This window comes from Caloranaerobacter ferrireducens, from assembly GCF_001730685.1.
In the GTDB taxonomy this organism is placed as follows: Bacteria; Bacillota; Clostridia; order Tissierellales; family Thermohalobacteraceae; genus Caloranaerobacter; species Caloranaerobacter ferrireducens.
Genome location: NZ_MDJR01000006.1, coordinates 57,672 through 152,179, shown reverse-complemented (window position 1 = coordinate 152,179; position 94,508 = coordinate 57,672). Strand labels below are relative to the sequence as shown.

The following is a 94,508-nucleotide window of genomic DNA, read 5'->3' as shown; positions in this document are numbered from 1 at the left end:
TATGGATTTCAACAAAATCTTCCTTAATTTACTTAAATGAAGATTTTGTTCTATTATTATAACACAATGTTCATCCAAATTATATTAAGTTATATTTTCCAATTATCAATTAATATATTTTAGTAATAAGTTCAAAAATGAAAGGTGAGTGGAGGGATGCGATGCATAAATTAATAATCAAAATAATCTTTAAAGTTTTATTGCTTTTTATAATAACAATCACACCAATTGTAACATATACATTTATTAGAGATGATGTCCAATTTACATTTAATGTAAACCAAAAGATATTGAACAGATATTTTATTAAAGCAGAGTTCGATCCTGTAAATAAGGTAATTTATATTGATGAAAAAGTTAGCTATATAAATAATACAGGAAAGAAAATAAAAAAGATATATTTTCATATATATCCAAATGCTTTCAGAAAGGTTAAAACAGCACCATATTTTGAAGAAGAAATTAATGAAGCTTATCCAAACGGATTTGATTCAGGATATATTGATATAAAAAAAGTAATGGTAGATAACAAAGAGCAAAAATATAAGATTATAGGACGAGATTATACAATACTTATGATTGAGCTTGAAAGATGGCTTAGAGATGGTGCAGAGATTACTGTAGAAATTCAAGGGAAAATAAAAATACCAAATTCTAGAGGAAGGTTTGGATATGGTAAATATACTTTTAATATAACGAATTGGTATCCTATTTTAGCTGTCTATGATGAAGAGGGGTGGAATTTAGATCCTTATTATAAATTAGGAGATCCATTTTATAGTGATGTTAGCAATTATAGAGTAGAGCTTCTTACACCATCAAACTATTATCCAGTTAGTACTGGCGTGATTGTTGATACGAAAAAATTAGATGATAAGGTGAAATATTATATTGAAGCAGATAATGTTAGAGATTTTGTAATTATTTTAAGTGATAAATTTAAAAAAGAAGAGGCTTGGGTTGATAATATCAAGGTTGTTTCTTATTGTTTTAATGATACGTATAAAAAAGAAGCACTACAATATGCAGTAGATTCAATCAAGATATTTAATGATTTATTCGGTAAATACCCCTATAAAGAATTTGAAGTTGTAGCAAGTGACTTTTATGTTGGGGGTATGGAATATCCGAATGTGGTTATGATAGATAATGACATATACTCATATAGACAGTCAGACATATTAGAATATATTATTGCACATGAAACAGCTCATCAATGGTGGTATGGTATTGTTGGGAATGATCAAATTGATGAACCGTGGTTAGATGAGAGTTTAACTGAATATTCAACGATTTTATATTATGAAAAAAAGTATGGTGTAGAAGTTAAGGATAAAGTGTTTAATCAAATGGTTATTGGTCGTTTTAACAAGTATAAGGACTCAGATTTTATAAATCAGTCTATAAATAAGAGTCTGAGTAATTTTAATTCATGGCAGGAGTATTTGGCTTTGGTATATCAAAAAGGTGCAATTAGTTTAAATGAATTTAGGGGAAAAATTGGAGATGAGAAGTTTTTTAATATTTTAAAGCTTTATTTTAAAAGAAACAAATTTAGAAATGCAAAAACTGAAGATTTTATTGAAATATGTAGAGAGGTTTTAGATTTAAAAAGTGATGATGCTATTATAAGAGAGCTATTGCTTAGATAGAATATATTTTAATTAGAAGAATAAAATAATTATAGACATGCATTAGATTATTCTTTGTAAATTTCAGGATATATGATATAATTTATTTTGAGCTTATATTACAATTGTGTTACAAAAAACTTTTTAGGAAGGAGCTTTAGAATGAATAGCTCGTATTTTAAAAAGATTAATGAACTTATTAAGAAATTGAATATAAAAAATAAAGGCAAAAAATTCAATAAAGTGGTTATTTTTGCCGTGATAATAAGCATTTTAGCAGGCGGTTTTGCGTTTGCTGAATATAGAAAGAGTGTAAAACGTGAGATATATACAAGGGCTTTTAAGGTTATTTATAATGGCAATTACATAGGTACGGTTAGGAATAAAGAAATTGTTAATGATGTTATAACTACGCTTAAAAATGAATTAACTACTAATTATGGTTTTGAGGTTTCAATTGAAGATGAGTTCGAGTATCAAGATACTCATGCTGAGGACAGTGAGTTGACAAAAAAAGAAGATATTAAGAATAATTTGAAAGATAATATTGAATTTAATGTATTTGCATATGCAATTGAAGCAGATGGAAAGGTATTAGGAATTCTTAAGACAGAAGATTTAGCCAAAAAAGTGTTAGATAAGATTAAAGAACCTTATATAAACTCAGCAGAGGAAGAAAATTCTTCAATAGAAGATATAAGGTTTGTTGAAAACGTTAAAATAGTTAAAAAAGAAGTTCCGATATCTGCAGTGGAGGATTTTGATAAGGTACTAAATTATATTCAAAAAGGAACAGATGAAGTTAAAACTCATGTTGTAAAAAAGGGTGAGAATTTTTGGACTATAGCGCATAAGTATAATTTGACTGTAAATGATTTGATTAAAGCTAATCCTGATAAAAATCCTAAGCTCATTCATCCAGGAGATGAATTGAGTTTAATAGTGCCTAAGCCATATTTAACAGTAGCTACTTATGAAGAAAAGAAATATATTGAAAAGATTGATTTCGATATAAAATATGAATATAGTTCTAAAATGTATAAGGATCAAGCAGTAATAAAAAGAAGAGGAGTATATGGTAAAAAAGAAGTTATAGCTAAGATAGAGAAACATAATGGAATTGAAGTTGCAAAAGAGATTTTAAAGGAAACTATTATTTCTAATCCAATATCTCAGATTATTATTAAAGGAACTAAGGAAATACCACCACTTAAAGCAACAGGTGTTTTTATAACACCTACGAGAGGTACTTTGACTTCAGGCTTCGGCAAGAGATGGGGCAGAATGCATGAGGGTATAGATTTAGCAGCAAGGACTGGAACACCTATTAAAGCAGCAGATGGTGGAGTGGTAACTTTTGCCGGATGGAGAGGTTCATATGGCTACATGGTTGAAATAGATCATGGAGGCGGATTTACAACTAGATATGCTCACTGCAGCAAAATCTATGTAAAAAAAGGTGAGAAAGTCTATAAAGGAAAAGTAATAGCTGCTGTTGGTAATACAGGAAGAAGTACAGGACCTCATGTGCATTTTGAAGTTCGCAAATACGGTAAACCAGTAAATCCATATAAATATTTAGGCAAAAAATACAGATAGCTCAGTCTTTTGACTGAGCTAATTTTTTTAAATTCTTTTACTTAAAAGTAAGAACAGTAATACAATAGCAATGAAATTGTCTCCGAATAAATTTTCTGTATATGGTTTTTCTTCGGGGACATCTTCGATAGGTTTTTCTTGGAATAGTCTTTTTAGATTAATTACCCCACTACCTTGATTATTATAGGTATCTTTTAAATCTACACAGGATTTCATAATCATTGCTTTAATTTGACTTGGACTAAGATTTCCGTGTTTGCTGTATAATAAGGCGCAGGCTCCTGACACCATAGGGGTAGCCATAGAGGTACCACTTAATGAAGTATAGCTACTGAGGTTGCTACTTGATAATGACATGATATCGACACCTGGAGCTACAACATCTGGTTTTTTGAAGCCTTCTTTTGTAGGTCCTCTACTTGAGAAAGGTGCAATGAAGTCATCACTTAATTCAGGAGTTTTATTATCGTCTACTGCTCCAACTGTAATTACTTTTTTAGAATTACCTGGAGATAATATTGTTTCTTTAGCAGGTCCACTATTGCCGGCAGCAACAACAACAGTTAGACCAGATTTAACAGCTTCTTCTACAGCTTTTACAAGAGGATCTTCGTTATATGGGTTTGTAGGTGGACTACCTAGTGATAGATTTATTATTTTAGTATTGTATACGTTTTTAGTTTTTATTACCCATTCTATTGCCGCAACTATATCTGATGTACTACCGCTTCCTGAACTATCTAATGCTTTTATTCCTAAAATATTACATTCTGGTGCTACGCCTGCATATTTACCTTTTGACGAATATCCATTTGAAGCTATTATACCTGAAACATGTGTGCCGTGACCATTGTCGTCATATGGCGAGGTTTTATCGTTTATGAAATCTTTAAAACCTATAATTCTGTTTCTGGGTTTGGTAAGGTCATTATGTGGTGCTACACCTGTATCAATTACAGCAACTGTTACTCCCTTGCCTGTATATCCTAATTCATGAGCAAAATTACTTTTTATAGAAGAAGTTGCGATATCTAATAGGGCAAAAACTTTAGAATCAAAACTTATATATTCGATATTTGGATCTCTTGCTAATTTGCTTATAGTTTCAATATTTAAGCTACAAGCTATTCCCCCTACTAGAGGAAGAGTGCGTTTAACTTTGCTTGACATACCTAATACGATATTGCTAAGCCTATTGAAATCACCATTTTTAGCTCTGATAATAACAGGAATTTCTTCTTTAGATTTTGAATTAAGCTTAGCGCTTACTATCGGATCAATTTTATACTTTCTTTGCCTTCTCATACATCTCACCTTCCTATGATTTAATTTATGCATAAGAAGGCTAAAAGGTTATACTTTTAGGGTTTATTTAGAGCAAAAATTACCAATGAAGTTTACATAATAACATGATATAATATGTACGTTCCCCATATACATATTTAAAAGAAAGGGGGAACAATAGAATGAAAAAACATATAAAAGATATTTTCAGACTATTGATTGTTGTAATACTTGTTTTTATATTTATTTCTATTACTAATGTAAAATTTATTGGATATTTAAAGGGCTCTATCAATACTTTGTACAATAATATAGAAAAGAAGAGGATATTAGCAAATATAAAAGATTATGACATATTAGAAACTAAACATTTTGTTATAAGATTTGATGAAGAGAATAAGGAAGTTGCATATTTAACTGGAGAAATAGCTGAAAAATACTATAACGTTGTTTGTAAGATGTTTGATTATTATCCTAAAGAAAAGAGCATTATCATAATATACGATGATGGAAATGAATTATTGAAAAATACACGTCTAAATAAACAAACATATCCAATTGGTGTCTATTATGGTGGAGTGATTAACATATTATCTCCTAAACTATGGATAAATGATATTGAAAACTTCAATATGGTTTATGAAAAAGATGGTCCTATCGTTCATGAATTTACTCACCTTATAGTTGATAAGATTACTCACGGAAATTATCCAATGTGGCTTACAGAAGGAATAGCACTTTATACAGAATATAAATTAACAGGTTTTGAATGGGGAAAAGATATCCAATATGTAGACAAAGTAGATATAAAGAGTCTAGATAAAAATTTTTATGAATTAGACCAATATATTGCATATAGAAAATCTTTTGAAGTTATTAAAAAGATTTCTGATGTTTGGGGATTTGAGAAATTAAAAGACATTTTAATAACCTTAGGAGAAGGTAATAATCTAAAAAGTTCAACTAAAGCAGTATTAAAAATAAATTTATATGATTTAAAATAAATGAAGTCAACCGTTTGGTTGACTTCATTTATATGAAAAATTATGGGGGATGGAGAATAAAATATTACCATATTTTATGTTTTGCATATCTCAATATAAATTATATTATATAATTAGACAAAATTCTACAGGACTTTTGACCTATTTAGAATAATGGGTCAGATTATGTTGACAAAACATACAGATATTAGAAAAAATATTTGAAGGATAAATTAATTATAATATAGAATTATAATAAAGATAACGTTTGGATTCATTTACTCTAGAAAATTGACTTTTTTCACAAACTATAATATTTGAGGTGATAATTGATGAATAAGAAAATCCTAGTCGTAGATGACGAGAAACCTATTGCGGACATATTAAAGTTTAACATAGAGAAAGAAGGGTTTCAGGTTGAATTAGCATATGACGGGGAAGAGGCTGTGTTTAAAGCTTTTAACTTAAAACCAGATTTGATTTTATTAGATGTAATGTTACCTAAAAAAGATGGGTTCCAGGTACTTAAAGAAATAAGGCATAAGCTTAAGACTCCTGTACTTATGTTGACAGCTAAGGAAGAAGAAGTGGACAAGGTATTAGGATTAGAGCTTGGAGCTGATGATTACATAACAAAACCTTTCAGTATGAGAGAACTTATAGCTAGAGTTAAAGCTAATTTAAGAAGAGTAGATATGTCGAGTGGAAATTCTAATGGAGAAATAATAGTTTGTGAAGATTTGGTCATAGATTTAAATAGATATGAAGTCAAAAAGAACAATAAGATTATAGAGTTAACATTAAGAGAATTTGAATTACTTAAGTTCTTAGCAACAAAATCTGGACAAGTGTTTTCAAGAGAACAATTACTTGAGGAAGTTTGGGGCTATGAATATTATGGAGATATAAGAACGGTAGATGTTACCGTAAGAAGATTAAGAGAAAAAGTGGAAGATGATTCTAGTAGTCCTAGGTATGTCCTCACAAAAAGAGGTGTTGGATATTACTTTAGGAGGGCGTAAGAATGTTTAATAGTGTTAGATGGAAATTTATAACTATTTACTTTCTATTAGTATTTATAGCAATGGTTATAGTAGGAGTATTTATTATAGAAAATTTAGAGAAACATCAACTCAATCAGATTTCTGACGATATGGAGTACCGTATTGAGGAAATCATAAGATCTTCGGCAATACAACAAGATAATTGGGAAAAATCAAGGGAAAGTATACAATCTACTATTTCGAAATGGCCTTTAAAGACTACAGAAACTTTATATATATTAAGCAATTCACAAATACCAGAGATATTAGCAAGTAACAATAGAAAGTTTCAGGGTAAGAAAGCTTTTGAGTGCAGACTAATAAATTCAGCTTTGATATTATCTGCTTTAGATGGGGAAAAAGTGGATGCTATCATATCTAATCTGGATAGATCAGATGTAAAAGAGAAACACTTGGCTTATCCTGTGTTTAATAAAATTGGGGAAGTTAAGGGTATTATATATCTTATATCAGATTTAGAAGATGTATATGATACTATAGATGAATCTAAAATTATTTTAACCCAGGCAACGCTGCTGGCTTTATTTATTACAGTTTTTCTGGGTTTTTTTATTGCAAAAAGTATAACAGGTCCGATAAATGATGTTACAATAAAAGCTGAAAAAATGGCTAAAGGTGATTTTGATCAATTTGTTGAGGTTAAATCAGATGATGAAATTGGGCAGCTTGCTAGTATGTTTAATTATTTAACTCAAAAGCTTAAAGCAACAATATCTGAAGTATATAGTGAAAAGAGTAAAATGGATACAATCTTTACCTATATGGCAGATGGTGTGATAGCAGTAAATAAAGATGGAGAAATTATACATGCAAATCCGATAGTTTTAGATTTATTTGGATTGTCTTATGACGAGTTAAACAAAAAGAAATATGATGATTTAGTAAGGCCGTTAAATGAAAAGTTGACTTTAGAATATATTAAAAAGGTAGATAAATGGGAAGGTAGTGAGGTTTTTGAATATAATTCAGTAATATACAGAGCTAAATTTGCACCGTTTAAAAATGAGAATGGCGATTATGGTGGGCTTATAGTAGTTTTGCAGGACATAACTGAACAGCAAAAACTAGAGAATATGAGAAAGGAATTTGTTGCTAATGTATCTCATGAGTTAAAAACTCCGATAACAACTATTAAAAGTTATACAGAAACTCTCCTTGAAGGTGCAATTGACAATACACAGTATTCTATGCAATTTTTAAATGTAATAAATAATGAATGCGATAGAATGGCTAGAATTGTAAGGGATTTATTGCAACTTTCAAATCTTGATTTTAAACAGACAAAATGGAATATGACAAAAATTTCTGTAAAAGAGCTTATAGAAGAAACTTTAAAAAGAACAGCGATATTTGCAAAGGAGAAAAAACAAAGTATAAATATTCAAATTGAGGAAAATATTACAGAAATTTTTGCTGATAAGGATGGTATATTGCAGGTAATACTAAATATAGTTAGTAATGCTATTAAGTATACTCCTGAAAAAGGTGAAATAAGTATTTTTGTAAAAAGAGAAAATGATAATGTAATTATTACTGTTAAAGATAATGGTATTGGTATTCCAGAAGAAGATTTAGATAGAATATTTGAAAGATTTTATAGAGTAGATAAAGCAAGATCTAGAGCTTTAGGTGGTACAGGCCTAGGACTTTCAATAGCAAAGCAGATAGTAGAAGCGCATAATGGAGATATAAAGATAAGAAGTAAGTATAATATTGGTACAGAAGTGGATATTATTTTACCTGCTATAGGGGTGTAATTCAATTTTAATAGCGTTGTAATATATTTGTAATAATGTTGTTATATAATTATGCTGAAGTACTATTTGTACCTTTAAGGAGGAATAATTATGCTTAAGAAGGTATTAACAGGAGCATTAGTAATAGTGATAATAGGTACTTACGGAACAGTTGGTTATTCGGTTGGAAATGATAGTGAGATAGAAAAAAACGATACAAATATTGAGATTGTTAAAAAAGAAAGCATTATTGATATAATTTATCCAGAAGATAATTTGATTACTACTGATAATATTGTTTTGCTTTCAGGTAGAGCAAGACAAGGACTTAAGATAATAGTAGAGGTATATTCTTCTGCTAGCTTGGCAGGTGTTGATTTTAATGTAGATACATTGTCAATAAATGATAGCAGTATGGAAGATGTGGAAGAAGCAGAAGAAGTATATACGCTTGAGACAAAAGAAGTGTTAGAAGTAGGAGATTTAGGTGTATTTGCTAAGGAGTTAGAGCTCAAACCAGGGAAAAATAAGATAAGTATATATGTTATTGATGATGAAGTAACAGATATTATAACTAAGTATGTATATGTTACTGATATGGAGAAAGTAAAGGAATATATTGACAATATTGGAAGCATGAATTTTTCTGAAACTATTAGACAAATGATAGATTTATCAAATAATCAAGATACTAGCATACCATTTTTTTGGAGATGATTCTAAATGCAAAGAGAGAGATCGAAGGCTTTTTTGCTAGTATCTTTAGTTCTCATTAGTATTTTTTTAACACAGCAGTTGTGGGTGCAATTTCCATTTACCTTTATTCCTTCCTTTAGTGAAGATAAAGACAAAGGTATTGGATACAATTATATTTTGTCTGATGTGATATCTCCTGAAAAGTACTTAATTAACTTCGGGGGTAATTATACTATATTATATTCGGGCGACAGATATGATTTATGGTTAAAAACCAGATCGTATTTAAAAGGAATTTTTCAAAAGGAAGATTTGAGTTATAAGGAGATAGATGAAAGAGAAATTATTAAGAATGATGTTAAAAAATCTATAAATTTATTTTTTACCGAAGATATACCAATATATATGCTAGTAAAGGTACTGAATTGTAAGCCTTCAAGTTCGATTTATAATAGCATAAAAAATGTACGAAACATTTATATTTATTTAGGAAGAAATCCTTATATAGTACTTAGCAATAAAACTAATCATATAAAAATATATAATATTAAGGTTGATACCAGTATTTTAATAAATACATTGGACGAAATAGAAAGAGAAAATGTACTTAAATATTATTCAATCCGAATGTGGGGTATAGATAAGGATGTTTATATTCCTATTAATACATCAAGTTTAAATTATATAATTCCTTATGTTTATGTTAATAATGAAATGAATACTGAAAGTTATCTGTCTATGGAATCTGTAGCAAAAAGTTTTTTTGGAGAAGATCTAGAGTATGCTAGAAAAATAGTTGAGACTGATGGATCTGTTATTTTTTTGTATGGACAAAAAGGTTTGAAGATTTCAAAAAATGGTTTGATTGAATATTTTAATACTCTAGATGAAAATGTAACAGAGAGAAATCTTTTTATTAGTTTAAATAAAGCAGTAGATTTTATTACAAGTCATTTAGGATGGCCTGAAGAAGCTTATTTGTCTTCTATTGAAGAAATAGAGTATAAAGGAAACAAAGGATATAGATTTAAATTTACATATAGAGTTAACAATTTAACTGTTTATGCTGACAAAAATAAGTTTAGCAGCCCTATAGAAATAGAAGTATTTAACAAAAATGTAAAAAGCTATAAAAGATATATAAGGACTATAAGTAAGGTTGAATATAAAAAGTCTTCTAAAGAGAAGATTTTGCCGCCAGAAAAGGTTATAGAAGCTAATTTGTCGATGATTAAAGCAGATGTAGCTAAGAAAAATAATTTAAAAATAGAACAAATTGATAATTTTACAATTTTATCATTGATAGACGATATTGAATTAGGATATTTTGATTATTGTGATAAAAAGTACAAGCAAAAATTAATAGGGGTATGGGTAATTGAGGTGAATGGAATTACTTATATTTTTGATATGCATGATGGCAAGTTTGTCAATGGGGGGTTACCGGAATAGATAATATTTTGGATGGTGAACATAAATGGATTGGTCGAAGGCCATAAATATACTGATAATAGCATTTTTGATTACAAATTTAATTTTGGTATATGTGCTTATTGATAATAAAAGAGATGAAAGTGCCTACCTTACTGTAAAGGAAGAATTTATAAAAGAAGTTAAAAATCTTCTTTTGCAGAAAGGCATAAAAATTGATGCAGATATACCTAAAATTATTCCATCTTTACCCCTATTGACTATAGAATATGAGATACATGATCCTCAAAAATTAGCAGAAAAATTACTGGGGGATTATAGTAAAGAAGTTGTTAATGGACAAATATTATATAAAAAGGGGAATGAAACGTTAGAAATAATAGATAATAAGAAAATAATATATAAAAACGATTCTTCTATTAAAATTTATAATGAACTTAACAAGGATATAGCAGTTTCGATTGCAGAGAATTTTATTAAAAATAATGATTTTGATCAAAACGATTATAAATTAACAGACTATAGTTTTGATGGGAATAGATATATTTTAAGATATACTAAAAAGAATAAAGATATGTTATTAGAGAAAAGTTATATGATATTTGAAATAGATAATACAGGGATTAAAAGATTTGAGAGACTTTGGTTTAATTTTGTAAAGATGAGTGAACGTAAGATAACGATAAGTGCTGCACCCGAGTCTCTTCTAAGATTACTTACGATGGAAGATATTTATGGAAAAACTATAGTCGATATAAGCTTGTGTTATTATTTTGATCCGATAAAGCATGGTGCAAGAGACTGGAAAAAGACATTAAAAGGACAAGCAGGACCAGCTTGGAGAATAAAGCTCAGTGATGGAACTTTAATATTTATAGATTAAATAATTTATATTTAGACAATAGAAGAATTTTATTTTTTCTTCTATTTTTTTTTGGACTAGCATATAGATAATAGTAGACAAGGCAATAAAGATTTCATTATTTTTAATAGTGTTTAAGATTAGTATTTAAAAAAACTAAATACTTGTATATAATATTATTATGGACTTAATATACCAAAGTGGAAAGTGGGGTGACTATACTGACTTTTGTCAGTTAGATACATGGAAAAGCTTATAGTTGAAGGTGGAGTAAAACTTGAAGGTCAAGTTAATATAAGTGGATTTAAAAATGCTGCAGTTGCTATTATACCTGCTTCTATATTATCAGGTGGTAAGTGTTATATAGAAAATATTCCTCATATTAGAGATGTATATCTATTCAAGGATATAATGCAGGAGCTAGGAGTAGATGTAGAGCTAGATGAAAATGGAACCATGATAATAGATTCAAGTAAACTTGATAAATGCTGTGCTACATATGATTTGGCGAATAAGATGAGAGCTTCTTATTATTTGATAGGGGCAGGTTTAGGAAGGTTTAAGGAAGTTGAAGTAGCTTATCCAGGAGGATGTAATATAGGTACTAGACCAATAGACCAGCATATAAAGGGATTTGAAGCATTAGGAGCAGAAGTAGAAATAGAGCATGGTGTTATCAGATGTAGAGCAGACAAATTAGTGGGTGCAAAGATATATCTTGATGTAGTTAGTGTTGGTGCTACAATTAATATAATGCTTGCAGCTGTATTAGCTGAAGGAACTACAATAATTGAAAATGCTGCTAAAGAACCCCATGTTGTTGATGTTGCTAACTTTTTGAATATGATGGGTGCTGATGTAAGAGGAGCAGGAACAGATGTTATAAAAATAAAAGGTGTTGATAAGTTACACGGATGTACTTATAGCGTTATACCTGACCAAATTGAAGCAGGCACATATATGATAGCTGCTGCTGCTACTGGAGGAGATGTATTAATTAATAATGTTATTCCTAAGCATTTAGAGTCTATAACTGCTAAATTAAAGGAGATGGGTGTTGAAGTAATAGAGTATGGTGATTCTATAAGAGTTAAAGGTTCAGATAATCTTAAGAGTGTAAATATTAAAACTTTACCATATCCAGGTTTCCCGACTGATTTACAACAGCCAATGACAGTACTATTATCAACAGTAAATGGTACAAGTGTAGTTACTGAAAGCATATTTGAAGGAAGATTTAAATATGTTGATGAATTAAAGCGCATGGGAGCAAATATAAAAGTGGAAGGTAGAGTTGCAGTAGTAGAAGGAGTAAAGCGTTTAAGTGGAGCTAGGATATCAGTAACAGATTTAAGAGCTGGAGCGGCATTTATAATAGCAGGGCTTATTGCAGAAGGGATAACAGAAATAGATAATATTTATCATATAGATAGAGGTTATGAAAAGGTTGAAGAGAAGTTTAGAAATTTAGGAGCAAAAATTAAGAGAGTTAAAATTTAGCCGGGGATTTACTCGGCTTTTTTCATAAATTTTTTTGTGCTATAATATAACTGCAAAAAACTGTTTGGAGGACAAGGATGACTATTAGATTTTGTTCATTAGCTAGTGGAAGTAGTGGTAACTGTCAGTATATTGAAACAGACAGAATTAAGTTATTGATAGATGCAGGATTAAGTGGAAGAAAGATTGAGAATTCATTAAAATCAATAGGCATTTCGCCTGAAGATATAAATGGTATATTAGTTACTCATGAACATAAAGATCATATAAAAGGTGTAGGAATTCTTTCTAGACGATATAATTTACCCATATATGCTAATGAGAGTACTTGGAAGGCGATGGAGAATGATATAGGAGAAATAAGCATAAATAATATTAAGATATTTAAGACTGAAAAAGAATTTGAATTAAAAGATTTAGGAGTATTACCGTTTAAAACTTCACATGACTCAATTGAATCTGTTGGTTTTTGTTTTTATCATAAAAATGTAAAATTGAGTTTAGTAACAGATACAGGTTATGTTAGTGAAGATATTAAAAAGAAAATATATAATTCAGATTTATTGGTAATTGAGTCTAATCACGATATAGAAATGTTAAAGATGGGTAGATATCCATGGTTTTTAAAAAAGAGAATACTAGGAGACACAGGGCACTTATCTAATGATTTAGCGGGAGAAGTAATATCAGAAGTATTTTCTGGGAAAAGGCAAAAGGTACTTTTAGCTCATTTAAGTAAAGAAAATAATTTTCCAGAGTTAGCTTATCAAACAGTTGTTAATATTTTAAGAGAAAAGGGTATAAAAATAGGAGATGATATTATTCTTGAACTTACACAAAGGGATAGGCCAACAAAAATATATGATTTTTAATAAATGATTTGCTGCAGGAGGTGTTTAAAATGGATTGGGAAGAAAAAAGAGAAAGTGAGAATGAAAAAAATAATATTGAGGATGCTTATGAAAAGGAAATTGCTAACACTAGCGACTACTATGTTAAAGGCCCTATAACTTCTTATAAACCTTATAGGAAAAGAAGAGGAGTATTTTCATATTTTATAGTGGCTTTGATAGCAGCATTAATTGGTGGAATAATTTCATCGTATGTTGCACCAGCCTATTTATATGGAAAGTATTTACCAATTCCAGAGCTATATAAGAAAAACATAACAGAAAATGCAGAAATAAAAATAATACCAAAGGATGATATTACAACTGTAACTGCTGTGGCTAAGAAGGCTATGAAGTCAGTTGTTGGTATAACTACGATACAGACTGTGGATTACTTTTTTTGGGGACCTCGTCAGCAGCAAGGGGTAGGTTCTGGTGTAATCGTTGATAGCAATGGATATATATTAACAAACTCTCATGTAATTGCAGATGGAAAAGCAGATAAGATAACTGTATTATTCAAGAATGGGGATAAAAAAGAAGGAAAAGTTTTATGGTATGAAAAGGCTTTAGATTTAGCTATTGTTAAGGTTGATGCAACAAATTTACCAGCAGCTGATTTGGGTGATTCTGACAAGCTCCAGGTTGGAGAATTAGCTGTTGCTATAGGTAATCCTTTGGGTTTAGAATTCCAAAGAACTGTAACTTCTGGAATCATAAGTGGTTTAAATAGATCTATTAGAGTTGATGAAAATAATGTTATTGAAAATTTAATACAGACAGATGCATCAATAAATCCTGGTAATAGTGGAGGTCCGTTACTAAATTCAAAAGGTGAAGTTATAGGTATAAATACTGCTAAAATACAGTCAGCAGAGGGATTAGGTTTTGCTATTCCGATTAATACTGCTAAACCTATTATAGAACAAGTTATTAAAGAAGGAACGTTTAAAACTGTGTTTATGGGTATATCGGGAGTTGAAGTAGAAAAATATGAAAAAGCTTTAGGCATTGACTTGAAGGCTGACAGTGGTGTGATTGTAATAGAAGTTGCATCTAAATCACCAGCATTTAAAGCAGGAATAAGAGCTGGCGATGTTATATTAAAAGTAGATGGCGAAAATGTAATATCTATGAATCATTTAAGAAGAATACTTTATAAATATAAGCCTGGAGATAAAGCTAATATTGAGATTATGAGAAATGGTGAAACTATTAATCTAGAATTAACATTTGAAACCAGACCAGATAATTACTAGGTGGCTACGAGGCTTGGCTTAAAACATAGTCAAGCCTTTTGTATATAATTTAATATTTAAATGAGAATACTATAATTAGGCACTGATTAAAAATGTAAAATTGAAAATGTAGAATGTAAATTAATTAATGGTGAATGACGAATAACAAAGATTACTATATTAAAATAAATGGAGTGATTTGTATGTATGTTGTTTGCAATGAACATTTAGATATTGCAATTGAGGAGTTTATTGATGTGTATGAACAACCACCTGACATCTATGAATTAGATAAAATATCTTTTACCGATTGGACAAGTCCGCATACTTGTGATTTTTGTGATAAAACGCCTAAATATTTAATAGTATAAGTTGATTATGTATGCAATCAGAATATAAAATAGAGAATTAAATGGAAGTTTAGAATAAAAAATGTATTTAAAAGTATAAATCAAGGTGTGATTTTGTGAAGCCTGGCAATAAGGACAAGCTATATATTTATCAAAGAGATTTAAAAAGATGTTTTTATTGTGGGAAGAAACTTAAATTTCATCAGATTACATTAGATCATTATTTTCCTGTGAGTAAAGGTGGGACTAATGATATTTTCAATTTAGTAACTTGCTGTAAAAGGTGTAATAAACTAAAAGGAGACTTTTTACCAGAGGACTATGAAAGAGTAATTTTAGAACTTTTTTTAATAGCTGTAGAGGATGATAAGATTATAGGAAGTGGTTTGAATATCGATAATAAAAAACTGAAAGAAGAATTATTAAAAGTTGATAGGATAGAAGGTATTACAGATAAATTTATATTTCAGAGCGATAGTATGCGATTCTATATAAAGAATAATTATGTAATTAAAGTAGTTTATATAGGAGGATTTAAATGAATATAACGATAATTTCAGTAGGTAAAATTAAAGAAAAATATTTAAATGATGGTATAAAAGAGTTTTCAAAAAGATTATCTAAGTACTGTAAACTAAAATTAATTGAAGTGAATGATGAAAAGGCTCCAGAAAGTTTAAGTGAAGCTGAAATGGAAATTGTGAAGAAAAAAGAAGGTGAAAGAATATTAAGCAAATTGAATGAAAGCTCTTATATTATAACCTTATGTATTGATGGTAAAAGTTTATCTTCAGAGGAATTTTCAAAAAAACTTGACAGTTTGGCCTTATCAGGAAACAGTAATATAACTTTTATAATAGGTGGTTCTTTAGGACTATCACAAGAAGTTATAAATAAAAGTCATTTCAAATTATCTTTTTCAAAAATGACATTTCCCCATCAGCTGATGAAATTAATTTTATTAGAGCAAATATATAGAGCTTTTAGAATAAGTAGGGGTGAACCGTACCATAAATAAGAAGACAACAAAAATTTAATTTACATGAGGAGAGTTATATGAAGACAGAAACTTTAAAAAAATATATAAATAAAGATTTTTTGGTTATATTAATCTTTTTTTTACTATATGGTTATGTAAAAGATGTTAAATTTAGCTGGCGAAGTTTGCTACTTAATATTATGATCTTGTTTACTATATATTCGATTACACTAAATACTATTGAATGTTTTGGGATTATAGATATTATTAAAAAATACACTAGAAATACATATATTAAATTCACAATAGTTTTATTAGGGATATTATTATTAGAATTAACTTTTAATATATTACCTTTTATATATGTTTCTGGTTACACTGGTTTTTTTACTGGTATAGAACAATATTTTTATAAACATAATATTGAGAAGCATAAGAAGAGATAAGCTTTATTAAGTTGTAAATTTGAAAAAGTTTGATAATTTAATAAAATAATTTTTTTAAGAAAATGAAGATAAAAAGTGAAAAAAAGTGAACTAAGTTAAGGGGGCAGGTATTTTATTTGTATAATTAGGTTGAGGTGAAAGTTATGCCAAGAAAAGCGAGAAAAAAGAGTGAAACAGACAATAAACCTGTCCCTTTGTCTGGCTCTATTTAATTCCAGAAATAATTGATAATATTCCCATTAAAATTATTAAAATTGTAGTTATTTTTTTAAACATCTTTTCTTTAACTTTATTCCCCAACTTAATACCTATCATGACACTAATAATTAGTGCAGGCAATAGATAAACTGTAAATTTTAAAACTTCATATGTAATAAGTCTTTTATATAAAAAAGTTATTATAGTCATTATATTAAGTATCCAAAAATATGCTGTTAAGGTAGCTCTAAAAATTTGCTTGGAAACACCTTGATTAGTTAAAAAAAGTATTATTGGAGGTCCACTTAGGCTGACACTGCCATTTAATAATCCACTTAAAATACCTACTGGTATATATGCAAGTTTTTCATTATTAATCTTAATTTTATAGCCAAAATAGAAAGAAATGGCAGATACAGAAACAATTATACCTACTATTATCTTTAATATATTTTCATTTAAGTTTATTAATAAGTTAGCGCCTATTGGAGTAGCTATGACTGCAGATATAATTAATAAATATATTTTCTTTATATTTACATGTCCTTTTATTTTATAAAGAATCATAGAATTCATTATTAGGCTATATATTATCATCATTGGAACGATTATTTTAAGTGGTACAAATGCACCTAGAATAGGCAATGTGAGTAGAGAAAATCCAAAACTAGTCACTCCTTGTATAAGTCCTGCTGAAAATATTACTATAAGTCCAATAATAATGGGAAATCCATTTATCATGATACGTGACCTCCTATTTTTCTATATTAAATATAATAATACCGAATTGAAAAATTAGCATATTTATTGAAAGATTTTTTCACATATTATTATGATATATTCAAAATCTATATATTTCTATATATTATCTTAAAAAATATAGAACTTAATTAAAAAATGTTAAATAATCAGGAACAAAATCTCCGATTTAAATAAGTTAAGGAAGATTTTGATGAAATCCATTACGGAAGTTATAAAAATTAAGAGAATATTTATTGTATCTATTGCGGAAATATTTTTAAGAAAAACATAAATACTAGGATAGAATTCATTCTATCCTAGTATTCCTATAGTTTGGAAGAATGGAACAAAATCATTGCCATTCCATTCTAATGAAGTTTGTACATATCCCAATCCATCAGCATTATACCTACCTGCTATTCGTTGGGTTGCATATAATTCATAAGTTCCATCTCTCTGAAAATCTATAGGATATAGTCCGCCAAGAGGATTTACCCATCCTTCAATAGGCTTTTTAAGTTCACCTTTGTCATCATATATTTCAGATAGATATTCTTTACCTTTATATTTAATGTCTATAATATATTTTTTTGAATTGTTTCCTTCAACTTCTACTTCATAATAATCTTTATATATTACTTTATAGGTATATTTTTGGTTGAATTTTTCGTGGTCAAAGATCTTTATTGGAGTATTATTCATAAAGGAATAAATATAATAAAAAGCATATCCACCGCTTCCTCCTGAGTCGATACTAATTAGAATATCACTTATTTTATTTCCAGTAAAATCTCCTAAAAAGATTGTTGGATTATATCCAGCATTTTCTTTTGGAACAATTTTATAGAAAATATTTGTCCTTCCATCTTGAATTAATAGAGTTATATTATCAACAAAGGGACTTGTTATTCCGTATGGTTTTTTTCCTACTAAATAGACATTATCTATTATTAAATCACCATTTACATCTCCTTGCTTAAAATCTAGTACAAATATTTTGTTTCTAATTATTTGTCTTAAAGAATAAAATGGACATAAATACATATGCTCATCTCCTTAAAATTACTTATTTATATAATATGACTATTGTGAGATATAGTTACGAAATAGAATGCAGTAGGTGACGGTTTTGTTGTATTCAAAAATCTAATAGACAAAAGAACTGCTTTTTTGAATCTTTTAACCATATCAAAAAAGTACCATACTTTCAATTTTTATGTTATAATGATTCGGAATTATCAAAAATATTTAGAATGAAAAAGCATCTAAAAAATTAACATATTAAAGAAATTGGAGAGATGGGAATATGAGATATGAAGGTGTAGTATATAGACCACCAAGTGAAGCGTATAGTCTTATTATTCAGGTAACTATAGGATGTTCTTATAACAAATGCACATTTTGCAGTATGTACAAGGACAAGAATTTTAGGATGAGAAAAATTAATGAGATATTTGAAGATTTAGTTATGGCAAGAAGTGCTTATCAAAGTGTAAAAAGGATATTTTTAGCTGATGGTAATGCATTAGTTTTAAAGCCAGAAGATTTGAAGAAAATACTATTGAAGATAAAAGAACTTTTTCCTGAATGTGAAAGAGTAGGTATTTATGGTGCTCCAAAAGATATATTGAAAAAAACAGTAGAAGAATTAAAAGAGTTAAAAGAATGTGGACTAGGAATAGTTTATTTGGGATTAGAATCAGGAAGTGATAAGATTTTAAAAGAAATAAAAAAAGGTGTTTCTTCTCAAGAAATGATTGAGGCAGGTAGAAAGATAAAAAGAGCAGGTATAAAGCTTTCAGTAACTCTTATATCTGGATTGGGTGGTAGAGAAAATTGGCTTGAACATGCAGAAAAATCTGCAAAAATGATAAATGAAATAAATCCTAATTTTTTAGCTTTGCTTACATTACTTATTCAAAATGGCACAGAACTTTATGATAAAGTTAAATTAGGAGAATTTCAACTTTTAACACCAAGAGAAGTTTTAATTGAAACAAAAACATTGATTAAAAACTTAAATTTAGATAATTGTATTTTTAGAAGTAATCATGCTTCAAATTATGTATATTTGGCAGGAACACTTTCTAAAGATAAGGAAAGCCTTCTAAGAGATATAGACAGATTTTTGGAAGCTAGATTTGATTATAAAGATGAATTTTTGAGAGGGTTATAAACGACAACGGCGAAAAATAATTTCTTGAGCTATTTTAGTGAAAGTATATTAAAAATACATTAAAGTCAAAATATACTGATAATATGTTATACTATAATTTATAGGGGTATATTTAATTTGTGGCATTTAGTAAAAATTTTGAGAAAGGAGTTTGATTATGGATAATATTTCACTTGAAAAATATGCCCGTCTTGTAGTAAAAACGGGAATTAACATTCAAAAAAACCAAATTCTTGTTATAACTTCTCCTATAGAATGTGATTCTTTTGCAAGAATGGTAGCAAAGGTTGCTTATCAAGAGGGAGCAAAGGATGTTGTTATAAATTGGATAGATGAGTTGTTTTCAAAAATTAGATATATGCATGCTCCAGAAGAAGTTTTTGAAGAGTTTCCTCAATGGAAGAAAGAGTTCTATATGTATTATATGAAGCAAGGAGCAGCTTTTCTAAGAATATCTGCATCTGATCCAGAGCTTATGAAAGATGTAAATCCTGAAAGAATAGCAAAAGAACGTAAGGTTAGTAATGCTTCATTAAAAGAATACAGAGAAAGTTTGATGAGTAATAAAAATGTGTGGTGCATTGTATCAGTTCCTACAAAGGCTTGGGCAAAGAAAGTCTTCCCTGAACTTTCAGAAGATGATGCGGTTGAAAAACTATGGGATGCTATTTTAAAAGCTGTAAGAGTAGATACAGAAGATCCTGTTGCTTCTTGGGAAAATCATAAAAATAATCTTAGAAAAAGTTTGGAATTTTTAAACAGTAATAAATTTAAACTTCTTCACTTTAAAAACTCTTTAGGAACAGATTTGAAAATAGAGCTTCCTGAGAATCATATATGGCTTGGAGGTTCAGATTACACTCCTGAAGGAGTAGAATTTGTTGCAAATATGCCTACAGAAGAGGTATTTACTTTACCAAAAAAGACAGGAGTAAATGGTACTGTAGTAAGTTCAAAGCCTTTAAACTATAACGGGAACTTAATTGAAAACTTTTCCTTAACATTTAAAGATGGAAAGATTGTTGATTTTAAAGCTGAAAAAGGTTATGAGACTTTAAAACAACTTATTGAAACTGATGAAGGTTCCTGCTACCTTGGTGAAGTAGCTTTAGTTCCTTATGATTCCCCTATTTCAAAATCAAATATATTGTTTTACAATACTCTTTTTGATGAAAATGCATCATGCCATCTAGCAATAGGAAAAGCATATCCAGTATGTATAAAAAACAGTGAAAACATGAACAAAGAAGAATTAGAAAAACTAGGAGTAAACGATTCTCTTGTACATGAAGATTTTATGATAGGCACAGAAGATCTTGAAATAATAGGAATTACAGCAGAAGGAAAAGAAATATCTGTATTCAAAAATGGTAACTTTACATATTAAGTTTTTAAGAGCTAAAGGAATGGTTCCTTTAGCTCTTATTAATATAACTATAAATTCATGTATAATAAATTAAAAGGGTATTAGAAAATCTTTAAAGATATATTTTTATCTAGAATGATTATATTAGTTAAAGAATTGAGGGGGCTAATTATGAATGCAAAATTGATAAAAATAATTCAATCAATTCAAAATTTAAAAAAATATATATCTGAGAATGAACAAATCATCTATTCGGGCGAGAATGCAAAGGAAGGATTAAGTGTACCAGAAATAATTATGAGATACGGTGGTAATTCTAGAAAATCCTTTAAAGAAATTAAGGCAGTCATGCCAACAATGATTAGAACATTATTTAATGTTAAAAAGAGCTACTCTTCAGTAAAAAGAAATCCTAAAGAAAATAATAAAATTGCTTCAGAAAAATTTATTTATAAATTAGTTGAATATGCAAAAAGTTTGGGTGTATCTGATATTGGATTTGCAAAAGTTGATAGCGATTTAATTTTTAAAAATCGTGGAATACTATATGATAATGCAATTGTGGTAACTATGGAAATGAAAAAAGAGTTTATAGATAAAGCGCCTGGGATAGAAACAGGTAAAGAAGTATTTAGAACTTATTTAGGATTAGGAATAATAGTAAACAAAATAGCTGATTATTTAAGAAAAAATGGGTTTAAGGCTCAAGCAGGACCAGCTTTAGGGGGAGATGTTATATATCCATTATTGGCAGAAAAAGCAGGTTTAGGCGCTATAGGAAGACATGGGCTTTTAATTTCGCCAAATTATGGACCAAGGCAAAGAATAGCAGCGATATATACTAACATTGAGAATTTACCATTTTCAACAGAAAATAAGCATATGTGGATTAAAGAATTTTGTGCTAAGTGTGGAAAGTGCATAAGAAAATGTCCTGGAGATGCAATATATGAAAATCCAATAGTTCATGAGGATGGGTCATTAACATTCATTGATTACAGAAAATGTGCAGTTCCTTTTGCAAATACTTCAGGATGTACAGTTTGTATTAAGGAATGTGTATTTAATCAGTTCGATTATTGTAAATTACTGAAAAACAAATCCTATTTCAGTAAAAAAGATAAACCTATTTAGCTATAGAGACACATTTATAAATCTAACTTATACGAGTAGTGGTGAATTAATTTCCTACTACTCAATTTTTACTTTAATGGATATGGACAAAATCAACTTTACTGTTAATTTAAAAGAGAAGTTTTTGCTTAAATGTATAAAAATTATTAATGAGAGTATTAAATATCCACATAAATCAGGGCATAAAGGGAGATTTTAGTATTAAATAGTTTGAAACACTAAATTTGGATGTTTACATCAATTTTATAATCTATAGGGAATTATATTCCTTATTAAACTGTGAATAATTTTAAATATAATTTCCGTAATGGATTTCATCAAAATCTTCCATAATTTATTTGAATCAAAGATTTTATTCTAAAGACAAAATTGCTAAAATGGTGATATAATATTTTCGAAAAAGTGAGGTGACATAATGAGTAATAATGAAAATAATAATCGAGAAAATGGTATTGCAGGAAGTGGTTGTGAGATATTAGTTCCTTTTAATGAAAGAAAACCTCTTAAAGAAATAGAACGTAGTATTATTAAGAAATATAGAAAGCATATATGGTCAAAGTTTGTTAAAGCTATAAGAGAGTTTGATTTAGTAGAAGATGGAGACAAGATTGCTGTAGCAATTTCTGGCGGCAAAGATAGTATGCTTATGGCTAAACTTTTTCAAGAATTAAAACGTCAAGGTCAAGTTAAAATTGAGCTCGAATTTATAGTAATGGATCCAGGGTATCATGAGAGTATAAAAGAGTTACTTATTGATAATTGTCAATATTTAAATATACCAATTCATATTTTTGAATCAAGAATTTTTGAAATAGTTGATAATATCGCACAGGATTATCCTTGTTATATGTGTGCTAGAATGCGACGTGGAGCATTATATAATAAAGCTCAAGAGCTTGGATGTAATAAGCTAGCTCTTGGACATCATTTTAATGATGTTATTGAGACTACTTTATTAAATATTTTATATGCTGGATGTTTCAAAACAATGCTCCCTAAGTTGAAATCAACAAATTTTAGAGGGGTAGAATTAATCAGACCAATGTATTATATACGCGAAAAACATATTGAGAGGTTTACTCAAAATAGTGGAATTTGGCCATTGAATTGTGCGTGTATGGTTGCTGCAAAGAAGACATCGAGTAAAAGGAATGAAATTAAAGAGCTTATAGAAGATTTAAAGAAAAATTTTGAAAATGTAGACAAGTCTATTTTCAAAGCAGCTCAGAATGTAAATATGGATGCAATATTAGGGTGGCAAAAAGATGGGAAGAAATATTCGTATTTAGATTTTTATGAGTAAGAATAGATATGAGAGGAGGTTTGAAATTTGAATTATAGAGTAGAAAAGGATTTTTTAGGAGAGTGCAGGATTGAAAATGATAGATATTATGGGATAAATACAAAAAGAGCACTAGAAAACTTTAAATTAAAATCAAAAACAGTAAACTTAAAACTAATAAGAGAAATTGCTCTTATTAAAAAGGCAGCAGCAATAGTAAATAAAAGATTAAATAGATTACCAGAAGATAAAGCTGATGCTATAATTAAAGCGAGTGAAGAAGTTATCGAAGGTAAATTTGATGATGAGTTTAAATTAAGTGCATTTCAGGGTGGAGCGGGAACATCTACTAACATGAATGTTAATGAAGTTATTGCGAATAGGGCTATAGAAATTTTAGGAGGCAGAAAAGGAGATTATAGTATTATTCATCCACTTAATCATGTAAATATGTCTCAGTCTACTAATGATGTATATCCGACTGCTCTTAGAATTGCTTCTATTCATATGCTTAGAGAATTGAGTAACTCTCTTGCAGATTTGCAGGAAGCACTTCAGATTAAAGAAAATCAATTCAGTGAAATAATTAAACTAGGTAGAACTCAGCTTATGGATGCTCTTCCTATGATGGTAGGTCAAGGATTTGGAGCTTATGCAAAAGCAATTGCTAGAGATAGATGGAGAGTTTACAAGGTTGAGGAAAGACTAAGACAAATAAATTTAGGTGGAACTGCAATTGGAACGGGAATGAACGCTCCATTAAAATTTATTTTTATGATAACGGATGTTATTCAGGATCTAACAAAACTAGGGCTAGCTAGGTCTGAATTTCCTATGGATATAACTCAAAACACAGATGTGTTTGTAGAGGTTTCTGGGCTATTAAAGGCATGCAGTGTGAATTTGCTTAAAATTTCAAATGATTTAAGACTGTTAAATTCAGGTCCAAAAGGTGGGTTAGGAGAAATAGAGCTTCCTATGATGCAAGCCGGATCGAGTATTATGCCTGGAAAGGTTAATCCAGTAATACCAGAGATGGTAGCGCAAGTAGCGATGAAAGTCATAGCAAATGATTACACTATTACTCTGGCTAGTTCTTCAGGCCAGCTTGAATTGAATGCATTTATTCCGCTTATAGCTGAAAGCCTTTTAGAGTCTTTAGAACTATTAAATGATGCTGTTGTTTTATTTAGAGAAAAGTGTATTGAAGGAATAAAAGTAAATGAAAAAAGGTGCAGGGAAAACCTTGAAAGGTCTACTGCATTAGTAACGGCTCTTGTTCATCATATAGGTTATGATAGGGCAAGTGAAATAGCAAAGAAAGCACTTAAAAATAATAAGACAATAAGAGAAGTTTTAAGAGAAGAAAATATTCTGACTGAAGAGGAAATAGACAAAATTCTAAATCCTTATCAGGTAACAAAACCAGGAATACCAGGTAAATAATTTTGGAGGGATATAAATGAGTTTAAATGATACACCACGTTCAACTAGAGTTCATATAGCTTTGTTTGGTAAGAGAAATTCTGGAAAATCTAGTATTATAAACGCAATTACTAATCAAGAAATAGCTATAGTATCAGATGTTAAGGGAACTACTACAGACCCTGTTTATAAATCTATAGAAATTTTACCAATCGGACCTTGTGTTATTATAGATACTGCTGGATTAGATGATGTTGGTGATTTAGGGGAGCTTAGAATTAAAAAATCGATGGAAGTTTTGAATAAAACAGATGTGGCCTTGTTTGTAATTGATACTACTGTCGGGATAACTGATGAAGATAAAATGATAATTAATAGAATTAAGGAAAAGAAAATACCATTAATTATAGTATTAAACAAAGCTGATATTTCCGAAGTATCTAATGAAGAAATTATTAGCTTGAAAAAGGAATTTAAAGTACCTGTTTTAGCAATTTCAGCGTTGAAAAAACAAGGGATAAATGAATTGAAAAAGAAAATTATTAGTGTTTTACCGGAAGATGAAGATAAATTTAAGATAGTCGGAGATTTAATAAATCCAGGTGACTTTGTAGTTCTTGTTACTCCGATTGATAAGGCAGCACCAAAAGGAAGGCTGATTCTTCCTCAACAGCAGACTATTAGAGATATATTAGAAAGTGATGCAATTGCTATTGTTACAAAAGAATATGAATTAAAGGAAACTTTAGAAAATATCTCTAAAAAACCTAAACTTGTAATAACAGATTCACAAGCCTTTTTGAAGGTAGCTGCTGATACTCCAAAGGATATTTTAATGACTTCTTTTTCAATACTATTTGCTAGATTTAAAGGAGATTTAGTTGAGCTAGTAAAAGGAGTTAAAGCAATTGAAAAACTTAAAGATGGAGATAAGATTTTAGTTTCAGAAGGATGTACTCATCATAGACAAGCTGATGATATTGGTAGAGTAAAAATTCCAAGATGGATAAGACAAATTACAGGCAAAAAATTAGAATTTGAATTTAGTTCTGGAAGTTCCTTTCCAGATGATGTACAAAAATATTCTTTAATTGTACATTGTGGAGGCTGTATGTTAAATAGAAGAGGTATGCTTTATAGAATTAATAGTGCAAAATCTTTAAATATACCGATTGTGAATTATGGAGTAATGATTGCTTATGTTCATGGTATTCTTGATAGAGCGTTAGAACCATTTCCTCTTGCAAAAATGGTTTGGGATGAAAAGGTAGAATAAATTATATAAATATCGGGCAAGATTATATAAATTGCTTTGACATATTTTATAAAAAATATTATAATAAGTTAAAAATTAAATATGGAAAAGACTATGAAGAGAAGAGTAGATATGGAACGTAGTTTAAGCGAGTCGGTGATGGTGGGAGACCGATACGAAGTCCATATTGAAGAACATCTCGGAGTCTCTAACCGAAATCATTTAGAGAGTAGGCTTAGACGGGACCAAACCGTTATTATTTGGACAGTATAGAGTATTTTCTGTACTGGTAAAGTTGGCTGCATATGCAGCAATTAGGGTGGCACCGCGAAAGTAACCTTTCGTCCCTTGTTTTGGGATGAAAGGTTTTTTATATATTTGGTACTGGGTGCTGGATACTTGGTACTAGAATCAGAGAACAGGGAACAGGGCATAGAAATGTAAAATTGAAAATTGAAAATGTAAAATTGGTCAACAATTTATTTAAATTGAAGATTTGGTTCATTTTCAATTCTTAATTTTAAATTTTACATTTAACTAATTAAAAAGGGAGGTATAAGGATGAGAAGTATATTAGTAAAAGAAATTTACAGAAATATGGAAAAGTATATAGATAAGAATGTAGCTGTTTCGGGATGGGTAAGAACTATCAGAAGCTCAAAATCTTTTGGATTTATTGAATTAAATGATGGGAGCTTTTTCAAAAATATTCAAATTGTGTTTGAGGATAATTTAGATAATTTTAAAGAAATTTCAAAATTGCCTATTAGTACTGCAATTAAAGTTGAAGGTTTACTTGTAGCAACTCCTAATAATAAACAGCCATTTGAAATAAAGGCCACAAGTATAACTATTGAAGCTGAATCAGATAAGGATTATCCACTTCAAAAGAAAAGGCATACTTTCGAATTTCTAAGAACTATTGCTCATTTAAGACCAAGAAGTAATACTTTTTCAGCAGTATTTAGAATTCGTTCATTAGTCGCTTATGCAATACACAAGTTTTTCCAAGAGAGAGGTTTTGTTTATGTGCATACTCCAATAATTACGGGCAGTGACTGTGAAGGTGCAGGACAAATGTTTAGAGTCACAACGCTAGACTTTGATAATCTACCATTAGATGAAAATGGTAAAATTGATTTTAAGAAAGATTTCTTTGGTAGAGAAACAAATTTAACAGTAAGTGGACAGTTAAATGTGGAAGCATATGCTTTGGCATTTAGAAATGTTTATACGTTTGGACCTACTTTTAGAGCAGAAAATTCTAATACTCCAAGACATGCTGCAGAGTTCTGGATGATAGAGCCTGAAATAGCTTTTGCAGATCTGCAAGATGATATGGATTTAGCTGAAGAAATGTTAAAGTATATTATAAGTTTTGTTTTAGAAAATGCACCAGAAGAGATGGAGTTCTTTAACAAGTTTATAGATAAAGGATTGTTAGATAGATTAACTAATATTGTAAATTCAAATTTTGAAAGAATAACTTATACTGAAGCTATAGATATACTAAAAAAATCAAATAAGAACTTCCAATATCCTGTAGAATGGGGTAATGACCTGCAAACTGAACATGAAAGATATATTACAGAGGAAGTGTTTAATAAGCCTGTTTTTGTAACAGATTATCCAAAAGATATAAAGGCTTTCTATATGAGATTGAACGATGATAATAAAACTGTTGCGGCTATGGATTTATTAGTACCTGGAGTTGGAGAAATAATAGGTGGTAGTCAAAGAGAAGAAAGATTCGATATTTTGGTAAAGAGAATGGAAGAAATGGGACTTAAAAAAGAAGACTATTGGTGGTATCTAGAATTAAGAAAATATGGCGGAGTTAAACATGCTGGCTATGGATTAGGATTTGAGAGAGCTATAATGTATCTAACAGGTATGACTAATATTAGAGACGTTATTCCATATCCAAGAACTCCAAGATCAGCAGAATTCTAAACAACATGCAAAATATAGTAAACGCCCCTACTTATGTAAAGTAGGGGTAAATTTTTAAATTATTATTATCTTAAATATAATTGACTATTAGATTCTATTGGTTTATAATTTATAATTAGCTTAAACTTTGGGAAACTAGATTTAACTATATAAATTTGTTCATTATATTATATAGAGAAGAATTTAGTAGAAAAGGGGAATTAAGTTGATAAAAACTAATGAGAACAAGTTGAAACTATACGGTTTTAATAATTTAACAAAATCATTAAGTTTTAATATTTATGACATATGCTATACTAAAACTGAAGAAGATAGAAAAAAATACATTGAATACATTGATGAACAGTATAATTCTGAAAGATTGACTAAAATATTAACGACTGTTACAGAAATTATAGGAGCTAATGTATTAAATATTGCGAAACAGGACTATGACCCACAAGGTGCAAGTGTTACATTATTGATTTCTGAAGAAGAAGTACCGCTATATGTACTAGACCCATCTTGTAATAGGGGAATACTAACTCCTATAAGAGAAAATATAGTAGGACATTTAGATAAGAGTCATATAACAGTTCATACTTATCCAGAAACACATCCAGAAAATAATATAAGTACATTTAGAGTTGATATTGATGTTTCTACTTGTGGTCAAATTTCTCCTTTAAAAGCTTTAAATTATCTTATTGATAGCTTTGATTCTGATATTATAACTATAGATTACAGAGTCAGAGGATTTACTAGGGATGTAAATGGCAGAAAATATTTTATTGATCATGATATTAACTCAATTCAAAATTTTATAGCAAAGGAAACAATAGCTAGATATAATCTAATAGATATGAATATTTATCAGTCTAATATATTCCATACTAAAATGAAAATAAAAGATCTGAAATTAGAAAACTATTTGTTTGAGATAAGTGAAGAAGATTTAACACAAAAAGAGAGAGAAGATATTATTCAAAAATTGAATAAAGAAATGACAGAAATATTTTATGGAATAAATGTTCCTAATGTTTAAAATGAAAACTCAGCCAAATAAGCTGAGTTTTTAATTTTATTTATTTTATTTATTGATTATCATAAATATAATATTATTATATTAAGAAAATAATACATAAAAAGGGGTTGAAAGTATGGATAAAAATGTTTCCTTTGTTATTGAGAGAAAGGTTAAAAGGACTATTGAAAATTTAGAGAAAAACAATATGCATGGTTATTTTGTGCAAAATGAAAGGGAAGCTATTGAAAAAATTAAAGAGTTAATAAAAGAAGGGGATACAGTAACTGTTGGAGGTTCAATGACTTTGTTTGAAGTAGGAGTTATAGATTTTTTAAGGAATGGAAATTATAATTTTCTTGACAGATATAAAGAGGGTTTGACTAGCGAAGATATTAAAGAATTATATAGAAAAAGTTTTTCAGCAGATGTATATTTTACTGGTAGTAATGCAATAACAGAAGAAGGAGAGCTTTACAATGTAGATGGTAGAGGTAATAGAGTAGCAGCAATGATATATGGGCCAGATAAGGTGATAGTAGTTGTTGGTGTAAATAAAATAGTAAAAAATATAGATGAAGCAATAGAAAGAAATAGACAATGGGCAGCACCTGCTAATGCTAAAAGATTAAATAGAAAAACTCCTTGTGCTGAAGTTGGATACTGTATGGATTGCATGAGCTCAGATAGGATTTGTAATGAGTATGTAGTGATAAAAAGGCAAATGCAAAAAGGTAGAATTCACGTTATAATAGTAAATAAAAATTTAGGATATTAGTCGTTGGTTAATAGTTGTTAGTTATTAGTCTATTGGTTGTTAACTGAAAGCTGTTAGTGTTAGATTTTAATTTTACATTTTTTAACCTAGTACCAAGTACTTAGATATAAATAGACTTATAGCTAATATCTGTTAGCTAACATTAATTTAATTGTTTATAATAAAACCAATAGAAAGTTTAAGGAATTTATGGTATATTTATATACATATATTAATTTCTCTTGAAAAATACAATAGGAGAAAGGTTTGATAAAATGGATAAGAAAAATACATCATCAAATTTTATAAAAAATATTATTATTAAAGATTTGGAATCAGGTAAGTGCAAAGAAATAGTTACTCGATTTCCACCAGAGCCTAATGGGTATCTACATATTGGTCATGCAAAATCAATTTGCTTAAATTTCGATTTAGCTGATGAATTTAATGGTAAGACTTATCTTCGCTTTGATGATACTAACCCATTGAAAGAAGATGTTGAATATGTTGAATCTATTAAAGAAGATGTTAAATGGTTAGGATATGAATGGGATGGATTGTATTTTGCATCAGATTATTTCGAAGAAATGTATAGACGTGCAGTGTTATTGATTAAAAAAGGTAAGGCTTATGTTTGTGATTTATCACCAGAAGAAATAAAAGAGTATCGTGGGACATTAACAGAGCCAGGAAAAGAAAGTCCTTATAGAAACAGATCTGTAGAAGAAAATTTAGATTTGTTTGAACGTATGAGAAAAGGTGAATTTAAAGAAGGAGAAAAAGTTTTAAGAGCAAAAATTGACATGGCTTCACCAAACTTAAATATGAGAGATCCCGTTATATATCGTATAGCACATGCTAAACATCATAATACAGGTGATAAATGGTGTATATATCCTATGTATGATTTTGCGCATCCTATTGAAGATGCAATAGAAGGAGTTACACATTCAATTTGTACTTTAGAATTTGAAGATCATAGACCATTATATGAGTGGGTTATTAGAGAATGTGAAATGGAAAATCAGCCTAAGCAGATTGAATTTGCAAGACTTAATTTAACTAATACAGTTATGAGTAAGAGAAAATTAAAGCAGCTAGTTGATGAGAAATATGTTGATGGCTGGGATGATCCACGTATGCCAACTATTTCGGGATTAAGAAGAAGAGGATATACACCAGAAGCAATACGTAATTTTGTAAGAGAAGTTGGTGTAGCTAAAAGTAATAGTGTAGTAGATTATAGAATGTTAGAGCATTTTATAAGAGAAGACTTGAAGTTAAAGGCACCAAGAACTATGGCTGTATTAAGACCGTTGAAGGTAGTAATTACAAATTATCCAGAAGATAAGGTAGAAATGCTAGAGGCAGATAATAATCCTGAAAATCCAGAAATGGGTAAAAGACTTATACCATTTTCTAGAGAAATATATATTGAACAAGAAGATTTTATGGAAAATCCACCTAAGAAATATTTTAGATTATTCCCGGGAAATGAAGTTAGATTAAAACATGCTTATTTTATTAAGTGTAATGAAGTTATAAAAGATGAGAATGGCAACGTAATTGAATTGCGTTGTACTTATGACCCTGAAACAAAAAGTGGAACAGGATTTACAGGTAGAAAAGTTAAAGGTACAATTCATTGGGTAGATGCTAAACATGCTCTAAAAGCAGAATTTAGATTATATGACTATTTAATTTTAGATGATGACCAAGATGAAGGAAAATCATTCCTTGATAAAGTAAACCCTAATTCATTAGAAATTTTACAAGGATTCGTTGAGCCAAATATGAAAGATGTTAAACCTTATGATAAATTCCAATTCTTTAGACATGGATATTTTAGTGTAGATCCTAAATATACTACAAAAGATAGATTGGTATTTAATAGAATTGTATCATTAAAAAGTTCTTTTAAATTAAAATAAAAGGCTGTTGTTTTAAGCAACAGCCTTTTGTTTATATAACAGATTTAACATAAAAAATGTTAAGAAAATTTAAAACGTTTTTAAATTATAGAAGAGAACTTTAGTTAATAATTTCACTGTGTAGAAAAATGATGTCAGAATATTGCATAATATGGTGTATACATGTATAATAGTTAACGTAGTTAACGGACATGCTGTCGATGTATAATGGATAGGAAATCGTATTCCTAATAAAAACTAGGCATTATTTATACTTATTGTTTAGGAATCGATCTCCTTTCTATTTTACATAAAATAAAAATTAGGAGGGGACTATATGTCAAAAGGAACTAATTCAGCGCAGGAATTTAAACCATTTATTTCTGCTGACAAAGTCTTACCTGAATTTACTACAACATCACTTATCTTAGGTATTCTTTTAGCTATAGTGTTTGGTGCAGCAAATGCATACCTAGGATTAAAAGTAGGTATGACTATCAGTGCGTCAATTCCTGCAGCCGTAATTTCTATGGGTATCATTAGAGGTATTCTTAAAAAAGAATCAATACTAGAAAACAATATGGTTCAAACTATTGGTTCAGCTGGTGAGTCACTTGCAGCTGGTGCAATATTTACTTTACCTGCACTTTATATTTGGACTCAAGAGTGGGGTATGGGAACTCCAAGCTTATTATCTATCACTGCAATAGCTTTATGTGGTGGTATTCTTGGAGTATTATTCATGGTTCCATTAAGAAAAGCATTAATAGTAAAAGAGCATGGGGTATTACCTTATCCAGAAGGTACAGCTTGTGCGGAAGTATTGTTAGCTGGTGAAGAAGGTGGAGAAAAAGCAAAAATAACTTTTGCTGGTTTAGGTATAGGTGCATTATATAAGTTTATTGAAGGTGGATTAAAATTATTCCCAGGTGAAATAGAAACAACAATACCTGGATATAAGGGAGCTGCTATTGGTGGAGATGTTATGCCAGCATTACTTGGTGTTGGCTTCATTATAGGACCAAGAATTTCAGCTTACATGTTAGCTGGTGCTGTTATAGGTTGGTTCGGACTTATTCCACTAATTACAAACATAGGAAGCATGGGCGATGTTATCATGTATCCAGCATCTGTGCCAATTAACGAATTAGGCTATTGGGGTATTTGGAATTATTATATAAGATATGTTGGTGCTGGAGCAGTTGCGTTTGGTGGTATTTTCAGCTTAATTAAATCATTACCTTTAATTGTACAAACATTTAAAGATGCTATGAAAGATTATTCATCAGGTGTTGGTGGAAGCACTAATGTTAGAACTGATCAAGATATGTCAATGAAGATAGTATTAGTAGGTTCTTTAGCAGTTGTTTTAGCTATGATGATGTTACCAATAATTCCAGTAGGATTTGTTGGAGCGTTATTAATTGCTATATTCGGTTTCTTCTTTGCAACAGTTTCATCAAGAATTGTTGGTTTAGTTGGTAGTTCATCAAACCCAGTATCAGGAATGACTATAGCTACATTAATCATTACTGCTATAGTATTTAAGGCTAGTGGAAATGATGGACATGTAGGAATGATAGGTACATTAACTGTTGGTGCTGTAATTTGTATAATTGCAGCTATGGCAGGGGATACTTCACAGGACTTAAAGACTGGTTTCTTAGTTGGTGCTACTCCTAAGAAACAACAGTATGGTGAAATAATCGGTGCTGTTGCTTCAGCACTTGCTATAGGTCTTGTTTTGACTTTATTAAATAAAGCATGGGGATTCGGTTCATCTGAGTTACCAGCACCTCAGGCTACTCTAATGAGACTAGTTATAGAAGGTGTTATGGGTGGTAACTTACCATGGGCATTAGTATTTACTGGAGTAGGTTTAGGTGTTGCAGTTGAATTATTAGGATTACCTGTTCTTCCAATTGCAATAGGTTTATACTTACCAATCCATTTAAGTACTCCTATAATGGTTGGTGGTGTAATTAGAGGTATCTTAGACAAGAAATTAGAGAAGTCAAATGGTGAAGACAAAGGTATCAAAGCAAAAATTGATTCAGGAATATTATTTGCATCAGGATTAATTGCTGGAGAAGGTTTAATAGGTATATTATTAGCAGTATTTGCAGTGTTTGGAGTAAACCTTGCACTTGGTATTGACTTAGGACAAATTGGTGCATTAGTATTCTTTGCTGCATTAACATATACACTTATGAAAAATTCCTTATTGAAGAAAAATTAATTTAGAGTTATGATGTAAAAGAGGATATTTTATATATCCTCTTTTCAACTTATTAAAGATAGAGGTGTAATGATGGTTAAAAAAATTAAAAAAAGTGATAATTTTTTAGAATTAATTCCTAAAAAAAATAATACTTTAGAATGGATAGTTAATGATGAAGGATTAGTTCAGGTTATCATACCAAGAAATGGAATATTAGACAGGATAGTAAGAGTGTTTTTTAAAACGCCAGAGGTAATGAGAATAGATTTAGATCCGATTGGAAGTTGTGTATGGAAGTCAATAGATGGACAAAGGAATATACAAGATATAGCTAAAATATTAAAAGAAGAATTTGGAGAGAAAGCAGAGCCTCTATATGAAAGGCTAGGGACTTATATAAATATTTTAAGAAATAATAAATTTATTACACTGGAGAAGAGGTAAGTGATTAGTATGATAAGCTTTATTTTAAAGGTATTATTATTTGCTATAACATTTACATTTTTATATGCATGGGGATATGTTAAACAGCAAAGAAAAACAGAGGAATTATTAAATGTTTTGTATAAGAAAGCTGAAGCGAAAATATTAAAGGCACTTAAAAAACAAGAATCTTTAACTAAAACAGAGATTGAAAAGATTATTAGAGGTACAAAAGCGTCCTTATTTTGGAGTAAAAATAAAGTACAAGTTGTTGACGCTAAATTAGTAACTAAAAATTTGATAACAAAAATGATAAATGAAGGGCTTATTGTAGAAACATCTAACAGTAGGCCTAAAAAATATAAATTAAAGTAAAGGGGATGCTTGTAATGGTAAATGTTTTATCAGGACTTAAGCCTGAAGCTGTATTTAAGTTTTTTGAAGAATTAACTAGAATTCCTAGAGGTTCAGGGAACGAAAAACAAGTTAGTGATTATCTAGTGAAATTTGCAAAAGACAATGGACTAGAAGTTATACAGGAAGAATGTTTAAATGTAATTATTAAGAAACCAGGAACAGAAGGGTACGAAAATGCACCAACAGTTATACTTCAAGGACATATGGATATAGTTTGTGCAAAAAATGAAGATTTAGACTTTGATTTTTCAAAAGATCCAATTCCATTAATGGTAGATGGAGATATGATAAGAACAAAAGGAACGACTCTTGGAGCAGACAATGGTATTGCAGTAGCTATGATAATGGCTATTTTAGAATCAAAAGATTTACCACATCCACCTCTTGTTGCATTAATTACGGTTGCAGAGGAAACTGGAATGGATGGAGTATTGAATTTAAATCCTGAAAACGTTTCCGGAGATATTTTAATAAACATTGATTCAGAAGAAGAGGGTACTATACTTGCATCATGTGCAGGTGGAGTAAACAATATTATTCATCTTCCTATTGAGTGGAATGAAGCTGATACTAATAAAATAGGTTATAAAATATCTATTAAAGGTTTAATAGGTGGTCATTCAGGTATAGAAATTAATAAAAATAGAGCAAATGCAATAAAACTATTAGGAAGATTATTAGAAAGTCTTGATAAAGAAATAAATATTGATATAGCAAATGTTAGTGGCGGAGAGAAAATGAATGCAATTGCAAAAATGTCTGAAGCAGTTGTAATGATTAATAAAGATGATGAAGAGAAATTTAAGCGTATTATTGATGAACATCAAAAAATATTCTCAAACGAATATATAACATCTGATCCTAATATTAATATTAGTTTAGAAAAAGTTGATGGTATACAAAAAGTATTTAGTTTAAATACTAAAAAAGGATTAATAAGCATTTTAAGGTTAATACCTAATGGAGTTCAAACAATGAGTGCAGATATTGAAGGCTTAGTTGAAAGCTCTAATAATATTGGAGTTCTTACAACTAGTGAAGAAGAAATTAAATTTGATAGTGCGGTAAGAAGTTCAGTTAAAAGTTTGAAAAAGGAAATTAATGATAGAATTCAAAATATATGTGATTTAGTTGGTGCGAAAATGGAATTAGTAGCTGATTATCCTGAATGGGAGTTTAAAGTAGAGTCTCCTATTAGAGATTTAATGGCTGAAGTTTATAGAGATATGTTTGGAAAAGAAGTAAAAGTAGATGCTATACATGCTGGGTTAGAGTGTGGATTCCTAAAGGAAAAAATTGGGGACATAGATATGGTTTCTATTGGACCAAATATTTATGATGTTCATACTCCAAATGAGCATATAAGCATTTCTTCAACAAAGAGAGTATTTGAGTTTTTATGTGAAGTATTAAAGAGATTAAAATAACAAAATCTTCGATTTAAATAAATTATAAGGAAGATTTTGTTGAAATCCATTACGGAAATTATATTTAAAAATATATACAATATTAATAATGTATATAATTTCCTATGGATTATAAAAAATTGTTGTTTTTATACTTCGGGTGTAAAGCCCGAAGTTTTTTCATGAAAAAAATTTTTTTGAATAAATATTCTTTTTGAAATTTATAGTGGGGTACAAATACAAATTTAAATTATGAAATATACAGAATAATACAATTCAAGCAACAGTATATTGAGTGAATATTAATAATTTAATATAAAATTTATACATTTTTGAATATTAAAATGCAAAAATATAAAAATACGATGAATGAGTTAATTTGACAAAAAATTCTTAAAAACATATACTTAAGGTGTGATAGTAACTACCAGTGTAGTGTAGACAATAAACGGGGGGTTATGTAATGGCTAAGGAAAACGTTTTACACGTATATTCGGAAATTGGCAAACTGAAGAAAGTTCTTTTGCACAGACCGGGGAAAGAAATAGAAAATTTAACTCCTGACCTAATGGATAGATTATTGTTTGATGATATACCTTATTTGAAAGTTGCTAGAGAAGAACATGATATTTTTGCACAAACACTCAGAGATAATGGAGTTGAAGTAGTGTATCTCGAGGATTTAACAGCTGAGTCTCTTACAGATGATGATATTAAAGAAGAATTTATAGACGAGTTTATTAAGGAAGCAAGTATTAATAGTAGGAAGAAAAGAGAACTTGTAAAAGAATATCTCTTGAGCTTTTCTACTAATAGAGAAATGATAGATAAAATGATGGAAGGCATTAGAAAAGAAGAAATAAAAGATTATAAGAAGGTTTCTTTAGTAGATATGATAGAATCTGATTATCCTTTTATAGTTGATCCAATGCCGAACCTTTACTTTACTAGAGATCCATTTGCAACAATTGGCTCAGGTATATCTTTAAATCATATGAAAACAATAACGAGAAATAGAGAAACATTGTTTTCAAAATATATTTTTAAATATCATCCGATGTTTAAAGATATTGAAATACCATTCTGGTATAACAGAAATGAAGATACTTCTATAGAAGGTGGGGATCAACTTGTTCTTAGTGAAAAAGTACTTGCTATAGGTGTATCTGAAAGAACAGAAGCTGCTTCAGTTGAAAAATTAGCAAGAAGAATTTTTAATAATGGAGAGAAATTTGAAGTAGTATTAGCGTTTGATATACCAAAGAAAAGAGCTTTTATGCATTTAGATACTGTGTTTACTATGGTTGATTATGACAAGTTTACAATACATCCTGAAATAGAAGGACCACTTACCGTATATTCATTAAGAAAAGGAGAAAAAAAACACAATTTAGTAATTGAAAAAGAAACGATGGAGTTAAGTGATATATTAAAGAAATACTTAAATCTAGATAAAGTTACATTAATTCGATGTGGAAATGGAAATAAAATAGATGCAGGTAGAGAACAGTGGAATGATGGTTCTAATACTTTAGCCATTGCACCAGGGGAAGTAGTAGTTTATTCGAGAAATCACGTTACAAATAGATTGCTAGAAGAACACGGCATAAAGCTTCATGTTATTCCATCTTCAGAACTTTCTCGTGGACGTGGTGGTCCAAGATGTATGTCAATGCCACTAATTAGAGAAGATATTAGTTGGTAGCTAGTAGTCAATAGTTATAGGATGTTAATTAAGGTTTAGTTAAAATATTTTTAGACCAAAATCTTTGATTTGAATAAATTATAAGGGAGATTTTGCTCATATCCATAAACGGAAACTATATTTAAAATTATCCATAATTTGATAAGGTATATAATTTCCTATGGATTATAAACAATATTTTGAATATACAAAATATAAAATAAATTAAATTTAAAGGAGGAGTTAAAATGCCAGTTAATTTAAGAGGAAGACATTTATTAACATTAAAAGATTTCACTCCACAAGAAATTAAATACTTACTAGATTTATCAATGGATTTGAAGAGAAAGAAAAGAGCAGGAATTAAAGGTAACTTACTCGAAGGCAAAAACATAGTTTTATTATTTGAAAAAACTTCAACAAGAACAAGATGTGCATTTGAAGTTGCAGCATATGATGAAGGCGCAAATGTTACATTCTTATCAAACAGTCAAATGGGTAAAAAAGAATCTATAGAAGATACAGCTAAAGTTTTAGGAAGATACTATGATGGTATAGAATTTAGAGGATTTAAGCAAGAAACTGTAGAAGAAATAGCTAAACATGCAGGAGTACCTGTGTGGAATGGTCTTACTGATTTATATCATCCAACTCAAATTCTTGCAGATTTCTTGACTATTATGGAACATGTAAATAAACCACTTAATAAAGTTAAGCTTGTATTTGTTGGAGATGCAAGAAACAACATGGGCAACTCATTAATGATAGGAGCTGCTAAAATGGGAATGCATTTCGTAGCAGTTGCCCCAAAAGAATTATTCCCATCAGAAGAATTAGTAAATGAGATGAGAGAAATAGCTAAGGAAACAGGAGCAGTTATTGAACTAACTGAAAACATAGATGAAGGAGTTAAAGGTGCAGACGTAATTTATACAGATGTTTGGGTATCAATGGGTGAAGAAGACAAGTTTGAAGAGAGAATCAATTTATTAAAACCATATCAAGTGAATATGGAAATGATTAATAAGACAGGAAATCCAGATGTAATTTTCATGCATTGTTTACCTTCATTCCACGATACAAATACAATTATCGGTAAAGACATATATGAAAAGTTTGGTTTAAAAGAAATGGAAGTAACAGATGAAGTTTTCAGAAGCAAACATTCAGTAGTATTTGATGAAGCAGAAAATAGAATGCACACAATTAAAGCAGTAATGGTTGCAACTATTGGAAATCTTTAAAAATAACAGGGGCCTGTCCCCTGTTAAATTAAACTAAAAGAGGAGGAGTAAATATGAAGAGAAAAATTGTTGTTGCTTTAGGTGGAAATGCTCTTGGTAAGACACCAAAAGAACAATTGGAATTAGTTAAGAATACAGCTAAACCTATAGTTGATTTAATAGAGAGTGGAAATGAAGTTATTATTGCTCACGGAAATGGACCACAAGTTGGTATGATAAATTTAGCTATGGAAATTGCTTCTAAAACAGAAGGTAGCACTACTCCAGAGATGCCATTCCCAGAATGTGGAGCTATGAGTCAAGGTTATATAGGGTATCATCTTCAAAATGCAATAAGAGAGGAGCTTTTAAATAGAGGATTAAATATTCCAGTAGCTACGGTTATAACACAAGTTATTGTAGATAAAGATGACCCTGCATTTAATAATCCTACAAAACCAATAGGCGCATTTTATACTGAAGAAGAAGCTAAGAAATTAGCGGAAGAAAAAGGATATATAATGAAGGAAGATGCAGGTAGGGGCTTTAGAAGAGTAGTACCATCTCCAATTCCAGTAGATGTTGCTGAAAAAGAAGTAGTTAAAACTTTAGTTGATAATGGTCATATTGTAATAACTGTTGGAGGTGGTGGAATACCAGTTGTAAAAGAAGGAAATAGTTTAATCGGTGTTCCAGCAGTTATAGATAAAGATTTTGCGAGTGAAAAAATAGCAGAAATATTAGATGCTGATTATTTAATAATTCTTACAGCAGTAGAAAAGGTTGCAATAAACTTTGGTAAGGAAAATGAAGAATGGCTTGATAAATTAACAGTTGGTCAGGCTGAAAAATATATTGAAGAAGGTCATTTTGCTCCTGGTTCAATGTTACCAAAAGTACAAGCTGCAATAAAGTTTGCTAAGTCTAAAGAAGGTAGAAAGGCATTAATTACTTCTCTTGAAAAAGCTAAAGAAGGAATAGAAGGAAAGACTGGAACATTAATAGTTAATGAGTAAACAATAGGGAAGGACTTACAATTAAATGAATGAAGAAAAAATAATAGAGAAATTAATGGAAATTGGTATAAATAAGTACGAAGCTAAAGCCTATATAGCTCTTTTAAATAAACCTGATATAACAGCTTATGAATTAAGCAAACTATCTGGCGTTCCGCAGGCTAAAATTTATGAAACTATGTCTAAGCTTTTAGATAAGAATCTTGTAAATATAATTAGTGATAACCCTGTCAAATATGTAGCTGTAGATTTAGAAAGCTTTTTAGATTCATATAAAAAGAAAGTAAATAGTACAGTAAAATATTTAAAAGATAGCTTAAAAAGAATGAATTCAACAAATAAGATTTCATATATGCTACACTTAGAGGGAATAGAAAATATAAGAAACAAGATTAAAAAAGTTCTAGCTAGAACAAATAAATTTTTATATTTGGAAATATGGAATGTAGATTATGAATATTTTAAGGACGAATTAAAATTTTTAGAGCAAAAAGGCATAGAGATAGTAACTGTACTTTATGGTACTGTTAGTGAAGAAATAGGTGAGATTTATTATCATGAAATGGAAGAAATGGAATCTGATGCTTTTAAACATGGTAGATGGTTCACGTTAGTATCTGATGGTCAAGAATCTTTATTTGCTATGTTTAATGGAGATAAATCGCAAGCCATATGGACAGAAAACAAGGCTTTTATGTTGATGGCGGAATCATTTATAGTTCACGATATTTATCTTGCAGAAGTGTATAAAGAATATAAAGAAGAATTAGATAAGAAGTTTGGGCCCAATCTAAAGAAGATAAGACAAAAAATACACATATGATTTTCGATTTTAATTATTTTGTTTCTTTTTCTTTTTTTTAGAGATGATTGATAAAAAAATAACGATTTTTTAAAGATAAAGTTCTTGGTATAAAAAAATTAACTAGTTATAATATTAATGTGAATGTATAATAAAGTATTCTAAATACACACAAGAAAAACTTGAAAACAAGGAGGGGTACAAATGAAAAAACTTAAAATGCCAACTGCATACACTATTTTATTTGCAATTATAATAGCTGTAGCAATATTAACATGGATTGTACCAGCAGGTCAGTATGATTATGTTGATCCTAATGCTGCGAAGAAAGAGCCGATTCCTGGTACTTATCATCTTGTTGATAGAAATCCGCAGGGATTTAAAGAGGTAGTAATGGCTCCTATTGAAGGATTTTATGATGCAGTTGATGTAGCTTTATTTGTTATAGTGATAGGTGGTTTCTTGGGAGTTGTTATGAAAACAGGTGCTATAGATGCAGGAATAGCTAAAATAACAAGAGACTTAAAAGGTAAGGAAAAATGGATGATTCCAATTCTAATGATACTTTTTGGATTAGGTGGAACAAGTTTTGGTATGGCAGAGGAAACTATAGCATTCTATCCATTGTTGTTACCTGTATTTATAGCAGCAGGGTATGATTCTGTAACAGCTATATCAGTTATAATGTTAGGAGCAGGTGTAGGAGTACTTGGTTCTACAGTAAATCCATTTGCAACAGGAATAGCATCAGGATTTGCAGGAATTTCGTTAGGTGAGGGTATTGGATTAAGATTATTAATATTAATAGCAAGTGAGTTAGCGGCTATTTTGTTTGTTATGAGATATGCAGAAAAAGTGAAAAAAGATCCGACAAAATCCATTGTGTACGATATGTGGGAAGATAATAAGAAGCATTTCTTATCAAAGAAGCCTGAAAATGAATTCCCAGAATTAACTGGTAAGAGAAAGTTTATATTATTTTTATTTGCTCTAACTTTTATAATTATGGTATTTGGAGTTATTCCTTTTGAAGATATAGGTATTACAGCTATTCCGACTTTATGGTGGTGGTTTGGTGAATTAACTGCACTATTTTTAGTCTCAGCAATTGTTATTGGTTTGACTGCAGGTATGAATGAAAAGGAACTTGTATCAGCGTTTGTAGAAGGAGCACGTGACTTATTAGGTGTTGCATTAATAATTGGAGTATCTCGTGGTATTACTGTCGTAATGAATGCAGGTAATATTACAGATACTGTGCTTAATTTAGGAGAAAAAACTTTATCACAAACAGGTTCTGTGCCGTTTGCTATATTAACATACTTATTCTATATACCATTATCATTCTTAATTCCTTCTACATCTGGATTAGCAACTTTATCAATGCCTATTATGGCGCCGTTAGGAGATTTTGCAGGAGTTGCAAGACATATAGTAATAACTGCTTATCAGTCTGCTTCAGGTATTGTTAATTTAATTACTCCTACTAGTGCAGTTGTTATGGGAGGTTTAGCTATAGGTAGATTATCTTATGATAAATGGTTAAAACACACATGGAAACTTTTAGTGATATTAATGATAATAATTATTGCTGCATTAAGTTTAGGAGTAGTAATGGGATAATCTAAGGTAAAGCTAACGATTAGTAATTTAAATTGAGACACCTTCTGGCTAAAATAGCTCAGAAGGTGTTTTGATTAAGAGTAAATTAAATTGTATAATAATTAAAGTAAATTCAAAAACGTGCTATCAGAAATGAGGTAAAATAAGCATGAATAATAATAGATTAACAGAAGGAAATATATTTAAGTCAATAATAAAATTAGCTTTGCCTATTATGGGGACATCTTTTGTTCAGATGGCCTACAACATGACGGATATGATATGGATTGGTCGAGTAGGAAGTAAAGCTGTTGCTGCTGTTGGAACGGCAGGTTTTTTTACTTGGTTAGGGATGGCTTTTATTCTTATATCTAAAATAGGAGCAGAGGTTGGTGTAGCTCAATCTATAGGGAAAAAAGATATACAAGCTGCTAAGAAATTTATTAGGCATACTATTCAGATTAATATATTACTTGCGCTGCTTTATGGAACATGTTTGTTTATATTTCGTAATCAACTGATATCTTTGTTCAATTTAAGAGATGTCGAAGTTATTAATATGGCTGTTAATTATTTAAAAATAATAGCTTTAGGCATAGTTTTTTTCTTTATAAATCCAATATTTACAGCTATTTTGAATGGATATGGTAATAGCAAAACTCCTTTTATTATAAATACTATTGGATTAATTATTAATATGGTGCTAGACCCTTTACTTATTTTAGGACTTGGGCCTTTACCAGCTTTAGGTGTAAAAGGTGCTGCTTTAGCAACTATTACCGCACAATTTATTGTTACTATGATTTTTGTTTATAATGCGAATAATATGATGCTTTTTTCAGAAATTCACTTATTTAAACTTCCAAAAGTTCATTATGTTAAAAGAATAGTAAAAATTGGGTTGCCTGTTGCTATGCAGAGCGGATTATTTACAATATTTGCAATGATGATTGCAAGAATTATTGCTAATTGGGGAGAAATACCTATAGCAGTACAAAAAGTAGGCTCTCAAATTGAAGCGATATCATGGATGACTGCTAGTGGTTTTTCAACAGCAATAAGTGCTTTTGTAGGACAAAATTATGGAGCTAATAAATGGGAACGAATTTACAAAGGGTATTTTACAGCGATAGGAATTGTAAGTATTGTAGGTGTAATTGCTACATGTTTATTGATATTTGGTGCAAGACCGATATTTTCAATATTTATACCTGAAGAAGAAGCGATTAGACAGGGGGTAATTTACCTTAGGATTTTGGGATTATCTCAGCTTTTTATGTGTATAGAAATTACTACAGCAGGTGCTTTCAACGGACTTGGAAAGACATTGCCTCCTTCTATTGTAAGTATTGTATTAACTGGACTAAGAGTACCAGCATCTATGGTTCTTTCATCTAGTAATTTACTAGGACTAAATGGTGTATGGTGGAGTATAAGTATGAGTAGTGTTTTTAAAGGTATTATTTTGATGACGTGGTTTATTATACTGCTAGTAAAAAGTCCATACTTTAAAAAAGATAAGTTGGAACTGTTTTTAAAGAAAATGGGAGGTAAAATTAAATATATTAAATGGGGGGACTAGAATGAAAAAAAGATGTGGATGGGTAAGTGATGACCCTATATATGTAAAATATCATGATGAAGAATGGGGAGTACCTATTCATGATGATGGGAAACTATTTGAATTTTTAGTATTAGAAACATTTCAGGCAGGTCTTAGTTGGATTACTATTCTTAAAAAAAGAGAAAATTTTAGAAAAGCATTTGATAATTTCGATCCTGTAAAAATATCAAAGTATGATGAAAGTAAAATTGAAGAGTTAATGAAAAATAAGGGTATTATTAGAAATAGAAAAAAGATTGAGGCAGTAATTAATAATGCTAAAGTTTTCTTAAAGATTCAAAAGGAATTTGGTAGTTTCAATAAATACTTATGGCAGTTTGTATATAATAAGCCGATAGTAAATTCATGGACAGACGAATCTTTAATACCATCTAAAACAGAGTTATCTGAAAAAATAAGCAAAGATTTAAAGAAAAGAGGATTTAAATTTTTTGGTCCAACAATTTGCTATGCTCATATGCAGGCAGTAGGAATGGTAAATGACCATATTACAGATTGTTTTAGATATAAAGAGTTAAAAGGGAAATATTAGTTATTTTATAGTGAAGAATGATGTTAAATTGGATATTAATTATAAATTATTTAAATAATATCAGATTATATTATAGAAAAAATTAATTTGAGTATGTAAGTTGCTTCTGTTAGAATGTTTTCGGAAAATTCTAAAAGGAGGAGCTTACATGTTCAAAAGAAAAAGTCTTTTATTAGTTTTAGTAATGATTCTATTGGTAAATTTAATTATTTTTAGTGGTTGTACACAAAAATCACAGCAAGAAGCAAAAAATGTAACGCTAGATGACGAAAAAAAATCTGAAGTAAAAGTTATTACAACAGAGGAATTAAAAAAGAGATTAAATGAAGATAATTTAATATTAGTTGATATTCGTAGTTCTGCTCAGTATAATGGATGGAAATTAGAAGGAGAAAAAAGAAGCGGACATATTAAAGGAGCAGTAGATTTTCCTTATTCGTGGATAAAAGATAAAAAATTAAAAGATGAAGATATAAAAAGGATATTAAAAAGCAAGGGTGTAACTACTGAAAAGACTGTAGTTGTATATGATGCTAGAGGTAAAAATGTTCAAGATATGGCTAATATTTTAAGAAGTTTGGGCTACGAGAATGTTTTAATTTATAATTCTGGTATTGTTGAATGGTCTAAAGATGAAAGTTTACCGATGGAGAGCTTAAAAAATTATGAAAAATTGGTTCATCCTAAATGGATTAACGATTTAATAAATGGGAAAAAACCAGATACTTATAATAATGATAAATATGTGATATTTGAAGTTAGTTGGGGACCACCAAAAGATTATAAAAAAGGGCATATACCAGGTGCAATACATTTAGATACGAATTTAATAGAGGAAGAACCTCTTTGGAACAGAGTTTCTGATGAAAAAATTAAGAAAGTGCTTGAAGATTATGGTGTGACATATGATACTACTGTGATATTATATGGTGCAGATACAATGGCTGCGGCTAGAGCTGCTTCTATAATGATGTATGCAGGAGTAGAAGATGTTAGATTATTAGATGGTGGTTTTAATGCTTGGGTTAATGCGGGATATCAAGTTGAAAAAGAAGTTAGAATGCCACAACCAGTAGATGATTTTGGAATTGAGGTTCCTGCACATCCTGAATATATAATAGATATTGAAGAGGCAAAGCAAATACTTAAAGATGAAAATGCTTTGTTAGTAAGTATTCGTAGTTGGGATGAATATATTGGTAAGACGAGCGGATATAGTTATATTAAACCAAAAGGGCGTATTGCTGGAGCTGTTTGGGGCCATGCAGGTTCAGATCCATACCATATGCAAGATTATAGAAATATAGATAATACTATGAGAAACTACCATGAAATTGCGAAGAATTGGGAAGAGTGGGGTATTACTCCAGATAAGAAGATAGCATTTTTCTGTGGAACTGGATGGAGAGCGAGTGAAGCATTTTTCTATGCATATTTAATGGGATGGGAGAATATCTCAGTATATGATGGTGGATGGTATGAATGGAGTATGGATGAATCAAATCCAGTAGAATTTGGGGATCCAAGGCAAAATTAATTTTTGAAAAACTCCTATCTGATGATAGGAGTTTCACGCTTAGTTGAAAAATATAATTTTGTCAACAAACTAAAACTCTTATCTGATGATATGAGTTTTTTGAAAGGAAGAATATATAAAAATGATTAATATTATATTAGTTGTTTACGTTTTTCTAAATTTAATAGGATTTTTGTTAGAACAGCTTTCAAGTGTTTCAATGTCTGTTTATCGCGATTTGTTTTGTCGTCGTAGATTATTAGATAATATAATATTTATCCCAAATTTATTAAACTCATATAAGTTAATAATATTTTTAGGAATAATAATACTTATTTTTTTATTTAAAAGAGTTAAACATTTAAATAGAATAAATATGAACAGTAAAATCTTGCAAATAAATATTTTATATAATTTATTTTTTAGTTGTTTTTTTTTGGTTTTGATTATTTTATATGAGAGTATTAACTTTTTATCTATCCCTTGGTTCGTTCTAAGTTATGCTTTAATCTATGTAATAAATCTTATTGATTTATATTTTAATTTGAATATTATGTAAAAGATAAGTATGTTATAATAAATGATGAAAATATAGAAATATAATTCTAAGTAGATGAATGGAGTGTTCATTTTGAAAAGGATAGATGAAAGAGATACAATGTTTGCGAGGATGAACTATAAAAAAGGTACGCCTCAATATGAAGATTATTATAAAAGGAATAAAGATAAAAAGGAAATAGATGATGATATTAGAAATAGACCTCAAATATGTGGAGAAGGTACAGCTACTTATAATCCAATAAATTCACCAATTGCGGTAGCAAACTTTAGATTTTTGGGAGATATAATGAATTATGTTGAAGGAGCAGTTAATTCCGTTAAAGTTGAAGTTAATGCTGAGGATATGACAAAAAAGATAAAGGGACTAGCTAAGTATTATGGAGCTAAATTAGTTGGAATAGCAAAGATGAAAGAATACCACTATTATAGTCATAGAGGTAGACGAGAAGATGTATATGGTCAAGAAGTAGAAGCTAAACATCCTTATGGAATAGTTTTTGCAGTTGAAATGGATAAAAATATGATTAATAGAGCACCTCAAGTATCTGAAGTGATAGAAACATCAAAAGCATATGTGGATGCAGCTGTAATAGGAATGCTTTTATCTTATTATATTAGGGAATTAGGTTATGATGCAAGAAATCATATGGATGGTAATTATTTAGTTGTAGCTCCGCTTGTAGCAAGAGATGCAGGGATTGGCGATATAGGAAGAAAAGGAATAATAGTAACGAGAGAGTATGGTTCAAGAGTTAGATTAGGAGTAGTTACTACAGATATACCACTAATACCCGATGAGAGAATAGATTTTGGATTAGAGGAATTTTGTAAGGTGTGTAAAAGATGCGTAAGGACATGTCCTGGTAGAGCAATTCCTTCAGGAGATCCAGTAGAGATAGATGGAATAAAAAGATGGCAGATAAAACAGGAAGACTGTTATAAGATGTGGAGAAGTTTAGGTACTGATTGTGGAATATGCATAAGCAGTTGTCCGTTTAGTCAAGGTATAGATTTAGAATTAATAGATAGAATAAAAGAATCAAAAGAAGTAATTGAAAAGATATTAAAAGAACATGACGAAAAATATGGTATAAGACCATATATTAAAGATTCGCCAGACTGGCTTGCATAATTATATATTTGATTAATAAAATTTAAAAAATTTTTCTTTTTTAATATATTCATTGACAATTTATAATTAGTTTAATAAAATGTGATTAAAATAAAATACGGAGCTCTATGGTGCTTATGAGGAATATCATAAGCTTAAAAGGGAAGTTCGGTGAAAGTCCGACGCGGTCCCGCCACTGTAACGAGGAGCACAGTTATATAAAAGCCACTGTTTCTTTTGGAAGAAATGGGAAGGGAGTAACTGTGCAATGATTCGAAGCCAGGAGACCTGCCATAGGGAACAATACCGTTTTTACCCACGAGGATGGGGAGGTATTATGTGTAGTATAGGCCGATTTATGTGATTAAAGTCGGGTAGTTACTATTATTGTCATAATACACCTTATTCCCAAGTGGGAATAAGGTGTTTTTTCATTCAGTTATAATTTAAAGCTAAAATAAAGGAGAGATAAAATGAGCTTAAATGTTACAATGTTCATAACTAATCCTTTTGTGTTAATGTTTGTTTCGGTTTTTCTTGGACAATTATTAGGCAAAGTTAATTTTGGCAGATTTAAACTTGGCAGTTCGGGAGGACTATTTACTGGACTTATAATAGGATGGTTCATATATAGGAATTATGCTTTGCCATATAAAGATTTAGAGCAGATGCCGATATATGCTGAAAAAATATTAGAACAAGGTGTAATTTCGAAAGATTTTTTCTTGTTTACTCTTATATTATTTGTAGCAGCAGTGGGACTTTTGGCTTCAAAAGATTTAGATAAAGTATTGAAAAAATACGGTCTTAAGTTTGTAATTTTAGGAATTGTTATTACATTTACAGGAGCGTTTGTTACTTATATTATGACCTTAATAAGTAAAGGACAAAATCTATTTGCTATTTCTGGGGTTTATACAGGAGCTCTGACAAGTTCTCCAGGATTGGCCGCTGCACTTGAGTCTGTTTCTATCTATGGCAAGGAAGCAGAAAGTATGGTTGGATTTGGCTATGCGATTGGTTATATACCAGGTGTTCTTATTGTTATTTTAGCTATGCAATTTATACCATTAATTTTTGGGATAGATATTAATAAAGAAAAAAAGGAATTTTTTAAAGAAATGTATCCGGCTAAAGAAGAATGTGTTAAAGACAGAGAAGTACAATTTGACTTGATAGCATTTGTTTTTGTTTGTTTATTTGGTATATTTATTGGAAATTTAAAAATATATTTGGGTCATACAATAAATTATTTTAATTTAGGTACAACAGGTGGTGTTTTAATATCATCTCTATTGCTTGGCTATATAAGGAAAATAGGTTTCTTAAATTTTAGAATGAATAGCAAAGTATTGAGTGTAATACGTGAATTAGCACTCTCTTTTTTCTTAACTATAGTGGGGTTAAGATATGGATATTCTGCTTTAACATCACTTACGGGTTCAGGTATATATTTAGCCTTAATAGCGTTAGTTTGTGGTTTTTTTTCGATATTTGCTGGTTTTATTATAGGAAGATATGTATTCAAAATAAATTGGATTGTTCTAGCAGGAGCACTTTGTGGTGGTATGACGAGCACTCCGGGTTTAGGTGCTGCTATAGATGCCACAAACTGTGATGATGTAGCTGCTGGCTATGGAGCAACTTATCCATTTGCACTTTTAGGTATGATTGTCTTTACTATCATATTATATAAACTACCAATTCAATTTTAAGGAATTAATAAGGAGGAGTGGATATGCTTGATAACAGAATAAGAAATAAAGAATTATTAAACAAAGTGATGTCTGCTGAAGAGGCTGCTATGTTAATTAAAGATGGGATGAATATTGGTACAAGTGGGTTTACTCCATCTGGTTACCCTAAAGCAGTTCCATTAGCATTGGCTAAAAGAGTTAAAGAAACAGGTGAAAGGATAAGAATAGGGTTGTTTACAGGGGCTTCTGTAGGGGATGAATTAGATGGTGAGCTTTCTAGAGCTGGAATTATTGCAAAGAGATTACCATATCAGACTAATGAAAGCATACGAGATTATACTAATAGTGGTGGTTGTGAATTTCTAGATATGCATTTAAGTCATGTACCTCAATATACGAAATATGGATTTTTAGGGAAAATAGATATTGCAATAATCGAAGCTGTTGCAGTAACAGAGGAAGGGCATATAATACCTTCTACATCTATCGGCTGTTCACCTACATTTGTGCAGATGGCTGAAAAAGTGATTGTTGAGATTAATACAAGTCAACCTCTTGATTTAGAAGGTATGGCTGATATATATATTCTCAATGATCCACCTAATAGAAAACCGATACCTATTGAAAGGGTAGATCAAAGAATTGGGACTGTGTATATTCCATGTGGATTAGATAAAATAGCAGCGATTGTAGTAACAGACATTGTTGATAATGTCAGACCTTTAGCTCCAATTGATGATATTTCAGAGAAGATATCAGGATATCTTATAGATTTTCTAGAACATGAAGTGAAAGTAGGTAGACTTCCACAAAATTTACTACCTTTACAATCAGGTGTTGGAAGCGTAGCAAATGCAGTTCTAGCTGGGCTTCTAAAATCAAAATTTGAAAATCTAGTCTGTTATACAGAAGTAATTCAAGATTCGATGCTTGATCTTCTTGATTCAGGAAAGGCGTTGTTTGCTTCAGGTACTTCTATAACTCCTTCTAAAGATGGGCTTGTAAGATTTAAGGAAAGGATTAAATTATATAAAGATAAAATAATTCTAAGACCTCAAGAAATAAGCAACAATCCAGAAATAATAAGAAGATTAGGTGTAATAGCGATGAATACGGCTATAGAGGCTGATATTTATGGGAATATTAATTCTACAAATATATTTGGTTCAAGAATGATGAACGGTATAGGTGGTTCTGGTGATTTTACTAGAAATGCACATATTTCCATTTTTACGACTCCATCTACTGCTAAAAACGGAAATATATCTTCAATAGTTCCTATGGTTTCACATCATGATCATACAGAACATGATGTGATGGTAATAATTACAGAGCAGGGAGTAGCTGATTTAAGAGGATTGAGTCCAAAAGAGCGTGCTAAGGTTATAATAGAAAACTGTGCACATCCTGATTTTAAACCGATGTTAAGAGATTATTTTAAAAGAGCACAATCTAACAAATATAAACACACTCCACATATACTAAGTGAAGCTTTATCATGGCATGATAGATTTTTAAAATCAGGGACAATGAAAATATGATAACTTTGAGGTTAGAGGTGATGTTATGAGAAATATATTAAAGGATTATATTATAATAAGTATAGGAATCATTATTGTAGCTTTTGCATTAAGTTTTTTTCTTGTACCAGCAGACTTGGCAGTAGGTGGGATTACAGGGCTTGCAATGGTAATTAAGAGTGTATTTCCTTCAGTATCTATCGGAGCTTTAATGTTTATTATGAATTTAATACTGTTTGTTGTAGCATTTTTGCTAATTGGTACTCAATTTGGAGCAAAAACAATATATGCTAGTTTTGGACTTTCAGGAGCTATGTGGATTTTCGAAAAATATTTTACTATAAATGGACCATTGACAGATGATATATTATTGAACTTGTTTTATGGTATTCTTATCCAGGGAATAGGTATGGCAATAATATTTTATCAAAATGCTTCAACTGGTGGTACTGATATTATAGCTAAAATATTAAACAAATTTTTCTCGATAGATATAGGCAAATCACTATTAATGGCTGATTTTGTAGTTACATTGTTAGCTATACTTACTTTTGGAACTAAATTAGGATTATATGCTTTATTAGGAGTAATAATGAACGGATTTATTATAGATAATGTAATAGAGGGGCTTAATGTTAAAATGAATGTTACAGTAATAAGCTCAGTTCCTAATAAGATAAAGAGGTTTATAACAAAAGAACTTGAAAGAGGAGCTACAATTTATTATGCAGAGGGTGCATATACGAATAAAACTAGACCTGTTATAATGGCTGTTATGAATAAAAAAGAATTTATCAGATTAAAAAGCTATATAAAGAAAATTGATAATAAAGCATTTGTTACAGTATCTACAGTACGTGAAGTATTAGGTGAAGGGTTTAATATGTTTGAATAAGGAAACCCTCCTCTTAAAACAACAAATTAAGAGGAGGGTTTAATATGTTTAGCCTTAATATTAGTTAACAATTTCAAAGAGTATTAAAATGCTGGTATAACTCCTCCATTATACTCTTTTTCAATAAATTTCTTAACTTCTTCTGATTGAAGAGCTTTAATTAGTGCCTTTAATTTTGGATTGTTTTCTTCTCCTTTTCTAACAGCTACAATATTTGCGTAAGGAGAATCACCATCTTCAAGCAAAATAGCATCTTTTGTAGGTATAAGACCTGCCTCTAAGGCATAATTTCCATTAATCACAGCACCGTCAACATCTTTAAGTACTCTTGGAAGTTGAGCTGCTTCTAAGGATTTAAACACAAATCTTTTTGGGTTTTCAATTATATCTTTTTCTGTAGCTTCAAGACCTGCATTTTCTTTAAGTTTTATAAGCCCATTTTTTTCAAGAAGTATAAGAGCTCTGCCGCAGTTTGTAGGATCGTTTGGTATAGCAATAACTGCACCTTCTTTTAATTCTTCCACTGATTTTACTTTTTCTGAATATAATCCAAGTGGTTCAACGTGTATTGCTCCTATAGATACAATATCTATATTGTTTTTCTTAGCAAAGCTATTCATATATGGTATGTGTTGAAAGAAGTTTGCATCAATTTCTTTTTCTGCTAAGGCTAAGTTTGGTTTTACATAGTCAGTAAATTCAATAATTTGTAAATCTATCCCTTGCTCTTTAAGTTTATTTTTTACTACTTCAAGTATTTGCGCGTGAGGTACTGGAGTAGCCCCAACTTTTAGTACATTATTATCTTCTTTTGAAGATTGGCAACCACTAAGAATAACACCACCTAATATAGAAATAATTAGTAATAGAATTAAAGACTTTTTCATATTTATTCCTCCTTATCTTTTTTTACTAATATTCAATGCAATTTTATTGCCTATAGCTTGTACTCCCTGTACAAGTAGAATAATTATTATTACAGATGCAATCATTACACCAGTTTCAAAACGATAAAGCCCATAACGTATTGCTAAATCTCCTAAACCACCTCCTCCAATAGCACCAGCCATAGCTGAATAGCCAATTAAATTTATGATTGTTAGAGTGATACCAAGTACTAATGAAGGCAAAGCTTCAGGAATAAGTACTTTAAAAATGATTTGTGGGATTGTAGCTCCCATTGCTAAAGCTGTTTCTATAACTCCACTATCTACTTCCTTAAAGGAACTCTCAATAATCCTTGCTACAAAAGGAGCAGCTGCAATTGCTAATGGTATTATACTGGCTGTAGTTCCTATAGAAGTTCCTACAAGGATACGCGATAGAGGGAAAACTAGAATCATCAAAATAATAAATGGAAAAGAACGACATACATTTATAATAGTTCCTAGTATTGAATTTAGTATAGGTTTTTCCCAAATACCGTTTTTTTCTGTAACTACTAGTAAAATACCTAGAGGGAAACCTAGAATTAGAGCAAATATTGTTGAGGCTGTTACCATGTAAATTGTTTCCCATAAAGAAGGAAAAAGTAATTCTATCAAATTATCCATTCCATACAACCTCCAATCCTATTTTCTCTTTTTTAAGCCATTTGATTGCATTTTCTATTTCATCATTCTTTCCGTAAATTTGTATAAGCAGAGTCCCTATATTTGTTGTTTGTAATTCATTTATATTACCTGATAGAATATTAATATCTATTGAAAAATGTCTAATCAATTGAGAAATAATAGGCTTTTTTACAACTTCACCTAAAAGTTTTAATCTAATAACCCTAGAACCAGACGCCTTAGGAAAACTAATTTCTTCTTTATTATGTTGAATATGTGAAACAAAGGCTTTAGCAGTTTTTGTTTTAGGATTTGTAAATATTGTTTCAACTGTATCTAACTCGATTATTTTTCCATTTTCAATAATTGCAACTCTATCGCAAATATCACGAATTACTTCCATTTGATGTGTTATAAGAACTATTGTAAGACCAAATTTACTTTGAATTTCTTTAAGAAGTTTCAAAATAGATTTTGTTGTCTTAGGGTCAAGAGCAGAAGTTGCTTCATCACACAGTAAAATATCTGGTTGATTAGCAAGAGCACGAGCTATAGCAACTCTTTGTTTTTGTCCTCCACTTAACTGGGAAGGATAGGCATTCCTTTTATCTGAGAGTTCAACTAAAGATAACAAATTTTCTACTCTTTCTTTAATTTGTTTCTTGTTATAACCTGAAATTTCAAGTGGAAAAGCTACATTTTCAAAAACAGTTCTTGAGTTAAGGAGATTAAAATGTTGAAAAATCATTCCAATACGTTTTCTTATTTCCCTGAGTTCATGTTTATTTAAAACCGTTATGTCTTTTTTGTTAATAAAAACACTACCACTAGTAGGTTTCTCAAGAAGATTTATACAGCGAATAAGAGTAGACTTTCCTGCTCCACTTAAACCCATGATTCCAAAAATTTCACCTTTTTTTATTTCTAAATTGATATCTTTTAAAGCATGTATTTTTTCATTTTTACTTTCATATATTTTGCTGAGATTTTGAATTACAATCAATTACTTCACTCCTTTATCAATTTAATGTACTAAATTAAAATAGTTATAATAATACCCCTTCTGCAGGGAGGGTATTAAAAAAGCCTCTTTCAGATGAAAGAGGCATAAAAAACTTATTTCTCTCTCTCATCTCTCGGTATATCTTATACCGCAGGAATTGGCACCTTGTGTTTTGGAACACAGGTTGCCGGGCTTCATAGGGCCAGTCCCTCCACCTCTCTGGATAAGAGCGTATTATTTATTTTTGTCACTATAGTCTAAAATTCTAAATCATTTTATAGAGTTTGTCAATACTTTTTTTTTGGTTAAACAGTTTTTGTTAAAAAGCACTAAGAAACAAACTTATTTAAATAGCTTTGTTTCAGCTATTTAAATAAGTTATAATCTATGGTATACTAGAACTAGTGTTCTATATATTTATAAGAAATATTTATAAGAATCAGCCGGAGGATACAAAAGATGAAGGGTAAGACACATGTTATGCTAGGAATTGCAGCTGGGGTTACTGCCATTTCAGATTATTCTTTGGAAAAGGGTATTATTTTTATTTCTTCAACAGTTTTGGGGGCTTTATTACCAGATATAGATCATCCCAAGAGCAAATTAAATCAGAAACTTCTTTTTAGGAAAAATAAAATATTTAAATTTATATTTTATATAACTTTAAGTTTTGGATGTATTTATTTCGGTATAAGTTTAAACAGTAGGCTTTTAAAAATTTTATCTATAACTTTAGCCTTTACAGGATTATCTCATCATAGAGGATTTACTCATAGTTTGTTAGGTCTTTTACTATTTTCAATGGTTGTTAAAATTTTAGCAATAAGATATAATTTAATTGGAGTATATAAAGGTTTCATTATAGGCTATATTAGCCATTTAATTGCTGATTTTCTTACTAAGGGAGGCATAGAGCTATTTTACCCATGTAGTATTAAAATTTCATCTCCTTTTACTATAAAAAGTGGTAGTGAAGAAGAATTGATATTGAAGGGTTCATGCTTTTATTCGATTTATGTTTTGCTCAAGATTATAGGGATTTAGAAAGAAGGAATAATTATGGGCATTGTTACCAAAATAGTTGAACAAAAAAATAATAAAGAAAAAGTTAATATATATATTGATCATGAATTTTTTGCTGGGGTTCATAAAGAAGTTATTTATAAATTTAGAATTGAAGAAGGAGTTCAAGTAGATAAAGAAAAGTTAGAACTTCTAATATTTGATGAAAACCTTAAAAGAGCTAAAAATAAAGCTTTTAGTATATTGGCGAGAACAATGCATAGTGAGATGTTACTTAGAGATAAGTTATCTAAAGAAGGTTATCAAGATGAAATTATAGATAATGTAATAGAAATTTTAAAGAATTATAAAATGGTTGATGATGAAGAATATGCAAAAAGTTATGTTAGAAATAAATTAAGTAGCAATAAATATGGAAAAAAACGTATCATATTTGAATTAACAAAGAAAAAAATAAGTGAAGATATAATAAACAAAGTTATTTCAGAAATAGAAGATGAAAAAATTTATGAAAATGCAGTTTATTTAGCTAAGAAAAAATTAAGAAGTATAAAAGATAAGGAGAGAAATAAAATATATCAGAAGTTATCTCAACATTTAGCCTATAAAGGATACGATTATGAAATTATAAGAAAAGTTGTGAATGCTGTTATGAAGGATTTTAGCAGTTAAAATTAAGAAATCTAATTGTTGATTATAAGTAGGAGTGGTTATATGTGTGGGAGATATTATCTTTTTGCCGATATTGAGGAAATATCAAGAAGATTTAATATTAATTATTGTGATGTTTTAATTAAATCTATGCCTGAGATATTTCCCTCAAATGAAGTCCCTATAATCATAAATAATGGTAACAAACGAATGATAAAGCTAATGAAGTGGGGATTTGATTTGTCATATTTAAAAAAATTGATTATAAATGCAAGAAGCGAGACTATAGATACTAAAAAGTTATTTAAATATTCTTTTTACAATAAGCGATGCCTAATTCCAGCTAGCGGCTTTTTTGAATGGAAGAAGGAAAATGGCAAAAGTATAAAATATAAAATATATTTAAAAGATAAAAATTTATTTTCAATGGCAGGAATATACAGTTCTTTTAAAAATAAAAATGGAGAATATGTAGATTGCTTTACTATATTAACTACAAATGCTAATAGAAAAATTAGCAGTATTCATAATAGAATGCCTGTTATTTTAGATAGGGATAGTGAACAAATATGGCTTAATAATAGTATTAAAGATGAAAACCTTAAAGAACTTTTAAAGCCGATAGATGATGTAAAAATTGAGATATCAAGAGTATAAAATTTGAATTGAGATATATTATATTCTTTACTTAAGGCTAATGATATAATAATATTATTTATGTGTAGATAATATAACAAAATCTTCGATTTAAATAAATTAAGGAAGATTTTGTTGAAATCCATTACGGAAATTATATTCAAAATTATCCACAGCTCAGCAAGGAATATAATTTCCTATGGATTATAAAAATATCGAAAAGGAGTTTTGAGCATGAAAAGGATATCTTATATTATTATTTTTACAATAATTACAATGTTAGTTATAACAGGATGCAATTCAGTAACTGACAAGAATATGAGTTATAAAGATGGTACTTATAAAGCGTCTGATGATTATGATAAATATGGTTGGAAAGCAGAAATTTCAATAACTTATGAAGATGGTAAAATAGTTGATGTTGTATTTAATGAAGTTAATAAAGAAGGCCAAAATAAAAATGAAGATAAAGAATATGCTGAAAAAATGAAAGAAGCATCTGGAATAACTCCAGAAGACGTTAAGATTAAATTGGAGAAGGAGCTTATTAGTAAACAAGATGTTGATAAAGTAGATGTAGTTACTGGTGCAACGTATACTAGCGAAAGGTTTAAAAAATTAGCTAAAAAGGCTATGAATAAGAATATGAAATAAAGGCTTTAGAGTTTGACTCTAAAGCCTTATAATATAATTGGAGTTAAAACTGAAGTATGAATTGGAGGATTGAAATGGGAAAAACAAGGAGAGTAATTTATTTGTTTTTAATTGCTGTAATGATTTTAAATTTAGTAGGGTGTTCAAAAGAAGTAAGGAACAAACCATTAACAAAAACGGAATTTCTTTTAGGAACTATAGTGACACTGAATATATATCAGAATATCGATTCAAAGATTTTAGATAAGGCATTTGAAAGGATTAAAGATATAGATAGTAAAATGAGTAAGAACATTAAAAATAGTGATATTTATAAAGTTAATATTAACTCAGGAAATGGTTATATCAAAGTTTCTGAAGATGTATTTGATGTAATTAAAAAAGGAATATATTATTCTGACTTATCTAATGGGAAATTTGATATTACTATAGGACCTTTAGTTGAATTATGGGGAATAGGCACAGACAGGGCTAAAGTGCCAAGTTCAGAAGAAATAAACAACACAATAAAATTAATTGATTATAAAAAGATACTATTAGATGAGAAAGAGAAAAAAGTAAAGCTTATGGAAAAAGGTATGAAAATAGATCTTGGAGGAATCGCGAAAGGCTATGCCGCTGATGAAGTAGCTGATATTTTAAGAAATGAAAATGTAAAGCATGCTATTATAAACTTAGGAGGAAATATTTTTGCTTTAGGCAGTAAACCTGATGGATCTCCTTGGAATATAGGAGTTCAGAATCCTTTTACTAAAAGAGGAGAATATATTGGAATAGTTAAGGTTATAGATAAGACTGTAGTTACGTCAGGTATATATGAAAGATATTTTGAGCAGAATGGAAGAAGATATCACCATATATTAGATCCTTATACAGGATATCCAGTAGAAAATTCATTAGTAAGTGTTTCGATAATAGCAGATAAATCAATTGATGCGGATGCACTTTCAACTCTTACTTTTTCTTTAGGACTTTCTGAAGGAAAAAGGCTAATAGAAAATCTAGATGGAGTAGAAGCTATATTTATTACCAAAGATAAACGTGTTTTTATTACAGATGGACTTAATAATACTTTCAAGTTAACTAATCCAGATTTTTATATGCAAAAATAAAAATGCGGCTATTTTTAGCCGCATTTAATGTTATAGACAAACTTATCTTTTTAAATATCTATGAAAATAAAAGTGAATGCTTGAAAGAATTTAGTTAAAAAAACTAGGTGAAAATTTTTAAGAAAATCCGTAGGCTTAGCAGGACGCTAAGCCAGCATCCTACAAGACAGGAAGTCTTGATTAGGTGCGTTAGGATTTTCTAAAAATTTAAGCTTTTAGTTTTTTCTAAATTCTTTCGCATGAGTGTTATTTTCATAAATAATTTAATTTATCAACAAACTTAATGCGGCTATTTTTAGCCGCATTTCTTATGCTATACTATTTACTAATTGTGCATCTAAATTTTCAAATCTTGATAGCCATTTAACTCTTTCTTCTTTTAATTTATTTACTAATGCCTTATATTCTATTTCTGTATAATATTTTTTTGGATTATATCTATCCATGTCTAAACCATTTACCGATTTTGGTACTAGATAACCCCAGTCTTTATCAGTTTCCCATTCTATTGTATTCTTTGCAATTTCACGCATAATAGTTGTTGAAACTTCTATAGTAATTTTTTCGCCTTCAAAATCGTTGTTTTGACCAACTCTTCCTGTATTTAAGATGTAGCATTCCATATCAGGATTTTGTTTTAGTATTTGATATAGCCTGTGACCTTCTTCTGCTTCAGGTCCTATAATAAAAGGATTTGTACCAACGCATCTTTTTGACTGACCTGCTTTAGTAGGATCTCCAGCAGAAGTTTCAATAGATTCTCCTAGCATAAAGAATGTAGCTGCTTGAGAAGCAGTTAATTTAGCAACTGGTGGTATGATATCATTTCTTCTAGTTATAAATATAAGTTTATGAGCTTTTTCAAGATCAATACTATTATCTGTATTATCGATTTCTTCTCTAAGTACTACGCCTCTTCCATTTGAAGTCAATTCTGTATTCGAAAAGTCAACTTTACCATTTTCATAAACTTTAACGTTTTCAAAAATAGCATTTGGACTTGTTGCAGCTTTATATAAAACTCTTTGACTTTCACTTAATCCTTCAGTCTTAATAAAGAAGCCATTTTCACTTCCAGCACAGTATCCGTTTTTATCCATAAATATTACATCATCTTGTCTGATAATAGCTTTTTCTTCTCCTTTTAGATTGTGGTCATGGATTGTTAATGTTGTTTTTCCAGTACCACTTAATCCAAACATAATAAATCCTACATCTTTTAATATTCCATCTTTATCTTTTACTCTTAGCACTTTACTGCCTGCATGAAGTCCTAAACCACCCATTTTTTTAACTTTATACATAGCCATTCTTAAGAAAGATTTTTTAGCTTCACCAAAATAATCAGTTCCTAATATATAAGTTACTCCTTCTTCTGGATATATTAATATAATTCTTTGTGGCCATTCTGGAACATAAACGCTTACCATGTCAGGATTATTAATATCAATAGGATCAAATAAAGAATTATTCCACATATATGCAATTCTGCTATATTCCTTAGTTATATAAAGTCTACAGTTAAATGAAAATTTACTATGCAGCCCCATTTTTCTATCTAATCGAATTAATTCTTTATCTATTAAATAATTATTCACTTCATTAACTATTCTATCTGCTTCTTTTCTAGAAATCCCTTGTTGATCTACACCTAAAGGTATGTTATTTACAACAAAAGTATTTTTAGCACTTCTATTTCTTACATTAGTTATGAAACAAAGGCTATTAAATTCTGTAAATACTCCTTTATCTCTGCTTAGCTTAATTAGTTTTTCTTTAGTTGGATTAATAATCATATTATTAAAAGCATTATTATCAAATAAGTATAACATAATTACAGTCCTCCTATATTTATATAGAGTTAACGAGATTCAATCTATAAATAGTATAACACATTAAACAAAATTGTACAGCATAAAATTATGAAATTATTGAAATATATTATATTATATTTAACGTATTGTATTTGTGATAATGTTTTTGAATGAGAGCTATCAGTTGGTGGGTAGATATGTTAAAATTATTAAACAAATGTAACATTCAATTGTGATTTTTGCTATTCGTTTGGATTGTATTAAATATTTTAGTATGATAAAATTATTTTTGGATAGTATCCTTAATGGAGCTATACCGTTTAATTAATCTATTTGACAATAATAGAACAAAATCTTCGATTTTAATAAATTTAGGAAGATTTTGTTGAAATCCATATACGGAAATTATATTTAAAATTATTCACAATACAATAAGGTTTATAATTTCCTATGGATTATAAAAAAATATCTGCTCTGAGCCTATGTGGACGGAGACAGGAGGATAGAATTAAAAAGGAGTATGAAGTTTTATACCCTTCTTGTGTCTTTTTGCCCACAAGAGGGGTTTTTATTTTGATAGTGTCAAAAGCATTATGAAGATAATACTTTTTGTTTTTAGAATTTTATATTCTAATTTGACGAATAGCGAAAGACAATAGATGGTTTTTAATAAGGAGGGGGATAAATGAAAATAGGTTTCATAGGAGCAGGGAAAGTAGGATGTACTTTTGGGAAATATCTAAAAGATAATGATTTTGATGTTGTAGGGTACTATAGTAGAAAGTTTGAATCTGCACAAAAAGGAGCTAAAGAGGTTGAAGGTATTGCTTTTAGAAATTTGCAAGAATTATTAGATTTAACGCAATTGATATTTATAACGACTCCTGATGATGTAATTAAAAAAGTAGCTGATGAAATATCCGAATACTACAATATTAAAAAAGGTCAGATTTTCGTTCACATGAGCGGAGCATTATCTTCAAAAGAGCTTATTTCTTTGAAACAGAAAGGAGCTTATATATACAGCTTGCATCCATTACAATCATTTGCAGATATAAAATCTGCTTTAATAAGTCTTAAACTTACTGTGTTTACTGTAGAAGGAGATAAAGAAAAAATAAATATATTAAAGAATATGTTAGAAAAATGTGGCAACAGATATTTTACAATAACAGAAGAGTTGAAAGGGCTTTATCATGCTTCAGCATGTGTAGTATCAAACTATTTAGTTACCTTGATTGATTATGGTTTAAAGTTTTATAAGATTATGGGGGTAGATGAAGAATTAGCAATAGAAGCTGTATATCCATTAATTAAGGGAACTATTGAAAACATAAGAAAACTTGGACCTAAAAAAGCTTTGACTGGTCCTATAAAAAGAGGAGATGTTGGTACAATAGTTAAACATATTGAAAGTTTAGAAAGTTTTGCGCCAGAATTACTAAATTTATATAAAATTCTAGGTTATGAGACTGTTAAATTGGCTGAAGGAGATAAGAAAAACAAATCTATTTTGGAATTAAAAAAAATATTAAAAGAGGTGTAGAATATGAGTGAAAAATTTACAACTGCTAGTTTTTTGAAGGCTAAAGCTGAGGGAAGAAAAATCACTATGCTTACTGCTTATGACTACTCAACTGCAAAACTTTTAGATGAAGCAGGAGTAGATAGTATACTTGTAGGAGATTCTTTGGGAATGGTAATGTTGGGATATGAAAATACTTTACAAGTAACTATTGAAGATATTATACATCATACTAAAGCTGTATCTAGAGGAGTAAATAGAGCATTGATAATAGCGGATATGCCTTTTTTATCTTATCATGTCAGCGTAGAGGATACTATTAGAAATGCTGGTAGACTGATAAAAGAAGGTGGAGCTCATGCTGTTAAGTTAGAAGGTGGGGAAAATATAATTGATAAGGTTAAAGCGTTAGTTGATGCACAAATACCAGTATGTGGACATTTGGGGCTTACACCTCAATCAGTAAATGTATTAGGGGGATTTAAGGTTCAAGGAAAAAGTATTGAAAATGCTAAGAAGATTATAGAAGATGCAATTTTATTAGAGAAAGCGGGAGTTTTTGCTATAGTCTTAGAAGCAGTACCAGAGCCGCTTGCTAAGATAATAACAGAAAAAATCTCTGTACCAACTATTGGAATAGGTGCTGGAAAGTATTGTGATGGTCAAGTTTTAGTATTGCAAGATATGTTAGGTATGTTCAGTGATTTTACTCCTAAATTTGTGAAAAAGTTTCGAGATTTGGGTAAAGAAATAAGAGAAGGTGTTAAAGAATATATAAAAGAAGTTTGTGAAGGTACGTTTCCAGAAGAGAAGCATACTTTTAAAATGAGTCAAGAGGTTATTGACAAGCTTAAAGACTAAATTGAAAGGAGAACTATAATGAAAATAATAAAAAGCATTCAGGAAATAAAAAATATAATTGCAGATGAAAAAGCTAAAGGAAAATCAATAGGCTTTGTTCCTACTATGGGTTATCTACATGATGGACATCTTTCTTTAATGAAAAGAGCGAAAGATGAAAATGATGTAGTAGTAGTAAGTATATTTGTTAATCCTATACAATTTGGGCAGGGAGAAGATTATGAAGTTTATCCAAGAGATATTGAAAGAGATAGTAAACTAGCAGAAAGTGTTGGGGTAGATTATATATTTGCACCAGAAGTTAAAGAAATGTATCCAGAAGGCTATAATACCTTTGTTGAAGTATTAGGTGTTACAGACAAATTATGTGGAGCTTCAAGACCAGGACATTTTAGAGGAGTTACTACAGTTGTTATGAAGTTATTTAATATTGTAACTCCTGATAAAGCATATTTTGGACAAAAAGATGCACAACAAGTATATGTTATAAAGCAAATGGTTAGAGATTTGAATATGGCTGTAAAGATAATATCATGCCCGATAGTTAGGGAACATGATGGATTAGCAATGAGTTCAAGAAACACATATTTATCAGAAGAAGAAAGAAGACAGGCTTTAGTTTTATCAAAAAGTTTGTTTTGGGCACAGGATATGATTAATAAAGGTGAAAGAAATGCAAAAACTTTAATTGGAGGTATAAAATCTATGATAAATGAAATGCCATTAGCAAATATTGATTATGTCGAAATAATAGATTATGATACATTTAGTGAGGTAGAAAAACTTAAAGGCAATATTTTGATTGCATTAGCAGTAAGAATTGGAAAAACGAGATTAATAGACAATATATTAGTGGAGGTAGAATAATAATGATGCTTAATTTATTTAAAAGCAAGATACACAGAGCAACTGTAACAGAGGCTAATTTAAACTATGTAGGAAGTATTACAATAGATGAGGCTTTGATGGATGCAGCTGGCATTATTGAGAATGAACGTGTACAGGTTGTTAATATTAGTAATGGAGCAAGACTTGAGACATATGTGATAAAAGGAGAAAGAGATAGTGGAGTAATATGTCTAAATGGAGCAGCAGCTAGATTAGTACAGCCAGGAGATAAAGTAATAATTATGGCATATTGTTGGGTTGACAAAGAAGAGGCAGAAAAGCTAAAGCCAAAAGTAGTTTTTGTTGATGAGAATAATAAAATATTGGATGTTACTAACAAAGAAGAACATGGAGAGATAAGATAAAGGCGAAATTTTTCGCCTTAATTTTTTAGAAATAATGGAGATTGTTGACAAAGTTATATTTATCAATGAATTGAAAAATAACGCTCATAAGCAAATCTTTAGAGAAAACTAAGATTCATAATTTCGAAAAATCCTAACGCACCTAATCAAGACGTCCTGTCTTGTAGGATGCTGGCTTAGCATCCTGCTAAGCCTACGGATTTTTCTGAAATTCTTCATCAAGTTTTCTTCGCTAAAGCTTTGCAATTATTCGCTTTTATAATCCATAGGAAATTATATTCCTTGTAAAATTATCGATAATTTTAAATATAATTCTCGTTTATGGATTTCAACAAAATCTTCCTAAATTTATTTAAATCAAAGATTTTGTTCTTTTTCAATTACTAATTCTATTTTGTCTGCAGTGTGCATTAAATGTAACATTATTGATTAAAGGTGATGGGATATGAATATAAATTACATTCAAAAGAAAATAAGCAATAGAAAAGGTAGACCTTTAGGAATAGAAAAAGATTTTAGTGTTTTACTACCTTTAATAAAGGTCAAAGATGAATTACATATACTATATGAGGTGAGGTCAAAAAATTTAGATACACAGCCTGGTGAAATCTCATTTCCTGGGGGAATGGTAGAAAACGGTGAAACCTATAAAGATGCTGCTGTAAGGGAAACTATTGAAGAGTTAAATATAGGTAAAGAAAATATTGCTATAATTGGTGAGTTAGATTATATAATGACACCATTTAATATATCTATATATCCGTTTGTTGGGTTATTGAAAGACTTAAAAACGAATAGTATAGATTTTAACTCTGATGAAGTTGAAGAAATTTTTACAGTTCCTTTAAGTTTTTTTATAGAAAATGAACCCCTTAAATATTATATTCATATAGAACCACGAACAGACGATGATTTCCCATATCATTTGATACAAAATGGAAAAGCTTACAACTGGAGAAAAGGTAAATATCCTGTTTATTTTTATAAATATGAGGATTATATAATATGGGGTATTACAGCAAGGATAACTAAAAATTTTATAGATTTATTAAAAACATAGAAAATCAAAATTTAAATAAAGAATGGATAAATGGAGATAGATAAATTGCTATAAATCCTATAAGAATGTATAAAAAACCTCGCTATTTAGCGAGGATTTTTATACTAACTTAACCATATGATATACTTTTTTCCCTTTTCTAATGATTAACTTATTATCTATAAAATTGCTTTCATTTATTACAAGGTCTGAATTTGTAACTCTTTCGTTTTCTACATATATACCACCTTGTTTAATTAGTCTTCTACCTTCTCCTCTTGAAGAAGTAAGACCAGTTTCAATTAATAAGTTTAAGATATCTATACCTTCAGTAAGTTTATCTTTACTGATTTCAGTTGTAGGCATGTTTTCTAAATCACCTTTTCCTCCGAAAAGAGCCTTTGCTGCTTTTTCAGCTTTTTTAGCTTCTTCTTCACCATGGACTAATTTAGTAACTTCATATGCAAGAACTTCTTTTGCTTTATTTATTTCTGCTCCTTCAAGAGCTCCTAGTCTTCTTACTTCATCCATTGGTAAGAAAGTTAATAAAGCAAGACATTTTTCTACATCTCTATCATCTACATTTCTCCAGTATTGATAGAAGTCATAAGGTGAAGTTTTGTTAGGATCTAGCCATACTGCTCCAGATTCTGTTTTACCCATTTTCTTACCTTCGCTAGTTGTTAGAAGTTTAAATGTCAAACCGTATACAGAATCACCTTCGACTCTTCTTACTAAGTCAACACCACCTAATATATTAGACCATTGATCACTACCACCAAGTTCTAATTTACAGTTATATTTTCTATAAAGCTCTAAAAAGTCGTATGATTGCATTAACATATAGTTAAATTCTAAAAAGGACAAACCTCTTTCTAATCTAGTTTTGAAACATTCAGCTGTAAGCATTCTGTTTACAGAAAAATGTCTTCCGATTTCTCTTAAGAAATCTATATAATTTAAATTAGTTAACCAATCGGCATTGTTTAAAAGTAGTGCTTTGCCTTCTCCGAAATCGATAAATTTTGAAAATTGTTTTTTAAAGGATTCGGCGTTTTTATTAATTTGTTCTCTAGTAAGCATTTTTCTCATTTCAGTCTTACCTGTTGGATCGCCTACTAAAGCAGTACCTCCACCAATTAAAGCAATTGGTCTGTGACCAGCTCTTTGCATGTGCATCATAACCATTACTTGAATAAAGTGACCTACATGAAGACTGTCTGCTGTTGGGTCAAATCCAATATAAAAAGTTACAGATTCTTTTCCTAAAAGTTCTCTTATTTCATCTTCATGAGTAGCTTGTTCAATAAAACCTCTTTCTTTTAAAATGTCATAAACATTTGCCACTAAAATCCCTCCTTTTTATTTTTTTACATTTTAAATTTCTGTCACCTGTTCTCTGTATCCTGTCAACTAATAAAACAACAAAAGGTCTTCTATCCGTATAAGGACGGAGGAAGACCCGTGGTACCACCTTACTTCGCATCAAAGATGCCTCTTAGCTACTATAACGTGCAGCTTACGCAATGCTTTCACATTGAAACTCCAGAGTGTAATTCGTCTCTTTATGTCCTGCAGACTTTTCACCAACCAGTCTGCTCTCTGTATTGTAACCATAAAGAGCTACTATCTCCTTCATAGTTATAATCTATTTATTTTGTTTTAGAATAAGAACAAACGAAAATCGAAATGTAAGCACTTCATATGTAATCGTTTTTTAATATACTAATATATGTATATTAAATTTGTCAAGTGCATACTTCTATTTATCAATTAATAAATATATATATATATATTGCACTAAAGAATTTAATATCATACAATAAAATTATAAAGTTTCAAAAGAAACCATGTCTGTATAAACCTAAATAAAGGTTTTATGGAGGTGGTTTGTTTGGAACATAAATTCCAATATATAGATTTTGTACAAGCAATAAAGGAAAATAACTTACCACGTAAATATTATCCTCTTGATGATAAAGAGAATATTGAAAGAATAATTAAATTACTTCCCAAACCGTGGATTGTTTTTCTAGGATCAGGAGACTATCATTACTTAAGTTACTTTTTGATTAAAAACCTTTCTAAGAAGCCATACCTTATTTTATTTGATAACCATTTCGATATGAATTATGCTCCAAATGGAATGCTTTCTTGTGGTTCATGGGTGCGCGAAGCTTTAATAAATGACTTAATAAAAGGAGTTTTAGTTATAGGAGCATCTTCTATGTCAAAGCCTACAAATTTTTGGCATCCAGGGATAGTTTATATTAAAAATTCCAATGACTTGATTAATATTAATAAATATAAAAATCTATTAAAATATGATTTATATATTAGCATTGATAAGGATGTATTAGATCCATCTGTTTTAAAAACTGACTGGGATCAAGGCAAAATGAAAGAGGATACTTTATTAAGGTGGCTATTGCAGATTAGTTCAAAAGGAAAAGTAGTAGGAGTAGATTTGTGTGGAGATTTTAAACGAGATCCTATATCAGAGCTAATAGATTTAAAGAATAAAAAAGCTCATGAGAGAATTAATAGAAAAATAATTAGGTTATTTACAGAAAATTATTCAAAAACTGCATAATATTGAGAGACTTTATGTCCCTCAACTGCTATTCTTCTATTTTTATTTCTGTACTATTTTCCCATAAACCGTGTAAATTGCAGTAACTTAATGCATAAATAGTACCAGATTTATTTAATTTGATATGAGTTGTTACAGTAGGTTCGTTTAGTACATCATTTTCACCGTGAGCAGTAAAATTGAAATTTCCCAATTCAATAGGGAATTTACTATCTTCAGGTAAATAGAAAACTTTAATCCATGAAATATGATGTTCTAATGTATTTGGATGTTTTATTTCTTTTCCAATTGAGATTTTAAGTTCAAATTCTTCATTTGGTTTAACTTTTTCAGGAATCTGAATTACAGGAACATGTTTTTCATTTTTCCAATCACCGCTTTGCAAAAATTGTCCTAATGATTTCATGTTTACCCCCTCCTTAATTAGTAAATCTAACATTTTTATACCCAAACATAAAAAAATAACACATTTAAAATTAAAATATCTGATAAAATATTATTATCAGATAAAATATAGAATAAGTGTAATAGGAGAGATGTTATGTCGAGAGTAGAATTAATAGCTACAACAACATTTGGGCTTGAATCAGTTGTTAAAAAGGAAGTTCAAAATTTAGGTTATACAGATATAAAGGTTGAGAATGGTAAAGTTATGTTTACAGCAGATGAATCTGCTATACCTAGAGCTAATCTTTGGCTTAGGTCAGCTGATAGAGTCTTATTAAAAATGGGAGAGTTTAAAGCTTTAACTTTTGAAGAATTGTTTGAAAAGACTAAAGCATTGCCTTGGGAAGAATGGATAACAGAAGATGGCGAATTTATTGTAACAGGTAAATCAGTAAAGTCTAAATTGTTTAGTGTATCTGATTGTCAGGCTATAGTAAAAAAGGCAGTAGTAGAAAAATTAAAAACTAAATATAAAACTGAATGGTTTAAGGAAACTGGACCGAAATTTACAATTCAAGTTTCACTTTTAAAGGATATAGCTACACTGACAATAGATACAAGTGGAGAGGGGCTACATAAGAGAGGTTATAGAGTAAATCAAGTTGAAGCACCTCTTAAAGAAACTTTAGCTGCAGCTTTAATACAGTTAAGTTATTGGAGTCAGGATAGAATTTTACTAGATCCATTCTGTGGGTCAGGCACCATACCGATTGAAGCGGCTATGATTGGTAAAAATATAGCACCAGGATTACAAAGGAGCTTTGCTTCTGAACAGTGGCCTAGAGTAGGTAAACAATTATGGAAAGAAGCTAGAGTAGAGGCATTAAAATTAATTAAACAAGATGTAAAATTAAATATTTTAGCTTCTGACATTAATAAAGAAGCTATTGAGATAGCTAAGGAAAATGCTTTTGAAGCTGGCGTTGATGATTGTATAAAGTTTAGTGTTATGAATGCTACGGAAATTAATATTAAGGACAGATATGGAGTTATTATTTGTAATCCTCCATATGGTGAAAGACTTGGAGAAGAAAATGAAGTTAATAAATTATATAAAAAATTGGGTAAAACTTTTTCAAAACTTGATACATGGTCTATATATGTGCTGACTTCTAATGAAAAATTTGAAAAATTGTTTGGCAGAAAAGCTGATAAAAAAAGAAAATTATATAACGGAAGAATTAAAGTTGATTATTATCAGTTTTACGGACCTAAGCCGCCGAAAAACAAATAGAATTTATATAATAAATATAAGTTAACCGATTGAGATTGACAGTTTTGATTGAGGTGATCATATGGATATAACTAAGGATGTATGTAGGAGATGTAAAGGGAGGTATTGCACTACTAAAGTATCTATTTTTTCTGTATTACAACAAAATCAATTAAAGGAAATAACAGATGTTATTATAAGAAAAGAATATAAAAAAGGTACAATGATTTTCTTAGAAGGGGATGTATCTGATAAGCTTTATTTAATTACAAAAGGTAAAATTAAAATATTTAGATACACAAAAGAAGGGAAAGAACAGATATTGTATATAATGTCTGAAGGTGATTTTGTAGGTGATTTAAGTTTGCTTAAAAAGGAAAGATTTAAATTTAATGCGGAAACTTTAGAAGATACAAAATTATGTATTTTAACTAAAGAGGACTTTGATAGAATACTAAAAAAGAACCCAGAAATAGCATTGAAAATTATGGAAGTTTTATATGATAGGATTGTCTCATTGGAAAATTCAGTTCAAAGGTTAGGAACAAAAGATGCTGAATCTAGACTTGCTGGATTATTACTTAGCCTAATAAAGGATTTTGGAAAACCTACAGATAAAGGTATAGAATTAGATATTCCTCTTAACAGAGAAGACTTGGCTAATTACATAGGAGTTACTAGAGAAACGATAAGCAGGAAATTAAGTAACCTTCAAGAAGAAGGGATTATAGAAATTGTAGGTAGTAAGAAAATTATAATTAAGAATTTAGAAGAACTAGAATATTTATCATAAACTCCACTTTTTTAGTGGAGTTTTTTTCTTTTGATTTATATCACATACAAATAGTTTCTAGTTTTCTATAATTAAGATAGAAAATAAGAGAAAGGGGTTTTAAATATGGCAGTTAGAAAAATTGTTCAAATAGATGAAGAAAAATGCAATGGTTGTGGATTGTGTGTACCAGGATGTGCAGAAGGAGCAATTAAAATTATTAATGGAAAAGCTAAGTTAGTAGCTGATAATTTATGTGATGGCTTAGGGAATTGTATAGGACACTGCCCACAGGGAGCTATAAAAATAATTGAAAGAGAAGCAGATGATTTTGACGAGAAAGCAGTAGAAAAACATCTTTCAAATATTAAAAAAGCAGAAAGACCTCATATTCATCATCATGGTGGTGGATGTCCAGGAAGTAGAGCGATGACAATTAATAGAAAAGAAGAAGTTGATGATAAGGTGGCTGTAACTTCTCAAGATATTGAGATTAGGATAAGACCTCAATTAAATCAGTGGCCTGTACAGTTAATGCTTGTTCCTGAAAGAGCTTCATATTGGGATGGTAAGGAACTTTTAGTTACAGCTGACTGTGTACCATTTGCATATCCAAATTATCATTTAGATTTACTTAAAGGTAAATCTGTGGCTATTGGATGTCCGAAACTTGATGATATTGGGTATTATATAGAAAAGTTGACTAATATAATAAGATATAATGATATAAAAGGTATAACAGTTGCATATATGGAAGTACCATGTTGTAGAGGAATGGTTATGGCTGTTGATGAAGCGGTAAGAAGATCAGGAAAAAGTATAGAAGTGAAAAAGATAGAGATAAGTATAGATGGAAGAAAAAAATAAATAAATAAAGAAAGAAAGGTCCTTAAAAGGGCCTTTCTTTGATGACTTTTTTTTGCCATTTTCCAGTCATATAAATTCCGAGACCTACTAAACAAATAATTGCATTACTTAAAACCATAGCAAACCATACTGAGTTAGTACCTAAATCTGTAAACTTTTTAAATAAAACTATAAGAGGAATCCTAAGTCCCCAAAGTCTGCCCATCATTAATATCATAGCGGAGATAGTATGTCCTGAGCCTTGGAAAGTACCTATAAAAATTTGGAAGAACCCCATAAAAGGAAGGGAGGCAGAAATTAATTTTAAGTAATAGGTACCTTGGCTTAAAACTTCAGGGTCATTAGTAAACAAATTAATTATTTTTTCAGCGAATGTGAATAATATTGAGCCACCAAAAACTAAAAATATTGTTGTCAATATTGTACTAGTTTTTACAGCTTTTTTAGCTCTATTAATATTATTTGCTCCTAGATTTTGGCCGATAATAGTAGCTAAAGCACTTCCTATACCCATAGCAGGCATTAGGATAAGGGAATTGATTCTATTGCCTATACCAAAAGCAGCCATAGTTGAGTTTCCAAAAGATATAATAAAGACATTTAAAATAGCAAAACCAAAGGCTGTAGTTGATTGGCCTATCGAAGATGGCAGACCGATTTTAATCAGTTTTGTAAGTACTGTTTTATTAATGTGTAAATGTTTTATATTTAGATGAATACCATCGGTTTTTGTAAATAATGCATATACAGCATAGAATGCAAAAATACCTCTTGATATAACTGTTGCTATTGCGGCACCTTTAATACCCATATTGAATACAAAAATAAAAATTGGGTCTAAAATCATATTTAAAACTACAGATGCAGTAGAATATTTCATAGGTGTAATGGTATCACCTTGCCCTTGTTTGATGGAATTAAAAGCGAAGAATATAAACATAGTTGGCATACCAAGAAAAATTACTCTAAGAAAATTTGTTGCGTTTATGAGTAACTGTCCTTTTCCTCCCATAGCTTTTACAATACTAGGAGATAAAAGTGAACCTATGATGCCTAAAACTAAAGAAAAGACAAATGAGAATGATATTATTTGACCTGCTACATCAGTAGCATCATCAAGATTATCAGAACCTACGTATTGAGAAATAAGGGCTGTACCTGCGATAGATACACCTATACCTAGAGACATCAAAAGAAAGATTATTGGCCAAACAAGAGTCATTGCTGCAACTTCTATAGAACCTAGCTTACTCACCCAAAATGTGTCAGTTAGATTGTATATAGTTTGCACAAAATTGTTAAACATGATTGGTAAAGATAAAGTTAATATTACTTTGGGCATACTACCATTCAGAATAAGTTCTCGTTTTTTGTTATAGTCCATAGTATTCCTCCAATTAAATTACTAAAATATATTATATCACTAATTATTTCGAGTATCAAAATAATTTTATTAGTTTGTAATTATTGGTGGTTTTCTCAAAAATGTAATATAATATAATTAGACTGCTATATAGGAGGGGTTAATATGATAGTTTCCCATGTAAAGAATGTTGAGGGTATAAAAATAGAAAATCCTCAGGTAAAAGATGCAACAATGAAAGTACTGATTTCACCAAAAGAGGGTTGGGAAGGACATGTAATGCGTGTGTTTGAGCTTGGAAAAGGAGGATATACTCCAAGACATACACATGATTGGCCACATATTAATTACATAATAAGGGGTAAAGGAATGTTGCACCTAGATGGTAAAGATTACGAACTAGAGCCAGGTTCATTTGCATATGTACCAGCTGGTAAAATTCATCAATTTAAAAATATTGGTGAAGAAGAATTTGCTTTTATTTGTATAGTACCTGAAAAAGGACATCAATAAAGGATGGGGTAACCATCCTTTTTTTGTTTCCTGTATTTATCCTGTGTTTTTAGTTAACTAATTTTGTATATAAATACTGTTTTATTGTTATATTAAGAAAATAAGACAAATTAAAGATTATTTAAAGAGTCTTTAGGAGGATAAATATGGGAAAGACTGTTTTACTTATCGGCTTTTATAATGAGAAGGCCTTAGGAGTAAGATATCTTGCTAATTATCTAAAAAAACATGGATATATACCACATATACTTTTTTTTAAAGAATTTAACAGTATAAAGCCAAGTAAAGCAAGTAGTAAAGAGCTAGATTTATTAGAAGAGCTTATAAAAAAGATAGAACCTTCTTATATAGGACTTAGTGTTATGTCTTCTCTTTATCTAGAGTCGGTATACCTTGTTAATAACAGAATAAAAGAAAAATTTAATATACCTATTATTTGGGGAGGCGTTTATCCAACTTTATTTCCTGAAAGGGCTCTTAAACATTGTGACTTTGTAATAAGAGGCGAAGGAGAAGAGGCATTAGTAGAATTACTAAATAAACTTGAAGAAAATAATGATCTATCAGATATAAGGAATCTTGCTTTTATAAATGAAAGTGGAGAGATAATAATTAATGAAGTAAGACCTCTTATACAAGATTTAGACAGTCTAGGGTATCCTGAGATAGGGGGATACCATAAATATTATATATTTAATAATGAACTTAAAGAAGGAGATCCTCAGTTAAGGTCAATGGGATATGAGCTAACGGCATCTAGAGGATGTCCATTTGCTTGTTCTTATTGTAGTTCTATTAACATAAAAAGACTTTATTTAAATAAAGGTCGATTTATTAGATTTAGAAGTGTAGATAGTGTTATGAAAGAGCTAAACGAAGCAAAGGAAAAAATAAAAAATCTAAAATTTGTACATTTTTGGGATGAGATATTTCCTGATGATGAAGAATGGATAGAAGAGTTTAAAGAAAGATATAAAAAGGAAATTGGTTTGCCGTTTAAAATATGGGGACATCCATTAAAAATTAGAAAAAGCGTTATAGAAAATTTAGTTGAAGCAGGGTTATATCAAATTGTTGTAGGTATACAAAGTGGTTCTTTGAGAGTTAGAAAAGAGATTTTTCGTAGAACAGAAACACAAGAACAGATTATCAGATCAAGTAAAATATTATCAGAATGTAAAGTACCTAGAGTAATATATGATTTTATGCTTAAACATCCATTTGAAACAGTAGAAGATTTAAAAGAAACTTATAAACTATGTTTAAAACTTGAACCACCATTTGAATTGCAACTTCATGGGTTAAACTTTTTACCAGGAACAGATATAGTACAAATGGCTATAAAAAGAGGATTACTTACAGAAGACGAGCTTGAAAAGATAATGTATAGTTCTATTCAAGAACAATATGATATGTACTGGGGACCTGCTTCAAATAGAATAACAGAAAATAATGTATGGATTTCTTTGATATATCTAACTCAGTTTTCATCTTTAAGACCATTTATTAAAGTGTTATCTAATGAAATAGAAAAAGGCAATAAGGAAAAAGTGGTTGTATTATTACAAAAGGTTATGAAAAAGATATCTAAATTTAGAAATTTTATTTCAAAAGTTAAATTGGTTTTAAATTATAAAATGTGAGACAATAAACTATTAAAAATACTTGTGATAGTTGATTTGATTTGTTCTTTTATTGTTACTCTTTTTATTTTAGATTTAGATAATATATTTTTATCACAAGTTTCGATAGTACCTATATTAGGCGCAACTATATATAATATTATAGTCATTTTATAATTACTAAAATATTTTGCATAAATTCTTCCTTTTAAATTTACTAATGGAAAATCTTCTCCAGAATAATTATTAGGTGGTTTGCCGTATTGTATATATCCTAAATGTTTTTTTCTATATTTATGATTTGGGCCATTAGTGATTACTGTTGAGTCGATTTTAACCCAATCTTTTATACCTAAATAGTCTATATTGTATTTTATTTTATCAATTTTACTTTTAAAATAGATTTTATATTTAGGACATCCTAAAGAGGGTAAAACTAATCTAGTTTGGTCATATCTAGGGACAGATTCTAATTCTTCTATTTTAATTTTTCCGTTAATGTCAAAACCATAAGGGGTATTTGAATTTTCATTGTTATATATAACATATCCTCCATAAAAACTACTGTAATAAGGAGACTCTGGGTCATAATAGCTGGATAATCCTTCTTTGAGTTTAAAATATCCAAAGTTGTAAAAAATAGTTAAAGACAACTTCTTCCCAGTATATTTTGAAAAACCTTCATTATCATTAAAAGTTAGCACAAAGGGATACCAGTCTTTTTCTTTTGTGATAAGGCCACCGGGAATATAGAATTTAATATTCCTTTTATAGGTTATACTATTTAATCTATTATAATAGCTGTATGGATACATAATAATATAACTTTTTAAAGTATTATAGATATTTATTTTTAGAAAAAATAAAATACATAATATCAATGTAAAGAAAAATAGCTTTTTTCTCATATTCATCACTCGAAGATAGAATTTTTTTCAATATATAGTATATCCGAAAATTAAATTCGAGTATTATATGTTTAAAACATATTTTCTAAATGCAAATAGGAATTACTTGCATTTAGGTTATTTTAGTGATATATTTTTGTTATAATTCATAGGAAATTATAAACTACATTGGATTGTAGATAAATTCAATATAATTTCCGTTTATGGATTTCAACAAAATCTACTTTAATTTATTTAAATTAAAGATTTTGTTCGAAATATTTTGCTGTTGTAACATTTTTAAATTTTAAAAGGAGGGGTCATTTTGACTAAGAAAATTATAAGTTTAATACTAATATCTATGATTATTTTTGCTGTTGGTTGCGTAAGTAAAGATATAAAAACTGAAGGACAGAATGCAGAAGATAAACTAAAAGTATATGCAAGTATTTATCCTATGTATGATTTTGCAAAAAATATAGGAAAAGATAAGATAGAATTACATTTGATGATTCCTCCAGGGGCTCAGCCGCATGATTGGGAGCCAACTGCAAAGCTTATGGCTAAAATGGAAAATGCAGATGTGTTTATATACAATGGAGTTATGATGGAGCCATGGGCTGAGAAACTTTTAAATACTATAGACAATAAAAATCTTATTGTTGTAAAAGCTTCTGAAAATGTAAAACTTTTAAAAATTCAAGACCATGACATTCACGAACATGAAGAAGAAAAAAAACATCATCATGGAGAATATGATCCGCATGTATGGTTAGATCCTATTAGAGCTATGAAACAGGCGGAAAATATAAAGAATGCATTTATAAAAGCAGATTATAAAAATAAAGATTTCTATGAAAAGAATTTTAAAGAGTTTGCTGAAAAGTTAAAAGCATTAGATGAAAAATATAAAATAGAATTAAGCAAAGTTAAAAATAGGGAAATAGTAGTATCACATGCAGCTTTTGGTTATATGGCGGATAGATATGGTCTTATACAAATTCCAATTAGAGGACTTAATCCGGAGGAAGAGCCTAGCGCTGCTAAACTGTCTGAGATTGCTGATATTATGAAAGATAAAAAAATAAAATATATATATTTTGAAACATTAACAAGTCCTAAATTAGCTGAAGTTTTAGCTCGAGAAGTTGGTGCAAAAACTGCTGTGTTAAATCCAATCGGAGGGTTAACGAAAGAAGAAATGGACTTAGGTAAGGATTATTTGAAAACAATGGAAGAAAATCTTGAAACACTAATAAAAACTTTGGGTGAATAATATGAAGGCTATAATTAGTATTAAAAGCTTATTTTTTGGTTATAGAGATAAAATGATATTAGAGGATATAAATTTAGATATTTATGAAGGGGATTATATAGGTATAGTAGGACCAAATGGTTCTGGTAAAAGTACGCTAATAAAGCTTATGCTAAATATTTTAAAGCCTGTAAAGGGTGAAATCAGATTATTTGGTCAAGATATAAAAAAGTTCAACAATTGGGATAAGGTTGGCTATGTCGCTCAGAAATCAAATTCGTTTAATAAAAAGTTTCCTGCTACTGTAGAGGAAGTTGTTGCATCTAACCTGTATCCTAAAATTGGGCTTTTTAAGTCAATTAAGCGAAATCATTTAGAATTAGTTCATAATGCTCTTAAAATTGTTAATATGGAAAAGTATAAAAACAAATTGATCGGAGATTTATCGGGAGGCCAGCAGCAAAGGGTTTTTATAGCTAGAGCTCTAGTTAATTCTCCAGAAGTAATTTTCTTAGATGAGCCTACTGTCGGCATAGATATAAAATCACAGGAAGAATTTTATAAACTGCTAGATAATTTAAATAGCGAGATGAAAATTACAATAGTTATGGTTACTCATGATGTTGGTGTTATTAGTGATAGAGTAAAAAAAGCTATATGTATAGAAAATAGAAAATTAATAATACATGATAAAAACTCTAAAACATCATTTCATGAATTAGGAAATTATAGAAAGTAATAGAGGAACAAAATTAAAGAAGGAGTATAAGCTATGATAGATTTGCTTAGATACAGTTTCATGCAAAGAGCTTTAGCTGCGGGGATTATAATAGGCATAATATGTCCTCTTATTGGAATCTTTGTTGTGTTAAGAAGGATGTCTTTAATTGGAGATAGTTTGTCTCATGTAGCTCTATCAGGAGTGGCAGCAGGATTATTAGCGGGAATTTATCCTTTAGGCACAGCTTTATTGTTTTCTGCATCGGCAGCTTTGGCTATAGAGAAATTAAGAAAAAGTTATGAAGATTTTGCGGAATTGGCAATAGCAATTATATTGTCTTTAGGAATAAGTATTGCAGTTGTTTTAATTAGTTTTGCAAAGTCGCTCAATGTAGATTTAATGAGTTATTTATTTGGCAGTATTATAACTGTTAGTAAAACAGATGTATATATGATAATAGGATTAGGATTAATTATAGTAGCTTTTGTAAAACTATTTTATAAAGAACTTTTCTTCATAACTTTTGATGAAGAAGCAGCAAAAATTGCTGGGGTTCCAGTGAAAATAATTAATTTGCTTTTTATTGTTTTGGTTGCTATGACAATAACAGTTTCAATGAGAATAGTTGGAATATTGTTAGTATCTTCGATGATGGTTATGCCAGTAGCAACAAGTCTTCAAATAGCTAGAAGTTTTAAACAGGCTACTTTTCTTTCTATAATATTTGCAGAAATATCAGTTGTATTTGGGATTTTTATTTCATATTATCTTGAAATAGCTCCAGGAGGAACTATTGTGTTGTTTTCTGTATTAATGTTAATTTTAACTATTATGTTAAAAAATCTAGTTCTCAAAATAAAACTAAAAAAGGCTTTAAATAATAGTTAAAGCTAGGGTAGTTCACTAACTACCCTTATTTTTTTTACATTTATCACAGTATCCATATAGTTCGAATTTATGATCTGTCAGAATAAAATTTTTTTTATATACTTCTGGTAGAACTTTATCTAAGGGACAAAAATTTATAAATTCCGTTTTACCGCATTTTTTGCAAATGATGTGGTGATGGTGTGAATCATTTTGTACTAGCTCGAATATAGATGTATTATTTTTTATATTAGTTCTATGGATTATATTGAGGTTAGTAAGGATTTCTAAGTTGCGATAAATTGTAGAAAAATTAGTTTGAGGACATTTTTCTTTAGATTTTAAGAAAATCTCTTCTGCTGTTAAAAAATTGTCTTTATTTTCGAATAGAACTTCTATAATTGCTTTTCTCTGATTAGTTAGCTTTAAGCCTTTTTCTTTTAATTTTTTTTCTATTGATTCTATTGTAATCATATAATTCAACTCCTATAGATTATCCTATCAAAAATATTTTATAATAATTTATACTAAATTGTAACCCTAAGAAAAAGAAACTTATGTTCTTATGGTATAATGAAATAAACGTAGTATTTTTTTAGCTAATTAAAGATGTAAAATCATTACATAAGGAGTGGGGCTTATGTTGAAAGAAGGTTTGAAGCAAGATGAAAAAATAGAAATCTATCAAAGGTTATCTTATGATATATTAGATGGTATGATTGATTGGGTTAGAGTAATTGATAGAGATGGAACAATAATATATGCTAATAAGACTATGAGAGAAGAATTAGGAGAAGATATAGTAGGCAGTAAGTGCTATTCAGCGTTAAAAAAACCTTGTCACTGTAAAACTTGCATTACACAATCAACAATAAAAACTGGTGAAATATTAGAGAAGGAAGAAATTATAGATGATAGGATTTTTGCTGTAAAAAGCTCACCTGTTCGAGATAATCAAGGTAATATTTATGCAGCAGTTGAGGTTTTTAGAGATGTTACGAAAGAAAGAAAGCTTGAGTATGAGTTGATTAAAAAAAATGAAAAAATGCGTAGTGAAATATCATTTGCACGTAAATTACAAGAGAGAATATTACCTAAAAAAGGAAGATACGGTAATTTGTCGATAGATTATATTTATAATCCTTCTGAAATGTTAAGTGGTGATATGTTTGATATATTCAACATTGATGATGAAAATGTAGGCGTATATATAAGTGATGTAGTTGGACATGGAGTATCTGCTTCTATGATAACTATGTTAGTTAAACAAAGCATGAGGGATATAAAAGATTATAAGTTAAGTCCAAGAGAAGCTTTAATAAAGCTTCATAAGGGTTTTGTTGAACTTGGATTAGATGATGATAAATACTTTACTATATTTTATGGGATTGTAAATACAAAAGAAAATATTTTTACTTTTGTAAATGGTGGTCATAATTGTAGTCCAATTTTAATAAGAGATAATAAAGTTAAATTATTAGAGGCAAAAGGATATCCGATAACATATCTATTTGATAAAGTAGATTATGATGAACACAAAATAAAGCTTAGTAAAGGTGATAGATTGATATTCTATACAGATGGAATTGTTGAAGCTATAAATGAAAAAGGAGAGCAATTTGGAATAGATAGGTTATTAAATATGATGAAATATGAAGGTGACCAGTTCATGGGATATATAGAGGATGAGATAGATGATTTTAGACAGAGTGCTAAGCAAGATGATTTTGCTGTTTTAATGATGAGAGTTTTGGGATAATATGGATATAATTTTACACACTTTTTCCACAATTATAATATTTTTATTCCAAAATCTCCTCTTATAATAAAAGTGTAAAGAGAAAAAACAAAATTAAGGGAGGAGAGATTAATATGAAAAAACTTTTAACTTTCTTATTAGTAGGTGTTATGCTTCTTACAATTGCAGGAGGTGTTTTTGCAGAAGGGCCAAATGATTTTGCAAAAGATTTTTCAGAAAAACCATTCAAATTAAGTGAAAGGCCATTTCAAATTAGAGAAAGAGAAAATCTAAGATTTGAAGCAATGAAAGAATTTAGAGATGAATTACACAAAATAAATGAACTTAGAATAGAAAGACTTAGTTTAAGAATGCAAATAATAGAAAAACATGATACTATATTAGACTTGTATATTGAAGCTAGAGAAAATGGAAATATTGAAGCTTTAAAAGAGGCTAGAGAAGTAAGAAAGCAGATTAGAGAAATAAATAGAGAAATTAAAGGTCTATGGGAACAAATAAGAGTTGAAAGAAAAGCATTTAGAGAAGATGTAAAAAATAACGACTTCGATTCAGCAAGAGAACATATTAATAAAGTTATAGAACTAAAAACAATTATAAATGAGAAGATTTCTGAGAAGATTGTATTATTAGACGAAGTAATCGATATTCTTTCATAAAGAGATAGGTTTATCCTATCTCTTAACTTGTTGACAAATTTATATTTTTAATGAATTGAAAAAATAGCGCTTATAGACAAATCTTTAGAGAAAACATAGACTTATAATATCGAAAAATCCTAACGCACCTAATCAAGACGTCCTGTCTTGTAGGATGCTGGTTTAGCGTCCTGCTAAGCCTACGAATTTTTCTGAAATTCTTCATCAAGTTTTCTTTACTAAAGCTTTGTAATTATTCGCTTATATTTTTTCAATCATTATAGTTTTATTTTGTCTACAGTCTGAGAGATAGGTTTATCCTATCTCTTTTGTTATATGTTATAATCTATTTGAGGAGGTGGATTATGAAGCATATTTTTGTTGTTGATGATGAAAGAAATATTAGAGATCTTATAAAGAAATATCTTCTAAAAGAAGGCTATAAAGTTACTTTATTTGAAGAAGGAACAAATCTTTTAAGAGAGATTAGTAGGCTAAAGCCTGATTTAATAGTACTAGATATTATGATGCCAGGTATTGATGGATTAGAATTATGTAAAGCGATTAGAAAAAATAGCGATGTTCCTATAATATTTGTTTCGGCAAAGGATGAAGAGGTTGACAGAATAATAGGTTTAGAACTTGGCGGAGATGATTATTTATCTAAACCATTCAGCCCTAGAGAGTTAGTTGTAAGGATTAAAAATATTTTAAGAAGAATAGAAAAGACTATAAACGTTAATGATACTATAATTGAAATTAAAGATATTAAAATACATACAGCGAGAAGATTTGTTGAAGTAAATGGTAAAGAACTTAAACTTACTACAAAAGAATATGATTTATTTGAATATCTTGCAAAGAATAAAAATAGACCTTTTACTAGAGATGAGCTTATTGATAAAATATGGGGGTACGATTATATAGGAGATACGAGAATGATAGATGATTTAGTTAAAAGGATTAGAAAAAAGCTCAAAGAGATAAATTCAAAATTAGAAATAACAACCGTCTGGGGTTATGGGTATAGGATGGATGATTAATATGAGAAAGATAGGAAATAAAATTATATTATCATATTTTTTAATATTACTTGTAGTTTTTTTAGTTACTAGTACAACTTTTAATTATTTATCTAAAAAATATTTAATAAGAGAAACTCGAGTACAGTTAAGAGATGAAGGACAAAAAATTGCAGAATTATTAAGGAATATGGATCTTCAAGAAAGTAATTTAAGAGATATTATTTTAAAGAGTAGACAGTTAAAGATAGCTGGTAAATTTATAGATTCTGAAGTACTAGTACTTAATAAAGAGGGTAAAATAGTTTATAAGGATTTTAAAAACTTAAATCAAAGTATATTATATAAATTACTAAAGTTTAAACAATCAACTTTAAATGGTTATATAGTTGAGAGAGTTGTAATAAAAGGGAAAAATCAACGTATTAATGGTTATGTTTTTTTATTTACTAGAATAAAGAATATACATGCATTAAATAGATTAATGAGACAAACTCAAAGTTTAAGTTTTATTATAGCTTCGATAATAGCACTATTTATTGGTATGATTTTTCAAAATAATATTTCACAGCCTATTAAAATGTTAAAGGATAAAATGATAAATTTTTCGATTGATAGTTTTCATGAATATCCAGATATTAATACAGGTGATGAGATAGAGGAATTAGATAAAAGTTTCAAAGAAATGGCAGAAAGAATAAAAAGATATAGTAAGCAGCAGAAAAGATTTTTACAAAATACTTCACACGAACTTAAAACTCCATTAATGTCGATTCAAGGATATGCAGAGGCTATAAAAGATGGAGTTGTAGAAGGTAAAGAGTTGGAAGAAAGTCTTGATATAATTATAGAAGAGAGTCAGCGACTTAAAAAAACAGTTGATGAAATAATATATTTAGCTAAGATTGAAAATGTAGAAGAAAATTTTAATTTTGAAGAAGCTGATTTATCAAAAGTTATATTTAAATCAATAAAAACTATTAAATCTTTGGCAGATGAGAAAAATATAAATATAGATGTGCAAATAGAAAAGGATTGTATTGTTAAAATAGATTCAGAAAAAATACTAAGGGCATTAGTTAACATTTTAGGAAATTGCGTAAGATATGCTGAAAGTAAAATAAGTATTAATGCAAGTTGTAAAGGTGAAAAAATAGAAATAGTTATTAAGGATGATGGAGAAGGTTTTAAAGATGGAGAGGAGAATAGAATATTTGAAAGATTCTATAAAGGGAAAAAAGGAAGTACAGGTATTGGTTTAGCTATTACAAAAGCAATAATAGAAGGACATAATGGAAGTATTTATGCATGTAATGGAATGCCAAAAGGAGCTGTTTTTAGGATAGAACTACCTAAAGTTGATTGTAACAAATATTAGTGCTATACTTTTGGTATAGATGCAAAGACAGATGTAAATACAATAGAAGGGGTAATATATATGGATAAACAAAGGATTGTTGATGAGATTATAAAACTTAAGAAAGAGAAGGATGCTATTATATTAGCTCACAATTATCAAATACCAGAAGTACAGGAAATTGCAGATATTATTGGAGACTCTTTAGCTTTAAGTAAAGCTGCAAGTAATGTTGATAATAAAATAATCGTTTTCTGTGGAGTACATTTTATGGCTGAAAGTGCAAAAATACTTTCTCCAGATAAGAAGGTACTATTACCAGCAAAAGATGCTGGATGTCCTATGGCAGATATGGTGACAGCAGAGAAGCTAAGAGAATATAAAGAAAAAAATCCAGATACTTATGTTGTTTGTTATGTGAATTCTTCTGCAGCTGTTAAAGCTGAAAGTGACATATGCTGTACCTCATCAAATGCTCTAAAAGTTGTTAATAGTATTAATGCAGAAAAAATATTATTTGTACCTGATAGAAATTTAGGTAATTATATAAAGAGCAAAGTTAAAAATAAACAAATTGATTTATGGCCTGGATTTTGTATAACTCATCATAGAGTTAAAGAAGCTGAAGTAATAAAAGTTAAAGATGTGCATCCAGATGCTTTAGTTTTAGTTCACCCAGAATGTAATGAAGATGTTGTTAAAATGGCAGACTTTGTTGGAAGTACTTCACAGATTATTGATTTTGCTACAAAGTCCAGCAACAAGAAATTTATTATAGGAACAGAAATGGGAGTTTTGCATAAGCTTAGAAAAGATAATCCTGATAAGAAATTTTATCTTCTATCACCTGGGCTTATATGCAATAATATGAAAAAAACTAACTTAAATGATGTATTAAATGCACTTAAATATGAAGAATTTGAAATTACTGTACCTGAAGATATAAGAGTAAAGGCAATGAAATCTTTACAAAGGATGATGGAGATAAAATAGGTAGAGGTGAAATTTGTGGGGTCAAAAAATACTGCTGATGTTATTATAATAGGCTCAGGTTTAGCTGGGGTTTATACGGCTCTTAATTTAGATAGCAGGTTGAATGTTAAGATATTATCAAAAGGAGAGATATTTGATAATAATTCTTCCCTTGCTCAGGGAGGTATTGCAGCAAGTTTAGAAATAGATGATTTAGATGCACATATTAAGGATACTTTAAATGCAGGTTCAGGTGTAAATAATATAGATAATTTAAAGATAATGGTATATGAGGCTAAAGAAAATGTAGGTAAACTTATAGAATTTGGAGTTCCTTTTGACAGAGATAGTTATGGAAGATTAAGAACCACATTAGAAGGTGGACACAGTAGAGCAAGGATACTTCACGCTGGTGGAGATGCAACAGGGAAAGAGATAATGAAAGCTCTGTATAAAGAGGTAGTTTATAGAGATAATATAGAGATTTTAGATGATACAATGGCTGTTGAGCTAATCAAAAAAGATGATAAATGTATAGGTGTCAAGATTATTAAAAATGATAAATTAATCAGTATATTTTCTAAGGCTGTAGTTATTGCAACAGGTGGGATAGGAGCTTTATATAAAAATAGTACTAATTCTCCTTTAGCTACAGGAGATGGTATATCAATGGCATACAGAGCGGGTTGTATGCTTGATAATATGGAATTTATCCAGTTCCACCCTACAGCACTTTATTCTGAAGGTGAAGGAAAAAAATTTTTGATATCAGAGGCTGTAAGAGGTGAAGGAGCATATTTAAGAAATAAGTTTGGAGAAAGATTTATGCTTAAGATTCATCCTAAGGGAGAATTAGCTCCTAGAGATATTGTTGCACAGAGTATACACAATGAATTAATCAAAACGAATAGTGAATTTGTATATTTAGATATAACACATAAAGATAGAGATTTTCTTATTAGAAGATTTCCTACAATTTTTAATAAATGTTTAGAATATGGTTTAGATATGTCAAAAGATTTAATACCTGTTGCACCTGTAGAGCACTATTTTATTGGAGGAATAAAAGTTAATGATGATGGAATGACTAGTTTAGAGAATTTATACGCTTGTGGAGAGTGTACTAATACAGGCGTACATGGAGCAAACAGATTAGCTAGCAATTCTTTATTAGAATGTATTGTGTTTGGTAGACGAATAGCTAACTCTATTAATAATACTATAGAAAACATTCCATTAAATATATTGGATAGTGCTTATGAAACTGAAATAAAAACTGAAGTGGATGAATATTTATTTAAAACTATTAAGGACAGAATAAGGCAAACTATGGACAAATATGTAGGAATAGTACGTACAACATCGGGGTTATTAAAAGCTAGAGAAATAATAGATGATATATATGAAATGCTGAAAAATAAATACAGATATAGCAAAGAATATATTGAAGTCTTAAATATGGCTATTGTATCAAAAAGTATTATAGAAAGCTGTATTAAAAGAGAAAATAGTCTAGGATGTCATTATAGAATAAATTAATAATGATGAGGTGTTAAAATGCTAGTGCTTCAAATAGAAGATATAATTAAAAATGCTTTGATAGAAGATATGAATAATGGCGATATTACAACTGACAATTTAATAGGACAAGATGATATTTCTGAAGCTGAAATTATCGCTAAAGAAGATGGGATATTAGCTGGAATAGAAATAGCTGAAATTACTTTTAAACTACTCGATAAAGATATACAATTTTATAGGTTAAAGGAAGATGGACAGTTTTTAAGAAAAGGTGATGTTATAGCTAAAATAAAAGGTAAAACTAGAGCTATTTTATCTGGCGAGAGAACAGCTCTAAATTTTCTTCAGAGATTATCAGGAATTGCAACTAAGACTAGAAAGTTTGTAGATAAAGTAGAGAAATATAAAGTTAGGGTAGCTGATACAAGAAAAACTACACCTGGTATTAGAGTTTTAGAAAAATATGCTGTAAAATTAGGCGGAGGGTCAAACCATAGATATAATTTATCAGATGCTGTTATGATAAAAGATAATCATATAAGAGCTGTTGGAAGTATAGAAAGAGCGATTAAATTAATGAGAGAAAAGGTTTCACATACTGTTAAAATAGAGGTAGAGGTTGAAACTATCGAAGAATTTAAACAAGCTCTAAGTGCAGGAGCTGATATTATAATGCTTGATAATATGAGTATTGAGAAAATGAAAGAAGCAGTGAGTATAAATAATAAAAAAGCTATATTAGAAGCATCTGGTAATGTTAATATAGATAATATTGAGGAAGTTGCTAAAACTGGAGTAGATGTAATTTCAGTCGGAGCATTAACTCATTCAGTTAAAGCATTAGATATCAGTTTGAACATTAAATAAAGAGATTAATCGAGGGATTTTAAGTCCCTCGTTTTTTATAATCCATAGGAAATTATAAACTTTTTTTGAAAAGTGGATAATTTAAAATATAATTTCCGTAATGGATATAGGCAAAATCTTCCTATAATCTATTTAAATCGAAGATTTTACTCTAATTTATAGTCTATAAATATATTTGATTTGGATATTATATAATAGTAAAATGTAACTATTGGATACAAATACTTAAGGAGGGGAAATAAATGAATGCTATTACATTAGATTACTCTAATGCTCTTATAAAAAAACATGAATTAGAATATATGAAAGCTCAAATTTCTTTTGCTCATAAAATGCTTCATGAAAAAAATGGACCAGGCAATGATTTTTTAGGTTGGGTAGATTATCCTATAAATTATGATAAAGATGAATTTGCAAGAATAAAACTAGCTGCTGAAAGAATAAAAGAAACTTCAGATGTTTTTATAGTAGTAGGTATTGGTGGTTCTTATTTAGGAGCAAGAGCTGCAATAGAAGCTTTAGGTCATACATTTTATAATATACTTTCTAAAGATAAAAGGAAAACACCTGAAATTTATTTTGTAGGAAATAATATTAGTGGTACATATTTAAGACATTTGTTTGATGTTATACAAGGTAAAGATATAAGTATAAATGTAATATCAAAGTCTGGGACTACAACAGAGCCAGCTATAGCATTTAGAATATTAAAGGAATATATGGAGAAAAAATATGGAAGGGAAGAAGCGAGAAAAAGAATATTCGCTACAACAGATAAAGTTAAGGGAGCATTAAGAAAATTAGCTGAGGAAGAAGGTTATGAAACTTTTGTGATACCTGATGATGTCGGAGGAAGATTTTCAATATTTACACCAGTTGGATTGTTGCCAATAGCTGTTGCAGGTATAGACATAGATAAAATTATGGAAGGTGCTAAAGCAGGTAGAGAAGAGTATATGGTAGAAGATTTGGAAAAAAATCCTTGTTATCAATATGCGGCTTTAAGAAATATACTTTATAGAAAAGGTAAAGATATAGAAATATTAGTTAATTATGAACCTTATCTTCGCTATTTAGCAGAGTGGTGGAAACAGTTATATGGAGAAAGTGAAGGTAAAGATGGTAAGGGAATATTCCCAGCTTCAGTTGAATTTTCAACAGACTTGCATTCTTTAGGACAATACATACAAGATGGTAGAAGAGATTTATTTGAAACGGTTATAAACATAATAAATCCTAAAGAAGACATAGAGATACCAAAAAATGAGAAAAATTTAGATGGACTTAATTATCTTAAAGGTAAGACTATGGATTTTGTAAACAAAAGAGCTTTTGAAGGTACATTACTTGCACATACTGATGGCAACGTACCTAATATTGTAATAAATGTATCTGAAATGAATGAATACTATTTCGGAAAGCTTATTTATTTCTTTGAAAAAGCTTGTGGAATAAGTGGATATATATTAGGGGTTAATCCTTTCGATCAACCAGGAGTTGAAGCATATAAGAAAAATATGTTTGCATTACTAGGTAAGCCAGGTTTTGAAGATTTAAGAGAAGAATTAATTGAAAAAATGAAAAAATAAAATTGTTTTAGATATATGTTTTTTAGTGGGGGGATAGCGTGATAGAATTAGATATACCATCATATAAACAATTAAAAATAAAGTATGTTATATTTGATTACAATGGTACTTTAGCTGTAGATGGCATTATGAAGTCTGAAATCAAAGAAAAGCTTAAGAAGTTAAGCGAAAAAGTAGAAGTTTATGTATTAACAGCTGATACATATGGCAATGTAAAAGAAAATCTTAGAGATGTAAATGTTAATCTCAAAATAATTTCTCAAGAAAATGGAAAAATTGATAAGCTTAACTTTGTTAAGGAATTAGGGGCTGAGTATTGTATAGCTATAGGCAATGGGAATAACGATATGCTTATGCTTAAAGAAGTACAAATAGGGATAGTGATAATAGGAGATGAAGGTTGTTTTGTAGAAACAATCAAAAATAGCGATATTATAACAAAAAATATAGATACTTGTTTAGATTTATTATTAAATCCTAATAGATTAAAAGCTACTTTGAGAGGATAGCGAATGTAAATAGCGGAGGTTTCTACCTCCGCAAAATATTTTATTCAATGATTGTCATAACTTCCTCTAAAGGCTTTCTTGGTGGGCTTTTTAGTTCAGATTCTTCTGGCACTCCAAGTGGAGTCATTGCTGCAAGAAAATATCCTTCTTTTTTAAAACCTATATAGTCAGCTATTTCTTTACTTGCATAATTAGGTCCTGTCATCCAGCAAGTGCCATATCCCATATTAGATGCAGCTAAAAGAATGTTTTCCATTGCAGCAGCGATATTTTGTATACCTGGGTTTGGTAAAATAACAGCATCTAACTCTTCTTTCGATGCTCCTTTTTCTTTTAGCAGTTCAAGACCAGTTGAAGGATATGGACCAGCATATACTAATATTACTACTGGTGCATTTCTAAAAACTGTATGATATTTTAGGTATTTAGTAAATGACTTTTTAGTATTTTCATCTTTTGCATAGTTCGCAAGTTCTGCATTTTTTCTCTCGACGATTCTAGCCATCTCTTCTATTTTTGCTTTATTCTTTATAACGACAAAATGCCAGTTCTGCAGATTCTTACCTGATGGAGCATATGTACCAGCTTTTATTATTTCTTTTATATCTTCTATAGGTACGTCTATGTTTTTAAACTTCCTAACACTATGTCTTTTGTAGATAAAATCCAATCTTTCCATTTATTACCCTCCTTTTGTCATTCAATATTCATTATACGAAAATCGAATATAGATAAGCAAATGACGACATTATTTTAATTTAATATTACATGAAAAAAGATAATAGTTCAATAAATTACCACAAAATGGATGGAATAAGTTTTTAATCAAAAAACTAATATTTTAAAAATATTTTTAATATTCCGATAATATATATTTTATATAAGATATATTCTAATAAATATCTAAAGAAGGGGGAGAGTTTTAAATTAAAGTTTTTAATTTATCTAAAGTATAAGGAGGGAACATTATGCTTGACAGAGAAAGATGGAGCACAAGGACTGCATTTGTTTTTGCAGCTATAGGCTCAGCTGCAGGATTGGGTAATGCGTGGCGTTTCCCTTATATGGCAGCTGAAAATGGAGGAGGAGCTTTCTTAATACCTTATTTTATAGCATTACTAACAGCTGGAATTCCTCTATTAATAGCAGAATTTGCTATAGGTCATAAGTTTCAAGCTGGTGCACCTACTGCTTTTAGTAAGATTAAAAAAGGCTGGGAGAGTTTGGGATGGTTGGCTATAGCAGCTAGTTTTGTAATAATAACTTATTATAGTGTGATTATGGCTTGGGTAATTGATTATTTATGGTATTCTTTAAAAATAGCATGGGGTAGTGCACCAAAAGACTTCTTCTTAAATAAAGTTCTTCAAATTTCTAGTGGACCTGGTGAATTAGGAGGATTTAGTTTACCGATTATAATAGGATTAATATTAGCTTGGGGAGCGATTTATTGGTGTATTAGAAATGGTGTGCATTCAGTAGGTAAGGTTGTTAAATGGACAGTGCCATTGCCTGTTATAATGCTCGGTATATTAGTAATAAGAGCTTTAACATTGCCAGGAGCAATAGATGGTATTAATTTCTATTTAAATCCTGATTTTTCAAAATTATTAGATCCTAAAGTTTGGGCATCCGCATATGGTCAAGTTTTCTTTACATTGAGTTTAGCATTTGGTGTAATGATTGCTTATGCAAGCTATTTGCCTAGAAAGTCAGATATTACTAACAATGCTCTTATTACAGTGTTTGCAAATTGCGGCATTAGTTTCTTAGCAGGTTTTGCAGTTTTTGGTACAATGGGATATATGGCTTTTACTAAAGGGGCTTTAGTTAGTGAAGTTGCAGGAAATGGTGGAGTTGGATTAGCTTTTTGGACTTATCCAGAAGCAATAAGCTTATTACCATTTGGTGCAGTAATATTCTCATTAGTATTTTTTATAATGTTGTTTACTTTAGGAATAGATTCAGCATTTTCACTTATTGAAGGTGTTGTTGCTGGTTTAGTTGACAAATGGGGATGGAATAAGAAAAAAGTTGTACGTTTAACATGTCTTGTAGGCTTTATTATAAGTTTCCTTTATGCTACAAAAGGAGGATTATACTGGTTAGACATTGTTGATAGATATATTAATAACTTTGGTATAGTAGCAGTTGGTTTATTTGAAGCAATTGCAATAGGTTGGATTTATAAAACATCAAAATTAAGAAATTACTTTAATCCTATATCTGAGGTGAAACTAGGTAAGTGGTATGATGTAATGATTGCTGTTATTACTCCAATAGTTCTTGGTGGAATATTGATTTGGAATATAGTACAAGAAATAATTGATGTAGTAAATGGAAAATTTTATGGGGGATATCCACTTTGGTCTATTATAATAGGCGGTTGGTTAATGTTAGCAGTTGTTATTATAGTATCTATAGTATTAGGTAAAACTAAGAGTCAATATAATTCAGATGTAAAAATAATGCAAGAAGAGTAGTAGTAAAAAAATAATATTTAACCTTTGAGGAGGTCGGTAAAGATGACCGTTGGAGCATGGATTATGCTTATAATAGGAGTATTATTCTTATACGGAGGACTTTTCTGGTCTATATCGATTGCAAAGAAAAGTAAAAATTAAAGAGAAGGATTAGAGATTGCAAGATGCAATCTCTAATCTTTTGTATTTTTGATCTAGGGGTAAGTGTTAGTTTAATGGATTTGTTAATATTTAGATTTATGTTAAAAAAATGTAATATATAAAGGAATGTTTTTTGCTTTAACGAATATACTATATAATATTTTAGAAAGTTCAGAAAAAATTCGGAAAGGTGGAATGTATTATAATGAGGTTTGCTATATTTAATGCTATTTTTGTGTTTATTTTTTTTGGTATTTGGGTATATTGTTTTATTTTATTCATTAAACTTGCTCATAGAGGTATTAAAGCACTTGATATTTATATTAAAAAGAATGAAGATATATATAGATAAATTAGTGGGAAATATTATAATTTTCAAAAAGTATTGTGAAAGTTATATTTTATATGGTAAAATTTAATTAATAAACTAAAGGAGTGTAAGTGGTGAAAGCTCAAGTTCTAAGTAATGTTATTTTGGATAGGCTACCAGCTTCAAATTCAGCGATTACATTTATTCAAGCAATCCAAGGGGGTAGTGTGTCCAAAATTAAATATTATGTTAACTTAGAATGAGTAAATTATCTTTACCACTAATTTTCTAAAAAACATTTGAATGATGTGCCGAATGTATGCCTAGGTAAAGAAATATTTACCTAGGCTTTTTGTGTCTCTACAATTTATATTAGTGGATTGGAAGACCTAGGTGAAGATATACTCGCCTAGGTTTTTGTTTTATTAATTAGTTATAGAAATGGAGGGGTTTTCATGATTGAGCTAAGTTTAAATGATGTTGAAAAATATTATGGAGCAAATAAAATACTGAAAAAAATTTCTTTTGAGGTTAAAACTGGTGAAAGAGTAGGGTTAGTTGGATCTAACGGTGCGGGGAAGACTACAATATTTAAAATAATAGCTGGTATTGAAAATTATGAAAATGGCATTATATCTATAAGAAAAGGAGCAACGATAGGATATCTCGATCAAATACCTGTCTTCCCATATGATTATAAGGTAATAGATGTATTAAACACTGCTTTTGAAGAGCTATTTAAAATACGAGGAGATATGAAAAAACTAGAAGAGAAAATGAATATTATAAAAGGTGAAGAGTTAGATAAAGTTATTAAAAGATATGGTCAATTACAGTTGTTATTTGAATATAAAGGTGGTTATGATATAGAAGAAAAGTTAAACAAAATATGTACAGGTTTGAAAATTGAAGAAGATTTTAGAGAGAGGAAATTTTCTACATTGAGTGGTGGTGAAAAGACTACTGTTTTACTAGGGAAAATTTTATTACAAAATCCAGATATATTATTACTTGATGAGCCGTCAAATCATTTAGATATAGAATCTATTGAGTGGCTTGAAAGTTTTCTTAATGAATATAGTGGAACAGTTTTGATAATATCACATGACAGATATTTTCTTGATAGAGTAGTTAATAAAATAATAGAAATAGAAGCAGGAAAAGCTAAAATGTTTTATGGTAATTATTCTTACTATGTTAAAGAAAAAGAAAGACAGCTAATAGAGGCATTTCAGGCTTATAAAAATCAGCAAAAAAAAATAAAAGATATGGAAGAAGCAATAAAGAGGTTTAGAGATTGGGGATATAGAGCTGATAATGCGGATATGTTTAAAAAAGCAAAGAATATGGAAAAAAGGCTAGAGAGAATGGGAAAAATAGAAAAACCAATATTAGAAAAACCAAAGATACAATTAAAATTTTCTAATAGTAATAGATCTGGTAAAGATGTAATAATAATAAAGGAGTTAAGTAAGTCGTTTGGAAATAATACTATTTTTAAAAAACTAAATTTACATGTTAGATATGGAGAAAAGCTGGGTATATTAGGCAAAAATGGAAGTGGCAAATCAACACTTATAAAAATGTTATTAAATCAGTATACTCCTGATGAAGGAGAAATTATTATTGGTACTGGCGTTAATATTGGATATCTAGAACAAGATATAATATTTGATAATGAAGATTCTACTGTACTAGAAGTATTTAGAGATTACTTCCCTATGCCTGAAGATAAGGCTAGAAGAATTTTAGCTAAGTTTTTATTTTATAGTGAAGATGTATTCAAAACAGTAAAAAATCTCTCAGGAGGCGAGAAAACAAGATTAAAGTTGTGTTTATTGATGCAGCAAGATATAAATACTTTAATATTAGATGAACCTACAAATCATTTAGATATTGATTCAAGAGAAATGCTAGAAGATGCATTATCAGATTTTGGGGGAACTATTATATTTATTTCTCACGATAGATATTTTATAAATAAAATTGCTGATAGGATAGTAGAGCTTGAGAACAAAAAATTAATAAATTACTTAGGCAACTATGATTACTATAAAAATGAAAAAACAAGGAGAATGCTTAGTAATAGTATAAATAATCAAGTGAAACAGAAAGAAATAAAGAAAGGTTATAAGAAAGGAGCAAGTAAAAGAAAAATAAATGTAGATAAACAGATATGTGATTTAGAAAAGGAAATAGAACAGTTAGAAAAACTTATTGAAGAAAAAGATAAAGCTATGGAAAAATACAAAACGGATTATATTAAATTAAATGAAATTTATAATGAAAAACAAAAACTTAAAATGAGATTTGAAGAATTAATGGATAAATGGATTGAGTTGAATGATTAACGAATTACTATTCAGTAAATGTTAAAAGTAAAAGGGGGCAGATTAAAACAAGAAAAATTTAATTATATGAGAAGGGATTTTCTAAAAAAAATAGAAATAACAAGGAAGTTAATAAATTAAAATAATCAATAGTTGATAGACAATAGGTTAATAACTATTGATTGCCAACTTAATATTAATTTTTTTAATTATAATTTTAATTTATTTAAAAAATATATTGACTTTTATTAAGAATAGTAATAGTATTTAATTAGAAATTGATAAATATATTTATAATAGATAAAAATAAAATATTTTAATTTATTTTTTAAATATATTATATAAGGGGGAATTTTAATTGGCAGATCAAAGAATTGTAAAACTGGCTAAGCTTCTAGTTAATTACTCTCTAGAGATTAAAAAAGGTGACTATTTATTGATTACAGGTTATGATATAGCTCATCCTTTAATTAAGGAAGTTTATAGAGAGTCTATAAGAAATGGTGCTCACGTAGAGATTCAAATATCTCTTCCGGGTTTAAATGAAATATTTTTGAAAGAAGCTAGTGATGAACAATTAGAATTTGTTAGTCCAATGCAGAAATTTACAACAGAAAATTTTGATGC

General features: G+C 29.4%; 87 protein-coding genes, 2 riboswitches and 2 other annotated features (1 of these 91 only partly in view). Of the genes, 74 read left to right on the top strand and 13 right to left on the bottom strand.

Annotation, left to right across the window (positions count from 1 at the left end; translation table 11 throughout):
• Positions 1-161 precede the first annotated feature (161 nt).
• Together BFN48_RS09820 and BFN48_RS09815 are read left to right on the top strand one after the other, a co-directional pair.
• Positions 162-1,652 (top strand): M1 family metallopeptidase, encoded by a 1,491-nt coding sequence (locus tag BFN48_RS09820; protein ID WP_069650732.1) that lies wholly within the window; start codon positions 162-164, stop codon positions 1,650-1,652.
• 141 nt (positions 1,653-1,793) lie between these two features.
• A complete protein-coding gene (locus BFN48_RS09815) occupies positions 1,794-3,230 on the top strand; it encodes a peptidoglycan DD-metalloendopeptidase family protein (protein ID WP_069650731.1) in 1,437 nt (478 codons plus the stop codon).
• Between the two features lie 27 nt (positions 3,231-3,257).
• Here the strand turns inward: BFN48_RS09815 and BFN48_RS09810 are convergent, their stop codons facing one another.
• On the bottom strand, positions 3,258-4,535 hold the full coding sequence (locus BFN48_RS09810; protein WP_242863258.1) for a S8 family peptidase: 1,278 nt from the start codon (positions 4,533-4,535) through the stop codon (positions 3,258-3,260).
• A 161-nt stretch (positions 4,536-4,696) separates the two neighbouring features.
• Between BFN48_RS09810 and BFN48_RS09805 the strand changes: the two genes are divergently transcribed.
• From BFN48_RS09805 to BFN48_RS09745, 13 genes are all read left to right on the top strand, one after another.
• On the top strand, positions 4,697-5,518 hold the full coding sequence (locus BFN48_RS09805) for a peptidase MA family metallohydrolase (RefSeq protein ID WP_069650730.1): 822 nt from the start codon (positions 4,697-4,699) through the stop codon (positions 5,516-5,518).
• A 311-nt stretch (positions 5,519-5,829) separates the two neighbouring features.
• Positions 5,830-6,519 carry a response regulator YycF gene (gene yycF / locus BFN48_RS09800; RefSeq protein WP_069650729.1) on the top strand — a complete coding sequence of 230 codons (690 nt, stop codon included), beginning with the start codon at positions 5,830-5,832 and terminating at the stop codon, positions 6,517-6,519.
• Between the two features lie 2 nt (positions 6,520-6,521).
• Positions 6,522-8,318, top strand: coding sequence for a sensor histidine kinase (locus BFN48_RS09795; RefSeq protein WP_069650728.1), 1,797 nt, complete (start codon positions 6,522-6,524; stop codon positions 8,316-8,318).
• 90 nt (positions 8,319-8,408) lie between these two features.
• Positions 8,409-9,014 carry a hypothetical protein gene (locus BFN48_RS09790; RefSeq protein ID WP_069650727.1) on the top strand — a complete coding sequence of 202 codons (606 nt, stop codon included), beginning with the start codon at positions 8,409-8,411 and terminating at the stop codon, positions 9,012-9,014.
• 6 nt (positions 9,015-9,020) lie between these two features.
• Positions 9,021-10,445 carry a two-component system activity regulator YycH gene (yycH, locus tag BFN48_RS09785; RefSeq protein ID WP_069650726.1) on the top strand — a complete coding sequence of 475 codons (1,425 nt, stop codon included), beginning with the start codon at positions 9,021-9,023 and terminating at the stop codon, positions 10,443-10,445.
• Positions 10,446-10,470: 25 nt separating this feature from the next.
• Positions 10,471-11,307, top strand: coding sequence for a two-component system regulatory protein YycI (yycI, locus tag BFN48_RS09780; RefSeq protein WP_069650725.1), 837 nt, complete (start codon positions 10,471-10,473; stop codon positions 11,305-11,307).
• Between the two features lie 207 nt (positions 11,308-11,514).
• Entirely contained in the window at positions 11,515-12,786 is a 1,272-nt protein-coding gene (locus tag BFN48_RS09775; protein WP_341419764.1) for a UDP-N-acetylglucosamine 1-carboxyvinyltransferase, read from the top strand.
• A gap of 77 nt (positions 12,787-12,863) precedes the next feature.
• On the top strand, positions 12,864-13,658 hold the full coding sequence (locus BFN48_RS09770; protein WP_083238891.1) for an MBL fold metallo-hydrolase: 795 nt from the start codon (positions 12,864-12,866) through the stop codon (positions 13,656-13,658).
• Positions 13,659-13,687: 29 nt separating this feature from the next.
• Entirely contained in the window at positions 13,688-14,935 is a 1,248-nt protein-coding gene (htrA, locus tag BFN48_RS09765; RefSeq protein WP_069650723.1) for a serine protease HtrA, read from the top strand.
• 182 nt (positions 14,936-15,117) lie between these two features.
• Positions 15,118-15,285, top strand: coding sequence for a CxxH/CxxC protein (locus BFN48_RS09760; protein WP_069650722.1), 168 nt, complete (start codon positions 15,118-15,120; stop codon positions 15,283-15,285).
• Positions 15,286-15,380: 95 nt separating this feature from the next.
• A complete protein-coding gene (locus BFN48_RS09755) occupies positions 15,381-15,806 on the top strand; it encodes an HNH endonuclease (protein ID WP_069650721.1) in 426 nt (141 codons plus the stop codon).
• On the top strand, positions 15,803-16,282 hold the full coding sequence (gene rlmH / locus BFN48_RS09750) for a 23S rRNA (pseudouridine(1915)-N(3))-methyltransferase RlmH (protein ID WP_069650720.1): 480 nt from the start codon (positions 15,803-15,805) through the stop codon (positions 16,280-16,282). The genes BFN48_RS09755 and rlmH overlap by 4 nt, the downstream gene beginning before the upstream one ends.
• A gap of 38 nt (positions 16,283-16,320) precedes the next feature.
• Positions 16,321-16,689, top strand: a complete 369-nt coding sequence (locus tag BFN48_RS09745; protein WP_069650719.1) for a hypothetical protein — start codon at positions 16,321-16,323, stop codon at positions 16,687-16,689.
• Between the two features lie 204 nt (positions 16,690-16,893).
• On the opposite strand, the gene BFN48_RS09740 is transcribed toward BFN48_RS09745, so the two are convergent.
• A complete protein-coding gene (locus BFN48_RS09740; protein ID WP_069650718.1) occupies positions 16,894-17,628 on the bottom strand; it encodes a sulfite exporter TauE/SafE family protein in 735 nt (244 codons plus the stop codon).
• Between the two features lie 312 nt (positions 17,629-17,940).
• Positions 17,941-18,672, bottom strand: coding sequence for a spore coat protein (locus tag BFN48_RS09735; RefSeq protein WP_069650717.1), 732 nt, complete (start codon positions 18,670-18,672; stop codon positions 17,941-17,943).
• Between the two features lie 262 nt (positions 18,673-18,934).
• On the opposite strand from BFN48_RS09735, the gene BFN48_RS09730 reads away from it, so the two are divergent.
• The 26 genes from BFN48_RS09730 to BFN48_RS09605 all read left to right on the top strand — a co-directional run bounded on the left by BFN48_RS09730 (position 18,935) and on the right by BFN48_RS09605 (position 52,139).
• Positions 18,935-19,804: a radical SAM protein gene (locus tag BFN48_RS09730; RefSeq protein WP_069650716.1), complete on the top strand. Its 870-nt coding sequence runs from the start codon at positions 18,935-18,937 to the stop codon at positions 19,802-19,804.
• A 157-nt stretch (positions 19,805-19,961) separates the two neighbouring features.
• Entirely contained in the window at positions 19,962-21,191 is a 1,230-nt protein-coding gene (locus BFN48_RS09725; RefSeq protein WP_176718863.1) for an aminopeptidase, read from the top strand.
• 114 nt (positions 21,192-21,305) lie between these two features.
• Entirely contained in the window at positions 21,306-22,304 is a 999-nt protein-coding gene (locus BFN48_RS09720; protein WP_069650715.1) for a 4Fe-4S binding protein, read from the top strand.
• 415 nt (positions 22,305-22,719) lie between these two features.
• On the top strand, positions 22,720-23,607 hold the full coding sequence (locus BFN48_RS09715) for a tRNA 2-thiocytidine biosynthesis TtcA family protein (protein ID WP_069650714.1): 888 nt from the start codon (positions 22,720-22,722) through the stop codon (positions 23,605-23,607).
• Between the two features lie 27 nt (positions 23,608-23,634).
• Positions 23,635-25,032: an aspartate ammonia-lyase gene (locus BFN48_RS09710; protein WP_069650713.1), complete on the top strand. Its 1,398-nt coding sequence runs from the start codon at positions 23,635-23,637 to the stop codon at positions 25,030-25,032.
• A gap of 16 nt (positions 25,033-25,048) precedes the next feature.
• Positions 25,049-26,287, top strand: a complete 1,239-nt coding sequence (hydF, locus tag BFN48_RS09705) for a [FeFe] hydrogenase H-cluster maturation GTPase HydF (protein ID WP_069650712.1) — start codon at positions 25,049-25,051, stop codon at positions 26,285-26,287.
• 84 nt (positions 26,288-26,371) lie between these two features.
• Positions 26,372-26,618 (top strand) — a binding site (T-box leader).
• A gap of 209 nt (positions 26,619-26,827) precedes the next feature.
• Positions 26,828-28,219: an asparagine--tRNA ligase gene (gene asnS / locus BFN48_RS09700; protein ID WP_069650711.1), complete on the top strand. Its 1,392-nt coding sequence runs from the start codon at positions 26,828-26,830 to the stop codon at positions 28,217-28,219.
• 205 nt (positions 28,220-28,424) lie between these two features.
• The gene (gene speD, locus BFN48_RS09695; protein WP_278287334.1) at positions 28,425-29,243 is read left to right on the top strand and encodes an adenosylmethionine decarboxylase; all 819 of its coding nucleotides are present in this window, start codon (positions 28,425-28,427) and stop codon (positions 29,241-29,243) included.
• A 115-nt stretch (positions 29,244-29,358) separates the two neighbouring features.
• A complete protein-coding gene (locus BFN48_RS09690) occupies positions 29,359-30,000 on the top strand; it encodes a lactate utilization protein (RefSeq protein WP_069650710.1) in 642 nt (213 codons plus the stop codon).
• A 254-nt stretch (positions 30,001-30,254) separates the two neighbouring features.
• The gene (locus tag BFN48_RS09685) at positions 30,255-31,910 is read left to right on the top strand and encodes a glutamine--tRNA ligase/YqeY domain fusion protein (protein ID WP_069650709.1); all 1,656 of its coding nucleotides are present in this window, start codon (positions 30,255-30,257) and stop codon (positions 31,908-31,910) included.
• Positions 31,911-32,226: 316 nt separating this feature from the next.
• Positions 32,227-34,128 carry an OPT family oligopeptide transporter gene (locus BFN48_RS09680; protein WP_069650708.1) on the top strand — a complete coding sequence of 634 codons (1,902 nt, stop codon included), beginning with the start codon at positions 32,227-32,229 and terminating at the stop codon, positions 34,126-34,128.
• A gap of 72 nt (positions 34,129-34,200) precedes the next feature.
• Positions 34,201-34,554: a PqqD family protein gene (locus tag BFN48_RS09675; protein ID WP_054871086.1), complete on the top strand. Its 354-nt coding sequence runs from the start codon at positions 34,201-34,203 to the stop codon at positions 34,552-34,554.
• Entirely contained in the window at positions 34,555-34,908 is a 354-nt protein-coding gene (locus BFN48_RS09670) for a hypothetical protein (RefSeq protein WP_069650707.1), read from the top strand.
• 14 nt (positions 34,909-34,922) lie between these two features.
• Positions 34,923-36,377, top strand: coding sequence for an aminoacyl-histidine dipeptidase (locus tag BFN48_RS09665; RefSeq protein WP_069650706.1), 1,455 nt, complete (start codon positions 34,923-34,925; stop codon positions 36,375-36,377).
• A 442-nt stretch (positions 36,378-36,819) separates the two neighbouring features.
• A complete protein-coding gene (arcA, locus tag BFN48_RS09660; protein WP_069650705.1) occupies positions 36,820-38,061 on the top strand; it encodes an arginine deiminase in 1,242 nt (413 codons plus the stop codon).
• Positions 38,062-38,288: 227 nt separating this feature from the next.
• Positions 38,289-39,284, top strand: a complete 996-nt coding sequence (gene argF, locus BFN48_RS09655) for an ornithine carbamoyltransferase (protein ID WP_069650704.1) — start codon at positions 38,289-38,291, stop codon at positions 39,282-39,284.
• A 53-nt stretch (positions 39,285-39,337) separates the two neighbouring features.
• The gene (gene arcC, locus BFN48_RS09650) at positions 39,338-40,279 is read left to right on the top strand and encodes a carbamate kinase (protein WP_069650703.1); all 942 of its coding nucleotides are present in this window, start codon (positions 39,338-39,340) and stop codon (positions 40,277-40,279) included.
• 25 nt (positions 40,280-40,304) lie between these two features.
• Positions 40,305-41,102 (top strand): TrmB family transcriptional regulator, encoded by a 798-nt coding sequence (locus BFN48_RS09645; protein ID WP_069650702.1) that lies wholly within the window; start codon positions 40,305-40,307, stop codon positions 41,100-41,102.
• A 183-nt stretch (positions 41,103-41,285) separates the two neighbouring features.
• Positions 41,286-42,704, top strand: a complete 1,419-nt coding sequence (locus BFN48_RS09640) for a YfcC family protein (protein ID WP_069650701.1) — start codon at positions 41,286-41,288, stop codon at positions 42,702-42,704.
• A gap of 148 nt (positions 42,705-42,852) precedes the next feature.
• Positions 42,853-44,265, top strand: coding sequence for an MATE family efflux transporter (locus tag BFN48_RS09635; RefSeq protein WP_069650700.1), 1,413 nt, complete (start codon positions 42,853-42,855; stop codon positions 44,263-44,265).
• A 1-nt stretch (position 44,266) separates the two neighbouring features.
• Positions 44,267-44,839, top strand: coding sequence for a DNA-3-methyladenine glycosylase I (locus BFN48_RS09630; RefSeq protein ID WP_069650699.1), 573 nt, complete (start codon positions 44,267-44,269; stop codon positions 44,837-44,839).
• A gap of 148 nt (positions 44,840-44,987) precedes the next feature.
• The gene (locus tag BFN48_RS09625; RefSeq protein WP_069650698.1) at positions 44,988-46,376 is read left to right on the top strand and encodes a sulfurtransferase; all 1,389 of its coding nucleotides are present in this window, start codon (positions 44,988-44,990) and stop codon (positions 46,374-46,376) included.
• A gap of 610 nt (positions 46,377-46,986) precedes the next feature.
• Positions 46,987-48,048: a 4Fe-4S dicluster domain-containing protein gene (locus BFN48_RS09620; protein WP_069650697.1), complete on the top strand. Its 1,062-nt coding sequence runs from the start codon at positions 46,987-46,989 to the stop codon at positions 48,046-48,048.
• A gap of 91 nt (positions 48,049-48,139) precedes the next feature.
• Positions 48,140-48,337, top strand: a riboswitch (cobalamin riboswitch).
• Positions 48,338-48,500: 163 nt separating this feature from the next.
• Positions 48,501-49,742 (top strand): aspartate-alanine antiporter-like transporter, encoded by a 1,242-nt coding sequence (locus tag BFN48_RS09615; protein WP_069650696.1) that lies wholly within the window; start codon positions 48,501-48,503, stop codon positions 49,740-49,742.
• 23 nt (positions 49,743-49,765) lie between these two features.
• A complete protein-coding gene (locus tag BFN48_RS09610) occupies positions 49,766-51,265 on the top strand; it encodes an acetyl-CoA hydrolase/transferase family protein (protein ID WP_069650695.1) in 1,500 nt (499 codons plus the stop codon).
• A 25-nt stretch (positions 51,266-51,290) separates the two neighbouring features.
• Entirely contained in the window at positions 51,291-52,139 is an 849-nt protein-coding gene (locus BFN48_RS09605; protein ID WP_069650694.1) for a YitT family protein, read from the top strand.
• Between the two features lie 83 nt (positions 52,140-52,222).
• Here the strand turns inward: BFN48_RS09605 and BFN48_RS09600 are convergent, their stop codons facing one another.
• From BFN48_RS09600 to BFN48_RS09590, 3 genes are read right to left on the bottom strand one after another with little or no spacing between them, the layout of a single operon-like run.
• On the bottom strand, positions 52,223-53,026 hold the full coding sequence (locus tag BFN48_RS09600) for a MetQ/NlpA family ABC transporter substrate-binding protein (protein WP_069650693.1): 804 nt from the start codon (positions 53,024-53,026) through the stop codon (positions 52,223-52,225).
• A gap of 12 nt (positions 53,027-53,038) precedes the next feature.
• Positions 53,039-53,692 carry a methionine ABC transporter permease gene (locus BFN48_RS09595; RefSeq protein ID WP_069650692.1) on the bottom strand — a complete coding sequence of 218 codons (654 nt, stop codon included), beginning with the start codon at positions 53,690-53,692 and terminating at the stop codon, positions 53,039-53,041.
• Positions 53,685-54,695, bottom strand: a complete 1,011-nt coding sequence (locus tag BFN48_RS09590) for a methionine ABC transporter ATP-binding protein (RefSeq protein ID WP_069650691.1) — start codon at positions 54,693-54,695, stop codon at positions 53,685-53,687. Before BFN48_RS09590 ends, BFN48_RS09595 begins: the two co-directional genes overlap by 8 nt.
• A gap of 123 nt (positions 54,696-54,818) precedes the next feature.
• A riboswitch (SAM riboswitch) is annotated at positions 54,819-54,925 on the bottom strand.
• Positions 54,926-55,154: 229 nt separating this feature from the next.
• Between BFN48_RS09590 and BFN48_RS09585 the strand changes: the two genes are divergently transcribed.
• From BFN48_RS09585 to BFN48_RS09565, 5 genes are all read left to right on the top strand, one after another.
• Positions 55,155-55,739: a metal-dependent hydrolase gene (locus tag BFN48_RS09585; RefSeq protein ID WP_069650690.1), complete on the top strand. Its 585-nt coding sequence runs from the start codon at positions 55,155-55,157 to the stop codon at positions 55,737-55,739.
• Positions 55,740-55,754: 15 nt separating this feature from the next.
• Positions 55,755-56,390 (top strand): regulatory protein RecX, encoded by a 636-nt coding sequence (locus BFN48_RS09580; protein WP_069650689.1) that lies wholly within the window; start codon positions 55,755-55,757, stop codon positions 56,388-56,390.
• Between the two features lie 42 nt (positions 56,391-56,432).
• Positions 56,433-57,026 carry an SOS response-associated peptidase gene (locus tag BFN48_RS09575; RefSeq protein WP_069650688.1) on the top strand — a complete coding sequence of 198 codons (594 nt, stop codon included), beginning with the start codon at positions 56,433-56,435 and terminating at the stop codon, positions 57,024-57,026.
• Positions 57,027-57,239: 213 nt separating this feature from the next.
• Entirely contained in the window at positions 57,240-57,659 is a 420-nt protein-coding gene (locus BFN48_RS09570; RefSeq protein WP_069650687.1) for an FMN-binding protein, read from the top strand.
• A gap of 74 nt (positions 57,660-57,733) precedes the next feature.
• Positions 57,734-58,771 (top strand): FAD:protein FMN transferase, encoded by a 1,038-nt coding sequence (locus BFN48_RS09565; protein WP_069650686.1) that lies wholly within the window; start codon positions 57,734-57,736, stop codon positions 58,769-58,771.
• A 308-nt stretch (positions 58,772-59,079) separates the two neighbouring features.
• On the opposite strand, the gene BFN48_RS09560 is transcribed toward BFN48_RS09565, so the two are convergent.
• Positions 59,080-60,603, bottom strand: a complete 1,524-nt coding sequence (locus BFN48_RS09560; RefSeq protein WP_069650685.1) for a phosphoenolpyruvate carboxykinase (ATP) — start codon at positions 60,601-60,603, stop codon at positions 59,080-59,082.
• A 667-nt stretch (positions 60,604-61,270) separates the two neighbouring features.
• On the opposite strand from BFN48_RS09560, the gene BFN48_RS09555 reads away from it, so the two are divergent.
• The 5 genes from BFN48_RS09555 (at position 61,271) to BFN48_RS09535 (ending at position 65,284) form a co-directional block, all read left to right on the top strand.
• Positions 61,271-62,131, top strand: a complete 861-nt coding sequence (locus BFN48_RS09555) for a Rossmann-like and DUF2520 domain-containing protein (protein WP_069650684.1) — start codon at positions 61,271-61,273, stop codon at positions 62,129-62,131.
• 3 nt (positions 62,132-62,134) lie between these two features.
• Entirely contained in the window at positions 62,135-62,971 is an 837-nt protein-coding gene (panB, locus tag BFN48_RS09550) for a 3-methyl-2-oxobutanoate hydroxymethyltransferase (RefSeq protein ID WP_069650683.1), read from the top strand.
• Positions 62,972-62,989: 18 nt separating this feature from the next.
• Entirely contained in the window at positions 62,990-63,838 is an 849-nt protein-coding gene (panC, locus tag BFN48_RS09545) for a pantoate--beta-alanine ligase (protein ID WP_069650682.1), read from the top strand.
• A 2-nt stretch (positions 63,839-63,840) separates the two neighbouring features.
• Positions 63,841-64,224 (top strand): aspartate 1-decarboxylase, encoded by a 384-nt coding sequence (panD, locus tag BFN48_RS09540; RefSeq protein WP_069650681.1) that lies wholly within the window; start codon positions 63,841-63,843, stop codon positions 64,222-64,224.
• 445 nt (positions 64,225-64,669) lie between these two features.
• Positions 64,670-65,284, top strand: a complete 615-nt coding sequence (locus tag BFN48_RS09535; protein ID WP_069650680.1) for an NUDIX hydrolase — start codon at positions 64,670-64,672, stop codon at positions 65,282-65,284.
• A 99-nt stretch (positions 65,285-65,383) separates the two neighbouring features.
• Here BFN48_RS09535 and tyrS read toward each other — a convergent pair whose 3' ends face one another.
• Positions 65,384-66,610, bottom strand: a complete 1,227-nt coding sequence (tyrS, locus tag BFN48_RS09530; protein WP_069650679.1) for a tyrosine--tRNA ligase — start codon at positions 66,608-66,610, stop codon at positions 65,384-65,386.
• A gap of 96 nt (positions 66,611-66,706) precedes the next feature.
• Positions 66,707-66,911 (bottom strand) — a binding site (T-box leader).
• A 246-nt stretch (positions 66,912-67,157) separates the two neighbouring features.
• Between tyrS and BFN48_RS09525 the strand changes: the two genes are divergently transcribed.
• Entirely contained in the window at positions 67,158-67,856 is a 699-nt protein-coding gene (locus tag BFN48_RS09525) for an arginase family protein (protein WP_069650678.1), read from the top strand.
• Between the two features lie 28 nt (positions 67,857-67,884).
• Here BFN48_RS09525 and BFN48_RS09520 read toward each other — a convergent pair whose 3' ends face one another.
• Positions 67,885-68,262: a class II SORL domain-containing protein gene (locus BFN48_RS09520; protein ID WP_069650677.1), complete on the bottom strand. Its 378-nt coding sequence runs from the start codon at positions 68,260-68,262 to the stop codon at positions 67,885-67,887.
• Between the two features lie 135 nt (positions 68,263-68,397).
• On the opposite strand from BFN48_RS09520, the gene BFN48_RS09515 reads away from it, so the two are divergent.
• The 3 genes from BFN48_RS09515 (at position 68,398) to BFN48_RS09505 (ending at position 71,155) form a co-directional block, all read left to right on the top strand.
• Entirely contained in the window at positions 68,398-69,537 is a 1,140-nt protein-coding gene (locus BFN48_RS09515; protein WP_069650676.1) for a THUMP domain-containing class I SAM-dependent RNA methyltransferase, read from the top strand.
• Between the two features lie 61 nt (positions 69,538-69,598).
• Positions 69,599-70,309, top strand: coding sequence for a Crp/Fnr family transcriptional regulator (locus tag BFN48_RS09510; protein ID WP_069650675.1), 711 nt, complete (start codon positions 69,599-69,601; stop codon positions 70,307-70,309).
• A 105-nt stretch (positions 70,310-70,414) separates the two neighbouring features.
• Positions 70,415-71,155 carry a 4Fe-4S binding protein gene (locus tag BFN48_RS09505; RefSeq protein ID WP_069650674.1) on the top strand — a complete coding sequence of 247 codons (741 nt, stop codon included), beginning with the start codon at positions 70,415-70,417 and terminating at the stop codon, positions 71,153-71,155.
• Between the two features lie 22 nt (positions 71,156-71,177).
• Here the strand turns inward: BFN48_RS09505 and BFN48_RS09500 are convergent, their stop codons facing one another.
• Positions 71,178-72,539 (bottom strand): MATE family efflux transporter, encoded by a 1,362-nt coding sequence (locus BFN48_RS09500; RefSeq protein WP_069650673.1) that lies wholly within the window; start codon positions 72,537-72,539, stop codon positions 71,178-71,180.
• A 144-nt stretch (positions 72,540-72,683) separates the two neighbouring features.
• On the opposite strand from BFN48_RS09500, the gene BFN48_RS09495 reads away from it, so the two are divergent.
• Together BFN48_RS09495 and BFN48_RS09490 are read left to right on the top strand one after the other, a co-directional pair.
• Positions 72,684-73,031, top strand: a complete 348-nt coding sequence (locus tag BFN48_RS09495) for a cupin domain-containing protein (RefSeq protein ID WP_069650672.1) — start codon at positions 72,684-72,686, stop codon at positions 73,029-73,031.
• A 146-nt stretch (positions 73,032-73,177) separates the two neighbouring features.
• Positions 73,178-74,674, top strand: a complete 1,497-nt coding sequence (locus BFN48_RS09490; protein ID WP_069650671.1) for a B12-binding domain-containing radical SAM protein — start codon at positions 73,178-73,180, stop codon at positions 74,672-74,674.
• Here BFN48_RS09490 and BFN48_RS09485 read toward each other — a convergent pair.
• Complete coding sequence (locus tag BFN48_RS09485) at positions 74,662-75,561, bottom strand: hypothetical protein (protein ID WP_069650670.1); 900 nt, start codon at positions 75,559-75,561, stop codon at positions 74,662-74,664. The two genes, BFN48_RS09490 and BFN48_RS09485, sit on opposite strands and share 13 nt — an antisense overlap.
• A 304-nt stretch (positions 75,562-75,865) precedes the next feature.
• On the opposite strand from BFN48_RS09485, the gene BFN48_RS09480 reads away from it, so the two are divergent.
• From BFN48_RS09480 to BFN48_RS09470, 3 genes are read left to right on the top strand one after another with little or no spacing between them, the layout of a single operon-like run.
• On the top strand, positions 75,866-76,816 hold the full coding sequence (locus BFN48_RS09480) for a metal ABC transporter substrate-binding protein (RefSeq protein WP_069650669.1): 951 nt from the start codon (positions 75,866-75,868) through the stop codon (positions 76,814-76,816).
• A 1-nt stretch (position 76,817) separates the two neighbouring features.
• On the top strand, positions 76,818-77,534 hold the full coding sequence (locus BFN48_RS09475; RefSeq protein WP_069650668.1) for a metal ABC transporter ATP-binding protein: 717 nt from the start codon (positions 76,818-76,820) through the stop codon (positions 77,532-77,534).
• A gap of 33 nt (positions 77,535-77,567) precedes the next feature.
• A complete protein-coding gene (locus BFN48_RS09470) occupies positions 77,568-78,404 on the top strand; it encodes a metal ABC transporter permease (RefSeq protein ID WP_069650667.1) in 837 nt (278 codons plus the stop codon).
• Positions 78,405-78,419: 15 nt separating this feature from the next.
• Here the strand turns inward: BFN48_RS09470 and BFN48_RS09465 are convergent, their stop codons facing one another.
• Positions 78,420-78,857, bottom strand: a complete 438-nt coding sequence (locus tag BFN48_RS09465; RefSeq protein WP_069650666.1) for a Fur family transcriptional regulator — start codon at positions 78,855-78,857, stop codon at positions 78,420-78,422.
• A 166-nt stretch (positions 78,858-79,023) separates the two neighbouring features.
• On the opposite strand from BFN48_RS09465, the gene BFN48_RS09460 reads away from it, so the two are divergent.
• From BFN48_RS09460 to BFN48_RS09420, 9 genes are all read left to right on the top strand, one after another.
• Positions 79,024-80,142, top strand: a complete 1,119-nt coding sequence (locus BFN48_RS09460; protein ID WP_069650665.1) for a SpoIIE family protein phosphatase — start codon at positions 79,024-79,026, stop codon at positions 80,140-80,142.
• Positions 80,143-80,255: 113 nt separating this feature from the next.
• Positions 80,256-80,801 (top strand): hypothetical protein, encoded by a 546-nt coding sequence (locus tag BFN48_RS09455; RefSeq protein ID WP_069650664.1) that lies wholly within the window; start codon positions 80,256-80,258, stop codon positions 80,799-80,801.
• A 344-nt stretch (positions 80,802-81,145) separates the two neighbouring features.
• Positions 81,146-81,823: a response regulator transcription factor gene (locus tag BFN48_RS09450; RefSeq protein ID WP_069650663.1), complete on the top strand. Its 678-nt coding sequence runs from the start codon at positions 81,146-81,148 to the stop codon at positions 81,821-81,823.
• 1 nt (position 81,824) lies between these two features.
• Entirely contained in the window at positions 81,825-83,180 is a 1,356-nt protein-coding gene (locus BFN48_RS09445) for a sensor histidine kinase (protein ID WP_176718862.1), read from the top strand.
• Positions 83,181-83,240: 60 nt separating this feature from the next.
• Positions 83,241-84,152 (top strand): quinolinate synthase NadA, encoded by a 912-nt coding sequence (gene nadA, locus BFN48_RS09440; RefSeq protein WP_069650661.1) that lies wholly within the window; start codon positions 83,241-83,243, stop codon positions 84,150-84,152.
• A 15-nt stretch (positions 84,153-84,167) separates the two neighbouring features.
• Positions 84,168-85,670: an L-aspartate oxidase gene (gene nadB / locus BFN48_RS09435; RefSeq protein WP_176718861.1), complete on the top strand. Its 1,503-nt coding sequence runs from the start codon at positions 84,168-84,170 to the stop codon at positions 85,668-85,670.
• Between the two features lie 18 nt (positions 85,671-85,688).
• Positions 85,689-86,519 (top strand): carboxylating nicotinate-nucleotide diphosphorylase, encoded by an 831-nt coding sequence (gene nadC, locus BFN48_RS09430; RefSeq protein WP_069650659.1) that lies wholly within the window; start codon positions 85,689-85,691, stop codon positions 86,517-86,519.
• A 242-nt stretch (positions 86,520-86,761) separates the two neighbouring features.
• Complete coding sequence (locus BFN48_RS09425; protein WP_069650658.1) at positions 86,762-88,108, top strand: glucose-6-phosphate isomerase; 1,347 nt, start codon at positions 86,762-86,764, stop codon at positions 88,106-88,108.
• Between the two features lie 38 nt (positions 88,109-88,146).
• Positions 88,147-88,617 carry an HAD family hydrolase gene (locus BFN48_RS09420; RefSeq protein ID WP_069650657.1) on the top strand — a complete coding sequence of 157 codons (471 nt, stop codon included), beginning with the start codon at positions 88,147-88,149 and terminating at the stop codon, positions 88,615-88,617.
• A 40-nt stretch (positions 88,618-88,657) separates the two neighbouring features.
• On the opposite strand, the gene BFN48_RS09415 is transcribed toward BFN48_RS09420, so the two are convergent.
• Positions 88,658-89,296, bottom strand: coding sequence for a nitroreductase family protein (locus tag BFN48_RS09415; protein WP_069650656.1), 639 nt, complete (start codon positions 89,294-89,296; stop codon positions 88,658-88,660).
• A 289-nt stretch (positions 89,297-89,585) separates the two neighbouring features.
• Here BFN48_RS09415 and BFN48_RS09410 point away from each other — a divergent pair, with 289 nt between their 5' ends.
• The 5 genes from BFN48_RS09410 to BFN48_RS09400 form a co-directional block, all read left to right on the top strand.
• Entirely contained in the window at positions 89,586-91,100 is a 1,515-nt protein-coding gene (locus tag BFN48_RS09410; RefSeq protein ID WP_069650655.1) for a sodium-dependent transporter, read from the top strand.
• Positions 91,101-91,142: 42 nt separating this feature from the next.
• Positions 91,143-91,241 carry a MetS family NSS transporter small subunit gene (locus tag BFN48_RS12255; protein ID WP_141706162.1) on the top strand — a complete coding sequence of 33 codons (99 nt, stop codon included), beginning with the start codon at positions 91,143-91,145 and terminating at the stop codon, positions 91,239-91,241.
• Positions 91,242-91,685: 444 nt separating this feature from the next.
• Positions 91,686-91,814, top strand: coding sequence for a hypothetical protein (locus BFN48_RS12820; protein ID WP_278287333.1), 129 nt, complete (start codon positions 91,686-91,688; stop codon positions 91,812-91,814).
• A gap of 192 nt (positions 91,815-92,006) precedes the next feature.
• A complete protein-coding gene (gene abc-f, locus BFN48_RS09405; protein WP_069650654.1) occupies positions 92,007-93,902 on the top strand; it encodes a ribosomal protection-like ABC-F family protein in 1,896 nt (631 codons plus the stop codon).
• 337 nt (positions 93,903-94,239) lie between these two features.
• Positions 94,240-94,508 carry the 5' portion of an aminopeptidase gene (locus BFN48_RS09400; RefSeq protein WP_069650653.1) on the top strand. Its footprint extends 835 nt past the window's final position, so only the first 269 of its 1,104 coding nucleotides appear in the window; it begins with the start codon at positions 94,240-94,242; its stop codon lies off the right edge, out of view.

Bases quoted from the DNA above. Each gene is read 5' to 3' on its own strand.
- BFN48_RS09820 (WP_069650732.1), top strand. From the start codon at position 162: ATGCATAAATTAATAATCAAAATAATCTTTAAAGTTTTATTGCTTTTT.
- BFN48_RS09815 (WP_069650731.1), top strand. From the start codon at position 1,794: ATGAATAGCTCGTATTTTAAAAAGATTAATGAACTTATTAAGAAATTG.
- BFN48_RS09810 (WP_242863258.1), bottom strand. From the start codon at position 4,535: ATGAGAAGGCAAAGAAAGTATAAAATTGATCCGATAGTAAGCGCTAAG.
- BFN48_RS09805 (WP_069650730.1), top strand. From the start codon at position 4,697: ATGAAAAAACATATAAAAGATATTTTCAGACTATTGATTGTTGTAATA.
- yycF (WP_069650729.1), top strand. From the start codon at position 5,830: ATGAATAAGAAAATCCTAGTCGTAGATGACGAGAAACCTATTGCGGAC.
- BFN48_RS09795 (WP_069650728.1), top strand. From the start codon at position 6,522: ATGTTTAATAGTGTTAGATGGAAATTTATAACTATTTACTTTCTATTA.
- BFN48_RS09790 (WP_069650727.1), top strand. From the start codon at position 8,409: ATGCTTAAGAAGGTATTAACAGGAGCATTAGTAATAGTGATAATAGGT.
- yycH (WP_069650726.1), top strand. From the start codon at position 9,021: ATGCAAAGAGAGAGATCGAAGGCTTTTTTGCTAGTATCTTTAGTTCTC.
- yycI (WP_069650725.1), top strand. From the start codon at position 10,471: ATGGATTGGTCGAAGGCCATAAATATACTGATAATAGCATTTTTGATT.
- BFN48_RS09770 (WP_083238891.1), top strand. From the start codon at position 12,864: ATGACTATTAGATTTTGTTCATTAGCTAGTGGAAGTAGTGGTAACTGT.
- htrA (WP_069650723.1), top strand. From the start codon at position 13,688: ATGGATTGGGAAGAAAAAAGAGAAAGTGAGAATGAAAAAAATAATATT.
- BFN48_RS09760 (WP_069650722.1), top strand. From the start codon at position 15,118: ATGTATGTTGTTTGCAATGAACATTTAGATATTGCAATTGAGGAGTTT.
- rlmH (WP_069650720.1), top strand. From the start codon at position 15,803: ATGAATATAACGATAATTTCAGTAGGTAAAATTAAAGAAAAATATTTA.
- BFN48_RS09745 (WP_069650719.1), top strand. From the start codon at position 16,321: ATGAAGACAGAAACTTTAAAAAAATATATAAATAAAGATTTTTTGGTT.
- BFN48_RS09740 (WP_069650718.1), bottom strand. From the start codon at position 17,628: ATGATAAATGGATTTCCCATTATTATTGGACTTATAGTAATATTTTCA.
- BFN48_RS09735 (WP_069650717.1), bottom strand. From the start codon at position 18,672: ATGTATTTATGTCCATTTTATTCTTTAAGACAAATAATTAGAAACAAA.
- BFN48_RS09730 (WP_069650716.1), top strand. From the start codon at position 18,935: ATGAGATATGAAGGTGTAGTATATAGACCACCAAGTGAAGCGTATAGT.
- BFN48_RS09725 (WP_176718863.1), top strand. From the start codon at position 19,962: ATGGATAATATTTCACTTGAAAAATATGCCCGTCTTGTAGTAAAAACG.
- BFN48_RS09720 (WP_069650715.1), top strand. From the start codon at position 21,306: ATGATTATATTAGTTAAAGAATTGAGGGGGCTAATTATGAATGCAAAA.
- BFN48_RS09715 (WP_069650714.1), top strand. From the start codon at position 22,720: ATGAGTAATAATGAAAATAATAATCGAGAAAATGGTATTGCAGGAAGT.
- hydF (WP_069650712.1), top strand. From the start codon at position 25,049: ATGAGTTTAAATGATACACCACGTTCAACTAGAGTTCATATAGCTTTG.
- asnS (WP_069650711.1), top strand. From the start codon at position 26,828: ATGAGAAGTATATTAGTAAAAGAAATTTACAGAAATATGGAAAAGTAT.
- BFN48_RS09690 (WP_069650710.1), top strand. From the start codon at position 29,359: ATGGATAAAAATGTTTCCTTTGTTATTGAGAGAAAGGTTAAAAGGACT.
- BFN48_RS09685 (WP_069650709.1), top strand. From the start codon at position 30,255: ATGGATAAGAAAAATACATCATCAAATTTTATAAAAAATATTATTATT.
- BFN48_RS09680 (WP_069650708.1), top strand. From the start codon at position 32,227: ATGTCAAAAGGAACTAATTCAGCGCAGGAATTTAAACCATTTATTTCT.
- BFN48_RS09675 (WP_054871086.1), top strand. From the start codon at position 34,201: ATGGTTAAAAAAATTAAAAAAAGTGATAATTTTTTAGAATTAATTCCT.
- BFN48_RS09665 (WP_069650706.1), top strand. From the start codon at position 34,923: ATGGTAAATGTTTTATCAGGACTTAAGCCTGAAGCTGTATTTAAGTTT.
- arcA (WP_069650705.1), top strand. From the start codon at position 36,820: ATGGCTAAGGAAAACGTTTTACACGTATATTCGGAAATTGGCAAACTG.
- argF (WP_069650704.1), top strand. From the start codon at position 38,289: ATGCCAGTTAATTTAAGAGGAAGACATTTATTAACATTAAAAGATTTC.
- arcC (WP_069650703.1), top strand. From the start codon at position 39,338: ATGAAGAGAAAAATTGTTGTTGCTTTAGGTGGAAATGCTCTTGGTAAG.
- BFN48_RS09645 (WP_069650702.1), top strand. From the start codon at position 40,305: ATGAATGAAGAAAAAATAATAGAGAAATTAATGGAAATTGGTATAAAT.
- BFN48_RS09640 (WP_069650701.1), top strand. From the start codon at position 41,286: ATGAAAAAACTTAAAATGCCAACTGCATACACTATTTTATTTGCAATT.
- BFN48_RS09635 (WP_069650700.1), top strand. From the start codon at position 42,853: ATGAATAATAATAGATTAACAGAAGGAAATATATTTAAGTCAATAATA.
- BFN48_RS09630 (WP_069650699.1), top strand. From the start codon at position 44,267: ATGAAAAAAAGATGTGGATGGGTAAGTGATGACCCTATATATGTAAAA.
- BFN48_RS09625 (WP_069650698.1), top strand. From the start codon at position 44,988: ATGTTCAAAAGAAAAAGTCTTTTATTAGTTTTAGTAATGATTCTATTG.
- BFN48_RS09615 (WP_069650696.1), top strand. From the start codon at position 48,501: ATGAGCTTAAATGTTACAATGTTCATAACTAATCCTTTTGTGTTAATG.
- BFN48_RS09610 (WP_069650695.1), top strand. From the start codon at position 49,766: ATGCTTGATAACAGAATAAGAAATAAAGAATTATTAAACAAAGTGATG.
- BFN48_RS09605 (WP_069650694.1), top strand. From the start codon at position 51,291: ATGAGAAATATATTAAAGGATTATATTATAATAAGTATAGGAATCATT.
- BFN48_RS09600 (WP_069650693.1), bottom strand. From the start codon at position 53,026: ATGAAAAAGTCTTTAATTCTATTACTAATTATTTCTATATTAGGTGGT.
- BFN48_RS09595 (WP_069650692.1), bottom strand. From the start codon at position 53,692: ATGGATAATTTGATAGAATTACTTTTTCCTTCTTTATGGGAAACAATT.
- BFN48_RS09585 (WP_069650690.1), top strand. From the start codon at position 55,155: ATGAAGGGTAAGACACATGTTATGCTAGGAATTGCAGCTGGGGTTACT.
- BFN48_RS09580 (WP_069650689.1), top strand. From the start codon at position 55,755: ATGGGCATTGTTACCAAAATAGTTGAACAAAAAAATAATAAAGAAAAA.
- BFN48_RS09575 (WP_069650688.1), top strand. From the start codon at position 56,433: ATGTGTGGGAGATATTATCTTTTTGCCGATATTGAGGAAATATCAAGA.
- BFN48_RS09570 (WP_069650687.1), top strand. From the start codon at position 57,240: ATGAAAAGGATATCTTATATTATTATTTTTACAATAATTACAATGTTA.
- BFN48_RS09565 (WP_069650686.1), top strand. From the start codon at position 57,734: ATGGGAAAAACAAGGAGAGTAATTTATTTGTTTTTAATTGCTGTAATG.
- BFN48_RS09560 (WP_069650685.1), bottom strand. From the start codon at position 60,603: ATGTTATACTTATTTGATAATAATGCTTTTAATAATATGATTATTAAT.
- BFN48_RS09555 (WP_069650684.1), top strand. From the start codon at position 61,271: ATGAAAATAGGTTTCATAGGAGCAGGGAAAGTAGGATGTACTTTTGGG.
- panB (WP_069650683.1), top strand. From the start codon at position 62,135: ATGAGTGAAAAATTTACAACTGCTAGTTTTTTGAAGGCTAAAGCTGAG.
- panC (WP_069650682.1), top strand. From the start codon at position 62,990: ATGAAAATAATAAAAAGCATTCAGGAAATAAAAAATATAATTGCAGAT.
- panD (WP_069650681.1), top strand. From the start codon at position 63,841: ATGATGCTTAATTTATTTAAAAGCAAGATACACAGAGCAACTGTAACA.
- BFN48_RS09535 (WP_069650680.1), top strand. From the start codon at position 64,670: ATGAATATAAATTACATTCAAAAGAAAATAAGCAATAGAAAAGGTAGA.
- BFN48_RS09520 (WP_069650677.1), bottom strand. From the start codon at position 68,262: ATGAAATCATTAGGACAATTTTTGCAAAGCGGTGATTGGAAAAATGAA.
- BFN48_RS09515 (WP_069650676.1), top strand. From the start codon at position 68,398: ATGTCGAGAGTAGAATTAATAGCTACAACAACATTTGGGCTTGAATCA.
- BFN48_RS09510 (WP_069650675.1), top strand. From the start codon at position 69,599: ATGGATATAACTAAGGATGTATGTAGGAGATGTAAAGGGAGGTATTGC.
- BFN48_RS09505 (WP_069650674.1), top strand. From the start codon at position 70,415: ATGGCAGTTAGAAAAATTGTTCAAATAGATGAAGAAAAATGCAATGGT.
- BFN48_RS09500 (WP_069650673.1), bottom strand. From the start codon at position 72,539: ATGGACTATAACAAAAAACGAGAACTTATTCTGAATGGTAGTATGCCC.
- BFN48_RS09495 (WP_069650672.1), top strand. From the start codon at position 72,684: ATGATAGTTTCCCATGTAAAGAATGTTGAGGGTATAAAAATAGAAAAT.
- BFN48_RS09490 (WP_069650671.1), top strand. From the start codon at position 73,178: ATGGGAAAGACTGTTTTACTTATCGGCTTTTATAATGAGAAGGCCTTA.
- BFN48_RS09485 (WP_069650670.1), bottom strand. From the start codon at position 75,561: ATGAGAAAAAAGCTATTTTTCTTTACATTGATATTATGTATTTTATTT.
- BFN48_RS09475 (WP_069650668.1), top strand. From the start codon at position 76,818: ATGAAGGCTATAATTAGTATTAAAAGCTTATTTTTTGGTTATAGAGAT.
- BFN48_RS09470 (WP_069650667.1), top strand. From the start codon at position 77,568: ATGATAGATTTGCTTAGATACAGTTTCATGCAAAGAGCTTTAGCTGCG.
- BFN48_RS09465 (WP_069650666.1), bottom strand. From the start codon at position 78,857: ATGATTACAATAGAATCAATAGAAAAAAAATTAAAAGAAAAAGGCTTA.
- BFN48_RS09460 (WP_069650665.1), top strand. From the start codon at position 79,024: ATGTTGAAAGAAGGTTTGAAGCAAGATGAAAAAATAGAAATCTATCAA.
- BFN48_RS09455 (WP_069650664.1), top strand. From the start codon at position 80,256: ATGAAAAAACTTTTAACTTTCTTATTAGTAGGTGTTATGCTTCTTACA.
- BFN48_RS09450 (WP_069650663.1), top strand. From the start codon at position 81,146: ATGAAGCATATTTTTGTTGTTGATGATGAAAGAAATATTAGAGATCTT.
- BFN48_RS09445 (WP_176718862.1), top strand. From the start codon at position 81,825: ATGAGAAAGATAGGAAATAAAATTATATTATCATATTTTTTAATATTA.
- nadA (WP_069650661.1), top strand. From the start codon at position 83,241: ATGGATAAACAAAGGATTGTTGATGAGATTATAAAACTTAAGAAAGAG.
- nadC (WP_069650659.1), top strand. From the start codon at position 85,689: ATGCTAGTGCTTCAAATAGAAGATATAATTAAAAATGCTTTGATAGAA.
- BFN48_RS09425 (WP_069650658.1), top strand. From the start codon at position 86,762: ATGAATGCTATTACATTAGATTACTCTAATGCTCTTATAAAAAAACAT.
- BFN48_RS09415 (WP_069650656.1), bottom strand. From the start codon at position 89,296: ATGGAAAGATTGGATTTTATCTACAAAAGACATAGTGTTAGGAAGTTT.
- BFN48_RS09410 (WP_069650655.1), top strand. From the start codon at position 89,586: ATGCTTGACAGAGAAAGATGGAGCACAAGGACTGCATTTGTTTTTGCA.
- BFN48_RS12255 (WP_141706162.1), top strand. From the start codon at position 91,143: ATGACCGTTGGAGCATGGATTATGCTTATAATAGGAGTATTATTCTTA.
- abc-f (WP_069650654.1), top strand. From the start codon at position 92,007: ATGATTGAGCTAAGTTTAAATGATGTTGAAAAATATTATGGAGCAAAT.